Annotated in this window: 77 protein-coding genes, 15 pseudogenes and 1 riboswitch; of the genes and pseudogenes, 49 read left to right on the top strand and 43 right to left on the bottom strand. The window is 65.3% G+C overall.

Annotation, left to right across the window (positions count from 1 at the left end; all coding sequences use genetic code 11):
• From ALC15_RS44290 to ALC15_RS32000, 5 genes and pseudogenes are all read left to right on the top strand, one after another.
• Positions 1-1,041, top strand: a pseudogene (locus tag ALC15_RS44290) (hypothetical protein); the annotation flags it as partial.
• 58 nt (positions 1,042-1,099) lie between these two features.
• A complete protein-coding gene (locus ALC15_RS32015; RefSeq protein ID WP_094194232.1) occupies positions 1,100-2,143 on the top strand; it encodes a TAXI family TRAP transporter solute-binding subunit in 1,044 nt (347 codons plus the stop codon).
• Between the two features lie 23 nt (positions 2,144-2,166).
• Positions 2,167-2,775: a hypothetical protein gene (locus ALC15_RS32010; protein WP_244486344.1), complete on the top strand. Its 609-nt coding sequence runs from the start codon at positions 2,167-2,169 to the stop codon at positions 2,773-2,775.
• A gap of 39 nt (positions 2,776-2,814) precedes the next feature.
• A complete protein-coding gene (locus tag ALC15_RS32005; RefSeq protein ID WP_050630730.1) occupies positions 2,815-3,414 on the top strand; it encodes a DsrE family protein in 600 nt (199 codons plus the stop codon).
• A 179-nt stretch (positions 3,415-3,593) separates the two neighbouring features.
• Positions 3,594-4,934, top strand: a complete 1,341-nt coding sequence (locus tag ALC15_RS32000) for a Rieske 2Fe-2S domain-containing protein (RefSeq protein WP_050630729.1) — start codon at positions 3,594-3,596, stop codon at positions 4,932-4,934.
• A gap of 145 nt (positions 4,935-5,079) precedes the next feature.
• On the opposite strand, the pseudogene ALC15_RS31995 reads toward ALC15_RS32000, so the two are convergent.
• A pseudogene (locus tag ALC15_RS31995) lies at positions 5,080-6,686 on the bottom strand (Na+/H+ antiporter).
• A gap of 232 nt (positions 6,687-6,918) precedes the next feature.
• Complete coding sequence (locus ALC15_RS31990; RefSeq protein WP_021077543.1) at positions 6,919-7,293, bottom strand: nuclear transport factor 2 family protein; 375 nt, start codon at positions 7,291-7,293, stop codon at positions 6,919-6,921.
• Positions 7,294-7,460: 167 nt separating this feature from the next.
• Here ALC15_RS31990 and ALC15_RS31985 point away from each other — a divergent pair, with 167 nt between their 5' ends.
• Complete coding sequence (locus tag ALC15_RS31985; protein ID WP_050630728.1) at positions 7,461-7,943, top strand: GFA family protein; 483 nt, start codon at positions 7,461-7,463, stop codon at positions 7,941-7,943.
• 20 nt (positions 7,944-7,963) lie between these two features.
• Here ALC15_RS31985 and ALC15_RS31980 read toward each other — a convergent pair whose 3' ends face one another.
• The gene (locus ALC15_RS31980) at positions 7,964-8,392 is read right to left on the bottom strand and encodes a hypothetical protein (RefSeq protein ID WP_244486343.1); all 429 of its coding nucleotides are present in this window, start codon (positions 8,390-8,392) and stop codon (positions 7,964-7,966) included.
• 204 nt (positions 8,393-8,596) lie between these two features.
• Between ALC15_RS31980 and ALC15_RS31975 the strand changes: the two genes are divergently transcribed.
• A complete protein-coding gene (locus tag ALC15_RS31975; RefSeq protein ID WP_050630739.1) occupies positions 8,597-10,492 on the top strand; it encodes a caspase family protein in 1,896 nt (631 codons plus the stop codon).
• A gap of 186 nt (positions 10,493-10,678) precedes the next feature.
• Here ALC15_RS31975 and ALC15_RS31970 read toward each other — a convergent pair whose 3' ends face one another.
• Together ALC15_RS31970 and ALC15_RS31965 are read right to left on the bottom strand one after the other, a co-directional pair.
• Entirely contained in the window at positions 10,679-11,359 is a 681-nt protein-coding gene (locus tag ALC15_RS31970) for a DUF1345 domain-containing protein (protein WP_050630727.1), read from the bottom strand.
• A gap of 16 nt (positions 11,360-11,375) precedes the next feature.
• On the bottom strand, positions 11,376-12,296 hold the full coding sequence (locus tag ALC15_RS31965) for a polyprenyl synthetase family protein (protein ID WP_050630738.1): 921 nt from the start codon (positions 12,294-12,296) through the stop codon (positions 11,376-11,378).
• 200 nt (positions 12,297-12,496) lie between these two features.
• On the opposite strand from ALC15_RS31965, the gene mtgA reads away from it, so the two are divergent.
• The 4 genes and pseudogenes from mtgA (at position 12,497) to ALC15_RS31945 (ending at position 14,833) form a co-directional block, all read left to right on the top strand.
• Complete coding sequence (mtgA, locus tag ALC15_RS31960) at positions 12,497-13,168, top strand: monofunctional biosynthetic peptidoglycan transglycosylase (protein ID WP_050630726.1); 672 nt, start codon at positions 12,497-12,499, stop codon at positions 13,166-13,168.
• A gap of 158 nt (positions 13,169-13,326) precedes the next feature.
• Complete coding sequence (gene rpmF / locus ALC15_RS31955; protein ID WP_021077536.1) at positions 13,327-13,512, top strand: 50S ribosomal protein L32; 186 nt, start codon at positions 13,327-13,329, stop codon at positions 13,510-13,512.
• Between the two features lie 193 nt (positions 13,513-13,705).
• Positions 13,706-14,343 (top strand): annotated as a pseudogene (locus ALC15_RS31950) (hypothetical protein).
• Positions 14,344-14,362: 19 nt separating this feature from the next.
• Positions 14,363-14,833, top strand: a complete 471-nt coding sequence (locus tag ALC15_RS31945; RefSeq protein WP_050630725.1) for a YybH family protein — start codon at positions 14,363-14,365, stop codon at positions 14,831-14,833.
• Between the two features lie 15 nt (positions 14,834-14,848).
• On the opposite strand, the gene ALC15_RS31940 is transcribed toward ALC15_RS31945, so the two are convergent.
• Positions 14,849-15,133 carry a hypothetical protein gene (locus ALC15_RS31940; RefSeq protein WP_050630724.1) on the bottom strand — a complete coding sequence of 95 codons (285 nt, stop codon included), beginning with the start codon at positions 15,131-15,133 and terminating at the stop codon, positions 14,849-14,851.
• A 218-nt stretch (positions 15,134-15,351) separates the two neighbouring features.
• On the opposite strand from ALC15_RS31940, the pseudogene ALC15_RS31935 reads away from it, so the two are divergent.
• Positions 15,352-17,042, top strand: a pseudogene (locus ALC15_RS31935) (putative bifunctional diguanylate cyclase/phosphodiesterase).
• Positions 17,043-17,085: 43 nt separating this feature from the next.
• Here ALC15_RS31935 and ALC15_RS31930 read toward each other — a convergent pair.
• A complete protein-coding gene (locus ALC15_RS31930) occupies positions 17,086-18,540 on the bottom strand; it encodes an acetamidase/formamidase family protein (protein WP_050630723.1) in 1,455 nt (484 codons plus the stop codon).
• Positions 18,541-18,926: 386 nt separating this feature from the next.
• Between ALC15_RS31930 and ALC15_RS31925 the strand changes: the two genes are divergently transcribed.
• Positions 18,927-21,293 (top strand): acetamidase/formamidase family protein, encoded by a 2,367-nt coding sequence (locus ALC15_RS31925; RefSeq protein ID WP_050630722.1) that lies wholly within the window; start codon positions 18,927-18,929, stop codon positions 21,291-21,293.
• A gap of 72 nt (positions 21,294-21,365) precedes the next feature.
• Here ALC15_RS31925 and phaR read toward each other — a convergent pair whose 3' ends face one another.
• On the bottom strand, positions 21,366-21,956 hold the full coding sequence (gene phaR / locus ALC15_RS31920) for a polyhydroxyalkanoate synthesis repressor PhaR (RefSeq protein WP_050630721.1): 591 nt from the start codon (positions 21,954-21,956) through the stop codon (positions 21,366-21,368).
• A gap of 313 nt (positions 21,957-22,269) precedes the next feature.
• Between phaR and ALC15_RS31915 the strand changes: the two genes are divergently transcribed.
• The 3 genes from ALC15_RS31915 to yddG all read left to right on the top strand — a co-directional run bounded on the left by ALC15_RS31915 (position 22,270) and on the right by yddG (position 25,437).
• A complete protein-coding gene (locus tag ALC15_RS31915) occupies positions 22,270-23,448 on the top strand; it encodes an acetyl-CoA C-acetyltransferase (protein WP_050630720.1) in 1,179 nt (392 codons plus the stop codon).
• 250 nt (positions 23,449-23,698) lie between these two features.
• Complete coding sequence (gene phbB, locus ALC15_RS31910) at positions 23,699-24,424, top strand: acetoacetyl-CoA reductase (protein WP_050630719.1); 726 nt, start codon at positions 23,699-23,701, stop codon at positions 24,422-24,424.
• Positions 24,425-24,528: 104 nt separating this feature from the next.
• Positions 24,529-25,437 (top strand): aromatic amino acid exporter YddG, encoded by a 909-nt coding sequence (gene yddG / locus ALC15_RS31905; RefSeq protein ID WP_094194231.1) that lies wholly within the window; start codon positions 24,529-24,531, stop codon positions 25,435-25,437.
• A 168-nt stretch (positions 25,438-25,605) separates the two neighbouring features.
• On the opposite strand, the gene ALC15_RS31900 is transcribed toward yddG, so the two are convergent.
• On the bottom strand, positions 25,606-26,040 hold the full coding sequence (locus ALC15_RS31900) for a cupin domain-containing protein (RefSeq protein WP_050630718.1): 435 nt from the start codon (positions 26,038-26,040) through the stop codon (positions 25,606-25,608).
• Positions 26,040-26,806: pseudogene (gloB, locus tag ALC15_RS31895) on the bottom strand (hydroxyacylglutathione hydrolase). The gene ALC15_RS31900 and the pseudogene gloB overlap by 1 nt, the downstream one beginning before the upstream one ends.
• A gap of 183 nt (positions 26,807-26,989) precedes the next feature.
• Here gloB and ALC15_RS31890 point away from each other — a divergent pair.
• On the top strand, positions 26,990-27,742 hold the full coding sequence (locus ALC15_RS31890; RefSeq protein ID WP_050630717.1) for a class I SAM-dependent methyltransferase: 753 nt from the start codon (positions 26,990-26,992) through the stop codon (positions 27,740-27,742).
• A gap of 59 nt (positions 27,743-27,801) precedes the next feature.
• On the opposite strand, the gene ALC15_RS31885 is transcribed toward ALC15_RS31890, so the two are convergent.
• Positions 27,802-28,581, bottom strand: a complete 780-nt coding sequence (locus ALC15_RS31885; protein ID WP_050630716.1) for a DUF4167 domain-containing protein — start codon at positions 28,579-28,581, stop codon at positions 27,802-27,804.
• A 482-nt stretch (positions 28,582-29,063) separates the two neighbouring features.
• Positions 29,064-29,953, bottom strand: a pseudogene (gene prmC / locus ALC15_RS31880) (peptide chain release factor N(5)-glutamine methyltransferase).
• 104 nt (positions 29,954-30,057) lie between these two features.
• On the opposite strand from prmC, the gene ALC15_RS31875 reads away from it, so the two are divergent.
• Entirely contained in the window at positions 30,058-30,483 is a 426-nt protein-coding gene (locus ALC15_RS31875) for an HIT family protein (protein WP_050630736.1), read from the top strand.
• Here the strand turns inward: ALC15_RS31875 and ALC15_RS31870 are convergent.
• The 4 genes and pseudogenes from ALC15_RS31870 to ALC15_RS31855 form a co-directional block, all read right to left on the bottom strand.
• Positions 30,480-31,178 carry an ABC transporter ATP-binding protein gene (locus ALC15_RS31870; RefSeq protein ID WP_050630715.1) on the bottom strand — a complete coding sequence of 233 codons (699 nt, stop codon included), beginning with the start codon at positions 31,176-31,178 and terminating at the stop codon, positions 30,480-30,482. The genes ALC15_RS31875 and ALC15_RS31870 overlap by 4 nt on opposite strands.
• Positions 31,175-33,034, bottom strand: coding sequence for a branched-chain amino acid ABC transporter ATP-binding protein/permease (locus tag ALC15_RS31865; RefSeq protein WP_050630735.1), 1,860 nt, complete (start codon positions 33,032-33,034; stop codon positions 31,175-31,177). The genes ALC15_RS31870 and ALC15_RS31865 overlap by 4 nt, the downstream gene beginning before the upstream one ends.
• A gap of 13 nt (positions 33,035-33,047) precedes the next feature.
• Complete coding sequence (locus ALC15_RS31860) at positions 33,048-33,923, bottom strand: branched-chain amino acid ABC transporter permease (protein WP_050630714.1); 876 nt, start codon at positions 33,921-33,923, stop codon at positions 33,048-33,050.
• A gap of 103 nt (positions 33,924-34,026) precedes the next feature.
• Positions 34,027-35,381, bottom strand: a pseudogene (locus ALC15_RS31855) (substrate-binding protein).
• Between the two features lie 384 nt (positions 35,382-35,765).
• Here ALC15_RS31855 and ALC15_RS31850 point away from each other — a divergent pair.
• Both ALC15_RS31850 and ALC15_RS31845 read left to right on the top strand, forming a co-directional pair.
• Positions 35,766-36,113 (top strand): hypothetical protein, encoded by a 348-nt coding sequence (locus tag ALC15_RS31850; RefSeq protein WP_244486341.1) that lies wholly within the window; start codon positions 35,766-35,768, stop codon positions 36,111-36,113.
• Positions 36,114-36,259: 146 nt separating this feature from the next.
• Positions 36,260-36,730 (top strand): MarR family winged helix-turn-helix transcriptional regulator, encoded by a 471-nt coding sequence (locus ALC15_RS31845; RefSeq protein WP_050630713.1) that lies wholly within the window; start codon positions 36,260-36,262, stop codon positions 36,728-36,730.
• Between the two features lie 115 nt (positions 36,731-36,845).
• Here ALC15_RS31845 and prfA read toward each other — a convergent pair whose 3' ends face one another.
• The 3 genes from prfA to ALC15_RS31830 all read right to left on the bottom strand — a co-directional run bounded on the left by prfA (position 36,846) and on the right by ALC15_RS31830 (position 41,985).
• A complete protein-coding gene (gene prfA / locus ALC15_RS31840; RefSeq protein WP_050630712.1) occupies positions 36,846-37,925 on the bottom strand; it encodes a peptide chain release factor 1 in 1,080 nt (359 codons plus the stop codon).
• Positions 37,926-37,992: 67 nt separating this feature from the next.
• Complete coding sequence (gene ptsP, locus ALC15_RS31835; protein WP_050630711.1) at positions 37,993-40,260, bottom strand: phosphoenolpyruvate--protein phosphotransferase; 2,268 nt, start codon at positions 40,258-40,260, stop codon at positions 37,993-37,995.
• 468 nt (positions 40,261-40,728) lie between these two features.
• Positions 40,729-41,985, bottom strand: coding sequence for an aspartate kinase (locus ALC15_RS31830; protein WP_050630710.1), 1,257 nt, complete (start codon positions 41,983-41,985; stop codon positions 40,729-40,731).
• Positions 41,986-42,194: 209 nt separating this feature from the next.
• Between ALC15_RS31830 and ALC15_RS31825 the strand changes: the two genes are divergently transcribed.
• From ALC15_RS31825 to ALC15_RS31815, 3 genes and pseudogenes are all read left to right on the top strand, one after another.
• Positions 42,195-42,662, top strand: coding sequence for a PH domain-containing protein (locus ALC15_RS31825; protein ID WP_050630709.1), 468 nt, complete (start codon positions 42,195-42,197; stop codon positions 42,660-42,662).
• Between the two features lie 14 nt (positions 42,663-42,676).
• Positions 42,677-43,458 (top strand): annotated as a pseudogene (ubiG, locus tag ALC15_RS31820) (bifunctional 2-polyprenyl-6-hydroxyphenol methylase/3-demethylubiquinol 3-O-methyltransferase UbiG).
• A 322-nt stretch (positions 43,459-43,780) separates the two neighbouring features.
• Entirely contained in the window at positions 43,781-44,680 is a 900-nt protein-coding gene (locus ALC15_RS31815; protein WP_050630708.1) for a DMT family transporter, read from the top strand.
• A 58-nt stretch (positions 44,681-44,738) separates the two neighbouring features.
• Here the strand turns inward: ALC15_RS31815 and ALC15_RS31810 are convergent, their stop codons facing one another.
• The 5 genes and pseudogenes from ALC15_RS31810 to ALC15_RS42330 all read right to left on the bottom strand — a co-directional run bounded on the left by ALC15_RS31810 (position 44,739) and on the right by ALC15_RS42330 (position 47,619).
• A complete protein-coding gene (locus ALC15_RS31810; RefSeq protein WP_050630707.1) occupies positions 44,739-45,167 on the bottom strand; it encodes an EamA family transporter in 429 nt (142 codons plus the stop codon).
• Positions 45,164-45,634, bottom strand: coding sequence for a DUF1178 family protein (locus ALC15_RS31805; protein WP_050630706.1), 471 nt, complete (start codon positions 45,632-45,634; stop codon positions 45,164-45,166). The genes ALC15_RS31810 and ALC15_RS31805 overlap by 4 nt, the downstream gene beginning before the upstream one ends.
• Positions 45,631-46,509 carry a carbon-nitrogen hydrolase family protein gene (locus tag ALC15_RS31800; RefSeq protein ID WP_050630705.1) on the bottom strand — a complete coding sequence of 293 codons (879 nt, stop codon included), beginning with the start codon at positions 46,507-46,509 and terminating at the stop codon, positions 45,631-45,633. The genes ALC15_RS31805 and ALC15_RS31800 overlap by 4 nt, the downstream gene beginning before the upstream one ends.
• Positions 46,509-46,781 (bottom strand): glutaredoxin 3, encoded by a 273-nt coding sequence (gene grxC, locus ALC15_RS31795; RefSeq protein ID WP_050630704.1) that lies wholly within the window; start codon positions 46,779-46,781, stop codon positions 46,509-46,511. Before grxC ends, ALC15_RS31800 begins: the two co-directional genes overlap by 1 nt.
• Before the next feature lie 29 nt (positions 46,782-46,810).
• Positions 46,811-47,619: pseudogene (locus ALC15_RS42330) on the bottom strand (ComF family protein).
• 78 nt (positions 47,620-47,697) lie between these two features.
• Here ALC15_RS42330 and ALC15_RS31780 point away from each other — a divergent pair.
• Positions 47,698-48,540, top strand: a complete 843-nt coding sequence (locus ALC15_RS31780) for a methyltransferase domain-containing protein (RefSeq protein WP_050630701.1) — start codon at positions 47,698-47,700, stop codon at positions 48,538-48,540.
• Positions 48,541-48,822: 282 nt separating this feature from the next.
• Here the strand turns inward: ALC15_RS31780 and ALC15_RS31775 are convergent, their stop codons facing one another.
• Positions 48,823-49,233, bottom strand: a complete 411-nt coding sequence (locus tag ALC15_RS31775) for a (deoxy)nucleoside triphosphate pyrophosphohydrolase (RefSeq protein ID WP_050630700.1) — start codon at positions 49,231-49,233, stop codon at positions 48,823-48,825.
• 164 nt (positions 49,234-49,397) lie between these two features.
• On the opposite strand from ALC15_RS31775, the gene ALC15_RS31770 reads away from it, so the two are divergent.
• A complete protein-coding gene (locus tag ALC15_RS31770; protein WP_050630699.1) occupies positions 49,398-50,747 on the top strand; it encodes a TadE/TadG family type IV pilus assembly protein in 1,350 nt (449 codons plus the stop codon).
• A gap of 181 nt (positions 50,748-50,928) precedes the next feature.
• Here ALC15_RS31770 and argJ read toward each other — a convergent pair.
• Together argJ and ALC15_RS31760 are read right to left on the bottom strand one after the other, a co-directional pair.
• Positions 50,929-52,169: pseudogene (gene argJ / locus ALC15_RS31765) on the bottom strand (bifunctional glutamate N-acetyltransferase/amino-acid acetyltransferase ArgJ).
• A gap of 374 nt (positions 52,170-52,543) precedes the next feature.
• The gene (locus ALC15_RS31760; RefSeq protein ID WP_050630698.1) at positions 52,544-53,473 is read right to left on the bottom strand and encodes a peptidylprolyl isomerase; all 930 of its coding nucleotides are present in this window, start codon (positions 53,471-53,473) and stop codon (positions 52,544-52,546) included.
• Between the two features lie 379 nt (positions 53,474-53,852).
• On the opposite strand from ALC15_RS31760, the gene secA reads away from it, so the two are divergent.
• Positions 53,853-56,717, top strand: coding sequence for a preprotein translocase subunit SecA (secA, locus tag ALC15_RS31755; RefSeq protein ID WP_050630697.1), 2,865 nt, complete (start codon positions 53,853-53,855; stop codon positions 56,715-56,717).
• A 55-nt stretch (positions 56,718-56,772) separates the two neighbouring features.
• Here secA and ALC15_RS31750 read toward each other — a convergent pair whose 3' ends face one another.
• A complete protein-coding gene (locus ALC15_RS31750) occupies positions 56,773-57,207 on the bottom strand; it encodes a VOC family protein (RefSeq protein ID WP_050423930.1) in 435 nt (144 codons plus the stop codon).
• Positions 57,208-57,362: 155 nt separating this feature from the next.
• Positions 57,363-57,806, bottom strand: a complete 444-nt coding sequence (locus tag ALC15_RS31745) for a MarR family winged helix-turn-helix transcriptional regulator (protein ID WP_016847408.1) — start codon at positions 57,804-57,806, stop codon at positions 57,363-57,365.
• A gap of 178 nt (positions 57,807-57,984) precedes the next feature.
• Here ALC15_RS31745 and ALC15_RS31740 point away from each other — a divergent pair, with 178 nt between their 5' ends.
• From ALC15_RS31740 to ALC15_RS31700, 9 genes and pseudogenes are all read left to right on the top strand, one after another.
• Positions 57,985-59,166 carry a substrate-binding domain-containing protein gene (locus ALC15_RS31740; RefSeq protein WP_050630696.1) on the top strand — a complete coding sequence of 394 codons (1,182 nt, stop codon included), beginning with the start codon at positions 57,985-57,987 and terminating at the stop codon, positions 59,164-59,166.
• Positions 59,167-59,234: 68 nt separating this feature from the next.
• Positions 59,235-60,418: pseudogene (locus tag ALC15_RS31735) on the top strand (substrate-binding domain-containing protein).
• A gap of 165 nt (positions 60,419-60,583) precedes the next feature.
• Positions 60,584-62,098, top strand: a complete 1,515-nt coding sequence (locus ALC15_RS31730; protein WP_050630695.1) for an amidase — start codon at positions 60,584-60,586, stop codon at positions 62,096-62,098.
• Between the two features lie 8 nt (positions 62,099-62,106).
• Positions 62,107-63,006: a branched-chain amino acid ABC transporter permease gene (locus ALC15_RS31725; RefSeq protein WP_244486340.1), complete on the top strand. Its 900-nt coding sequence runs from the start codon at positions 62,107-62,109 to the stop codon at positions 63,004-63,006.
• Positions 62,996-64,216 carry a substrate-binding protein gene (locus ALC15_RS31720; protein WP_050630694.1) on the top strand — a complete coding sequence of 407 codons (1,221 nt, stop codon included), beginning with the start codon at positions 62,996-62,998 and terminating at the stop codon, positions 64,214-64,216. The genes ALC15_RS31725 and ALC15_RS31720 overlap by 11 nt, the downstream gene beginning before the upstream one ends.
• A 7-nt stretch (positions 64,217-64,223) precedes the next feature.
• Positions 64,224-65,318 (top strand): branched-chain amino acid ABC transporter permease, encoded by a 1,095-nt coding sequence (locus ALC15_RS31715; RefSeq protein ID WP_244486339.1) that lies wholly within the window; start codon positions 64,224-64,226, stop codon positions 65,316-65,318.
• A complete protein-coding gene (locus ALC15_RS31710; protein WP_050630692.1) occupies positions 65,305-66,039 on the top strand; it encodes an ABC transporter ATP-binding protein in 735 nt (244 codons plus the stop codon). Before ALC15_RS31715 ends, ALC15_RS31710 begins: the two co-directional genes overlap by 14 nt.
• Positions 66,032-66,733 (top strand): branched-chain amino acid ABC transporter ATP-binding protein, encoded by a 702-nt coding sequence (locus tag ALC15_RS31705; RefSeq protein ID WP_050630691.1) that lies wholly within the window; start codon positions 66,032-66,034, stop codon positions 66,731-66,733. Before ALC15_RS31710 ends, ALC15_RS31705 begins: the two co-directional genes overlap by 8 nt.
• A 646-nt stretch (positions 66,734-67,379) precedes the next feature.
• On the top strand, positions 67,380-67,610 hold the full coding sequence (locus tag ALC15_RS31700; protein WP_050630690.1) for a cysteine rich repeat-containing protein: 231 nt from the start codon (positions 67,380-67,382) through the stop codon (positions 67,608-67,610).
• A gap of 191 nt (positions 67,611-67,801) precedes the next feature.
• Here ALC15_RS31700 and ALC15_RS31695 read toward each other — a convergent pair whose 3' ends face one another.
• The 7 genes from ALC15_RS31695 to ALC15_RS31665 form a co-directional block, all read right to left on the bottom strand.
• On the bottom strand, positions 67,802-68,914 hold the full coding sequence (locus tag ALC15_RS31695) for a S41 family peptidase (protein WP_244486338.1): 1,113 nt from the start codon (positions 68,912-68,914) through the stop codon (positions 67,802-67,804).
• A 258-nt stretch (positions 68,915-69,172) separates the two neighbouring features.
• Complete coding sequence (locus ALC15_RS31690; protein ID WP_050630689.1) at positions 69,173-70,684, bottom strand: Do family serine endopeptidase; 1,512 nt, start codon at positions 70,682-70,684, stop codon at positions 69,173-69,175.
• Positions 70,685-70,919: 235 nt separating this feature from the next.
• Positions 70,920-71,300 carry a nuclear transport factor 2 family protein gene (locus tag ALC15_RS31685; protein ID WP_050630688.1) on the bottom strand — a complete coding sequence of 127 codons (381 nt, stop codon included), beginning with the start codon at positions 71,298-71,300 and terminating at the stop codon, positions 70,920-70,922.
• 537 nt (positions 71,301-71,837) lie between these two features.
• Positions 71,838-73,310: a L,D-transpeptidase family protein gene (locus ALC15_RS31680; protein WP_050630687.1), complete on the bottom strand. Its 1,473-nt coding sequence runs from the start codon at positions 73,308-73,310 to the stop codon at positions 71,838-71,840.
• A 229-nt stretch (positions 73,311-73,539) separates the two neighbouring features.
• The gene (locus ALC15_RS31675; protein ID WP_050630686.1) at positions 73,540-74,502 is read right to left on the bottom strand and encodes an acetyl-CoA carboxylase carboxyltransferase subunit alpha; all 963 of its coding nucleotides are present in this window, start codon (positions 74,500-74,502) and stop codon (positions 73,540-73,542) included.
• A 202-nt stretch (positions 74,503-74,704) separates the two neighbouring features.
• The gene (gene xerD, locus ALC15_RS31670; protein WP_430649212.1) at positions 74,705-75,730 is read right to left on the bottom strand and encodes a site-specific tyrosine recombinase XerD; all 1,026 of its coding nucleotides are present in this window, start codon (positions 75,728-75,730) and stop codon (positions 74,705-74,707) included.
• A gap of 17 nt (positions 75,731-75,747) precedes the next feature.
• Complete coding sequence (locus tag ALC15_RS31665) at positions 75,748-75,894, bottom strand: hypothetical protein (RefSeq protein WP_016843561.1); 147 nt, start codon at positions 75,892-75,894, stop codon at positions 75,748-75,750.
• A 144-nt stretch (positions 75,895-76,038) separates the two neighbouring features.
• On the opposite strand from ALC15_RS31665, the gene ALC15_RS31660 reads away from it, so the two are divergent.
• Genes ALC15_RS31660 through ALC15_RS31650 form a run of 3 tightly spaced genes read left to right on the top strand, consistent with a single transcriptional unit; the run spans position 76,039 to position 79,138 of the window.
• Positions 76,039-76,674: a shikimate kinase gene (locus ALC15_RS31660; RefSeq protein ID WP_050630685.1), complete on the top strand. Its 636-nt coding sequence runs from the start codon at positions 76,039-76,041 to the stop codon at positions 76,672-76,674.
• Positions 76,671-77,813 (top strand): 3-dehydroquinate synthase, encoded by a 1,143-nt coding sequence (aroB, locus tag ALC15_RS31655; RefSeq protein ID WP_050630684.1) that lies wholly within the window; start codon positions 76,671-76,673, stop codon positions 77,811-77,813. The genes ALC15_RS31660 and aroB overlap by 4 nt, the downstream gene beginning before the upstream one ends.
• A 17-nt stretch (positions 77,814-77,830) precedes the next feature.
• Positions 77,831-79,138: an HlyC/CorC family transporter gene (locus ALC15_RS31650; protein WP_050630683.1), complete on the top strand. Its 1,308-nt coding sequence runs from the start codon at positions 77,831-77,833 to the stop codon at positions 79,136-79,138.
• A gap of 44 nt (positions 79,139-79,182) precedes the next feature.
• Here ALC15_RS31650 and ALC15_RS31645 read toward each other — a convergent pair whose 3' ends face one another.
• Both ALC15_RS31645 and ALC15_RS31640 read right to left on the bottom strand, forming a co-directional pair.
• Complete coding sequence (locus tag ALC15_RS31645; RefSeq protein WP_050630682.1) at positions 79,183-79,632, bottom strand: hypothetical protein; 450 nt, start codon at positions 79,630-79,632, stop codon at positions 79,183-79,185.
• Between the two features lie 127 nt (positions 79,633-79,759).
• Entirely contained in the window at positions 79,760-80,035 is a 276-nt protein-coding gene (locus ALC15_RS31640) for a BolA family protein (RefSeq protein WP_050630681.1), read from the bottom strand.
• A gap of 109 nt (positions 80,036-80,144) precedes the next feature.
• Between ALC15_RS31640 and ALC15_RS31635 the strand changes: the two genes are divergently transcribed.
• Positions 80,145-80,780, top strand: a complete 636-nt coding sequence (locus ALC15_RS31635) for a J domain-containing protein (protein WP_050630680.1) — start codon at positions 80,145-80,147, stop codon at positions 80,778-80,780.
• Between the two features lie 192 nt (positions 80,781-80,972).
• Here ALC15_RS31635 and ALC15_RS31630 read toward each other — a convergent pair whose 3' ends face one another.
• Positions 80,973-82,067: a citrate synthase/methylcitrate synthase gene (locus ALC15_RS31630; protein ID WP_050630679.1), complete on the bottom strand. Its 1,095-nt coding sequence runs from the start codon at positions 82,065-82,067 to the stop codon at positions 80,973-80,975.
• Between the two features lie 76 nt (positions 82,068-82,143).
• On the opposite strand from ALC15_RS31630, the pseudogene ALC15_RS31625 reads away from it, so the two are divergent.
• Positions 82,144-83,366: pseudogene (locus ALC15_RS31625) on the top strand (citrate synthase).
• 3 nt (positions 83,367-83,369) lie between these two features.
• Here the strand turns inward: ALC15_RS31625 and ALC15_RS31620 are convergent.
• Positions 83,370-84,031: pseudogene (locus ALC15_RS31620) on the bottom strand (DedA family protein).
• Between the two features lie 294 nt (positions 84,032-84,325).
• On the opposite strand from ALC15_RS31620, the gene cobS reads away from it, so the two are divergent.
• The 7 genes and pseudogenes from cobS to ALC15_RS31585 all read left to right on the top strand — a co-directional run bounded on the left by cobS (position 84,326) and on the right by ALC15_RS31585 (position 92,597).
• Positions 84,326-85,324: a cobaltochelatase subunit CobS gene (gene cobS / locus ALC15_RS31615; RefSeq protein WP_050630678.1), complete on the top strand. Its 999-nt coding sequence runs from the start codon at positions 84,326-84,328 to the stop codon at positions 85,322-85,324.
• 3 nt (positions 85,325-85,327) lie between these two features.
• Positions 85,328-85,738: a GNAT family N-acetyltransferase gene (locus ALC15_RS31610; protein WP_050630677.1), complete on the top strand. Its 411-nt coding sequence runs from the start codon at positions 85,328-85,330 to the stop codon at positions 85,736-85,738.
• Positions 85,735-87,632: pseudogene (cobT, locus tag ALC15_RS31605) on the top strand (cobaltochelatase subunit CobT). The gene ALC15_RS31610 and the pseudogene cobT overlap by 4 nt, the downstream one beginning before the upstream one ends.
• A 3-nt stretch (positions 87,633-87,635) precedes the next feature.
• Complete coding sequence (locus ALC15_RS31600) at positions 87,636-88,742, top strand: esterase-like activity of phytase family protein (protein ID WP_050630676.1); 1,107 nt, start codon at positions 87,636-87,638, stop codon at positions 88,740-88,742.
• Positions 88,743-88,894: 152 nt separating this feature from the next.
• Positions 88,895-90,007 (top strand): NADH:flavin oxidoreductase/NADH oxidase, encoded by a 1,113-nt coding sequence (locus ALC15_RS31595; RefSeq protein WP_050630675.1) that lies wholly within the window; start codon positions 88,895-88,897, stop codon positions 90,005-90,007.
• 224 nt (positions 90,008-90,231) lie between these two features.
• Positions 90,232-90,338, top strand: a riboswitch (SAM-I-IV-variant riboswitch).
• 38 nt (positions 90,339-90,376) lie between these two features.
• A complete protein-coding gene (locus ALC15_RS31590; RefSeq protein ID WP_050630674.1) occupies positions 90,377-91,300 on the top strand; it encodes a homoserine O-succinyltransferase in 924 nt (307 codons plus the stop codon).
• Between the two features lie 196 nt (positions 91,301-91,496).
• A complete protein-coding gene (locus tag ALC15_RS31585; protein WP_050630673.1) occupies positions 91,497-92,597 on the top strand; it encodes an LLM class flavin-dependent oxidoreductase in 1,101 nt (366 codons plus the stop codon).
• 90 nt (positions 92,598-92,687) lie between these two features.
• Here the strand turns inward: ALC15_RS31585 and ALC15_RS31580 are convergent, their stop codons facing one another.
• The gene (locus ALC15_RS31580) at positions 92,688-94,955 is read right to left on the bottom strand and encodes a T6SS phospholipase effector Tle1-like catalytic domain-containing protein (RefSeq protein WP_050630672.1); all 2,268 of its coding nucleotides are present in this window, start codon (positions 94,953-94,955) and stop codon (positions 92,688-92,690) included.
• A gap of 222 nt (positions 94,956-95,177) precedes the next feature.
• Between ALC15_RS31580 and ALC15_RS31575 the strand changes: the two are divergent.
• Positions 95,178-95,596: pseudogene (locus ALC15_RS31575) on the top strand (hypothetical protein).
• A gap of 35 nt (positions 95,597-95,631) precedes the next feature.
• Here the strand turns inward: ALC15_RS31575 and ALC15_RS31570 are convergent.
• On the bottom strand, positions 95,632-96,810 hold the full coding sequence (locus ALC15_RS31570) for an ABC transporter substrate-binding protein (RefSeq protein WP_050630671.1): 1,179 nt from the start codon (positions 96,808-96,810) through the stop codon (positions 95,632-95,634).
• Between the two features lie 151 nt (positions 96,811-96,961).
• Between ALC15_RS31570 and ALC15_RS31565 the strand changes: the two genes are divergently transcribed.
• Positions 96,962-97,960 carry a winged helix-turn-helix domain-containing protein gene (locus ALC15_RS31565; RefSeq protein ID WP_094194230.1) on the top strand — a complete coding sequence of 333 codons (999 nt, stop codon included), beginning with the start codon at positions 96,962-96,964 and terminating at the stop codon, positions 97,958-97,960.
• Positions 97,961-98,004: 44 nt separating this feature from the next.
• Here the strand turns inward: ALC15_RS31565 and ALC15_RS31560 are convergent, their stop codons facing one another.
• Complete coding sequence (locus ALC15_RS31560) at positions 98,005-98,625, bottom strand: TetR/AcrR family transcriptional regulator (protein WP_200914711.1); 621 nt, start codon at positions 98,623-98,625, stop codon at positions 98,005-98,007.
• Positions 98,626-98,792 lie beyond the last annotated feature (167 nt).

Here is a 98,792-nt window from a genome sequence, read left to right as displayed (position 1 = left end):
GCCGGCGATGAAGCGGCTCAGCTGAAGGCCTCGCAAAGCGGCGCGGCGGACCTGCAGAAGTCGCTGGCGGAGGAGCACGAGCGTGCGGCGCGGTTGGAGCTGGACCTCGCGGCGGCTCGCCGTGACACGGAAGTGCAATCGGCGGCGACGGCCAAAGCGAGCGACGAATTGGCCAAGCTGAGGCTGGCAACGGAAGCTGACGCCGCGGAACAGCGCCAGTCGATACAGAAGGAGCACGAGCGGGCGGACGCTATGGCGCAGGATCTCGCGACAGCGCGCAGCAAAGTCTACGCCTACGAGGCTCAGGCGGCCAAAGCCAACGACGAGGCAGCGCCGCATCAGCAGCCGGAGTCGAGCGATATCGCCGAGTTGCGACAATCGCTCCAGCGCGAGCAGCAGCGGGCCGAACAACTGGCTCGTGATCTTGCAACAAAGAGCAGCGAACTCGATGCCCAGGCCGAGCGGGCAGCTGCAGCGAACGCGCAAGCCGCCGGAGCGCAGCAGGCCGCGGAGCAGGCTGTGGCTGAGCAGCGCAGTCTGCTGGAGAAGGAACACGGCAGGGCCGAGCAATTGGAGCGGGACCTTGCATCGGCGCGCCGCGACGTCGGTGCGCTCGCCGAGAAAGTGCCGCCCGTCGCGTCTCAGGTGGCCACCACCGGCAACGCCGGCAAGTCCATGCAGGACGAGCCGGCGGGCGCAGCGGTGGGGTCAATCGAGGGCCGCGCCGCCGCGCCGCGACCAGCCGGCAATGTCGAGGCCGCTTCCGACGACGGGGCGCAAGAGGCGAGGCTGATGGCGCGGGCCCGCTTGCTGCTGGAACGGGGTGACATCGGTGGTGCGCGGATCGTGCTGGAACGCGTCGCCGAGACGGGCAGCGCCCAGGCAAGCTTCGCGCTCGCGGAAACCTACGATCCGCTGACCCTCTCGAACTGGGGAACCTATGCAACGCGTGGCGATGCGGCCAAGGCGCGCGATCTCTACGCCAAGGCCGCGGCTGGTGGAATCAAGGAGGCAAAGGCGCGGTTCGAGGCGCTGCGTTGATCAAACGATCCAGCAAGAACGAACGCGCTGATGCGATGTCGTGCAAAGGAGCTGCTCGATGAAGAATCTGATCGGAATTCGCCCGTTGCTGCTTGCGGGCCTGATGTCGCTGCTTCCGGCGCTGCAGCCGCCCCCGGCGGATGCGCGGCCGCAACATGACCGGCCTCACAGGGCGCGGCTGATCCAGGCTGAACCGCCGCAGCCCAGGCCTGAATCCTTGGCGATCAATGCCTGGACCGTGGGTCTTGCCGGCGGCCTGCTCGAGGGAGCGCCGATCCGCCTCGCCGCGGAGATGGCCCGCGTGGTCGACGACGGCAACAATCTGCACGTCCTGCCTGTGGTGACGCGGGGACCCGTGGAGAACCTCAACTCGCTGCTGTACTTGCGCGGCATCGACGCTGCGATCATCAATTCCGACGCGCTCGAGGAATACAAAAGTCAGGTGCCGGATATCCAGCGGCGGATCACCTACGTCCTGAACCTGTTTCCGTCCGAACTGCATATCTTCGTTCGTCCGGAGATCAAGAGTCTGAGCGACCTCGCCGGCAAGAAGGTGAATTTCAACAGCCAGGGTACGGCCGCAGCCTATTCAGGTCCGCTGATCTTCAGTCGCCTCGGTATCGATATCGAGAAGACGTTCATTCCGCACCAGATCGCGCTCGAGCAGATGCGCAAGGGCGACATGGCGGCCGTCGTCTTCATCACCTCGAAGCCGGTCGATGCATTTGTGAAAGGCCGATTTGAAGCGGGCTTCAAGTTCCTGCCGGTCCCGTATGACAGCAAGTTCGAGGACTATTATCTGCCGGCAGCGCTCGACGCGGCCGATTACCCAAATCTGATCAAGCAGGGCGATCACGTGGCGACGATCGCCGTACCGACGGCCCTCGTCGCCTTCAATTGGCCGGCCAACAGCAACCGTTTCGAGCGCGTTGCACGCTTCGTCGATCATCTGTTTTCGCGGATCGACAAGCTGCAGGGACCCGGCTTCGACCCGAAGTGGAAATCGATCAACCTCGGAGCGACCGTGCCCGGTCTCGCGCGCTTCCCTGCCGCGCAGGCGTGGCTCGATCGGCAGTCGTCGACCGCACGGGCATCGCAATGACCAGGTTTTCCGCCCCGCTTGTTGTGGCAGTCGCCGTCGTCAACGGCGTTGCCCTCGCGCAGGGGGTGGAGGATCCCATGAGAGATCCCATGGCACAGCTGCGCGCCTGTTCTCAGCTCGAACGTGAAGCGCGGCTGGAGTGCCTCGACAAGCTGTCGCATGCAGCAGCACCGGCTCGCCGCGAAGCGTCGAAAGCGGACCGTTGGACGATCAGCGAGACGACGTCGCCGGTGGACTATTCACCGATCGCAACTGCGACAACGTCCGACTCGGTCGATTCATCCGTCAAGCTGTCGATCCGGTGTCGCGGCGGGCGGACCGAATTGTCCTTCTCGGGACCAGCCATCTCGGGCCGGGGCGACGGCTATGCGATTTCCTACCGCATCAACGGCGGTTCACCGGTGCAGGTCGCCGCAACCATGCCGGCGGTTGGTTCCGGTGTCGCCGTCGCTGGCGATGTCGTTCGCCTGTTGCAATCGCTTCCCGATAACGCGGTGCTTGCCGTCCACCTCTCACGCGGCGCCGGGGCTGCCCAGGATGCGACCTTCTCGCTCGCGGGGTTGGACGCGATGCGCGCGAGGATGGCCGGGGTCTGCAAATGGCCGCTCGCCGTCGCAAGACCCAGCCATTGAAAGTGTGTGCCTGCCAATTTTTCGAGATGGAGATGCTTGATGTGCAATTTTAAATCTGTTGCGAAATTCGTTGCGGTGGCCAGCCTCGCTGTGCTGGCTTCCACGCCATTTGCGGTGGCCCAGCAAGACGGAAAAAGCTGGGGCCCGACCGCGCAGACTGCGCCTCACGCGGCGACTGGCGCCCGGAAACCTGAAACGCCGCGGGCCACTGCCGATGCTCGCAAGCGCTCCGCATTGGCTCGTATGCACGATCCGGCGGTGCCGAACGGGAAGGAGCATCACCTGATCCTGCAGGTGAACAGCAATGATCCTGCCGCCATGAATCTCACGCTCAACAACGCAACGAACGTGGCCGAGTATTACAAGGGCATCGGCGAGAAGGTGAAGATCGAAGTCGTCACCTTCGGCCCGGGCCTGCACATGCTGCGCGAGGATACCTCGCCGGTGAAGGCGCGCATCGAGGAAATGGCGCTCAGTTCACCTGAAGTGTCGTTCAAGGCCTGCGGCAACACCCAGGAGAAGATGCAGAAGGCCGAGAACAAGTCGATCCCGATCATCAAGCAGGCGGAAGTCGTGAAGTCCGGCGTCGTGCGCGTGATGGAATTGCAGGAAAAGGGGTGGGCCTACGTGAAGCCGTGAGCGGGAGGGCCGGCCAGCCCTGAACTCCCTTTCAGCGGACGCGGCTTGCTGCGCAGAACGCGGGCGTAAATCCATGGGCGCGCGGGGCAGGGCTGCCGGCCGCGCGGCCAATCGCATTGACGTTCCGCATCCGCTACGCCAAGCTCCGGGGAAAATCAAAAACAACCCGGGGAAACGCCATGCTCCGCGCCGAAGACAACAGGTTCCTCACCGAAGCCGGATCAGGAACGGGAATGGGCGAATTGCTGCGCCGGTTCTGGATTCCGGTGCTGCTGTCGGAAGAACTGCCGGAGCCGGACAGCGACCCGAAGAAGATCGTGGTGATGGGCGAGGAGCTGCTTGCCTTCCGCGACTCGAGAGGCGTGGTCGGCGTCATCGATCAATACTGCCCGCACCGCGGCGCCAATCTCTGGCTCGGCCGCAACGAGGAATGCGGCATCCGCTGCGTCTACCACGGCTGGAAGTTCGATACCGACGGCCGCTGCGTCGACATGCCGACCTCCTATCCGGACCTCAATGCCAAGGACCTGATCCGCATCAAGTCCTATCCGGTGCGCGAATGGGGCGAGATGATCTGGGCCTATATGGGCCCGGCCGATCAGATGCCGGAATTGCCGGCGCTGGAGATGGCGCTGCTGCCGGCCTCGCACCGCTTCGTCACCAAGAAATGGCAGGACTGCAATTGGGTGCAGGCGGTGGAAGGCTCGATCGACACCGCGCATTTCACCTTCGCGCATCTCTCCTTCGAGAAGGAGGAGAACGAGATCCTCGACATCAAGAAGCACTTCGTGAACCCGCTGACGCGGGTCGCGACCGACCACATGCGCTGGATCGCCGAGGATCCGCGGCCGGTGATCAAGATCAATCCGCATGAGGCGGGGCTCACGGTGGCCGGCGGCCGGCTCACCGGCAGCGACAATATCTACTGGCGCATCGCCCAGTTCCTGATGCCGTTCCATTCCTATGCGCCGAGCTCGATGCCGGGCGAGAACATGTTCGGCCAGACCTTCGTGCCGGTCACCGACACCAATTGCTGGATCTACACCTATGCGTGGAATCCCGACCGGCCGCTGACCGAGGCGGAGCGGGCCGGTTACGCCAACGGCAACGGCGTGATGGCCGTGGTCGACGAGAATTACGTGCCGCTGCGCAACAAGTCGAATGACTATCTGATCGATCGCAAGCTGCAGCGGACCAAGAGCTACACCGGCATCAAGGGCGTCTCCGAGCAGGACGCCGCGGTGCAGGACAGCCAGGGCCCGATCGCCGACCGCACCCGCGAGCATCTCGGCCCGACCGATCTCGGCATCATGCATTTCCGCAAGCTGGTGATGGAGGCGGCCCGCGCGCTGCAAAAGGGCGAGGCGCCGCCGCATGCCGCGCACCAGGATCGCTATACCGTGCGCTCCGGCGCCTGCGTCACCAGCAAGACCAAGGATCTCACCGCTGTGATGATCGAACGGTTCGGCGATCCCGCGGGCTTCGTCGGCGGTCCCGGGCAGAACGCCGCTGCGGAGTAATATCCACGGTCGTCCCGGCGAAAGCCGGGACCCATAACCACAGCTGCAACGTTGTTGCGACCGCTGTGGCCCCGACCTTCGCCAAATCGGCAACGGTGGTTATCGGTCCCGGGTCGCGCTGCACTTGTCCGGGACGACAGCGAGGCTACAGCGGCATCCTTCGATACTCGCGGTTCGAAAGGCTCGCTTCCTCCAGATCCAGGTCGCGCTCGATGCGGCGCCTGGTCTCGTCGGTGATCTTGCCGTCGCGCAGCAGCATGTGGATGAACTTGCGCTCGGAGGAGATCAGCTCCCGCGTCAGCGCGGTGCCGGTGGCGGAGACGTCGTGCTTGTCGGGGTCGAGCGAGTCGGGCAGCTGGTTGATCCGGATCTCGTGGCGCGACCGCAACAGCTTGATCACCTCGTCGGACAGTTCGCGGTCGTCGGTGATGGCGTCGAGCGACTTCAGCGCGGCGTTCAGCGCCTCGCGCCGCGCCGCGATTTCCTGCTCGTGCTCGGCGATGTGCTCGCTGCGTCCGTCCCTGGCGAGGCCGAGCCAGCGCACCACCGGCGGCAGTCCGAGGCCGAGCCCGACCAGCGTCACGAAGATCACGCCGAAGGCGACGAACAGGATCAGGTCGCGATACGGGAAGGCCTCGCCGCTCGGCAGCGTCAGCGGCAGCGCCAGCGCCGCGGCCAGCGAGACCGCGCCGCGCACGCCGGTGAAGGCGACCACGAACACCGCTCGCCACGACGGCAGCGGATCGCGTTCGCGCACCCGCCGGCTGATCCAGCGCGGCAGATAGGTGCCGGGAAACACCCACAGGAACCGCGCGACGATCACGATGATTGCGACCAGCACGGTGGCGGTCAGGATGTCGTGCAGCGGAAACGACTTCGACTTCTCGTACAGCGAGCGCATCTGGAAGCCGGTCAGGAGGAACAGCAGCCCCTCGATCAGGTAGATGATCAAATCCCAGAAGAAGATGCCCTGCAGGCGCGTCGCGGCGGAAATCAGCAGCGGCCCGTTCCAGCTCATATAGAGCCCGCAGGCGACGGTTGCGATCACGCCGCTGCCGCCGAAATGCTCCGGAATCCAGTAGGCGAGATAGGGCGTGATCAAGGACAGCGTGATCTCGACCTGCGGATCCCGGGCTCTGCGGCGGGCGCGCAGGCTGAGCCAGCCGACCGCGGTGCCGAACGCGATCTCGGCGGCGACGATGACGAAGAACGTGCCGGTCGCCTTCGGCAGCGAGAACAGCCCGGTGGTGATGGCGGCCAGCGCAAAGCGATAGAGGATCAGCGCGGTGGCGTCATTGGCGAGCCCTTCGCCCTCGAGGATCACCAGGATGCGGCGCGGCATTCCAAGCTTGCGCGCGATCGCCAGCGGCGCGACCACGTCCGGCGGCGCGACGATGGCGCCGAGCAGGAAGCCGGTGCTCCAGGGCAGGCCGATCAGGTAATGGGTCGCGGCGCGACCATGAAGGCGGTGAAGATCACGCAGCCGACCGACAGCAGGATGATCGGCCGCAGGTTGGCCTTGAACTCGCGCCAGCTCATCGCGACGCTGGCCGAATAGATCAGCGGCGGCAGCACCACCAGAAGCACGAGCTCGGGCGGCAGTTCCAGCGACGGCATTCCCGGCACGAAGGCCAGCACGATGCCGACCAGCAGCAGCAGGATCGCCGGCGCGATATCGGTCCGCCGCGCCACCAGCGCGGTTCCCGCCAGCACCCCGAGCAAAGTGAGAAAAATCTGAAACTTGGCTTCCATCACGGGCTCAATTCGCCCGGAAACCGGCGCCAGTCAATGCGGTCCGGCCGGAGCCGGGCCGCAGGGGCATGATCCGGAAAAGTGGAAACCGGTTTCCCGCGACAAACGCGGAACGCGTTTGCGCCGAGATCATCCTCAAACAAGGAGATGGGATCATGACGCGATTCCGTGGAAACGCATCATGATGTTGGCCGTGTCGCAAAGCCGTCGTGGAGACGCAGTGGACCGGCGGTCAGTCCTTGAGGTCGTAGCGGTACGACTTCGAGACGATCTGCCAGCCGTCGGCGAGCTTCATGGCGACAAGGTAGTCGGTGAAATAGCGCGGCGGCAGCTGGCAGCGCACCTTGATGAAGGCCGTGTTGTCGTCGGAGCGGTCGATGGTGACGATGAAGTCCTCGCGCGGCTTGCCTTCGGCCTTCGCCGACGTGCGCTTGCGCACCAAGGCGAGCCAGTCCGGCACGGTCAGGACCTTCAGCTCGCCCTTCTCCACCCAGCGCAGGTCGGCGCTCGGATGAAAGGCTTCGGCGAGCTTGTCGGCATTGCTCTCATAGAGGCCGTCGAAATAGGTTTGGACGACGTTCTCGACGGTGGATCGATCTTGGCTCATGGGTTGGTCCTCCCGGCAGGGTTTTGGTCTACTAGGGCGCGTTTTCGGGCGAAGCGGGGACCGCTTCGCGTGAGGAAAGCGCGTCGAACGAGAATCGCGAGCCCCGTTCCGATTCAATCGGATTGGAAAGGGCTCTAGAATTTAGCCGCGAACCGCCGCATCGCGCCATGGCCGGCGGCAAAATTCTGCGTGAGGAGCAAGTTGTGACCACATCTGCAAATTCGAACGCAAATTCGAATGAAACCATCCTGACCGGCGAATGCTTCTGCCGCGACGTGCGCTACGAGGTGGTCGACGCGTTTGCCTATGCGCTGAATTGTCACTGCTCGAACTGCCGGCGCACCACGGGCTCGGCGTTCAAGCCGTTCGCGGGGATTGTGCGCGAAAAGTTTGCCGTCACGCGCGGCGCCGACGGTCTGCTGATCTACGGCGATGAGATCACCCACGACGCGCATTGCGGCCGCTGCGGGTCGCTGCTCTATTCGCAGGTCCGTAACGGCGCTTATGTCCATGTCACGATGGGTACGCTGCGCGATGCGCCCTCGATCCGGCCGACCGCGCATATCTTCGTCGGCTCCAAGGCGCCGTGGTACGCGATACTGGACGACCTGCCGCAATATCAGGAGCACGTGACGCAAGGCGGGGAATAAAAGGCAGGGAATAAATCCGCTCAAGGCAAGTTCTTGCCCTGTGTCTGGTCCGCTTGTGCCGCGGACGTCTCGGACGGCCCCAGCGAGAAGGCGAGCACGACGTCGTCGGCGCGCTGCTTGAACTCCTTGCCGACCGCGGTGCGCGCAGCGTCGGCAAGTTCCTGCAACGGCTTGTCGTGCAGCAGGCTGGGGAAGGTGACGGTGACCGACGTGAGCCGGCCATTGTGCCAGTTGAACCCGACCGTCGGCTTGACCCCGACCATCGCAACAAGATCGTTCTCGACGGCCTTGGCGTGCTTGAAGCCATCGAACACGGCATCGACCAGGCCGCAGCCCGCGGCGCAGCCGGCCAGCAGCGCGACGGCGAGGAGGTTTCGGGCCATGACGCCGAACCTGGCGCCGACCATGCCGGCCCTGGCGGATGGAACCGCCGCGCTTGTGCCCTGCATCAGGTCCTCCGTATCCTTGTTCTCGTTGCCCGGATCGTGCACGAAATCCCGTGCCCGGCCAAATCCGAACCGGCGGTCCGTTTCGTCGACTAACCGTCAGGATGGCATGGTCCACGCCGGCGCGGATCGTGAGGCGCCTCACAAAGTGCCGCGCTTGATTCTGGTAGATGGACCTGCATGCTGAAAAACGGCCAGAGTGTCGCCATGAACGGGTCTTTGAACTTGAATCGATTGCTGCTCGCCGTCGCGGCTTTTCTGCTGATCATCTGCCAGCCGGCCTTCGCCGAGAAGCGCGTGGCCCTGGTGCTTGGCAACTCGGCGTATCGGAACACCGTGCCGCTGGCCAACCCGGTCAACGATGCCTCGGTGATAGCCGCGACGCTGAAGAATGCCGGCTTCGACGTGGTCGACTTCCGCAAGGACCTGCCGGCGGTCGAGACCCGCCGCGCGCTGCGCGAATTCGCCGACCTCGCCCGCGATGCCGATATCGCGCTGGTCTACTACGCGGGCCACGGCATCGAGGTGGACGGTGCCAACTACCTGATCCCGGTCGATGCCCGGCTGGAGCGCGACACCGACGTCTATGACGAGGCGTTTTCGCTCGACCGCATCCTGGTCGCGATCGAGCCGGCGCGGAAGCTGCGGCTGGTGATCCTCGATGCCTGCCGCGACAACCCGTTCGCCAAGACCATGAAGCGGACGCTGGCGACCCGGGCGATCGGGCAGGGCCTCGCCAAGGTCGAGCCGACCAGTCCGAACGTGCTGATCGCCTATTCGGCGAAGGCCGGGTCTACGGCGGCCGACGGCGACGGCAAGAACAGCCCGTTCACGATCGCGCTGTCGAAGTTCCTGCCGACCCCCGGCCTCGATGTCCGCCGCGCCTTCGGCTATGTCCGCGACGAGGTGCTGAAGACCACCAACAACCGCCAGGAGCCGTTCGTCTATGGCTCGCTCGGCGGCGAGGACGTGCCGCTGGTGCCGGCACCGGCCAAGCAGGCGCCCGCCGCTGCTGCCGCTGCCCCGCCCGCCGCGCCGGCAGCGACGCCGCAGTCGGAGGCCCGCCGCGACTACGAGCTGGCGCTGCAGATCGGCAACAGAAGCGCGATGAACGCTTTCCTCGCCCAATATCCGAATGGCTACTACGCCAACCTTGCCAGGTTGCAGCTCGAGAAGTTCGCGGCCGAGGACGCGCGCGTCGCCGCCACCGAGAAGGCGCGTCTGGCCGAGCAGGAGCGTGCACGGCTCGCCGCTGAGGGCGCGCAGAAGGCGCAGCAGGCGAAGGCCGAGGCCGACGCGAAGGCCGCCGAAGCGGCGCGTCTTGCCGCCGAACGGGCCAAGCAGGTCGCGCAGGATCAGGCCACCGCTGCCGAGCAGAAGCGTCAGGCGGATGCCGCGCTCGCCGATCGCACCGCGGCGAACAAGGCGGTTCCCGATCAGCCGGCAACGCAGGCTGCGGCCACTCCGCCAGCCCCGCCGGCTCCCCCCGAGAAGAGCACGACTGTGGCGGCTCTGGCGACCGGTTCGCCCGAGGCCGACGTGGTCAAATCGGTGCAGACCGAATTGCGCCGCGTCGGCTGCCTGACCGGCGCCGTCGATGGCGACTGGAACGCGGCGTCGCAGCGCTCGCTGACGCTGTTCAACCGCTATGCCGGCACCAAGCTCGACATCAAGGCCGCCAGCGTCGACACGCTCGATGCCGTCAAGCTGAAGCAGTCCCGCGTCTGTCCGCTGGCCTGCGAGCACGGCTACAAGGCCGACGGCGATCGCTGCACCAGGATCGTCTGCGCCGAGGGCTCTTTCCTCAACGACGACAATGAGTGCGAGAAGCGGCGCGAGCGGAAGCCGGTTGCCAAGCGCGACAGCGATGAGCGTCCGTCGCGACGCGAGCGCGAACGTGCCTTCCATCCGCAGCGCGAGCCGCAGGTGCCGTCCGCGGAGATTCCGCGCCCGCAGGGCCGTGCAAGGGCGGAAGGCGGCGGCAGCGGTCAGATCATGTGCGATGCCTATCTGTGCCGCCCGGTCAGGCGCGGCTGCCATCTGGAGTACCGCGGCGGCGGCGGCCCTGGCGGCAACGTCGGCAACGTCGAGGTCTGCAATTAGCGCCGGGTAGCGAGATCACACTTGCCGCGAAGGAGGTTTGCTCCCTCTCCCGCTTGCGGGGGGAGGGCTGGGGTGGGGGCTCTCTCCACGAATCGCATCCTGGAGAGAGCCCCCACCCGGATCGCATCTTCGATGCGATCCGACCTCCCCTGCAAGCGGGAGAGGCGCAGCGAGTTTACCCCTGGACTAGATCAAGCTCGCCGCGATGTTCACCATGAGCGCCAGCAGCGCGGTGTTGAACACGAACGAGATGATGCCGTGCACGGTCGCGGTGCGGCGGATGATCTTGTCGGTGATGCCGACATCGGAGACCTGCGCGGTCATGCCGATCACGAATGAGAAATAGACGAAGTCCCAGTAGTCGGCGTCGGTATGCTCATCGCCGCTCGGAAACTGCAATCCGCCGGGTGCCTTGCCGCGATAGAACTCGTGGGCGTAGTGCAGCGCGAATGCGGTGTGGACCATCGTCCATGACAGCGTGATGGTGACGATGGCCACCGCCAGTCCGGTCGGGCTGCCCTCGGATGCGCCGAGCTCGAACACGATGGCCAGTAGGCTCGCCAGCGCGCCGAATGCGGTCACCAGCAGGATCAGGAAACGGCCGTCGTCCTGCAATATGGCGCTGCGCTTGATGTGGGCGACGCCACAGCGCAGCATCATCACGTAGGCGAGCACGAGATAGAGCGCGGCAAAAGCGTCCCAGCCGGCAAGCAGGCGCGTGACGAGGCGTAGCGAGCCGGGCATCAACAGCGCGACGATGATGCCGACCACGATCGAAGTGAAGGTGCGCGGCCGGCCCACCACGACGCGGACCGGCATCGGCAGCTTGCGGAAACGAACAAGGCGGTCGTCGAACTCCTTGTTCATTTCGGGCGATTTCCAGCTAGTTCTTGCGCTCGGCGACGAAGCGGGCGGCTGCGCGCAGCACGTCGCCGCGGTCGCCGAACACCGACAATGCGGCATCGGCCCGCGCCAGCAGGTCGCGCACGCGCTGCTTGGCGCCGTCGATGCCGAGCTGGGTGACGAAGGTGGTCTTGCCGAGCGCGGCGTCCGCGCCGGCCGGCTTGCCGAGTGCGGCAGCGTCGCCCTCGACGTCGAGCAGATCGTCGGCGATCTGGAAGGCCTCGCCGAGCGCTTTGCCGTAATCGTCGAGCGCCTGGTATTCCTTCTGCGAAGCCTGGCCGAGGATCGCGCCGGCGATGCAGCCGAAGCGGAGCAGCGCGCCGGTCTTCATCTGCTGCAGCCGCGCGACGTCGACCGGCTCGCGGTCGCCGAAGCGGCCTTCGCCGGCAAGGTCGAGAATCTGGCCGCCGGCCATGCCGCCGACGCCGGAGGCGCGCGCCAGCGCGCGGGTCAGGAGCAGGCGGACCTGGGCATCCCTGTGGATCGCATCGCGGGTGATGATGTCGAAGGCGATCGTCAGCAGCGCGTCGCCGGCGAGGATCGCGGTGGCGTCGTCATAGGCCTTGTGCAGGGTGGGGCGGCCGCGGCGCAGATCGGAATTGTCCATCGCCGGCAGATCGTCATGGATCAGCGAGTAGCAGTGGATGCATTCCAGCGCGGCGCCGACCAGCAGCGCGGATTCGCGCGGAATGCCGAACACCGCGGCGCTCTCGACCGCGAGGAACGGCCGCAGCCGCTTGCCGCCGCCGAGGCTCGAATAGCGCATCGCCTCGATCAGCCGCTTCGGGCGCACGATTTCGTCGCTCTCGGTCGCGTCGGACAGCAGCTTGGCGAGCAGGGCTTCGGTATCCTCCGCGGTCTGGTCCAGCCGCTTGGAAAACTCTGCAGTACCGGTCGTCATTAAGAATTGCTCCAGATCGATTTTCGGCCGGACAATCGTTGATGAGATCGGCTTCGTCAATTCCACCCTGCGACGGATTCGCGCCTTAAAAGTGCTGGAAAAACCGTGAATTATCCGACAGACGTCTGACGGTGCCGGCCGTGTCCTGGCGGACGGGTGCCAAATCCTTGCTGAAGAGGTCCTCCCCGGGAACCCTCGTTTTGCGCATTGTCCGAATTTTATTGCTGGTTTTGCTGGCGGTGCTGTTGCTGCCCTATCTGGTGACGCCGTTCTACCGCACCGGTCAGCCAGTTTCGGCCTTGATGGCGTGGCGGACCCTGCGTGGGGCCCCGGTCACGCGGCATTGGATCGATTTCGCCGCGATGTCGCCCTATCTGCCCCGCTCCGTGGTCGGCTCGGAGGACGCCCATTTCTGCAAGCACCGGGGCGTCGATTGGGGGGCGCTGCGCGAGGCGCTCGACGATGCCGAGGACGGCGAGCCGACCCGCGGCGGCTCGACCATCACCCAGCAGGTGGCCAAGAACCTGTTCCTGTGGTCCGGCCGCAGCGTGATCCGCAAGGGGCTGGAACTGCCGCTGGCGCTCTGGATCGACTTCGTGCTGCCGAAGCAGCGAATCCTGGAAATCTACCTCAACATCGCGGAAATGGGCCCATCCGGGCAATTCGGCGCCGAAGCCGGCGCCCAATATGCCTTTGGCCGGTCCGCCGCGGCGCTATCGCCCCGGGAAGCCGCGCTTTTGGCGGCGATTCTGCCGAATCCGGTGAAAAGGAGCGCCCGGAACCCGGGTCCGGGGGTGCGCAGGCTGTCCGGAACCTACATGGCCCGGGCCAATACCGTGACGCGGTGCTGGCGCGACAATCGCGGCGATTGAGCGCGATTTCGGGCGCATTTTGCTGTCTCGAGCCCTAGCTTTACCGAGTGCCTTCCTCTATAAGCGCGGCCTTACCGGCATCGCAGCTTGCGCTTCGAAGCGCTGAGCCACGTCCGTATTTCGGACGATGCCTCCGCAACACCCTAGAGGACACCGTCATGGCCGTTCCCAGAAGAAAAACCTCGCCGTCGCGCCGTGGCATGCGCCGTTCGGCCGATGCGATCAAGACCCCGACCTATGTCGAGGACAAGGACTCCGGCGAACTGCGCCGTCCGCACCACCTCGACCTGAAGACCGGCATGTACAAGGGCCGCCAGGTCCTGAAGGCCAAGAAAGAGTCCTGATCGGACTTCGGCTGCCGCGCCGCGGAGCATGATCCGGAAATGCGTCTAGCGTTTTCCGATCGGTTCATGTTCTTACCAAAGCGGCGCTGCGCCCGAATTCGGCCAACGAGTGCGGTCAAGACGGGCGCGTCCGCGGCGAAGCCGATGAGCATCGCCGCATTGCTGGTTCTCCCTGAATAAGGCGCAAGCCCCGATGGTCGGTTTTCCGCTGCTGCTCGTTCCGCTCGCGGTCTACAACATCATCGCCTTCCTGATGCCCGGCGTGTCCTTCACGGACCCGCTGATCAGGCTGACATTGCTGTCGGGCGAGCAGTGGCAGATCACCCTCAGTGACATGCTGCTTGCCGCCGGCGTGCTGCTGTTGCTGCTCGAGGTCATCAAGGCGCGCGCCCCGGCGCGAAATATCTCACCGACCATCTGCTGTCGCTGATCGTGTTCGGCGCGGCGGCCGCTGAATTCGTGCTCTGGCCGAAATTCGGCAACTCGACCTATTGCCTGCTGACGCTGCTGGCGCTGGTCGATTTCATTTCCGGCATTGCGCTGCGTACCCGCCGCCGTGCGGTGGTCGCAGCTGCGGCGCCGGCACCGAGTGTCAGCAAATCGCAACCCGAGGCCCCGCAGCCTGCGCCTGTCGCGCAGCCCGCGCCGCGTGTCGAGCCCGCGCCTGTCGCAGCACCGGCGCCCGCTGCGCCGCCGCCTGCCGCGCCCGTTCCTTCGGCAACGTCGGTTGCCGAATCCGTGCTGCTCGATCAGTCCGCGCCAAAGCCCACCGTCACCTCGCCGGATTTGCAGCCGGGTGGCCAGCCGCCGTCGGACGCGCCGCAGCGCTAGAGCGTTTTCGGGGCAGCTCATGAGCGAACAAGCGCCCCTTCCGATCGCCGATCAGACGACGACGCAATCGATCTTCGATTGGCTCGAACGGTTCGCCGCCTGCGTCAGGGCGGTCGACTATGCTGCCGCCCGTCCGTTCTGGCATTCCGACATCATCTCGTTCGGCACCTATCAGGAACTGATCCACGGCCGCACGCGCTGGACCGAGATGCAGTGGGATAACGTCTGGCCCCGCACCGCGGATTTCGCCTTCGATCTCGCGCACACGGAGGTGCTGATCAGCGGCGATGGCGGCATGGCCACGGTGATCACGCCGTGGACCAGCACCGGCTTCAACGCGGACGGCAGCCGCTTCGACCGGCCGGGGCGGGCGACGATTATTCTGGCGCGTCAGGCCGACGGGCGCTGGCTCGGCGTCCATTCCCACATGTCGCTGCGCCGCGGCGTGCCGCAGGACAGCCACGGCAGCCGGCCGGTTAAGGCCCACTGATCGCGCGATGAATTGCTAGATGATCTGCCGGGTGCGCCGCGTCACGCTGCGGCGTTCGTCGATATGCGGGCCGTAGGCGGTCTGCGCATCGGCCAGTGACCCACGCCGCAGCCCGCGCGTCTGCGGTTCGTGCGCGGCGGTTGCGATCAGGTGAGCCAGAAATGAAGGGTCCCCGTGCGGCAGCGGGATCTTGGGCGCCCAATGGGTGGCCACGGCCAGCGGCACCAGCGCCGTACTGGTCACGGCGGCAGTGTCGGTGAACTCGCCGTCGAGGACCTCTGACTGATCGATATTGAACATCGCCTGCGACCCGTTGGAGCGTCATAGTTTGGGACGTTGCGTCCCTCAGCAACACCCTCATGGCAAGGGTCTTGCCCGCCATCCCCAGTTCGTTCCGCGGCAGTCGAAAACGTGGTTTCCAGATTATTTATCAACTTCTCCTAGCGTTGGATTCGCCGGAACCACTATCTTGAGAGCGTACAGAATCACCGGGTGCGTCCCAAATCGAGACACGTTCGATGCCCCCTGTCCCGCCAGCTGCCAGCATCCTCGCCTCGCTCGGCCAAGCGACCTTCGCTTGGGACCTGGCGAGCGACGCGATGGCCTGGAGCGACAATGTGGCAACGGTGTTCCCGGACATCCCGGTCGCGGCGCTTGCCAGCGGCGCCGAGCTCGCCAGGCTGATCGAGCCGTCGCGCAGCATTCGCGTGGACGCGCTCGGCCAGGCCGGACCGGCGCGGGGCGAGGAGCCGGTGCCTTACCGGATCGAATATGGCGTACGGGCCGTCACCTCGCGCCGGTGATCTGGATCGAGGAGACCGGCTGCTGGTTTGCCGGCCCCGACGGCAGGCCGGCGCGCGTAGAGGGCATCGTCCGCGTCAACAATGAACGCCACGCCCGCGACGAGCAGCTGCTGAAACTGTCGCGGCACGATCCGCTGACGGGCGAGCTCAACCGCACCCATCTGATCGCCTCGCTCGCCGAGAGCATCGAGGAGTGCGCGCGCTTCCGCACCGCCTGTGCCTTCATGCTGATCGGCATCGATCATCTTGCGCGCGTCAACGATGCCTTCGGCTTCGACGTCGCCGACGCCGTCATCGCCGAGGTGGCGAAGCGGATTCGCGCCCGGTTGCGCAGCGGCGACATGCTCGGCCGCTTCTCCGGCAACAAGTTCGGCCTGATCCTGCGCAACTGCACCGTCGACGACACCAATGTCGCGGCCGAGCGCTTCCTCGCCGCGGTGCGCGACGAGGTGGTGCCGACCAAGTCCGGCCCGGTGTCGGTGACGGCATCGATCGGCGCCGTCACCATCCCGCGCCATGCCAAGTCGGCGGAAGAGGCGGTCAATCGCGCCCAGGAGACCCTGGATGCCGCCAAGAGCCGCCGCGCCGGTTCGTTCGCGCTGTGGAAGCCGAATGTCGAGCGCGACGCGCAGCGCCGGGTCAACATCCGCGTCACCGACGAGATCGTCACCGCGCTGAACGAGCGCCGCATCGTAATCGGCTTCGAGCCGGTGGTCGATGCGCGCTCGCGGCAGCCGTCATTTTACGAGTGCCTGGTCCGCATGGAGCAGGACGACGGCCGCGCGCTGCTCGCGCCCGACATCGTGCCGGTCGCCGAGCGGCTCGGCCTGATCCGGCTGGTCGATCATCGCGTGCTGGAGCTCGCGATCGCCGAGCTCGCTTCCGCGCCCGGCGTGCAGCTCAGCCTCAACATCTCGCCGGACACCACGATGGATCCGGACTGGTGGGCCACCATCGAATCCTTGATGCGCGCGCATCCCGGCGTCGGCGAGCGGCTGATCGTCGAGATCACCGAGACCGTCGCGATCCAGGACATCGACGACGTCCGCGGCTTCGTTACCCGCCTGAAGAATTTCGGCAGCCGGATCGCGATCGACGATTTCGGCGCCGGCTACACCTCGTTCCGCAACCTGCGCAAGCTCGGCGTCGACATCGTCAAGATCGACGGCGCCTTCGTGCAGAACATCGTGCGTTCGGCCGACGACCGCGCCTTCGTGCAGACGCTGATCGATCTCGCGCGCCGGCTTGAGATCAAGACGGTCGCCGAATGGGTGCAGGACGAGGAAGCCGCCGTGATGCTGCGCGAATGGGGCTGCGACTTCATCCAGGGCCGCCTGATCGGCCTCGCCTCGCCGGACCGGCCGTGGAACGTGCCGGCGGAGAAGACAGTCCCCGTCGCGGGCTGAAGCGCGATGATCGGCTGATCACCGCGCTCCAGATTTCACGTCATCAGCTGTCGCCGCCGGCGAAGATGTCCTTGCGGATCACCGCGTGGACGCCCCAATTGCCGTCGACCACCTGGGTGACGCCGAAATCGACGCCGAGCGAGATCAGCGAGATCGCCTCGTCCTCGGTCAGCTTCTTCGTCGTCATCAGGAATTTGCGCATCTTGCGGAATGCGTCGCGCAGAGCGAGGTCGACCGACGACTTCTTGTAGATCTCGGTCTGCGCGCTGGAGCCGAGCTCGCTGAGATAGTTGGCGTAGCTGAAGCCGTGCACCAGCCATTCGTCCTGGGTCTCCAGCATCGGATAGTCGAGCGCTTCCAGCGCGGTGCCGGCAAGATCGGCCTTCTTGTGCAGGATGATCTGGAAGGTGCCGTTGAGCGAGCATTCGATCGCCGTGCCGCACAGTTCGGAATCGCCCTGCGAGGCGTGGGAATCGCCGACCGAGAGCAGTCCGCCCTCGACCGCCACCGGGTAATACATCGTGGCGCCCTTGCCGATACGCCAATTGTCGATGTTGCCGCCGGTGTAGCTCGGCGGGATCGAATCGACGAACTCGGCCTCCTTGGGCGCGAGCCCGATCACGCCGAAATGTGGACGCACCGGGATGCGCACGTTCTTCAGGATGCCGTGGTTCTCCTTGACCGTCGAGTGATCGACCGGCACGCCGGGGTAATCGATGGTCTTGTGCACCACGCCGAACGGATCGGTCTGCGGTGTCCAGGTGAAGTTGTAGACTGCGCGCGCCCAGTTGCGCTCGCCGGTGGCGTCGACCTCGTAGATGGTGACGACCTCGCGCGGCTTCGGCTCGGTGAGCAGGTCCTTGTAGTGGAAGCCCCACGATGCCGCAGCGTTGCTGCCGAAGGCCTTGCCGGAATATTTCGGGTTGGCGGAGGGCCGCGGCGCCACGTCGATGATGCGCAACTCGAGCACGTCGCCTTCCTCCGCGCCGCGCACGAACACCGGCCCGGTGCAGATATGCACGCCGAGGCCTTCGCCCGCACCGCGTCCGAACAGCGAGGCATCCATCGGGCCGGCACCGCGCCGGTTCACGCCCTTCTTCTCCTTGGTCCAGAGATAAACGCTCTCGACCCCGGGATCGCCCTTCACCATGCGCTCGGCATCGTCATTGGCGTGGTGCGTCAGCGCCTCGATCGTGATGAAGTCGCCGGAATTGATCTCGACGCGCGGCTTCAGCGACTTGCTGAAATAGCCCCAATGCACGGTGTCGGCATTGGCCGGCAAATGGTGATAGGCGCGTTGCGCCGGCTGATGCTTCTCGGCGGCCGCCGCCATCTTCGGCGTCACCAGCGAGATGCCGCCGGCGGTCATCGCCGCGGCGCCGCCTGCCGCCGCGAAGCTCGAGCGCAGGAACGAGCGGCGTTCCCGGTCGAGCGTCTCCTTGAACTGGCGATGATGCATTTCGAAGTCCGGGCAGTTCTTGTCGTCACCTGCGCACATCCTGAGCTCCTCCTTGGGTCGAAAGTGCGCGTGAGACTGCATTGTGCCGCGCCGCTCCGACATGACCGGGCGCGCCCAATAATTTGCAGGCGGGCTTGTCGTCTTCGCGGCGCGAAAGCCTGCGCAAAGGCGTGCAAGGCATCTGCGGCCGCTGCCATCGCATCGCGACATGGCCGCCACGGTCAAGAATTTGGGCGCAATCGATCAAGTTGCGCTGCGTTCGCGGCCGATTGCGCTGCTGCACGAAAGCGGCGTCTCCATCGATTGCACGCAGGCTGGGCAATCCGTGCCGCCGCAACACGCTTGCCGCCTTCCTGCAATCGGTGCACGCTGCCTTCACGGCTCTGTGAGACTTGAACGTTGCGGAGCTCCGGCCTGGAGGGGTGATGGTCGCGACGACCTATCGGATTTCGGTCGATGCGATCCCGCGGCAAAACCGGCGGGAGGTCTGGCGCGAGGCGCTGGCCGGATTGCAGCTCGATTGCGAATTGCCGGAGGCCGGCCAGTTCCAGTTCGGCGAGTTGACCACAAAGCGCTCGACCAGCGGCGCGCAGCTTGCGCTGCTGCGGTCCACCGAGCAGCAGATCGTCTGCAACGGTCATGCGGCGTCGCCGGGAACGCCGGCACGGGTCGCCATCATCTTCCATGCCTATGGTCGCGGCAGCATCGCGTTCGGCCAACGCAGTTGCGAGTTCGCCGACAACGACGTCTCGGTGTGCGACCTGCAGTTGCCCTGGCGCATGACGCTGCGCGAGGATTTCGAGATCCTGCTGCTCGAACTGCCACGCGAGCGGCTGCTCGGCCGGCTCGGGCACAATCGCCTGCGCCTGCCCGCGGTGCTCGGTGCGACGATCGCCGCCGCGGCTGTCCGCCCGGTGATGCGGACGCTGGGCGGCAATTTCGCGATCCTGGACAAGGCCGATCTCGCCACGGCCGAGGCTGCAGTCACCGAGCTCATCGCCGGCGCGCTGCTCGGCGAGACGCGGCTCGATGCCGAGGCGATGACGCAGGTGCAGGCTGGTCATTTGAGGCGGGTCGATGCCGCGATCGAGGCCCAGCTTGGCAATGCCAACCTGACCATCGCCGACATCGCGCGGCAGGAGGGATTGTCGCAGCGTTATTTGCAACGGCTGTTCGAGCGACAGAGCACCACATTCTCGGCCTATGTGCGCGAGCGGCGACTGGAACGCTGCTGCAACGACCTGATCGATCCTAACTACGCCGACCAGCGCATCGCCGAAATCAGCTATCGCTGGGGCTTCACCGATCAGGCGCATTTCAGCCGCATGTTCAGCGCGACCTACGGCACTTCGCCGCGCGACTTCCGCAAGGCCGTGCCGCGTGAAGCCGAGGCCGAGCGTACGCGCGGTCGGCCGCGGCTGGCGCGCGGCACCGCGACGGTGCTGCGGCTCGCGCCAGGTCCGGCAACGCGCGAGACACTTGCGCAGGCGGAGCCGGCGCTGCCGATCGCGCTGCCCGCGGAGGCGCCGGAAGGGCGGGGCGCGTCAAATCACCATCTCAAGGTGTCGAGGGAGACCGCGCATTGGGGCTATCTCAGCCGCGCCATCCCGCCGGTCATGAGCGTGCAATCGGGTGCGCTGGTGACGATCGAGACGCTGACCCAGCACGCCTTCGATGACTACGAGCGGATGATCAAGGGCGATCCCGGCGCCGAGAGCGTGTTTCACTGGACGGCCGAGGGCAAGTCGGTCGAACGGCGCGGCGCGGGCCCGATGGACGGCTCGATCTTCGGCCGCGGCGCCGGCGAAGGCTTCGGCGTGCACATCTGCACCGGTCCGATCCATGTCTGCGGTGCCGAGCCGGGCGACGTGCTCGAGGTCCAGATCCTCGATATCTGGCCGCGGCCCTCGGCCAATCCGGCCTTCGCCGGCAAGTCGTTCGGCAGCAACGCCGCCGCCTGGTGGGGCTTTCAGTACAATGACCTGATCGATCCGCCGGCCAAGCGCGAGACCATCACGATCTTCGAGACCGATGCGGAGGCCGAATGGGCGCAGGCGGTCTATTCCTATCGCTGGACACCGCAGACCGATCCATTCGGCGTGCGTCACGAGACGATGGACTATCCCGGCGTCCCGGTCGATCACACCACGGTCGAGAAGCGACCCAGCGTGCTCGCCGGGGTGCGGATTCCGGCACGGCTGCATTTCGGCTTCATGGCGGTGGCGCCGCGCGAATCCGACATCATCGATTCGATTCCGCCCGGCTATTTCGGCGGCAATGTCGACAATTGGCGCGCCACCAAGGGCACCACGCTCTATCTGCCGGTCGCCGTGCCCGGCGCGCTGTTCTCGATCGGCGATCCGCATTTCGCGCAGGGCGATGGCGAAGTCAACGGCACCGCGCTGGAGTTATCGCTCACCGGCCAGTTCCGCTTCATCGTGCACAAGAACGGCAGGGCGACCAAGCCGCATGTCGAGGGACTGGTGCATCCGCTGCTGGAAACACCGGAGGCGTGGATCCTGCACGGCTTCAGCTACGGCAATTATCTGCGCGAGCTCGGGCGCAACGCGCAGTCGGAAATCTACCAGCGATCGTCGGTCGATCTCGCCCTGCGCAACGCATTCCGGGCGACGCGCAAATTCCTGATGGAGTGCTATCGCCTCAGCGAGGATGAGGCGCTGGCGCTGATCTCGCTCGGCGTCGATTTCGGCGTCACGCAAGTTGCCGACGGCAATTGGGGCGTGCACGCCATCGTGCGCAAAGACATGTTCGATCAGGCCGCGAGCGCCTGACGCCGGCTCGAAGGGCAGCGTTGGAATTGCGAACCGATGGCGGCCGGGCGGACCCGGCCGATCGCGGAGGACCTACTCGTCCTTCTTCGCCGGTTGCGACATGCGCTCGAGGCGTTCCTGCATGTCCTTCATCTGGCGGCGGAGATCGTCGATGTTGCCGTCGTCAGGTGCGGGCTCCGGCACCTTCTCGGCTTCAGCGCCGCCGCGCTGCGGCACGAACGGCTTGAACATCGAGAAGGTCTGCTGGAACAGTTCCATGTTGCGGCGGACCTGCTCCTCCAGCGGAGCAAACGGCGTACCGCTCAGGGCACCCGCGATCTGCTTGCGGAACTTCTCCTGCTCCTTGGTCAGCGTCTCGATCGACTGTTCGAGATATTTCGGCACCACCATCTGCATGCTGTCGCCATAGAAGCGGATCAGCTGCCGCAGGAAGGTCGTCGGCAGCAGGTTCTGCCCGGCCTTGTTCTCCTGTTCGAAGATGATTTGCGCGAGTACGGAGCGGGTAATGTCGTCGCCGGTCTTGGCGTCATAGACGAGGAAATCCTCGCCTTCCTTCACCATCGCCGCGAGATCCTCGAGCGTCACGTAGGTGCTCGTACCGGTATTATAGAGCCGCCGGTTCGCGTATTTCTTGATCGTGGTCGGTTGTTCAGATTTTGCCATGGGCTCTCACTTCAACACCGAAGAACCTGGAACCCTACAGCATCGCCGCAGGGCAAAATGCAACGCATCGCAGCAAAGGTAAGCATTTTCAAAGCGGTTCGGCTACCGTTTTGTGCTTTGCGGTTAATTCCAAAGCATAGGATTTGCTCAGGAATGTGCCAAGGGCGTCATTTTGAGTGCGCCGCGGCGCGTTTTGCGCGTCAGCGCGATTGACATGCCTCAATGAGATTTACAGGATAGTCATTAAGAGACAGGTCCGCCAAACCGGCCGCCCGCCGTCGAGAAACCCAGCTACAACCCATAGGAGATGTCCATGTCAGACGATGTCGTCATCGTCAGCGCCGCCCGCACCCCGGTCGGCAGCTTCAACGGCGCATTCGCGACCACCCCGGCTCACGATCTCGGCGCGATCGCCATCAAGGCCGCGCTGGAGCGTGCCGGCGTCGAGGGCGGCCAGGTCTCCGAAGTCATCATGGGCCAGATCCTGACCGCGGCACAGGGCCAGAACCCCGCCCGCCAGGCCTCGATCGCGGCCGGCATCCCGGTGGAAAGCCCGGCCTGGGGCGTCAACCAGCTCTGCGGCTCCGGCCTGCGCACCGTGGCGCTCGGCTACCAGGCCCTGCTCAACGGCGATTCGTCGATCGTCGTCGCGGGCGGCCAGGAATCCATGAGCATGGCCCCGCACGCGCAATATCTGCGTGGCGGCGTCAAGATGGGCGGCCTCGAGCTGATCGACACCATGATCAAGGACGGCCTGTGGGACGCCTTCAACGGCTACCACATGGGCAACACCGCCGAGAACGTTGCCAAGCAGTACCAGATCACCCGCTCGCAGCAGGACGAGTTCGCGGTCGGTTCGCAGAACAAGGCCGAGGCGGCGCAGAAGGCCGGCAGGTTCAAGGACGAGATCGTCCCGGTCACCATCAAGTCCCGCAAGGGCGACATCGTGGTCGACGCCGACGAGTATCCGCGCCATGGCGCTACGATCGATGCGATGGCCAAGCTCCGCGCCGCCTTCGAGAAGGACGGCACCGTGACCGCCGGCAACGCCTCCGGCATCAATGACGGCGCCGCCGCCGTCGTGCTGATGACCGCCAAGGAAGCCGCCAAGCAGGGCAAGAAGGTGCTCGCCCGCATCGTCTCGTGGGGCCAGGCCGGCGTCGACCCCAAGATCATGGGTACCGGTCCGATCCCCGCTTCGCGCGCGGCGCTGAAGAAGGCCGGCTGGAACATCGCCGACCTCGACCTGATCGAGGCCAACGAGGCGTTCGCGGCGCAGGCCTGTGCCGTCAACAAGGACCTCGGCTGGGATCCGGCCAAGGTCAACGTCAATGGCGGCGCGATCGCGATCGGCCATCCGGTCGGCGCGTCGGGTGCGCGCGTGCTGGTTACGCTGCTGCACGAGATGCAGAAGCGCGACGCCAAGAAGGGCCTCGCGACGCTGTGCATCGGCGGCGGCATGGGCATCGCTATGTGCGTTGCACGCGACTGAACAAAAGGCAGCGAGGCCGGCTAGGTGATGAAAAGATCATCTGTCAACCACGGCGCGAACTGATAGAAAAGATGCCCGGCTTTGCGCCGGGCATTTTTGTTTCGAGAGCATGATCCGGAAAGTGTGAAGCGGTTCTCCGAAAAGATCATGCTCAAAAGGGAGCTGAAGCGCGACGATCCCATCGCGCTTCGTTGTGAGTGCGTAGGCCGGAGTTATCCGGTTATAAAAGACGGCCAAGGAGGAGACGGACATGGCACGTGTTGCATTGGTGACGGGCGGAACGCGGGGCATTGGAGCTGCGATCAGCAAGGCGCTGAAAGCGGCTGGCTACAAGGTGGCGGCGAGCTACGCCGGCAATGACGCCGCGGCGGAGAAGTTCAAGGCGGAGAGCGGCATTCCCGTCTACAAGTGGGACGTCGCCTCGTTCGACGCCTGCGCAGCCGGCGTGAAGCAGGTCGAGGCCGATCTCGGCCCGGTTGACGTGCTCGTCAACAATGCCGGCATCACCAAGGATACCGCCTTCCACAAGATGACGGTCGAGCAGTGGAATGCCGTGATCAACACCAACCTCGGCTCGCTGTTCAACATGACGCGCCAGGTGATCGAGGGCATGCGGGCCCGCAAGTTCGGCCGCGTCATCTCGATCTCCTCGATCAACGGCCAGAAGGGCCAGTTCGGCCAGGTCAACTACTCCGCGGCAAAGGCCGGCGACATCGGCTTCACCAAGGCGCTGGCGCTGGAGAACGCCAAGGGCGGTATCACCGTCAACGTGATCTGCCCCGGCTACATCAACACCGAAATGGTGCAGGCGGTGCCGAAGGACGTGCTGGAGAAGAACGTCATCCCGCAGATTCCGGTCAACCGGCTCGGCGAGCCCGAGGAAATCGCGCGCGCCGTGGTGTTCCTCGCCGCCGACGATGCCGGCTTCATCACCGGCTCGACGCTGACCGTGAACGGCGGCCAGTATCACGCCTGACGCGACAAGCGTCGTCGCGTCGCAGGCGCCATCGATCAAGTCGTGATGCCCGGCCTTGTGCCGGGCATTTTCGTCGCTACAACCGCGGGGCGCGAAGCAAGGACGTGGCTGCACACGATCTGCTCGGCCACGACGGATTGAATTCAGATGAAACTGCCACCCTTGTCGGACTGACCGCCATCCTGATGTGGTCGCTGCTGTCGGTCATGACGGTTGCGACCGGGGCGATCCCGGCGTTCCAACTCGCCGCCATGACCTTTGCGATCGGCGCGATGGTTGCGTTCGCAAGCTTCCTGCTGCGGCCGGCGGCGTTCGGCGCCTTGAAGCAGCCGCTGGTCGCCTGGGTCGTCGGCGTCGGCGGGCTGTTCGGCTATCACGCGCTGTACTTCCTGGCGCTGCGGTTCGCGCCGCCGGCCGAGGCAGGCCTGCTCAATTATCTCTGGCCGTTGCTGATCGTGCTGTTCTCCTCGCTGCTGCCGGGTGAGCGGCTTGCGGTCCATCACATCATCGGCGCGCTGCTCGGGCTCGCCGGCACCGTGCTGCTGTTCGCCGGCAACACCGGCGCGTTTACGAAAGAGCAGATTCCAGGCTTCGCGGCGGCCTTCGTCGCAGCGTTCGTGTGGGCGGCCTATTCGGTGATGTCGCGCCGGCTCAAGGCGGTGCCGACCGATGCGGTCGCGGGCTTCTGCCTGGCGACGGCGGTGCTCGCAGCCGCCGTGCACATGATGGTGGAGACCACGGTGTGGCCCGTGACATCGCTGCAATGGCTTGCGGTCATAGCGCTCGGCATCGGTCCGGTGGGCGCGGCATTCTTTGCCTGGGACATCGGCATGAAGCGCGGCGACATCCGCGTGCTCGGCGCCGCGTCCTACGCCACGCCGCTGCTCTCGACCGCGTTTCTGATTGCAGCAGGCTTTGCCAAGCCCAGCGCCAACATCGCCATCGCCGCGATCCTGATCGCCGGCGGCGGGCTGATCGCGGCGAAGGACATGGTGTTGCGGAAAAGAATGTAGGATGGGTAGAGCGCAGCCTGCTTGACCGTCACCCTGAGGAGGCCGCAACGCGGCCGTCTCGAAGGGTCGACGGCCCGCGTGTGGCCGATTCATCCTTCGAGGCTCGCTTCGCTCGCACCTCCAGCGACAAAGGCTTAGCCTTTGCGCGGGGATGACGGGAGAACGATCTTACGATGCCGGCTCCCAGCCTTTCAGCGCCAGCTCGAACTTCGCGAACTCGAATCCCGGCGCGACGGTACAGCCGACCAGCGTCCAGTCGCCGCTGCTTTCCGCGGCCTGCCAGGCGCCCGCCGGCACGATCGCCTGCGGTTGCTCGCCGTGCGCGATGTCCGGGCCGAGCGTGATCGCGTGCTGCGAGCCGCCGTCCCGCGCGATCCGCAGCGTCAGCGGCGCGCCGGCGTAATAGTGCCACATCTCGACGGCGTCGATGCGGTGCCAGTGCGAGCGTTCGCCGCGCGCGAGCAGGAAATAGATCGCCGTCGAATGCGCGCGTCCACTGGCGTCAACGCGCTCGTCGCGAAACGTCTCGCGATAATGTCCGCCTTCCGGATGCGGCTTCAGCGCGAGCCGCGCGATGATGTCGGCAGCGGAGAGCTGTGACATCAGGACTTGTTCTTGCGCTCGCGGAGCTCGCCGAACACCAGCGCCGGATCGGCGCCCTTCATGTGCAGCTTGGCCGCGACCGCGGGCTCGTCGGCGCGCAGGAACACATTGGCCTTCTTCTCGTCGCCGAGCAGCACGGGAATCGTCGGCTTGTTCTCGGCGCGCAGCTTCGTCACTTCCGCGGCGCGGGCCTGCAGATGCGGATTGTCGGCCTCGATGGTGAGCGCGAACTTCACGTTGGAGGCGGTGTATTCATGGCCGCAATACAGCCGGAAATCGTCCGGCAGCGAACGCAGCTTCAAAAGCGAATCCCACATCATCGGATAGGTGCCTTCGAACACCCGGCCGCAGCCGATCGAGAACAGCGTGTCGGCAGCGAACACCGCCTTCTCGCCGTCGAACACGTAGGAGATGTGGTCGAGCGTATGGCCGGGGGTCTCGACCACGCGGGCCAACAGACTGCGACCTTGATGACGTCGGCATTGGCGGCGCGCAGGTCGACATTGGCGATCTTCGCCGACTTGTCGTGCGGGGCGACGACGCGGCAGCCGTATTTCTGCTTCAACTCGGCGACGCCGCCGACATGGTCGCCATGATGATGGGTGATCAGGATGTCGGTCAGCGTCCAGCCTTCGCGCTCCAGCGCCTTGATGATCGGGCCGGCCTCCGGCGCGTCGATCGACGCCGTCGCCTTGGTTACGGGATCGTGGATCAGGTACCCGAAATTGTCGGTGAGGCAGCTGAAGGTGCGAATTTCGGCGGTCATGATATCTCCACGAACAAACGGGACGGGCATTTCAGAGCATGATCTTTTCGAAAAACCGGTGCCCGCTTTTTCGGATCAGGCTCTTAACGCGCCCAATATAGGTGTGAAATATGGCGTTAACGCTCCGGCGGCAACGCAAATTTCCGCGCTCCCGGGCCGCAAGGGGCATGTTAGGCTGGCACCATGGACGTCATCGACCTCCGCGATTTCTATTCGCAGCGCCTCGGCATCGTGGCGCGGCAGCTGATCAACCGCGGCATCCGCGCGCGGTGGCCGAACGCGGAGGGCCAGCGCGTGCTCGGGCTCGGCTATCCGACGCCTTACCTCGGCCTGTTCCGTGATACCTGCGAGCGCTGCATTGCCTTCATGCCGGCGGCCCAGGGCGTGCTGAAATGGCCGACCGGCCGGCCGGCGCTGGCGGCCCTGATCGACGAGTTCTCGATGCCGTTGCCGGATGCCGCGGTCGACCGCGTGCTGCTGGTGCATGCGCTGGAGATGTCCGATGATCCCGAGCGGCTATTGCGCGAGGTGTGGCGGGTGCTGTCGCCGTCGGGGCGGCTGATCGCGATCATCCCGAACCGCCGCGGCGTGTGGACGCGCACCGACGCGACTCCGTTCGGCCATGGCCGGCCCTATTCGCGGGCGCAGATCACCCAGCTGTTGCGGCAGACCTGGTTCACGCCGGCGTCATGGGGCGAGGCGCTGTTCATGCCGCCGGTGCAGGGCAGCTGGTTCCTGCGCTCGGCAATGGCGTGGGAGCGCGTCGGCGCGGCGCTGTCGATGCCGTTCGCCGGCGTGCATATCGTGGAAGCGAGCAAGCAGGTCTATCGCGCGATCCCGGCGCGCCGCGAGCGGACGCAGCTGATCCCGTCGCTGCGGCCGGTGCTGGTGCCGTCCTCGACGGCGACGCGGAAGTCGACTCACTCGGAATCGTAGAACGACGCGCCGTGACGCGGATCACCCACCCTCCAGGGGAGGGTGGCTGCGCGTAGGCGTTACTCGTTGCCCGGATTGAAGTCGTCGCCGGTCGGCGCGGGCTGCGCTGCTATGTCGGGACGCGGACCGTGCGGACGACGGCGGCGGCGCGGGAAACGCTCGCTGCGCTCACCGCGTTCGGCACCACCGCCATTGTTGCCTTCATAGGCACCACCGTTGACCTGCGGCTGTGCGCCGCCGGTGATGAACGAGGGCAGGCGATCGACGCCGCCGGCATCGGCCATCGCGGGCTGCGGCTGGTTTTGCGGTTGCGGCTGATATTGCGGCTGCGGACGATGCTCGCGTTCGCGGTGTTCACGCGGCTGCTGGTCACGCTCGCGGTGCTCGCGCGGCTGCTGCTGTTCGCGCTGGTACGGCTGCTGGCTGTTGTCGCGCATGAAGGGTTGCGGCTGCTGCGGCACGAAGCCCGGCTCCTGGCCGAAGCTCGAATAGCCGTCGCTGTCGTCGTCGCCGTCTTCGGTCGAGACCGGCTCGGCGTCGGGGCGCGGCTGCTGCTGATTCTGCCGGAACTGCTCCTGTGCGGCCGCGATGATCCGGTAATAGTGCTCGGCGTGCTGATAGTAGTTTTCGGCTGCCACCGGATCGCCGGAGGAGCGTGCATCGCGCGCGAGCTGGACGTATTTCTCGGCAACGTGGGAGGCCGTGCCGCGGATCTTGATGTCGGGTCCGTTCGATTCGTACACCCGTGTCAGGGGATTCTGGCCGCGCCGGTTATTGTTGTTGTTATTATTGTTGTTATTCCGGTTGCGCATCCGCTTGTTGTTCTGACCGTTTCTCATCTGTCGCCTTTTATTCCAGCCCTGAAGTTATTGCAGTCCACAGTCCGATTTCTCAGAAGTCCGATTTGCAAAGTCCGATTCGGCGCGCGCCTAGGCGCACGGAATCGCAATACCGTTCGAAGTGGCTTCGATGTCGCTGACCATCTCGTTCAGCAAAGTCGCGTTCAGCAAATACGCGTTCCCCAACCGCCGGCAAAACCCGCCAGCGACCAAATCATTCCGCCCGTCGAGACAGGCCCAGTTCTCGTGCGTAAGTCTTCAAGCGCAATAACAGGCTTTCGTTCGCTTGGCGGTCGAGAGCAGCACAGCTTCGGCTATTGCGCTCTGTGAGACCTGCGTTCCTGGAACCTTTCGATCGGCGGGCTCTGCTGAACCCTGGTCATCACCCGTAACGGTTTACGGGGCCAGCACCGATGTTGTGCCCGGAACGTAGTCGTTCCCCGGGGATATTCCAAGAGGTTTTTTTGCGTTCCAATAGGACTTTATCGGGGCGGCCGGCGGGCGGAAACGGCCCTCGGAATGCCCCCCAGATCGGCCTTGGGCGGCCCCGTTGGGGATAACCCGGACGCCGTCATCAACGCTTCAACGTCGCCGCTCTGGCCCTGCCCGACTTCCACAACCAGAAATCCACCTGAGGCCAAAAGACCCGCAGATTGCGAAATCAGCGCGCGGTAGGCGTCGAGCCCGTCGGCGCCGCCGTCGAGCGCCGTGCGCGGATCGTGTGCGCGCACCTCGATGTCGAGGCCGGCGATGTCGGCCGAGGGGATGTAGGGCGGATTGGACACGATCAGGTCGAACGTGCCGGTCAGTCCGCTGGCATAGTCGCACTGGACCCACGTGGTGCGACCCGCGAGCCCGAGCTCGGCGGCGTTCCGGCGCGCGGTCTCGAGCGCCTCCGCCGAAATGTCGGTGGCGAAGCCATGCGCGTTGGGCAGTTCCGAGAGCAGCGCCAGCAGGATCGCGCCGGAGCCGGTGCCGAGATCGGCGATCCGCAGTGCGCGCTCGGCCGCATTGTCGGCCCGCAGCAGTTCGAGCGCGCGCTCGACCACGGTCTCGGTGTCGGGACGCGGCACCAGCGTCGCGGCGGAGAGGTGCAGCGGCAGCCCCCAAAACTCCTTGATGCCGAGAATGCGCGCGACCGGTTCGCCGGCAAGGCGGCGCCGCGCGAGGGCTTCTATGCGGTCGGCTTCGCCCGTCGTCAGCGTGCGCCTGGCGCCGGTCACCATGCCGGTCAGATCGAGCCCCAGCGCGGCGCCGACCAGCAGCCGCGCGTCGAGCTCGGCATCGTCGCCGCTGACGTCGCCAAGCGCGCGGCGAGCGCGCGCCGGACGCTCTCGACGGTCTGGCTGCCATGTTCGGCTGGTGTGCTCATCGCGCGTTGTTAGCCGATGGTCGATGCGGCGTCGATATCGCTTGCGCCTGTCGCCGCCGCCGCGCACGGTCGAAGCCTCGAATATCGATGCGGAATGCACGACCATGACGGGCTATGACGACCAGAACATCTTCGCCAAGATCCTCCGCGGCGAGGTGCCGAGCTTCAAGGTCCATGAAACCGACCGGACCTATGCCTTTCTCGACATCATGCCGCGATCGCCGGGGCATACGCTGGTGATTCCGAAGGCGCCTGCGCGCGGCATCCTCGACATCGCGGAGGACGACCTTGCCGCGGTGGCCCGGTCGGCCAAGCGCGTCGCCGTCGCCGCGATGAAGGCGTTCTCCGCCGATGGCATCATCATCCAGCAGTTCAGCGAGCCTGCCAGCGGGCAGGTGGTGTTTCACCTGCACATGCATGTGATGCCGGTGAAGGCCGGTGTCGCGCTGCTGCCGGCGCAGACCATCAAGGCGGAGATGGATGTGCTTGCCGATCACGCCAGGCGCATGATCGCGGCGCTGGCGGACTAGACGCCGAGGTAGCGCTGCAAGACGTCGGGCTGCGCCTTGATCTCCTGGGCGGGCCCTTCATGGACGATGTGTCCGTTGTTGATGATGTAGATGCGCTGCGCCAGCGCGAGCGTCGCGGCGAGGTTCTGCTCCACCAGCACGATGGTCTGTCCGGCCTCGGCCAGATCGCGGCACGCCTTCATCAGGTCGCGCACGATCACCGGTGCCAGTCCCTCGAACGGCTCGTCGAGCAGGATGATCTTGGGATCGCGCACCAGCGCGCGTGCGATCGCCAGCATCTGCTGCTCGCCGCCCGAGAGGTCGGTGCCGCGATTGCTCCGCCGCTCGCGGAGCCGCGGGAACATCTCGTAGATGCGCCCCAGCGGCCACCGCTGCGAGGCGGTCAGGCCGGCGATCACGAGGTTCTCCTCGACGCTCAGGCTGCCGAAGATGCGGCGCTCCTCGTGGACCAGCTGCATGCCGGCCTGCGCGATCTTGTGGCTCTTCCTGCCGGCGATGTCGACGCCGTCGAACCTCACCGAGCCGCGGCGCGGGGTGACGACGCCCATCAAGCTCTTCAGCGTCGTGCTCTTGCCGGCGCCATTGCGGCCGAGCAGCGCCACCACCTCGTTGCGCTCGACGCGCAAGGAGACGTCGAACAGGATGTGGGAATCCCCATAATAGCTGTTCAGTCCGTTGACTTCGAGCAGGCTCATGCGGCGAGCACTCCATGCACGCCGCCGAGATAGGCTTCCTGGACGGTCGAGTTGTTCTTGATCTCTTCCGGCGTTCCCTCGACCAGCACGCGGCCCTCCTGCAGCACGGTGACGCGCTCGGCGAGCTCGAACAGCGCATCCATGTCGTGATCGATGATGATCATGGTGCGGCCCTGGCTGATCGATTTCAGCAGCTTCACGGTCTCGACGCGCTCGCGCGGGCTCATGCCGGCCAGCGGCTCGTCGAGCAGCAACAGGCTCGGCGACGTCGCGAGCGCCAGCCCGATCTCCAGCCGCCGCTTCTCGCCATAGGCGAGCTCGGAGACCGGCGTGTCGGGCCGCGAGGTGAGGTTGACCAACTCGAGCGTGTGCTGCACGCGCTCGGGCAGGCCGGGGATGCTGTCGATGCTGCGGAACAGGTCGAGCTTGAACTTGCCGCGCAGCCCGGACAGCGCCGCGATCACGAGGTTCTCGCGCACGGTCAGGCCGGTGAACAGCTGGTTGACCTGGTAGCTTTTGGTCAAGCCGAGCTGGCAGACGTCGGTGACATTCATGCCGGTGATGTCGCGGCCCTCGAACACGATGGTGCCCGAGGTCGGGTGCACCTCGCAGGTCAGCATCTTGAAGAAGGTCGACTTGCCGGCGCCGTTGGGGCCGATGATGCCGCGCAGCTCGCCATGATTGACCGTGAAATCAATGTCGCTGTTGGCGAGCAGGCCGCCATAGCGCTTGGTCAGGCCCTTGGCCTGAAGGATCGGACCCGAAGGACTGCCCTCGGGCCGCGGCCGCACCGGCGTCGGCGCAGCGGCAGCGGCCGCGGCGTGCGGCGTACTTGCGACGGCGACCACCTCCGGCGCGCTCTCGTCCGGCTCCCGGGCGCTGCGCCGGCCGGTCAGCAGACCATAGAGGTCGGCGAGCCCGCCGATGATGCCGCGGCGCAGGAAGCACACCAGCAGCACGAACACGATGCCGAGCACGAGCTTCCAGGCCGCGCCGAGCCCGAGCGCCGCCTGCAGGAAATCCTGCAACGACAGCCACACCGCAGCGCCGACCAGCGGCCCGAACAACGTGCCGCGGCCGCCGATCGCGGTCTGCATCACGAGCTGGCCCGAGGTGTCGAAGGTGAAGGCGTCGGGCGGCATGAAGGCCTGCAGCACGCCGAGCAAGCCGCCGGCAAAGCCGGCATAGGCGGCGGCGATCACGAAGGCGGTCAGCTTGTAGCCGTGGATATTGTGGCCGACCGCGGTCGCGCGCAGCGGGTTGTCGCGGATCGCGCTGAACACCGCTCCGACCGGCGAGCGCACGATGCGCAGTGCGATCACGACGCCGATGAAGTAGCACAGCGCCAGGAACTGGTAGAGCGACCAGCCGGTGGTGAAGTGCAGCGTGGTGAAGCCGAGATTGAAGCTTGGGGTCGGCACGCCCGGCAGTCCGTTCTCGCCGCCGGTGAAGTCCGACAGCGGATTGAACTCGACGAAGAAGAACACCTCCGCGATCGCGACCGTGATCATCGCGAAGTAGATGCCGGTGCGGCGCAGCGCGATCAGGCCGATCAGATAGCCGGCGGCGGCGGCCGCGATCATGCCGATCACGAGCGCGAGCACGACGTTAGGGAAGCCGGCGCGGGTCAGGAGATAGGCGGCGACGAAGCCGCCGGTGCCGTAGAACGCCGACTGGCCGAACGACAGCAGGCCGGTGAAACCGAACAGGATGTCGAAGCCGAGGCCGAACAGGCCCCAGACCAGGATCCGGTTCACCGTATTGGGCGCGAAGCCCAGCCACGGCAGCACGAAGGGTGCGAGGATCAGGCCCGCGGCGGTCAGGAATTCGATCAGGTATGGGCGCTGCTTCAGCATTTGGGATCCGTCGTCATTCGCGGCCCTGCGTGCCGAGCAGGCCATGCGGTCGGAGCACGAGCACGAGCGTCATCGCCGCGAACAGCATGACGTAGGCGTAGCCGGGGTTGAACATCGAGGTGATGCTGATGATCTCGCCGGCGATCAGCCCGCCGAGGATCGCGCCGGGAAACGAGCCGACGCCGCCGATCACCACCACCACGAAGGTTTCGACCAGGATGTCGTCGCCGACGCCGGGCGTCAGCGACACCACCGGCGCGTTGATGATGCCGGCGAAGCCAGCGGCCATCGCGCCGATGCCGAACACGATCATGAAGACGCGGTAGACGTTGATGCCGAGCGAATCGACCATCACCGAATCCTCGATGCCGGCGCGCACGATCATGCCGAGCCGGGTGCGATAGAGGATCAGGAACAATCCGCCGAGCGCGACCGCGACGATGCCGACGACGGCGAGCCGGTAGGTCGGGTAGAACAGGAAGCCGAGTGAGGTGATGCCCTGCAGCAGCGCCGGCGGCGGCACCACCTGCGACTGGCTGGTGAAGATCAGCCGCACGATCTCGACGAAGCAGATGCCGAGGCCGAAGGTGACCAGCAGCTGATCCTCATGCGGGCGATGGTAGAAATGGCGGATGATGATCCGCTCCATCGCCACCCCGAGCGCCATCACGAACAGCGAGCCCGCGATGACCGCGAGAATGAACGAGCCGGTGTAGGAATAGGTCACGTATCCGGCGTAGCCGCCGATCATGAACATGGCGCCGTGGGCGAGGTTGAGCACCCCGAGCGTGCCGTAGATGATCGTCAGTCCGGAGCTGATCAGCGCGAGCAGCGCGCCGAGCGCCAGCCCGTTGAAAAGTTGCGAGACGAAATTTGGCCAGTTGATCATGGCGTGCGTTCAGTTGGCCCCGTCAATGGAGGATAGGTTCCGACACAAAGCGGCGCCGCGGATCGGGTCGCCCCGCCCACGGCGCCGAGTCGTCCCACGTCGATCAGGTGTAGTCGCCGAGATGGCAGCCGAACGCGTCCGGCTTCTGCATGAGGCCGTCGCCGGGGACGATCTCGACCACCTCGTAATAGTCCTCCTTGTTCTTCATCTCCTTTTCCATCTTGCCGCGGACGATGATGACGGGACGGACGCACTGATGATCCTCGGGACGGTAATGCACGTCGCCGACCAGCGAGGGGATGGTCTCGCCCTTCTCATAGGCCTTGATGACGTCGGGCGGATAGAAGCTGCCGGCTTCCTCGACCATGCGGGCCCAGTGCGCGAAGCTCACATAGGCGTTCTCGGCGCCCCATTCGGGCTTGTAGCCGAACTTCTTCTCGAAGCTCTCGTTGAACATCTTGGCCAGGGGATACTTGTCCTCGATGGTCCACCAATAGTCGGTCGCGGCGTAGACGCCCTGCATCAGGCCGCCGGTCTCGCGGGCGATGAACGGCACCTGGTAGGGCACCACGAGCTTCATCTTGTCGAGCACGCCGAACTGCTTGGCCTGCTGCGTCGACAGCACGGCGTCGTGACCCCAGTTGACGTTGATCAGCACGTCGGCGCCGGAATTCGCGACATTGAGCAGGTATGATGAGTAATCCGGCGCGCCGAGCGGCGACACCTGGTTGGTGACGCTGGTCCAGCCCGCCTGGGCGAGGAAGTCCTGCATCGACTTGGTCACGGTGTGGCCATAGGTGTAGTCGGGCGTCAGGTAGGCGGCCTTCTTGTTCTTGCCGAACTGCTTGATCAGCACCGGCGCGATCGCCGCCGCCGCGGTCTGACCGAAGAAGTTCTGGCGGAAGCCGTAGCGCACGCAATCCTTGCCGGTGGTGTCGTTGGAGCCGGAGATGCCGCAGACGAAGATCACCTTCTCGCGCTGCGCCAGCTTGTTCAGCGCGACCGCGACCGCGCTCGACGTGCCGCCGGTGATCATCACCGCCTTGTTCTCCGAGATGAAGCGCTGCTGCGCCTGCACCGCCTCGTTCGGCTTCGCCGCGGAATCGGCGACGCCGAACTTCAATTCCTTGCCGAGCACGCCCTTGCTGGTCTTCGGCGAGATCTTCTTGATCAGCTCGTGGCCGCTGTTGATGTGCTCGATCGCGAGCTGGTAGCCCTTCAGTTCATCCTCGCCCTGCACCGCGTAGGTGCCGGTGCGCGGCACCGAGATGCCGATGAAGGCGGAGGAGCCGGACGTGCCGGCGGGAAAGGTCCCGATCGCCGGCTTGTCCTCGGCGAATGCCCGCGATGCGATCGAGGCCGGCAACACGGTGCCGCCGATCAGGCCGGCGCGGCCTGCAGCAGGCTGCGACGCGAGACGTTGAATGCGCTGCCCGGCCGAAAATCCTTGGTGCTCATCGCTCGATATCCTCCGATTATATTGATTGTTGGCGCGCATGTTCATTGGTCGCCCGATCGGATCGATCGGCGGCTGGATGCGCCGGCTGCGTTGGAGCAGCCCGTCACGGCTACAATTCCCCACCGGGATATTTAGTCAATGTCACCTTTCGTCGAATCATATCGGTCTACGATAGAATTAATGTCGTTCCGCGATGTATCGAGGGTTTACCGCCCGGGTGCGGGTCCTGTAAGTGAGGGAGCGATGATCCAGGAGCCTTCAAGCCGCAGCGCCGATAACGCGGAGCACACCGTCACCGCGGAAGGCGGCGCCGAGCCATCGGGCGGCCTCAGCATCCGCGCGATGAACGTCCTGAAGGAGTTGTCGGTCGAGCTGACCGAGACGTGCCGCCGAAGGTCGGCTGGACGCCGCCGGACGATCTGCTGCGCCTGCTCACCGCGCGCCACCTTGCGACGGCGCGGAATTGCGGACGGCAGACCATGCGCGAGATCATCGATTGGGCCGCCTCGCGCGGGATCTCGATCCCGGCGCCGCATCATACCGGCAAGTCACTGTCCGAAGTCTGGGGTGGCCTGGTCGAACGGGCCTCGGCCGGGCATCTCACCAAGAGCGAGATCACCGAGGCGCTGGAGAAGTCGATCCGCCGCCGCAGTCCGCGGATTCCGGTCGCGTTCCAGATCGTGCTCTTGAAGATATTGAGCTCGAGCTACGATCACTGGCCACAGCCGTGATCCTGCCGCTCGGCGCGGTGCGACAGTCAAACCGTTGAAAACATGCGTGCAAAGGCTGGCGGTAGGATGGTCCGGCCGGCGCGGGCTTGCTAGCGTCGCACACGCTTCTGCCGTCCGGCGGAGCGAACAAGCGACGGGACGACGGAATGCCTCAGGCCAAGCAGCGACGAACGCCAGCCGCAGCCCCCAAACGCAAGGCGGCGGCCGCGACGGTAGACTACCGGGCGCTGGCGCAGTTTCGCTTCGAGCTGCGGACGTTTCTCGCGTTCAGCGAGGAGGGGGCCCGCAAGGCCGGGCTGACGCCGCAGCAGCATCAGGCGCTGCTCGGGATCAAGGGCTTCGTCGAGCCCGGCCCTCCGAGCGTCGGCGATATCGCCCGCTTCCTGTTGATCCGGCACCACTCCGCCGTCGAACTGATGAATCGCATGGCCAAGCTCGGGCTGATCAGCCGGGTCACCGATCCCGTGGACGGCAGGCGGGTTCAGCTCAAGTTGACGGCAAAGGGCGAGCAGAAGCTGCAGGCCATCTCGAAGAAGAACATCGAGGAGCTGCGCCGCGCCGCGAGCCCGGCCTTGCGCCGCCTGCTGAGATCCTCACCGCAGCCTGACGAACCCTAAGCGGTGTCGCGCGTCAGAGCGTTTTCGAGCGAAGTGGATACCGGTTCGCGTGAAGAAAGCGCGTCAAGACAAAAACCTAGAGCCCCGTTCCGATTCCATCGGAACGGGAAAGGCTCTAGGCCGCCGCGCCCTGTGCCGCGAGCTGCGCGGCCTGGTGCTCGGTGGTCAGCGCATCGATCAGTTCGCCGAGCGCCTCGCCTGCGATCACCTGCGGTAGCTTGTAGAGCGTCAAATTGATGCGGTGGTCGGTCACTCTCCCTTGCGGGAAATTATAGGTGCGGATGCGCTCGGAGCGGTCGCCGGAGCCGACCTTCTCCTTGCGGTCGGCGGAGCGCGCGGCCTCGACGCGCTGGCGCTCGGCGTCATAGATGCGCGAGCGCAGGATGTTCATTGCCGATGCGCGGTTTTTGTGCTGCGAGCGGCTGTCCTGCATCATCACCACGATGCCGGTCGGCAGATGGGTGATGCGGATCGCCGACTCGGTCTTGTTGACGTGCTGACCACCAGCGCCGCCGGCGCGCATGGTCTCGATCCTCAGATCGGTGTCCTTGATGTCGACGTCGACGTCCTCGACTTCTGGCAGCACCGCGACCGTCGCAGCCGAGGTGTGAATGCGGCCCTGCGTCTCGGTGTCGGGCACGCGCTGCACCCGGTGCACGCCGGATTCGAATTTCAGCTTGGCGAAGGCGCCGCGGCCCTGCACCTCGGCGATGATTTCCTTGTAGCCGCCGACGGTGCCCTCGCTCGCCGAGATCACCTCGACCTTCCAGCCCTGCAGGGCGGCGAAGCGCTCGTACATCCGGAACAGGTCGCCGGCGAACAGCGAGGCCTCGTCGCCGCCGGTGCCGGCGCGGATTTCCAGCATCACGTTGCGATCGTCCATCGCATCCTTCGGCAGCAGCGCGATCCGGATCTGCTGCTCGAGCTCGCCGATCCGCGCCTGCAAGGTCTCGAGCTCGGCTTCCGCCATGCTGCGCATCTCGGCGTCGGTGCCGGCATCGGCCAGCATCGCCTCGGTGTCGGCGAGTTCAGTGCGGGCAGAACGATAGAGCTTCACCGCGTCGATCAGCGGATTGAGCTCGGCGAGCTCGCGGGTGATCGCAACATAGCGATCGGACTTCACCTCGCCGAGCAGCTCGGCCTCGAGCGAGGCGTGATGGGCGAGCAGGACGTCGAGTTTGGCTTCGGGTAGCATGGCGGTATCTCGAATTTGCTGAAGGCGCGAAGGGCGCAAAGGGGCGATAGCGGCGACGGCAGCGTCGCTACAAGGCCAGCCCCTCGGTTTCCGCAAACTTCGTCAGCGCCTCGCGGATCGAGACGCTGCCGACCGGCGCGTCCAGCAGCGGATTGATCATCGCCTCGGCCTTCCCAGCGTCGAGGTCGAGGATCATCGCTTTCACCGGGCCATGCGCGGTCGCCGACAGCGACAGCGAGCGATAGCCGAGCGCGATCAGCGCCAGCGCGCCGATCGGCTTCGAGGCCATCTCGCCGCACAGCGAGGCGGCCTTCTTCGCGCTCTTGGCCTTGCGCACGATGTCGCGCAGCGCGCGCAGGATCGGCGCCGACAGGATGTCGAAGCGCTCCGAGACCTTGGCATTGCCGCGGTCGACCGCGAACAGGAACTGGAACAGATCGTTGGAGCCGACCGAGACGAAGTCGACCTTCTTCAGCAGCTCGTCGAGCTGGTAGAGCAGCGCCGGCACCTCGACCATGGTGCCGATGTCGATCCGCTCGGGCAGCGAATGGCCGTGCTGGCGCAGATAGGTCAGCTCGCGCTCGACGATCGACTTGGCCTGGTCGAACTCGGCGATGTCGGAGATCATCGGGAACATGATCTTCAGCGCGCGCCCGCCGCCGGCGCGCAGCAACGCGCGGATCTGGCCGCGCAACAGGCCGGGACGGTCGAGGCCGAGCCGGATCGCACGCCAGCCGAGCGCGGGATTTTCCTCGACCACGGTCTCCATATACGGCAGCGCCTTGTCGCCGCCGATGTCGAGCGTGCGGAAGGTAACGGGCTTTGAGCCAGCGGCATCGAGCACGGTGCGGTACAGCGCGAGCTGGTCGCTCGAGCGCGGCAGGTTCGGGCTCACCATGAACTGCAATTCGGTGCGGAACAGGCCAATGCCGGCGCTGCCGGTGTCGTCGATATGCGGCAGGTCGATGGTCAGGCCGGCATTGATCAAAAGCTCGATCGGCTGGCCGTCCTTGGTGACGCAGGCCTTGTCGCGCAGCGCCGAATATTGCGCCTGCCGCCGCGCCCGGAACCGGACCCGCTCGGCATAGGCGGATTCGATCTCGGTGGAGGGGCGAACATAGATCTCGCCGGAGATGCCGTCGACGATGATGGCATCGCCGGGATCGGCGATGCCGGGCGCGTTCGGCACCTCGCCGACCGCGGGAATGCCGAGCGCGCGCGCCACGATCGAGACGTGGGAGTTCGCGGTGCCTTCCTCCAGCACCAGGCCGCGCAGCCGCTTGCGGTCATAGTCGAGCAGCGCCGCGGGGCCCATCGCGCGGGCGATCAGGATGGCGTTGTCGGGCAGCTGCTCGCGCGACGGCGCATGGTCCTGGCCGACCAGTTGCCGCATCAGGCGATGACCGAGATCCTCGAGGTCGTGCAGCCGGTCGCGCAGGTAAGGATCGGTCGAGCGCAGCATGCGCGCGCGGGTGTCGGACTGCACGCGTTCGACCGCGGCCTCCGCGGTGAGGCCGGTGGCGACCGCCTCGTGCAGCTTGTGCGACCAGCCCTGGTCGTTGGCGAACATGCGGTAGGCTTCCAGCACCTCGCGGTGCTCGCCGCCGTCGGCGACGTCGCCGCGCTCCAGCATGCGGTCGAGGTCGGCGCGCAGATTGGCGAGCGCGGTGTCGAGCCGCTTGACCTCCTTCGGCAGGTCCTCGGCGATGTAGTTGGTGATGACGACGCGCGGCTCATGCAGCACGACATGGCCGAGCGCGATGCCGTCGGAGAGCACCGCGCCGGTCTTGTGCAGCGAGTGCCGGGCGGCGGGCTCGGCGCCGGGCTGCGCCAGCGCGGCAAGCTCGCCGGAGGCGATCATCTCCGCCAGCACCATGGCGGTGGTCTGCAGCGCCTCGACCTCTTCCTCGACATAGGTGCGCTTGGCGCGGTTCTGCACCACGAGCACGCCGAGCGTGTTGCCGGCACGCAGGATCGGCACGCCGAGGAACGAGTGGTAGGCCTCTTCGCCGGTCTCCGGGCGGTAGGCGAAGGCCGGATGGCTTTGCGCGTCGGACAGATTGAGCGGCGTCGCCTCGCTGGCGACGAGGCCGACCAGGCCTTCATGCGCGCTCAGCACGGTGCGGTGCACGGCGTCGCGGTTCAGACCTTCGGTAGCGTAGAGCTCGAGGGTGTTGTCAACGCGCAGCACGTAGGTCGAGCAGACCTCGGCCACCATGTTGGCCGCGATCAGCACCACGATCTTGTCGAGGCGCTCCTGCGCGGAGACTTGCTCCGCCATGGTTTCGCGGAGCCGTCTCAACAGGATGCGTGGGCCTCCCGACGCGCTCCGCATATGCTTCAGTCCCTCCCCACGAGGCCGGCGCACCGGGCCGGCCGGCCGCTGGCGCAAAACTCGTCAAAAACAACAATTTTAGTCATTCGGTGTCGCCGCACGCGCCAGTTCCCGCCGATTCGGGATCATCAAACTGTGCCACAGTTTGCGACAGCCTACCTGACTGGCCGTATAGCCAATCGAGGCTCGCTTTGCCAAGCAAAACGCCTGCCAGTAGCAAATAACTTCTGCGTCAGCCCAATGCTGCGCCCGCTAAGAGAAATTCTAACTCCGGGGCGGGGGTCGTGGAGGGTATCCCGTGCTCTCTACCCCGTCATTCCGGGGCTCGCGAAGTGAGAGCCCGGAATCCATTCATCCACTGAACCTGCTGCTCAATGGATTGCGGGCTCGTGCCAAGTGGCGCGCCCGCAGGTGCGCAATTGCGCACCGGGGAATGACGGCAGGGAGAGAGCCCGCCCGCCGTTAACCCTACGCCTGATCCAGCCCGTACAGCGTATGCAGCGTGCGCACCGCGAGTTCGGTGTAGGCGGCGTCGATCAGGACCGAGAACTTGATCTCGGAGGTGGTGATGGCGCGGATGTTGATGTTGCGCTCGGCCAGCGCCTTGAACGCCTTCGCCGCGACGCCGGCGTGGCTGCGCATGCCGCTGCCGATCACCGACACCTTGGCGACGTCGGTCTCGGTGTCGAGCCGGGCGTAACCGATCTTGGCCTTGGCGGAGGTAATGGTGTCCTTGGCGCGGTTGTAGTCGGTGGCCGGCACGGTGAAGGTGAGGTCGGTGGTCTTGCCGTCCTCCGACACGTTCTGCACGATCATGTCGACATTGATATTGGCGTCCGCGAGCGGCCCGAAGATCGCCGCGGCGACGCCCGGCTTGTCCTCGATCTGGCGCACGGAAATCTGGGCTTCGTCCTTCGAGAAGGCGATGCCGGTGACGACGTGCATTTCCATGATTTCCTCCTCGCTGCAGATCAGCGTGCCCGGCGGCTGGTTGGCGTGCGGGTCGATATCCTCAGGCTTGTCGAAGCTGGAGCGCACGAAGATCGGCATGTTGTGCACCATGCCGAGTTCCACCGAGCGAACCTGCAGCACCTTGGCGCCCTGCGAGGCCAGCTCCAGCATGTCCTCGAACGCGATCTTGTCGAGCCGGCGCGCCTTCGGCACCACGCGCGGGTCGGTGGTGTAGACGCCGTCGACATCGGTGTAGATGTCGCAGCGATCGGCCTTCAGCGCAGCTGCGATCGCCACCGCCGAGGTGTCCGAACCGCCGCGGCCGAGCGTGGTGATGCGGCCGGTATCGGGATTGATGCCCTGGAAGCCGGCGATCACGGCGACTTCCTTGCGCTCCTTGAAGCGGGTGATGATCTCGGTGCCGTCGATCTCGAGGATGCGCGCCGAGGCGTGCGCGTCCGAGGTCTTGATCGGGATCTGCCAGCCCTGCCAGGAGCGCGCCTGGATGCCGATGCCCTGCAGCACGATGGCGAGCAGGCCCGAGGTGACCTGTTCGCCGGAGGCGACCACCGCGTCGTATTCGCGCGCGTCGTGCATCGGCGAGGCGTCAGTGCACCAGGCCACCAGCTCGTTGGTCTTGCCGGACATCGCCGAGACCACGACGGCGACCTCGTGGCCGGCGTCGACCTCGCGCTTCACGTGCTGGGCGACGTTGCGGATACGATCGATATTGGCGACGGACGTACCGCCGAATTTCATCACGAGGCGGCCCATGACGACGCGTCTATTCCTTTAAGAGGATAAGTAGGTTAACCCACGCCGAAAACCGCAAGCGCGGGGACCGAAAGGCGCGTATACATAGCGCCGCGCCCGGGGGCAAGCCGGTTGGTAGGGGTCTACTGGGGTCCTCCGGGGGTGATTCTGGCGGTTGCGGCCCGGCTGTGGCGCAAGGGTGACTAGCGGGTAACTCGAAGGCGGATTGGATGGGACGCTATATCGACGAAATCCTGCAGCCCGGCGAGAAGGTGCTGTATTCCACCAATGCGCACTGGATGTTCTATCTGCCGGCGATCGCGGGCTGGATCGTGGTGCTGGCGCTGCTGATCCTGTCGCGGATGACGACGGTCGAAGGCCTGGTGCTGACCTGCCTGACGGCCGCCGCCGTGGCCGCGGTCGCGGCGCTGTACTGGACCGGCGCGGCCTGGTTCCACCGCTGGACCACGGAAACCGACGTCACCAATTTCCGCGTGGTGCACAAGACCGGCTTCATCAAGCGGCGCACCTTCGAGATGAGCCTCGACAAGGTCGAGAGCGTCGACGTCAACCAGAGCATCGCGGGACGCCTGCTCAATTACGGCGACGTCACCATCCGCGGTGTCGGCGAGGGCATCGAGACCATCAAGACCATCGCCTCGCCGCTGTCGTTCCGCAATTCGATCACCGCGCGATAGGGGCGCGCGCAATCATGGCACCGCAAACAACTCTTTCCAGTTCCTCCGCCAGTTCCTCCGCCAATGCCTCCTCCGGTTCGGTCGATCCGGCCGAGGTCGCGAAGTTCTCGAAACTGTCGGATGAATGGTGGGATCCGCGCGGCAAGATGGCGCCGCTGCACAAGATCAATCCGCTGCGCCTGACCTACATCCGCGACGCCGCCTGCCGCAAGTTCGAGCGCAACGCCAAGAGCCTGAGCTGCCTGTCCGGCCTTCGCCTGCTCGACATCGGCTGCGGCGCCGGCCTGTTGTGCGAGCCGTTCACGCGGCTCGGCGCCCAGGTGATCGGGATCGATCCGTCCACCACCAACATTGCCGCGGCAAAGCTGCACGCCGACAAGGGGCATCTGTCGATCGATTACCGCTGCACCACGGTGGAGGATATGGACGCGCGCGAGCGCTTCGACATCGTGCTGGCGATGGAGGTGGTCGAGCACGTCAACGACGTCGGCGCCTTCATCAAGCGCTGCGCCGTCATGCTCAAGCCCGGCGGGCTGATGGTGGTCTCGACGTTGAACCGCAACTGGAAGAGCTTTGCGCTGGCGATCGTCGGCGCCGAATACGTGCTGCGCTGGCTGCCGCGCGGCACCCACGACTGGAGCAAGTTCGTCACCCCCGCCGAGCTCGAACGCTATCTCGCGACGTCAACCTCACCGTCACCGAACAGGCCGGCGTGGTCTACAACCCGCTCGCCGACAAATGGACCGTCTCGACCGACATGGACGTGAACTACATGGTGGTGGCGGAAGAGGTGTGAGGTCTGCCCCCGACCTTGTGGCCATACGATAGGTGTCGTCCCTGCGAAAGCAGGACCCATAGCCACCGGCCGATGTTGTTGAGCGCGATCTGGGTTCGGGGCGTGTCTGCTGCAGATCTCGTCAGACCTGATGGGCGTCTCATGGTCCGTTGGACCATGATGCCCCAAACCTCTCCCTGTGGTTATGAGTCCCTGCTTTCGCAGGGACGACATCGAGTTGGTGGCGCGATCGCAAGTCAGTCATGCACTGTCTAGGTTGACCGTATACCTCCTGCCGGGCACGCTGCGCGCGTACTCCCGCCCGGCACACCCCTTAGCCCGCATGTTCACGCTCTCCTCGCTCTGGATTCCCTTCACGATCGTCGCTGCGTTCGGGCAGGTGGCGCGCAATGCGATGCAGCGGCAGCTCACCGGGCCGCTCGGGACCTGGGGCGCGACCAATATCCGCTTCCTGTTCGGCCTGCCGTTCTCGGTGGTGTTCTTTCTGCTCGCGATCATCGTGACCGGCGACCCTGTGCCGTGGCCGATGGCCGCGTTCTGGCCGTGGCTGTTGTCGGGCGCGCTCAGCCAGATCGTCGGCACCGGCTTCATGCTGCTGGCGATGAACGACCGCTCCTTCGTGGTGACCACCGCCTATATGAAGACCGAGGCGATCCAGACCGCGATCTTCGGCTTCATCTTCCTCGGCGACCATCTGACGTCGGCCAAGGTCATCGCGATCATGATCGCGACCGTCGGCGTCGTCGTCACCGCGCTCAGGCCCGGCGGGCAAAAAAGCTTTGCCGATCTGCGCCCGACCGTGCTCGGCCTTGGTGCCGCCGCTGTGTTCGCGATCTCGGCGGTGAGCTTTCGCGGCGCCATCATCGCGGTGCCGGGCGTCACGTTCGTGACGGCGGCTTCCTACACGCTGATGTGGAGCCTGTTCGTCCAGACGCTGATCCTGTCGGTCTATCTGTTGCTGCGCGCTCCCGACGTGTTGCGGAAGATTCTCGGCCTGTGGCGGCCCTCGATGTTCGCGGGCTTCATGGGCGCGTTCTCGTCGCAGTTCTGGTTCCTGGCGTTTGCGCTCACTGCCGCCGCCAATGTGCGCACGCTGGCGCTGATCGAGGTGCTGTTCGCGCAGGGCGTGGCGTATTTCTCGCTCAAGCAGCCGTTCTCGCTGCGCGAGGTGTTCGGCATCGTCCTGATCGTGATCGGCGTCGCGCTGTTGATCGCCGCGTAGGCTCTTGTTCGACGTGTTCTCTTCACGCGAACCGGTGCCCACTTCGCTTGAAAACGCCTTAGCCTTTTACAGCAATCAGCACCGCGCCCGCCGAGATCAGCGCGATCCCGATCCAGCCATAGGCCGAGGGGCGCTCACCGAGGAAGACGGCGCCAAACAGCGCCACCAGCACCACGCTGAGCTTGTCGATCGGGGCGACCAGCGTGGCGGGGCCGAGCTTGAGTGCGCGGAAATAGCAGATCCATGACGCGCCGGTGCCGAGCCCGGACAGCAGCAGGAACAGCCAGCTCCTGGCCGAGATCGGCCCGGCGTGGGTGAACTGCCCGGTCGCGAACAGGATTGCCGACAGCGTGATCAGCACGACCACGGTGCGGATCAGGGTGGCGAGATCGGAGTTGATGCCCTCGACGCCGACCTTGGCGAAGATCGCGGTCAGAGCGGCGAATACGGCGGAAAGAAACGCCCAGACCTGCCAGGTCGAGGTCAATTCCGGTCTTCCGGCAGCGTCGGCAGCGGCGAGACCTCGACGCCTTCGTCGATCAGCGCGCGCGCTTCCTCGGGCGAGGCCTCGCCATAGATCGGCCGGTGCTCGATATCGCCGTAATGCATCTTGCGCGCCTCGTTGGGGAAGCGGTCGCCGACATTGTCGGCGTTCTTCACGATGTGGTCGCGCAATTCCTTCAGCTTGCTGCGCAGCTCGCGTTCCTGCGCCATCATCAGCGACGTCGGTTCATTGGCGGCCGCCTCGACGGGCGCGGCCGGCGCGGGTTGGGCCGGTTCGCGGCCTTTCTTGCTGACAACCCGCGGCGCCATGATCGCGCGCTCAATCTTGTCGGAGCTGCAGGACGGGCAATTGATCAGGTGACGGCGCTCCTGCGATTCATAGGCCGAGGAGCTCTGGAACCAGCTCTCGAACTGATGACCCCGCTCGCAGCGCAGCGTGTAGCGGATCATGCCGAACCCCGGACGAGGTGCAGATGCTCCGGGCCGGCCTTGGGGTCGGCGATGCCGAAGCGCCTGCCATGCTGCAGCGAGGGAATGGTCTTGCGCGCGGTCTCGACCTTGCCGGGATCGATCTCGGCGAGGAACACGCCCGGCTCGACACCGCCCTCGGCAAGGATCTCGCCCCAGGGGTCGATGATCAGCGAATGCCCGAAGGTCTCGCGCTTGTTCTCATGCAGGCCGGCCTGCGCCGCGGCGAACACGAAGCAGCCGGTCTCGATGGCGCGGGCGCGCAGCAGGGTGTGCCAATGCGCTTCGCCGGTCTTGCGGGTGAAGGCCGAGGGCACGGTGAGGAACGACGCGCCGGCTTCCGCAAGGGCGCGATAGAGCGCCGGGAAGCGCACGTCGTAGCAGATCGTGAGGCCGATCCGGCCCCAGGGCAGGTCGGAGATCACGGCGGTCTCGCCGGGCTGATAGTTGGCCGACTCGCGATAGCTCTCGCCGCCCGGCAGATCGATGTCGAACATGTGGATCTTGTCGTAGCTCGCGAGCACATTGCCCTCGGGCCCGATCAGGAACGAGCGGTTGACCGCCTTCTCTGACGAGTAGCGCAACGCCAGCGAGCCGACATGCAGATGGATTTTCAATTCCGCGGCCAGCGCGCGGTACGCCTTCAGCGACTTGTCGTCCTCTTCGCTCGCCAAATGCTCGAACAGCGCCTTGCGGTTCAGCTGCATCATGTTGCTGACCTCGGGGGTCAGCACGTATTTGGCGCCCTGCGCCGCCGCCTCGCGGATCAGCCGCGTGCCCTGCTCGAGGCTCGGCTCGGGCAGCAATCCGGTGCGCATCTGAACCATGGCGGCGGTGAAAATGTTGTCCGTGCTCATCAGGCGCCGCCTCCGTTGCTCAGCAGGCCGTCGAGCTTGCCCTCGCGGTCGAGCGCGTAGAGCTCGTCGCAGCCGCCGACATGGGTCTTGCCGATGAAGATCTGCGGGAAGGTCGAGCCGGCGCCGGCGCGATCGTACATCTCGTCGCGATAGGCCGGGTTGCTGGCAACGTTCAATTCGGTGAACGCAGCGTTCTTGCGCGTCAAAAGCGATTTGGCCGCGGTGCAATAACCGCAGCCCGGGCGGGTGTAGATTTCGATGGCAGCGGTCATGGTGTGCTCGGTTGAACCTGAATGTCAGATTATATGGGAGCACGGTGGGTATCGACAACCCGGGCGAACACCAGCACGTCGACTTGCGCGCCTTGGCCCGCAGCAGCGCCCGTGCGCAGGCATCCACTGTCGCGCCCGAGGTCAGGACGTCGTCGACCAGGATCACGCGGCGGCCCTGGATGTCAGCCTTGCGTTCCTCAGCGACCCCGAATGCGCCCTGCACATTGCTGGCGCGGTCCTTGCGCGACAGCCCGATCTGCTGCTCGGTGGCGCGGGTGCGGCGCAACGCCTCGGAGACCATTTTGACGCCGCTGTGGCGCGCGATCACCTTGGCGAGCGCGCCGGACTGGTTGTAGCGCCGACTCCAGCCGCGCCGCCAGTGCAGCGGAACCGGAACCAGCATGTCGGCCTCGGAGAGCAATTCCTTCCCCGCCCGCGCCATCCAGCGACCCATTGTCGGCGCCAGATCGGTGCGATCCTGGTATTTTAATGCATGCACCAGGGTGCGGGCGACATCGTCATAGCGCACCGCGGCGCGAGCGCGCTGGTAGGCCGGCGGATTGGCGATCGCCTCCATCGACAGCAATTCGGGTCCGGGATCGTAGACAAAGGGAATGCCGAGCCGCGGGCAGAACGGCGGCGCGATGAACGACAATTTGGCCCAGCAGGCCGCGCAGACGCCCTCGCCATGGACCGGCTCGCGGCAGGACACGCACAGCGTCGGCAGCGCGATGTCGAGCGCCAGCCGCGTAGTGCGCAGCCACGCGCTCCCTACCGCGCCAAGCGCGCGCTGCAAGTGACCGGAAAGGGAGCGTGTCGGTGAGACCTCAGCGTCCATGGCGGGCGAGGCTAGCGTTTAGGCAACGCGGGCTCAAGGCGCATTGCCTGCGGCGGCGGTCCGGCGTAACCAGCCGGCATGGCACCGAACCCGGCCTCAGCCCCCATCCTGTTCGATCGCGCATTGCTCGCCGCGCGGCTGACGCGTGCCCGGCGCGAGGGAGCCGCGACGTTCCTGCTCGAGCGCGCCGCGGAGGACATGGCGGACCGTTTGCAGGCGGTATCGCGGAGCTTTTCGGCGGCGGCTGATGTCTGGACGCCGGGTGACGGGCTCGCGGACGCCCTGCGCGGGCATGTCGGATCGGTCGATCCGATCGGCTTCAGCGAGGTGGAAGCGCTCGGTCTGCCGCCGGAATCGCGCGATCTCGTCGTCTCCGCGCTGGCCTTCCAGTTCGTCAACGATCTGCCCGGCGTGCTGGCACAGCTTCGCCGCGCGCTGAAGCCGGATGGCCTGCTGCTTGCCGCGATGCTCGGCGGCGATACGCTCACCGAGCTCAGGCAGAGCTTTGCCGCAGCGGAGGCGGAGTGCGAGGGCGGGGTGTCGCCGCGGGTCGCGCCGTTCGCCGATCTGCGCGACATCGGAGCGCTGTTGCAGCGGGCCGGCTTTGCGTTGCCGGTGACCGATGTCGACCGCGTCGTGGTGCGCTATGCGAGCGCGTTCGCGCTGATGGCCGATCTCAGGCGCATGGGCGCGACCAACGTGTTGCGCGAGCGCCGTCACACCCCGACCCGCCGCGCCACCATGCTGCGCATGGCGCAGATCTACGGCGAGCGCTTCGCCGATCCTGACGGCCGCATCCGCGCCACCTTCGATATCGTCTGGCTGTCCGGCTGGGCGCCGCATGACAGCCAGCAAAAGCCGCTCAAGCCCGGCTCGGCGAAGGCGAGTCTGGAGGCCGCAGTGAAGGGTGCGAAGCGTTGAGCTGTTAGGGCGGCACCGATGCATGGCTCCCCCCCGCAAGGGGGAGGGAGCCATCCACCGTGTGTCCCTTACGGTCGATCGCCGTCGTCGATGCCATCCAACCTCTCTCACAAGGCGGGCGACGGCTGCTTGCACGATTTCGGAATAATGGAATTATGCCGGTGAGTTGCCCGACGTGTCAAGTCGCCATGCCGAACACCGGCAGCGGAGGCTGCTTTGCATGGGGTTGTTTTCGATATTTTGGCAACGCGCCTCCCCCGCGAGCGAGAGAGGCAAAGAAGATCACAGCAGCAGATCCATCAGATGCGGCAGCAGCGGGATGTCCGCCGGCGGCATCGGGTAGTCGCGCAGCTTGCCGGCGCGCACCCAGGCGAGGTTCTGGCCCTCGCGCGCCACCGCCATGCCCTCCCAGCGCCGGCAGATGTAGAGCGGCATCAGGAGATGGAAGGTCTCGTAGGCGTGGCTGGCGAAGGTCAGCGGCGCGAGGCACGGCTCGCTCACGGTGATGCCGATCTCCTCGTGCAGCTCGCGGATCAGGGTCTGCTCCGGCCGCTCGCCGGGCTCGATCTTGCCGCCGGGGAATTCCCACAGGCCCGCCAGCGCCTTGCCCTCGGGGCGCTGCGCCAGCAGCACGCGTTTGTCGGCGTCGACCAAAGCGCAGGCGACGACGAGGGTCAGCTTGATGTCAGCCATGCGGCCCCTTCCAATTTTCAAGCTTTCATTAACCAGCTCCGCGGCGTCAGCCAAACGATTTGTGTTCGCTGGCCTTTTCTTCATCCGCGATAAGCCGGCCTTAATTCGCTACCGGCAGGGTGAAGGAGTTGATCGACCCATCATTTTCTTTGTCGACATAAGCCATGAGCACCTTGATCCGGACCATCAGCCGTTTCCGCCGCGATAGCTCCGGCAATATCGCGATGATCTTTGGTCTGGCCCTGCTGCCGCTCCTCATCGCAGTCGGATGCGCGGTCGACTATTCCCGCGCCAACCAGATCCGCAGCAAGCTGATATCCGCCGCCGATGCTGCGAGCGTCGGATCGGTCGCCAAGGCATCGCCCGGCTTCATCGCCGCCGGCGCCATGACCTCGGACGGTGAGATTTCGGCAGGCGAAGCCGATGCGAGGAAGATCTTCAACGGCAACATCTCCAACCAGAACGGCTTCACGCTGACCGGCGTGACGCCGACCATGACCAAGAGCGGCGGCACCATCACCTCGACGGTGCAGTTCTCCGCCGACGTCCCGACCATGTTCCTCGGCGTGATGGGGCGGAGCAAGGTGAGCGTGTCCGGCACGTCGACCTCGACCGCGAACATGCCGCTCTATATCGATTTCTATCTGCTGCTGGACAATTCGCCGTCGATGGGGGTTGGCGCCACGCCGACGGACGTCGACGCCCTGGTCAAGGCCACCACCGGCAACAGCTTCAAGCCGAACGACCAATGCGCCTTCGCCTGCCACGACTACAATGATCCCAACAACTACTACAATCTGGCGAAATCGCTTGGCGTGACGACGCGGATCGACGTGCTTCGCAGTGCGACCCAGCAATTGATGGATACCGCGTCGGCGACCCAGACCTATTCGAGCCAGTTCCGGATGGCGATCTATGACTTCGGCGCGTCCTCGGCGACCTATGGCCTGCGGAGCCTGTTTTCGCTGTCGTCCAGCCTGTCGAGTGCAAAGTCGGCGGCGGGCAACATCGATCTGATGGGCGTTTACGGCAACAACGATTCCTATACCGCGGACAAGGACAGCCAGTTCACCGCGATCTTTCCGCAGATCAACAATGCGATCGCAAACCCGGGCGCCGGCACGTCGTCGGCGCCGCTCAAATATCTGTTCTTCGTTTCCGACGGCGTGGCCGATGAGCCCAATTCAAGCTGCCTGAAGCCGATCAGCGGCAGCAATCGCTGCCAGTCGCCGATCAACCCGGCGCTCTGCACCGCAATCAAGAACCGCGGCATCAAGATCGCGGTGCTCTACACCACCTATCTGCAACTGCCGACCAACAACTGGTACATGACCTGGATCGATCCGTTGAACCAGGGTCCGTTCGGCCCGTCGCCGAACAGCCAGATCGCGCAGAACATGCAGGCCTGTGCGTCGCCGGGCTTCTATTTCGAGGTCAGCCCGACCCAGGGCATCGCGGACGCGATGAACGCGCTGTTCAAGAAGGCGGTCGCCGACGCGCGGATCAGCAGTTAGGTCGACGCCTCACGGCTCTTTCCCCGTCACCCTGAGGAGGCCGCAGCGCGGCCGTCTCGAAGGGGCGACGGCCCAGCTCTCTCCACGAGGCGGCATCGGCGCCGTGCATCCTTCGAGACGCGCTATGTGCTCCTCAGGATGACGGAATGGCGAGCTGTGCTCGTCGCAATGACGGCAACCGTTACGACCGGTAATCGCCGTTGATCGCGACGTATTCCTTGGTGAGATCGCAGGTCAGCACGCGGTCTTTCGCCTTGCCGAGACCGAGCGCGACCTTGATCTGGATCTTCGGCGCCTTCATCGCCTCCGACACCTCCTTCTCGTTGTAGGACGGATCGCGCGCGCCGCTCTTGGCGACGCGGATGCCGTTGAAAGAGATCGAGAGCTTGTCGCGGTTGGCGGGTTCGCCGGCCTTGCCGACCGCCATCACAACGCGGCCCCAATTGGCGTCCTCGCCGGCGATCGCGGTCTTCACCAGCGGCGAATTGGCGATCGACATTGCGATCTTGCGCGCCGACGGCTTGGTGGTCGCGCCCTCGACCACGACCTCGACCAGCTTGCGCGCGCCTTCGCCGTCGCGCGCCACCTGCTCGGAGAGGTCGGCGAGGATCTTCTGGAAAGCCTTGGTGAAGGCCTTCAGGCGCGGATCGCTGGCGCGCGAGATCTTCGGCGCGCCGTTGGCGGCCGCAGCGCCGGTTGCAAAGGCGAGCAGCGTATCCGAGGTCGAGGTGTCGCCGTCGATGGTCAGCGCATTGAAGGTGTCCTCGACGCCGGCCTTGAGCAGCGATTGCAGCACTCCGGCCGACAGCGGCGCGTCGGTGAAGATGAAGGACAGCATGGTCGCCATGTCGGGCATGATCATGCGGCGCCCTTGGCCATGCCGTTGATCGTCACCTTGGCCTTGCCGAGCTTGACGGTCGCGGTGGCGACCTTCGGGAAGGTGTCGGTGGTCATGATCGCCTTGGCGGCGTCCATCCAGAGGTCGGGGGTCGCGGTCTCGGCGAGCTGCGCCAGCACGCCGTCGAACTTGGTGGCATCGAGCGGCTCGCCGATCACGCCGGTGGAGGCGAGGAACACGTCCGAGGTCGAGCAGCCAACCGCCTTCGCTGCGATCTGCGCGGTCAGCGCGGTGGACGTCTTGCCGGTCTTGCCGGTGAAGGCGTTGGCGTTGCCGGAATTGACCACCAGCGCGCGCGCAGCCCCGCCCTTCAGCTTGGCGCGGCACCATTCGACCGGCGCCGACGGGCATTTCGACTTGGTGAAAACGCCGGCGACCGTGGTGCCCTTGTCCAGCAGCGCGAGCAGCACGTCGGTGCGGCCCTTGTAGCGGATGCCGGCGGCAGCGGTCGCAAGCCGCACACCCGCGATCACGGGCATCTCGGGAATGTCAGGCGGGGCGAGGGGGGAGACGGCGGTGGACATCGGCAAGCTTCCGGCTACGGGGAGGGAAGCGCTGCATAACATCTCGCCGGCTGAAGCGGGAGAGGGCGCGGACGCGAACGCTCTGTCATGAATCGTTCAAAGAACCCGAAGCCCGGTGGATAGATTGTAGGAGTCATGAGCGGGCCGACATCCTCGGTGTCGTCCCTGCGAAAGCAGGGACCCATAACCACCGAAGTCGATTGTTGCAGGGTTCTGGAACGACGAGGCCGGTCTACAACACCGGCCGCGGCGTATGGGTCCCTGCTTTCGCAGGGACGACAGTACTGGTGCGGCCGTGGCGATGCCCGACAAATAGCAAAATGGCCGGGACATGCCCGGCCATCGCAAGTTCGATCAGTTCAGTGTCGCGAAGCTTACTTCTTCGCCGGGGCCATCTTGTTGTCGGCCGGCTTCGGCGCGTCCTTGGCGGCATCCGCCGGTGCCGCCGCATCCGCGGCCGGCTTGTCCATGCGCTCGACCTTGGCGGCCTCGCGCAGCTTGGCGACGTAGTCGGCCTGGGCTTTGCGGGTCACATAGGTTTCGATCTGGGCCTTCACCTGCTCGAAGTCGGGCGCCTTGCGGTTGCGCTTTTCCTCGACCTTGATGATGTGCCAGCCGAACTGCGACTTGACCGGATCGGAGATCTTGCCCGGCTCGAGCGTGAAGGCGACCGCGGAGAATTCCGGCACCATCTGCTCCTTGGTGAAGAAGCCGAGGTCGCCGCCGTCGGAGGCGCCGGGGTCCTTGGACTTCTTCTTGGCGAGCTCGGCGAAGTCGGCGCCCTTGTCGAGCTCGGCCTTGATCGCCTTGGCCTCGTCCTCGGTCTCGACCAGGATGTGGCGGGCGCGCACTTCCTGCTCGCCGGTGATCTGCTTGGCGGCCTCTTCATAGACCTTCTTCATGGCGTCGTCGGTGGTCGCGGCCTTGCCTTCGCTGGCAAGCAGGCTGTCCATCAACAGGCGGTTGCGGGTGAAGGCGAGCCGCTTCTTGAAGTCATCATTGTTCTCGATCTTCTTGTCCTCGGCGGCCTTGGACACGATCTTCATGTCGATCAGGAAGGACAGCACGTTGTCCTTGCGGGTCGAGGGGTCCATCTGCTGCAGGCTCGGGCCGAGTTCCTCCTCGGCGAGCGCCACGTCGCTGGCATGGATCTCGGAACCGTTCACCTTCGCCAGCACCGGGTCGGATTCCGCGGCGCGGACCGGGAGGCCGGCAGCCAGCACTGCGACAAGACAGCCCGTGGCGGCCAGGGTGGCGAGGCCGAGGCGCAGGCCGGTTTTGGTTTCCGGAGGCGAGGTGGTCATGCAAAATCCTTGGTCTAAAGGGGGGAAGCTCGAGCGGGGCGGACACTCGCCCAATCGTGTTACATTGGCAACGCGAAAGTCTTGTCAAAATGATGAATTCCTTGACATCTTGGCGGCGTTGACAACCCCCCGACCGGGCCATATCTCTGGCCGACCGTGTCAGCGGTGAGAGCGCTTATTTTGCTGCGTTTTTCGCCGTTGAACCCAGGATGGCCCGTTTCCCACTCAATTGGCTAGGGAGCCCCGGGTCGGGGCTCGAACCGTAGCGCGTCACGGTGAGTTGATAGGCGATCCGCCGGACCATCTCAGGCTGTATTCCAAGACTGAAATTCAAGACTGAACCAAGACCGAACTCGAGACCGAAGAACAGGAATTTCGCATGATCGGCGCGCTCGCCCGCAAGTTTTTCGGCTCCGCCAACGACCGTCGGGTCAAGGGGTATCAGTCCCGCGTCAGCGCCATCAACGCCCTGGAGCCCGAGCTCGTCAAACTGACGGACGAGGAGCTCAAGGCCCGCACCGCCGAATTCAAGCAGCAGCTCGCCAGCGGCAAGACGCTGGACGACATCCTGGTCCCGGCCTTCGCCACGGTGCGCGAGGCGGCCAAGCGGACGCTCGGCCAGCGCCATTTCGACGTCCAGCTGATCGGCGGCATGGTGCTGCACGAGGGCGACATCGCCGAGATGAAGACCGGTGAAGGCAAGACGCTGGTCGCGACCCTTGCGGTCTACCTCAACGCGCTCGCCGGCAAGGGCGTCCACGTCGTCACCGTCAACGACTACCTCGCCCGCCGCGACTCCGGCTGGATGGGCCAGATCTATGCCTTCCTGGGCTTGACCACCGGCGTGATCGTGCACGGCCTCGACGACGCCGAGCGCAAGGCGGCCTATGCCTGCGACATCACCTACGGCACCAACAACGAATACGGCTTCGACTACCTGCGCGACAACATGAAGTACCGCCTGGAGGACATGGTCCAGCGCGAGCATTTCTACGCGATCGTCGACGAAGTCGACTCGATCCTGATCGACGAGGCGCGCACGCCGCTGATCATCTCCGGCCCGCTCGACGACCGTTCGGATTTCTACAACACCATCGACACCTTCATGCCGAAGCTCGTCAAGAAGGACGACTACGAGGTCGACGAGAAGCAGCGCACGGTGACGCTGACCGAAGGCGGCATGGAGAAGCTCGAGAACCTGCTGCGCGATGCCGGCCAGCTCAAGGGCGATTCGCTGTACGACGTCGAGAACGTCTCCGTCGTGCATCACGTCAACCAGGCGCTGCGCGCACACACGCTGTTCACCCGCGACAAGGACTACATCGTCCGCGACGACGAGGTCGTCATCATCGACGAGTTCACCGGCCGCATGATGCAGGGCCGCCGCTACTCGGAAGGCCTGCACCAGGCGCTGGAAGCCAAGGAGCACGTCACGGTTCAGCCCGAGAACCAGACGCTGGCCTCGATCACCTTCCAGAACTATTTCCGGATGTACCAGAAGCTGTCGGGCATGACCGGTACGGCGCTGACCGAAGCCGACGAACTGTTCGACATCTACAAGCTCGAGGTCGTTGAGATCCCGACCAACCTGCCGGTGGCGCGTCTCGACGAGGACGACGAGGTCTACCGCACCCAGAACGAGAAATACGCCGCGATCCTCGCCGAGATCGAGCGCGCCAACAAGCGGCTGCAGCCGGTGCTGGTCGGCACGGCGTCGATCGAGAAGTCGGAAGTGCTGGCCGACTATCTCAAGAAGCACGGCTACAAGCAGATCGACTTCACCTCCGAATCCGGCATGGAGAAGCTCTACGCCGCCGCGCGCGCGGGCAAGCCGGCAAAGCTGTTCGCGGTGCTGAACGCCCGCTTCCATGAGCAGGAAGCCTATATCGTCGCCGAAGCCGGCGTGCCGGGTGCGATCACGATCGCGACCAACATGGCCGGCCGCGGCACCGACATCAAGCTCGGCGGCTCGCTCGAGATGCGGATCCAGCAGGAGACCGCAGGCATCACCGACGAGGCCGAGAAAGCCAAGAAGATCGAGCAGATCAAGGCCGACATCGAGCGCTTCCGCGAGATCGTGCTGAAGGCGGAAGAGGATTTCGAGGTCGAGCCCGCCAAGGGCAGCAAGCCGGCCAAGACCGTGAAGAAGCCGGGCGGCCTCTACATCATCGGCTCCGAGCGCCACGAGTCCCGCCGCATCGACAACCAGTTGCGTGGCCGTTCCGGCCGTCAGGGCGACCCCGGCCGCTCGAAGTTCTTCCTGTCGCTGGAAGACGACCTGATGCGCATCTTCGGCTCCGACCGGCTCGACAGCATGCTGCAGCGGCTCGGCCTCCAGGAAGGCGAGGCCATCATCCATCCCTGGATCAACAAGGCGCTCGAGAAGGCCCAGCAGAAGGTCGAGGCGCGCAACTTCGACATCCGCAAGAACCTGCTCAAGTTCGACAACGTCCAGAACGACCAGCGCAAGGTGATCTTCGACCAGCGCGTCGACCTGATGAAGGACGACAGCGTCGTCGAGACCGTGACCGACATGCGCCACGCCTTCGTCGAGGACGTGGTCGCCAAGCACATCCCCGAGCACGCCTATGCCGAGCAGTGGGACACCGCGGGCCTCAAGGAAGAGCTGAAGCGCGTGCTCGATGTCGACCTGCCGGTCGACGAATGGGCCAAGGAAGAAGGCATCGCCGACGAGGAGCTGCTCAACCGCATCGAGAACCACGTCGACGAGCGCATGGCGGCCAAGGTCGCGCAATGGGGCCCCGACGTGATGCGCTACGTCGAGAAGACCATCCTGCTGCAGACGCTCGACCATCTCTGGCGCGAGCATTTGATCATGCTCGACCATCTGCGCCAGGTGATCGGCCTGCGCGGCTACGGCCAGCGCGATCCGTTGCAGGAGTACAAGACCGAAGCCTTCAATCTCTTCCAGGAGATGAGCGCGCATCTGCGCGAGGCGGTCACCGCGCAGTTGATGCGGGTCGAGATCGTGCCGCCGGACGAGCCGCCGCAGCCGTTGCCGATGATGGAAGCGCACAAGCTCGATCCCGACACCGGCGAGGACGAGTTCGCCCGCGCCAGCCTGCAGGAAGCGACCTACGCCCAGGCCTCGCTGGCGCCGGCCATGTCCGCTGTCGATCGCAATCCGAACGATCCGGCCAGCTGGGGCAAGGTCGGCCGCAACGAGGATTGCCCCTGCGGCTCAGGCAAGAAGTACAAGCACTGCCACGGAAGATACGCTTAAGCCGCCGCAAGGGCTGACGTGGCGGGCTGACCCGCCCGTCGCAGCCGCCTCGCCGTCACCCGGCGTAGGCCCTGTCGAGGTCGGCGATCACGATCTTCTGCATCTTCAACATCGCCTGCATGACGCGGTCGGCGGCCTTGCGGTCGGGATCGCCGAGGTAGCGGCTCAGCGCGGTCGGGATCACCTGCCAGGACAGGCCGAAGCGGTCCTTGAGCCAGCCGCAGCGCGATTCCTGGCCGCCGTCGGTGAGCTTCCCCCAGAAGTAGTCGACCTGCTCCTGGGTCTCGACGCTGAGGAAGAACGACACCGCCTCGTTGAACTTGTGCTGCGGCCCGCCATTGAGCGCGTAGAACCGCTGCCCCTCGAGTTCGAAGCTCGCCATGAAGTCGCTGACGGTCTCGATCTCGGCGTTCGGGAACACCGATTTGTAGAACGCGACGGCATCGCGGACATTGTTGTCGAGCCAGAGGAACGGCGTGATCGAAGTCATGACGGGGATGTCCTCGCTGATGGTGGATCGGGGAACCTTACGCGACGGCATGCGAAGGCTGCGCCGCAGGCGCGCCCACAGGACGCACCGAACGCCCCGGGCCCGACATTCCCCGCTGGTCTTTTTTGATGGGCCGGCGCCCGCCCGGCGCGGCCTTAGTTGGCGCTGCCGATCAGGCTTTCCAGCAGGCGCTTGAGCTCTGTGGTCGACTTGTCGCCATAGCTCTCGACGATGTGCTCCTCCTGGCTCACCGCCAGCGAGTTGAGCCGGCGGCACAGCGCCTTGCCGCGGTCGGAGACGAACATCAGCACCTTGCGGCGATCCTTGGGGTCCTGCACGCGGTAGACCAGCGCGTCCGACACCATGCGGTCGATCATCTTGGTCAGCGTCGGATGGTTGAGCAGCACAGCATCCGCGAGCTCGCCCATCGAATGGCCGTTGCCGTCGGACAGCACTTTAAGGATGCGCCACTGCTCGACCGGCACGCCTTCCTTGGCCAGCCGCGTCTCCAACTGCCGGTTGATCTCCCGGTTGGCTTGCGCGAGCAGGTAGGCGAGGTGTTCGGTGATCGGGGAGTTTTCTTTCGGCGGTTTAGCCACGGCGTGAGACCTGGTTCCTGACCCGGTGAATGAATGTCCGGCAACGCATGCCGTTTCTATATGCACTTCAATTGTTGAATATTCAATATTTTCCCCTAGGATATTCCCCCAACCAAAGGGCGGATGCCGCGACCGCCCGCTGGCTGCGTTGCGTATTGCTTCCCAGACAGGAGTTGGCGTGCTCTCGACGGTCTCTTACCAGGCGTATGGCGGTTTGCCCGTCGCGCCGCCGCACCTGTTTCGAAGCCCGTCGTCCTGCGCGGCCGATCTCGCTTTGACCGTCAAGCCGGGCTCATCGCGCCGTGGCGGCACCGACAGCAAGCTTCGGATCGGCAATTTCATCACCTTCTCGGGCGCGCCCGGGATCTGGGGGCCGATCTCCGCCAACAGCGTCATGCTGGCGGTTGCGGAGATCAACCGGCGTGGCGGCATTCGCGGCCGCGAGGTCGAACTGTCGATGTACGACGCCGGCGGGCCGATCGAAGAGGTTGTGCGCCGCGCCGAGCGGGCGATCGCCTACGACGAGATCGACGTGATCATGGGCTCGCATATCTCCGCGGTGCGCCTTGCGCTGCGCAAGGTCACGAGCGGCCGCATCCCCTATGTCTACACGCCGGTCTATGAGGGCGGCGAGCGGACCCCCGGCGTGATGGCGATCGGCGAGACGCCGCGGGCCGAGAGCCGGCCGGCGATCCACTGGCTCACCGAGGTCAAGAAGGCGCAGCGCTGGTACCTGATCGGCAGCGACTATGTCTGGCCCTGGCAATCGCATCGCGCGGTGAAGCGCTACATCAAGGAGGCCGGCGGCCAGGTGGTCGGCGAGGAGTTCGTCCCGCTCGGCGAGGACGATCACGAGCCGCATCTGGCGCGAATTCGCGCCGCCAAGCCCGATGTCGTGCTGATCACCCTGATCGGGACCGACAGCATCACCTTCAACCGCGCCTTCGCCGAGGCGGGCCTCGCCGCCACCACGCTGCGCTATGCGGGCGCGATGGACGAGACGGTGCTGCTCGGCATCGGGCCGGACGCGACCGAGAACCTGTTCTGCGCCTCCGGTTATTTCGGCTGCGTCGACTCGCGCGCCAATGACGAGTTCCAGACCAGCTACCGCGCGATGTTCGGGGCGCACGCGCCGCCGATCGGTTCGGTCGGGCAGTCGAACTATGAGGGGATGCGCTTCCTCGAAGCGGCGGCCAACCGGGCCCGCTCGCTGTCGACGGGGCCGCTATCGTCAGCGGCGCGCAACCTCGTCTACAGCGGTGCGCGCGGCACGGTCACCATTCGTGATGGCCGCGCCGAAATGCCGATCTATCTTGCCGAAGCCGACGGTCTCGACTTCAATGTGATCAAGACGATCTAGCTTGGCACCGTCGTCCGCGTGGGCGACGCCGCGCTTGCCCCAGGGTGCGGTGCCAGACAGGAGCAGGTGTGCATTCGACGCTCAACGTCACGGCAAGAAATCTCCCGTTCCCGCCGTCCCTGTTGTTCAGGAACCTGGCGTCGGCGGCGTCGGATCGCATGCTTGCGCCGATGGATCGCAGCGGGTTCGGTCCGCGCGGCGCGCGCAACCGGCTGCGGGTCGCGGGCTTCGTCTGTTGCTCCGGTTCGCCCGGGATGTGGGGGCCGGCCACGACCTCGACCGCGCAACTGGCCGTCGCGGAGATCAACCGGCGCGGCGGCATCCTCGGCCGCGAGATCGAGTTCCAGGTCTACGACGCCGGCGGACCGCTCGACGAAGTTCTGGACCGCGCCGAGCAGGCGATCGCGTCCGACGAGGTCGATCTCATCATGGGCATGCACACCAGCGCGGTGCGCCTCGCGCTGCGTAACCTCATCACCCGCAGCAAGATCCCCTACATCTACACGCCGGTCTATGAGGGCGGCGAACGGACGCCGGGCGTGATTGCGATCGGCGAGACGCCGCGCTGGCAGAGCCGACCATCGATCCACTGGCTCGCCGAGACCAAGCGCGCCGCGCGCTGGTACCTGATCGGCAGCGATTATGTCTGGCCGTGGCAATCGCACCGCGCGGTGAAGCGCTACATCAAGGAGACCGGCGGCACGGTGGTCGGCGAGGAGTTCGTGCCGGTCGGCGAGGACGATCATGAGGCGCAGCTGGAGCGGATCCGTGCGGCGAAGCCCGATGTCGTGCTGATCTCGCTGATCGGCACCGACAGCGTGACCTTCAACCGCGCCTTCGCCGATGCCGGGCTCGCCCGCACCATTCTGCGCTATGCCGGCTGCGTCGACGAAACGTCGCTGCTCGGCATCGGCGCCGACAAGACCGAGAACCTGTTCTGCGCCTCCGGCTATTTCCCCTGTGTCGGCTCGCACGCCGGCGACGATTTCAGGGACCGCCATCGGGCGATGTTCGGGCCGTTCGCGCCGCCGATCGGGTCGTGCGGCGAGTCCGCCTATGAAGCTTCTGCCTGCTCGAGGCCGCCGCCAACCGCGCCGGCACGCTGGACATGCGGCCGCTGCTCGCGGCAGCCGACAACCTCGTCTATCGCGGCCCGCGCGGTCCGGTCACGGTTCGCAGCGGTCACGCCAGGATGCCGATGTATCTCGCCGAAGCCGACGGCCTCGACTTCAGGGTGATCAAGGCGATCTGAGGCCGGACGCGACAGTCTGGCGAACCTGTTTGTGAAAAAATACTTGAAAAGGAAAATATTTCCGTTTTCAATACAGCGACGGGGTGAGCGGTTCGCGCGGGTCAACGCGCAGCCCGGCCCTGTGCCGAGGGATCATCCAGGGATCAAAAGCTTCAGGAGAGCGCCGTGACCGTCGTCCTTCCCACGCCAACGCAACTTCGTGCCGTCGCCGAGCAGTGCGGCCTGTCACTCACCGATGAGGACGTGGCCTCGTTCCGCGGCCTGATGCAGGGCTCGGTCGATGCCTACAATCTTGTCGCCCAGCTGCCGGACGAACTGCCCGAGGTGAAATATCCGCGCACGCCCGGCTATCGCCCGGCGCCGGAAGAGAACAAGCACAATGCCTGGTACCGCAAGTCGACGGTGAAGGGTGCGGCCTCCGGCAAGCTCAAGGGCAAGACGGTTGCGCTGAAGGACAACATCATGCTGGCCGGCGTGCCGATGACCAACGGCTCGTCGACATTGGAAGGCTTTGTGCCCGACTTCGATGCCACCATCGTCACCCGCATGCTGGATGCCGGCGCCGAGATCAAGGGCAAGGTGCATTGCGAGCACTTCTGCCTGTCCGGCGGCAGCCATACCGGCTCCTACGGTCCAGTGCACAATCCGCACAAGATGGGCTATTCGGCCGGCGGCTCGTCGTCGGGCTCCGGGGTCGTGGTCGCGCTCGGCGAGGTCGACATGGCGATCGGCGGCGACCAGGGCGGCTCGATCCGCATGCCGTCCTCGTTCTGCGGCACCTACGGCATGAAGCCGACCTGGGGTCTCGTGCCCTATACCGGCATCATGCCGATCGAGATCTATGTCGACCACACCGGCCCGATGACCGCGTCGGTGGAAGACAATGCGCTGCTGCTCGAAGTGCTGGCCGGCGACGACGGCTACGATCCGCGCATCAAGGCGCCGAAGGTCGAGGACTACACCAAGGCGCTGGGCAAGGGCGTCAAGGGCATGAAGATCGGCATCCTCAAGGAAGGTTTTGAGCAGCCGACCGCGGAAGCCGCGGTGAACGAAAGCGTGCGCGAGGCGGCCAAGCGCTTCAAGGATCTCGGCGCGTCGGTCGAGAATGTCTCGATCCCGATGCACATGGCGGGCGGCGCGATCTGGACGCCGATCGGCACCGAAGGCCTGACCCAGACCATGATGTTCGGCGACGGCTACGGCCTCAGCCGCGGCGACCTCTATTCGACCTCGCTGATGGATTTCCATCGCGGCTGGCGCCGTCAGGCGGATTCGCTGTCCGAGACCACCAAGCTGTTCATGATGCTCGGTACCTACATCAACAACACCTTCGGCCCGCGCTTCTACGGCAAGGCGCTCAACATTTCCCGAAGGCTCGCCGCGGCCTACGACAAGGCCTTCAAGGACTACGACCTGCTGCTGATGCCGACCACGCCGATGAAGGCGACGAAACTGCCCGAGGCCAATGCCAGCCGCGAGGAATATGTCGCCCGCGCGCTCGAGATGATCTCCAACACCGCGCCGTTCGACATCACCCATCACCCGGCAATGTCGCTGCCCTGCGGCATGGTCGATGGCCTGCCGGTCGGGCTGATGCTGGTCGGCCGGATGTTCGAGGAGAGCACCATCTACCGCGCCGCGCACGCCTTCGAGCAGGCCGGCGACTGGAAGAAGATGTGAGGCGCCGCTTGTCGCAGACCGGAGGGATCGAACACCATGCTAGCACCTTCGCCGCGGTGTTCGAGATCGTGAGCTTCGGCGCGATCATCGTGCTGGTCGTGCTCGGGCTCGGCATCATCGCCAGCATGATGGGCATCTTCAACTTCGCGCAGGGCGAGTTCGTCCTGCTCGGCGCCTATGTGACCTATCTGGCCTACGCCCATGGCGCGCCGGTCTGGGCCGGCATGATCGCGGCGCCCTTCGTGGTCGGCGCGCTCGGCTTCGTGCTGGAGGCGCTGATCATCCGGCGCTTCTACGCCGCGCCGATCGTGGCGATGCTCGGCACCTATGCGCTGGGGCTGATCATCCGCGAAAGCGTGCGCGGTTTGATCGGCGGCTTCTATCTCACCGTGCCGGAGCCGATCGGCGGTTCGATCGACCTCGGCTCCGTCCATATCTCGGCCTGGCGCTTCACCATCATCGTGATCACGCTCTTGGTGATGGGCGCCTGCTATCTGCTGCTGGCGCGCACTTCTTTCGGGCTGCGGGTCCGCGCCACGCTGGAAAACCCGGCGCTGGCGCGCGCCTCGGGCATCTCGACGCCGTTGATCTACGGCGCGACCTTTGCGTTCGGCGCGGCCTTGGCCGGGCTTGCCGGCGCCTTGATCGTGCCGGTGTTCAGCCTGTTCGCCGATCTCGGCATCCGTTTCCTGATCCAGGGCTTCGTCGCCGTGATGGTCGGCGGGGTCGGCTCCTTCATCGGCCCGGTCGCCGGCGCCGGCCTGATCGGCACGCTCAGCGCGGCGCTGCCATGGGTCATGTCGCCGGTCGTCGCCGACGTGCTCGTCTTCGTGCTCGCCATCGCCTTCATCAAATTCCGGCCGCAAGGCTCATTGCTGGGAAAGGGGTCTAATCACCATGTCGATTGAACGCATGAATCTGACGCGCCGCCGCTTCATGGGCAATTTCGCCTTCGCGACCGGCGCGCTCGCGACCGGGGTGGGCAGCTGGGTCGTCAGGCCCGATTGGGCCAACGCCGCCGAGGGCCCGATCAAGGTCGGCATCGCGACCGACCTGACCGGCCCGATCGCCTATGCCGGCAACGCCGACGCCAACGTCGCCAAGATGGTGATCAAGGAGATCAACGCCGGCGGCGGCCTGCTCGGCCGGCCGCTCGAGCTCTACATCGAGGACACCGCCTCGAACGAATCGGTCGCGGTCGGAAATGTCCGCAAGCTGATCCAGCGCGACAAGGTCGACATGGTGCTGGGCGGCATCACCTCCTCGATGCGCAACGCGATCAAGGATCCGATCGTGGCGCGCGGCAAGACGCTCTACATCTATCCGCAGCTCTACGAGGGCAAGGAGTGCACGCCGTATCTGTTCTGCACCGGGCCGACGCCGGCGCAGCAATGCGACACCTTCATTCCCTGGCTGATCAAGAACGGCGGCAAGAAGTTCGCGCTGCCGAGCGCCAACTATGTCTGGCCGCACACGCTCAACGTCTACGCCCGCAAGGTGATCGAGGACAATGGCGGCGAGGTCGTGTTCGAGGAGTATTACCCGCTCGACCAGGTCGACTTCTCGGCCACGGTGAACCGCGTCATCTCCAACAAGGTCGACGTCGTCTTCAACACCGTGATCCCGCCGGGCGTCGGTCCGTTCTTCAAGCAGCTCTATGAAGCGGGCTTCCTCAAGAACGGCGGACGGCTGGCCTGCGTCTACTATGACGAGAACACGCTCAACATCAATCAGGCCAACGAGATCGAGGGGCTGGCGAGCTGCCTCGACTATTTCAAGGTGCTGACCAAGGAAGATCCGTTCGACGCCAAGCTGCAGGCGGCTTACGAGAAGGATTTCCCCGGCAATTTCCTGTTCGCGGCCGGCAGCGCCGCCACCGGAACCTATCGCGGCCTCAAGCTGTGGGAAGCCGCGGTCAAGGAAGCCGGCAAGGTCGACCGCGAGTCGGTTGCGGCCGCGCTCGACCATGCCAAGATCGCCGAAGGGCCGGGCGGACCGGCCGAAATGGTGCCGGGCAAGCGCCATTGCAAGATGAAGATGTACACCGCTGTTGCCAAAGGCGGGAACTATGAGATCGTGGCGCGCAGCGACGGTCTCGTTGATCCCAAGGAGTGCTGAGCGATCAATGGGTGGAGCAAGCGAGGCCGTCGCACGCGTCGGTGAGGAACCAGATGTCGTGACGGGTGAAGGTGCACCGGCCGCACGCGCGCCGGCGGGACAGGCATCGGCAGGATGGAAGGTCCTGCCGATCGTGGAAGGGCTGGTGCTGCTGATTGCACTGGTCCTGCCATGGGTGCTGCAGGATTATCTCACGGTGTTCGCCACCCGTGTGGTGATCCTCGCGCTGTTCGCGCTGTCGTTCGATCTGGTGTGGGGCTATGCCGGCATCATGAGCTTCGGCCAGGCGCTGTTCTTCGGTGCCGCCGGCTACGGCGTGGCACTGATGGCGCGTGACCTCAACGTCACCTCGATCCTGCTGATCCTGCCCGCCGGCACGCTGATCGGCCTCAGCGCGGCGCTCTTGCTCGGCGGTTTCCTGCTGCTCGGGCGCTATCCTTCGAGCGTGATCTTCGTCTCGCTCGGCACGCTGACCGGCTCCTATGCCGCGGACCGGCTGGCGCGCGGCTGGTACTATCTCGGCGGCCAGAACGGCATCCCGTCGATCCCGCCGCTGACCCTCGGCAGCTACGAGTTCGAGGAGGGGCCAGTCTACTACTACATGGTGCTCGGCATCCTCGTCGTGGTCTATCTGCTCTGCCGCTTCCTGGTGCGTTCGCAATTCGGCCTCGCGCTCGCCGGCCTGCGCGAGAACGAGCAGCGCATCGCCTTCTTCGGCTACAAGGCCCAGCACCTGAAGGCGATCATCTTCGCGGTCGGCGGCACCATCGCCGGCCTCGCCGGCAGCCTTTATGCCTTCCACGAGGGCTTCGTCTGGCCCAACATGCTGGGTGTCGTGTTCTCGACCCAGGTCGTGCTCTACGTGTTGTTCGGCGGCTCCGGCACCTTGATCGGCGCGGTGATCGGCACCGTGATCATCGAGGGCGTGTCGTTCTGGCTGTCGGACAATTACCGCGACGTCTGGCCGATCATCCTCGGCGTGCTGCTGCTGCTCGTGATCATGTTCCGCCCGCTCGGGCTGATCTCCTTCGTGCTCGGCGAGCGCGAACGGGTCGGCAGCTTCGGCAAGGCGCCAAAGGAGTCCGGCAATGCCGCTCCTTGAAGCGCAAGGGATCAGTAAGGTATTCGGCAAGCTCACCGCGCTTGACGGTGCGGCGCTGACCGTCGGCGAGAACGAGTTTCACGGCCTGATCGGGCCGAACGGCTCGGGCAAGAGCACGCTGATGAAATGCGTCGCCGGCGCCGAGGTGCCGACCACGGGCAAGGTCTCCTTCGTCAACACCGACATCACTGCGTTCACGCCGACCGAGCGCGCCCGCGCCGGCATGAGCCTGAAATTCCAGATCACCTCGGTGCTCCCCACGCTGACGCTGTACGACAACATCCTGCTGGCGCTGCAGGCGCAGTGCTCGCTGTTCGATCTCGTGCTGTCGCGCACCCGCAGGAAGCTGCACGATCAGGTGATGACGATGCTGACCCAGTTCCGGCTCGCCGATCGCGCGCATGATGCCGCGGCGGCGCTGTCGCACGGCCAGCAGCAATGGCTCGAGATCGCGATGGCGCTTGCCGGCAAGCCACGGCTTCTGCTGCTGGACGAGCCGACCGGCGGCATGAGCCTCGAGGAGCGCCGCGTCACCGGCGAATTGCTGCAGCCGATCAAGCAGCATTGCTCGCTCGTCATCGTCGAGCACGATCTCGATTTCATCCGCGACATCTGCGACCGCCTCACCGTGCTCGACCAGGGCAAGGTGCTGGCGTCGGGGACCGTTGCGGAAATCCAGGCCAACAAGAACGTCCAGGAGATTTATCTTCGCCGTGCCTGACCAATCCTTCCTCGATATCAGGCATCTCGATGCCGGTTATGGCCGCAGCCAGGTCCTGTTCGATGTCAACATCGGCATTCCCTGGCGCGGCGGCGTCGCCGTGCTCGGCCGCAACGGTGCCGGCAAGACCACGCTGATGAAGACCATCGTCGGCGAGCTTGCGAGCTCGCAAGGCGAACTGCACTTCGACGGTCGCGACATCACCCGCCGCCGCACCGAGGAGCGGGTGCGGTCCGGCATCGGCTATGTGCCGCAGGAGCATTCGGTGTTCGCCCGCCTGTCGGTGCGCGACAACCTCGCCGTCGGCTCGCTGTCCAATTCGGACGCCAGTGCCGTCGATCGCGTGCTGGCGATCTTCCCGAAGCTCGGCCAGCGGCTCGAGCAGCCAGCCGGCACGCTGTCCGGCGGCGAGCGCAAGATGCTGGCGATCGGCCGTGCCATGCTCGGCAATCCGAAACTGCTGCTGCTGGACGAGCCGACCGAAGGCGTCTGGATCGGCGTGATCGAGGAGATCACCGAGCGGCTGATCGAGCTCGCGAAAAGCATTTCGGTCGTGATCGTCGAGCAGCATCTCGACCTCGCGCTGCGCGTCGCCGACTACGCCTATGTGCTCGATCGCGGCCGCGTCGCGCTGCAGGGCGAGGCGGGCAAGGTGCGGAGCGATCCGGAATTGCTGCGGTATCTGGCGCCGTAGCGGCGCAGCGAACGGGTCACGGTACCGAAGGTCGTCGAGATCGCGGCCGGCCCGGCTCCCGCTCGCAAAGGCCTTTGGCGCAGTGGTCCCCGACACGTCCGGGTCGGCTCCGGTTGTTTCGGTCCGGCCGAGGATCAGCGCCGGCAACACGGTTTCCGTTTTTGACGAAGGTCAACGCAGGCCCGGCAAGGGAATGCTGAATTCCTGTTGGGCGTCCGGTAGCTCGGGACCGCGATCGGTTCCTGCGCTTGTTGGATCGACCGGATCATGCGGGGACACTCTTGACGAAGGAACGGCAGGCAAGAGACGCAGCGGACGCGTTCCGGCTGCTTCGGGCCTTTCGCTCGATCCGCGATCGTGCTGCACGACGACGTATCATCGAGATAATCGAAGCGATGGCGAATGACCGTGTGCCGGACAACGAGGCAATGCCGGTAGCCACAGATGAAAGGTAGGGTTCGACGACGACCCGTTACTCCAGGGCATTCCGGTTCTGATTGAGGCAGAGCCTATTTTTCTCGACGTGTTTTCTTGCTGCCGGCCGCTACCCGCTCGGGCGCGGGCTCGTCCGCGAAGCAGCGCGGATCCGGTTCCCCCAAGGAACGAAATGTCTCCGCCGCCGTTGGGCCGCGGGAGGACTTCACCGATGCGTTATTTTTCGATTGCAGCCTTTCTTGCCGTTGCCGCGATGAACAGCAGCGCCGCGCTCGCGCAGCATGCCGGCACCTCGGCGGAACAGAAGGCGTGTTCGCGCGATGCACAGCGCTTCTGCCGCAAGGACCTCGGCAATGACGGCGCCGTGCAGAACTGTCTTCAGACCAACCGCGACAGCCTGAGCCGAAGCTGCAAGAAGGTGTTCGAGAGCCACGGCATGTAGCCGTCGCTTGCGGTTAACTTCCCGAACGGCGCCTCGTGGCTTCCGTGCCGGCTGCGATCGACGATGCTCGTGTTCCCGAGCCTTGCTGGATTATCCCGGCACGCTGGTGTGGATGATGGCCGGATTTCCGGCCGGCAAGCGCTCGAGATATTTCAGCGCCGCCTTGAGTTGGGTGTCCCGATCGCTCCCGATCAGCTGCTCCTTGATCGGTGGCGAGGCTGCTTCAGCAGATGCGCCCTTCGCGGCCGGCGAGGCGTCGGATTTTGGCAGCACCCCCGGATTGGCGAATGCACCGTGGAGCTGGGCTTCGCGCCAGACCAGCGAGTTCGCGACTTGCTCGTCCTTGGCCGCCTCGACGAGAACGTCAGGTGTAATCCCGTCACCCTGAATGGAGCGCCTGACGGCGTGTAGTAGAGCGCGCTTGTCAGCCGCAAGGCACCATGATCCTTGATTGGAATGATGGTCTGCACGGATCCCTTGCCGAAACTCTGCGTTCCCATCACGGTCGCGCGATGCCGGTCTTGCAGCGCCCCTGCAACGATTTCGGATGCCGACGCGGAGGCGCCGTTGACGAGAACCACCATTGGAGTGTCCGGGAGCAGGGCACTCGTTGCCGGGGCCGTGAACAATTGATCGTCGTTGGCGTTGCGCCCACGGATCGAAACGACGGTGCCGCCGTTGAGGAAATCGCTCGACACATCGACAGCCGAAGCGAGCAGGCCGCCGGGATCATTTCTGAGGTCGAGGACGAGGCCGGCCAGCTTGCCGCCCGCGTCGTGCTGCAGCGTCGAGATGGCCTGGTGAAGTTCGTTCGGCGTCTCCTCGCCGAACTCGCTGATCCGCAGATATCCCACGTCATTCGGTTCCAGCCTGGACTTGACGCTGTGGACCTTGATGATCTGCCGCGTGAGGGGAACCTCGAACGGTGACTGGCGGCCGCGCTGGATCGTCAATGTCACGGTCGTTCCCGGCTGCCCGCGAATCTTTCTGATCACCTCCATCAGGTCCACGCCGCGCGTGGTCTGGCCGTCGACCGAAACGATCTCGTCGCCCGGTTGTAAGCCTGCACGGGCACCGGGCGTATCGTCGATCGGCGATAGAACAGTCGGCGACCCGTTGTGATCGGTGACCTTGAGGCCGACGCCGCCGAACTTTCCGCTAATGTCCTCTCTGGACTCACGAAATTCCGCCTCGGTCATGTAGGAGGAGTGTGGATCGAGACGCGACAGCATCCCCTTCAGCGCCGCGTCGGTGAGCTGGCGCGAATCGACCGGATGCACGTAGTCCTGCTGCACGAGCTGCATCACGCCCGCAAGAAGCGCGAGATCGGCCCTGGAAGGGCCGGCAGCGACCTCCGACGCCAGCGCCAGGCCGGCCAGGGCGGCCGATGCCGCGCAAACGATTCCGATCGTGCGCAGATGGGATGTCTTCATTTTCATGGCTTGCCCGCGCGGTTGGAGAGTTGAGCACGTGAACGCGCCGCACGAAGCGCGGCGGCCTTCCTGATGTTGAGCCCCTGCCGTCGCGCCTGGAGAACACGCGACGGCAGGTCGAAGTCATGCCTAGCCGATCGGCATGGCGACGAAGTGGGTATTGTCGGACGTCTTCACGTGCATCAGAACGTCATGCTTGCCTTCGGACTTCGCTTCCGAGAGCGCGTTGCGGAGGTCGGCTGCCGAGCTGACGTTCTTGCCTCCGACCGCAAGGATGACATCGCCGGATTGCAGGCCGTGCTCGGCCGCCGGTCCGTCCGGCTCGATCGCCGTGACCACGACCCCGCTGTTGCCGGCGCCGCCGACGTCGCCTGCCGGAGCGACCGACATACCGAGATGGGGGACGCCCTTCGATGAGCCCTGCTCGGACTCATCGGCCCGGGCAACTTTCCTGGTCTCGTTTGGCATCTTGGCGAGCGTCACCGTCAGCGTCTGCCCTTCGCCCTTGCGAACGATGTCGAGCTTCGCTGAGCTGCCGGGGGCCATCCCTGAAATCTCTCGCGCAAGCGTCCGCGAGTCCTCGACCGCGTTGCCGTTAACCGCCGTGATCACGTCGCCTGGCCTGATACCGGCTTGCGCCGCCGGCGTGTCCGGTTGGGCCTCGTCGACGAGCGCACCCCGGGCCTGCTTCAGGCCGAGGCTCTCGGCGATGCCTGTCGTGACCGGCTGCACCTGCACGCCGAGCCAGCCGCGCGTCACTGTGCCGTGCTCCTTGAGCTGGGCGACGATCATCTTGACGGTCGGTGCCGGCACATCGAAGCCGATGCCGACCGAACCGCCCGACGGTGAATAGATCGCGGTGTTGACGCCGACGACGTTGCCATTGGTATCAAAGGTCGGTCCGCCGGAGTTGCCTTTGTTGATCGGCGCGTCGATCTGGATGTAGTTGTCGTAGGGCCCGGCGCCGATATCGCGCCCTTCGGCCGAGATGATGCCGGCCGTCACGGTGCCGCCAAGGCCGTAGGGGTTGCCGACCGCCACGACCCAGTCGCCGACGCGTGGAATCTGGCTCTCGAGATTGACGAAGGTGAAATCCGACTTGCCGTCGACCTTGATGAGCGCAAGGTCCGTCTTCGGATCGGTGCCAATCACCTTCGCGGTATAGATCGTGCCGTCATCCGTCGTGACCTGCACCGATTTGGCATGGTCGACGACATGATTGTTGGTTACGGCATAACCGTCCGCAGAGATAAAGAAGCCGGAGCCGACGCCGGTGATCTCATGGTGCTGAAGTTTGCCGCCCGGATTGCCGTCGGAACCGAACTGTCGGAAGAACTTCTCGAAGGGCGTGCCTTGCAAGGACGGCGGCAGGCCTTCTGCGTCGGCTCCGTTTGCGTTGCTCTCTTCGTCGAGCTTCACTCGAACCGAAATGACGGCCGGCTTCACCTTCGCGACCAGGTCGGCGAAGCCTGCGGGGCCTTGCGTCTGTGACGTCGGAGCCGCGGCAAAGGCTTGTTCGACAAATGGCTGATGCGCCAGCGGTCCCGCGACCGCGATGGCCGCACCGATCATTGCAACTGAACCGAGCAGCGCGATGCGCTGCGAGGATGGCCGGCGGTCCTGATTATTGTCCTCTCGCATGATGTTTTCTCCTGAGTGTGATTGCCTCGTATCGCTGACAAAAAAATATCGTCGCCGCATTACGGCGTCCTGTCCGATGGATTAATTCGTGGGATAGGTTGCTAAATTCGCGGTAAGGCTTGGCGAACGCGCGAATAGATGTCCGGGCTCGCGCCGAGAAGACGCGCGACACCGCGGCGAATGAAAATGGCGACGTGTGCAGGCGACGGCGCCTCGATCCGGTGCGGAGCTACGTTCAGCCGACGCGCTCGACGAGATGTGCCCGCGAAGGCGAAGGGTCGAACGGCTCGGCGAAATACTGAGTTTCGTGGGCGACCAGCCCGTCGCGGAATTCCATGATGCTCACCACGTAGGACGGGCTGTCGTCATAGGTGAGGATGTATTCGGTGATCCAGAGATCGCCGCCGCCGATCATGCGCTGGATCGAGAAGCGCTTCTTGTTCGGCTGCACCGTGCGGCTTTGCTGAATGTTGCGCCGGCCACGGATACGCTCGCCGGATTGCGGATAGTCGAGCACGGCATCGTCACGGTAGATGTCATGCTCGCGTTCGAAATCGCTGGCATCAGAAGCTTCCCAATGGCGCTGCAGCGCCGCGCGTACGGCTTGATCGTCCATGGCAATCTCTCCGGCTGTTCCCGCGTGCGTCATCTGACGATCGTCCGCGCCCCCATGGCAAGAGGAATGTGGTGGCGACATTAGGGTGATGCGAAGTCACTCTCGCTGCCTCTTCGTCATTCCGGGGCGGCGCGTAGCGTCGAGCCCGGAATCCATTCATCTCCGAAACCTGTGGCTTTATGTGTTCCGGGCTCTCGCTTCGCGAGCCCCGGAATGACGAGGGAGAGAGGCGCGGCTCTATGCCAGCTTTCCCTGCGCCCTCTGTTCACGAAGCGACGAAACAAGATGCAAGTCCGAACGTGCTGCGCCGCGAGAACGCGAAATCATGACCCGGAGGCCGCGCAACACATTCGGTGTCGTCCCGGCCTTGAGCCGGGACCCATAACCACGAATGCAAACGGCCTTGCCAAGCTGTAGCCACAGCGCGCTCCAACGGCGCAGCCCTGTGGCTATGGGTCCCTGCTTTCGCAGGGAACGACATCGTGTGCTGTTTGGAATGCTTATCGCCAGCGACTCGCGGCGGTGCGCCAGCCGCGCTTACTTCACCGCGGAGAAGCGGGTGTCGAACGAGTTGGTCTGCACCACAGGTGCGGAGCCGGCGAGCTGGGTCGACGATGTCGCCGCCGGTGCGGCTGCGGTGGCGACTTGCGGCTTCGGTGCGGGCTTGGCGGTGACCTTCGGCTCGGCCTTCGGGGCGACGCGCACAACCGATTGCGGCTTGGCTTCGGCGACCTTCGGCTTGGCCGGTGCGGCCGCGGCCGGCGCGGCGGTCTTGCTGGCGTCGGCAGTGGCGCCGCCGATGCCGACCTTGCGGGCAAAGCTCGAGAAGAAGCCTTCGGACTTGTCCGACGCATTTGCCGAAGCGACGCGGGTGTTGGCCGCGGGCGTTGTCGCTGTCGCGACCGAGGTCGACGAGGTCGTCGCCACGACAGGCTCTTCCTGCTGGACCGCGAGGTTGGGCCGCGGCGGATTGACCGTGCCGGGGATCGTGCCGGGGGCGCGCGCCAGCGACATCGATGCCAGCGCCTGGCTGTCGCCGCCTTCGGACAGGCCGGTGTTTCCTTCTGGAATCTTCGAAGCGAAGATCGCGTTCATGCCGCCGTCGATGCCGGTGTTGAGGCGCGCCACTGGCGTGCCCTTGGCGGCCAGCTTGGCCATCTCGGCGTCGTCGCGCTGCTCCTTCTCGCGTACCGCGCTCGCGATCTCCTCGGGGATCACATAGGCCGGGCACTTTGCCGATGCATTGAACACCGGATCGCGTGTCGCGTCGGCCGGCTTCGCCGCGTCGAAGACGTACTTCTTCTCGCAGAAATCGACCTTCGGTTCCTGCTTCGTCACCTCGAAATGATCGTTGCCGACCTTGATCATCTTCCAGAACGGCATGTTCGGATTGTTGCGGTGCTTGGCCATGTTCACCGCGGTCATCCGGAACGGATAGGCCTGAAACTGGAACGCCTTCTGGCCGCCGAAGAAGGACTCGCGGCCGAGCGAATAGATCTCCGCGATCTGCTCGTCGGTCATCGCGTAACAGCCGCGCGAGGAGCAGTCGCCATGCACCATCAGCTCCGAACCGGTACGGCCGAGCGACTTGTCGAAGGCGTTGGGATAGCCGGTGTTGAACGACAGATAATAGGCCGACTGCGGATTCATCTGGCTCGGATTGATCGAGTAGAATCCCTCGGGCGCCTGGCGGTCGCCTTCGCGGACCTTCGGGCCGAGATCGCCCGACCAGCGGCAGATCGGGTAGGTCTTGAGCAGCGCGAACTGGCCGGAGCGGGTCTGCTTCCAGACCTCGAGCTCGGCCTCCTGCTTGAACAACCGCACCAGGATCGGCGACTGCAGGTCCATGTCCTTCTCGGCCATGGCGGCGACGAGCTTTGGCGGGACCGGCTGGTTGGCCTTGGCGTTCTGGGCGAGCGAGATCTGGTCGCTGTCACAACCGGCGAGCATGACGCCTGCGGCGAGCACCGCCGAAGTCAGAAGCGCGCGTACGAGCGTGCGATGAGTCAAGTCCGAGCTCCACACCCACCGGGCGATTTTCGCGACCCCAACACGGCGAATATGCCCTGAAGCCATTGTGTAAAATATTAGCCTTCGACCACCCCTGCTCGCAACCTGAACCGGGGCTGACAGCCTTCACGGTAGCAGGCATGGTTCAAGGAACGTTAAAGACCCGGCTCGGGGCCCAATTACGGCAAAACCGGCTAATTTGGACGAAAAATCCGGAGATTTGGGTGGGTCAGGCCAGCTTGCGGCCGATGTCGAGGAACTTCTGGCGCCGCTGTTTGCGAATCGCGTCCGGATCAAGATTTCGTAGGTCGTTGAGCGCCTGGGCGATCGCATCGCCGGTGGTCGCGATCATCGCGGCGGGGTCGCGATGCGCGCCGCCGGAGGGCTCTTTCAGGATCTGATCGATCACGCCGAAGCGCAGCATGTCCTGCGCGGTGATCTTCATGCTGTTGGCGGCTTCCTGCGCCTTGGTGCCGTCGCGCCACAGGATCGAGGACGCCGCTTCCGGCGAGATCACGCTGTAGATCGCGTGCTCCATCATCAGCACGCGGTTGGCGGTGGTGATGGCGATGGCGCCGCCCGACATGCCTTCGCCGGTGACGATCGCGATATTGGGCACGCCGAGCGACAGGCAGGCATCGGTCGAGCGCGCGATCGCCTCGGCCTGGCCGCGCTCCTCGGCGCCGATGCCGGGATAGGCGCCGGCGGAATCCACGATCGACAGCACCGGGATGCCGAAGCGATCGGCCATCTCCATCAGGCGCACCGCCTTGCGGTAGCCTTCGGGGCGCGCCATGCCGAAATTGTGCTTGATGCGGCTGTCGGTGGTGGCGCCCTTCTCCTGGCCGACCACGCAGATGCTCTCGCCGCGGAAGCGGCCGAAGCCGCCGATCAGCGCCTCGTCGTCGGCGAACTTGCGGTCGCCGGCCATCGGCGTGAATTCGGTGATCAGGCCGCCGATGAAATCGGTGAAGTGCGGCCGCTGCGGATGCCGCGCCACCAGCGTCTTCTGCCATGGCGTCAGATTGGCATAGAGGTCGGTGAGCGCCTGTGCCGCCTTGTCCTCGATCCGCGCGACCTCGTCGCCGATGTCGCTGCCGCTTGCGGCAAGCGTGCGCAACTCGTCGATCTTGGATTCAAGCTCGGCGACGGGTTTTTCGAAGTCGAGATAGCTGCGCATCGGGTCGGGCATCAACTCAATATAGGGAGGAACGGTGCGAGGGGCGAAGCGGTTTTGGCGTAGAGAAGAGAAGTTTTGTAACTTCAATTGGTTAACGCGCATTCCGGCGGAATGCACGCTTCGGGATCGCAGGCAGGTGACGCTCTTTCTGCGGAGATGGTGCGGAAGTCAAGGCGGATCAGGTGACGGTATCGATGTCCGGCGGGCGCTGGACTTACTTCTCCGCCAGCGGATGCAGGTCGCGGACCAGGCTCTTCAGCCGCTCCTCGACCACATGGGTGTAGATCTGGGTGGTCGAGATGTCGGTGTGACCGAGCAGGGTCTGCACGATGCGCAGGTCCGCTCCGTTGTGCAGCAGATGGCTGGCGAAGGCGTGGCGCAGCACGTGCGGGGAGACCAGCCGCGGTGCGAGGCCCGAGGCGCTCGCGAGCTCCTTCAGGTCGCGGGCGAAATGCTGCCGGGTCAGATGGCCGCTCTCGCCGGAGGAGGGAAACAGCCATTTCGATGGTGCGGCCTTCTTCGCCTTCGGCGTTATCACCTCGAGCGCCGCAAGGTAATCCGCCATCGCCTGGCGCGAGGCATCGTTCAGCGGCACCAGCCGCTCCTTGTTGCCCTTGCCACGCACCACGATCATCCGCGCATCGCGCCGCGCCGCGGAGACCGGCAGCGACACCAGCTCGGAGACGCGCAGGCCGGTGGCGTAGAGCACCTCGAGCAGGCAATAGAGCCGCAATGCGCGCAGCCGCTGCGCCGGCGAGACGTCGGTCTGGGTCAGCTCCCTGGCACGGGTCAGCATGCGGTCGACGTCGGAGATCGACAGCACCTTGGGCAGGCCGCGGCCGCGCTTCGGGCCGGACAGGATCGCGGCCGGATCGTCGGAGCGGATCCGTTCATTGAGCAGGAAGCGGTAGAGATGCCGCATCGCCGACAGTCGCCGCGCCACGCTGGTCGACTTGAAGCCGCGCGTGTCCAGATCGGCGAGGTAGCCGCGCAGCGCCTCGGTGTCGGCGCTGGTGAAATCGGCGCCGGCATGGCCGAGATAGTCGGAGAAATCGGTGAGGTCGCGCCGGTAGGCGTCGAGCGTATTGCTGCCTGCGCCCTGTTCCGCGGCCAGCATGTCGAGGAACAGCGCCGTCAGCTTGGCGTCGGAGGACTTAGGCAGGGTCTTGGCCGGGGTCTTGGTGCCGGTCTTGGTGTCGGCCCTGGCGGCTGTCTTGGTGATCTTGGCGGAAGCGGTCATGCCAAGACTCATAGCGCCTATTTCTTGAGGAACTTATCCGGCGGGATGGTCACCGTCATTTCCCGCGGCTTCGGATGCACGAAATTCGCCAGCGCGAAGACGATGCCGTAGCCGATCCCGAAAATCACGGCGACGACCGTCAGGAAGCGGAACAGGCTGGGCATGGAGGCGACTCGGGCGGCGATTAACCAATGAAATCATCCAACATGTTCCCCGCGCGGTTGCAAGAGTCGCTGGTAACGGTGTCGCCGGGGGTAGTATAGGTGGCTCGAATTCTGAACAATTCGTCCCAATATCCGAGCTTTTTGATGTCCGACGCAGCCGTCCCGGCGCCCACCACCCACCCGACCCTGGAGGCCGATATCACGGCCGCGCTGGGGCCGCGGTCGATCGTGCTGGTCGGCATGATGGGGGCCGGCAAGTCGACCATCGGCCGGCGCATGGCGGCGCGGCTCAAGCTGCCGTTCACCGATGCCGACACCGAGATCGAGACGGCGGCCGACATGACGATCCCGGAGATCTTCGAGACCCATGGCGAGGCCTATTTCCGCGACGGCGAGGCGCGGGTGATCGCCCGCATCCTCGACAGCGGCCCGATCGTGCTGGCGACCGGCGGCGGCGCCTTCATGCGCGAGGAGACCCGCAACCGGATCCGCGACCGTGCGATCTCGATCTGGCTCAAGGCCGACAGTGATATCATCATGCGCCGGGTCCGCCGCCGTGCCGATCGTCCGCTGCTGCAGACCGCCGACCCCGAGGCGACCGTCAACCGCCTGCTCAGCGAGCGCGAGCCGGTCTACAAGAGCGCCGACCTGACGATCGCCTCGCGCGACGTGCCGCATGACCGCATCGTCGACGAATGCCTCGCGGCCCTGCATGCGCATCTGTGCGGCGTGAGGCCGGATGGCGAGCCACCACCTGATGGATTGAACGCGACCTCATGACTGCGCCCTTGAAACACTCCGCCTCCGTTACCGTCGATGTCGCGCTCGGCGACCGCGCCTATGACATCGTCATCGGCCGCGATGTGCTGCAGTCCCTCGGCGAACGCGTCGCGGCGCTGCGGCCCGGCGTGCGCACCGCCATCGTCACCGACCGCACCGTCGCCAAGCACTGGCTGGAGCCGACCGAAGCGTCGCTCGCGGCCGCGGGCGTGCCGACGTCGCGGATCGTCGTCGAGGAGGGCGAGGGCTCGAAGAGCTACGCCACGCTGACACAGGTCAGCGAAGCGCTGATCGCAGCCAAGATCGAGCGCAATGATCTCGTGATTGCGCTCGGCGGCGGCGTGGTCGGCGACCTCGCGGGCTTTGCGGCCGCGATCCTGCGCCGCGGCGTCGATTTCGTGCAGGTGCCGACCTCGCTGCTCGCCCAGGTCGATTCCTCGGTCGGCGGCAAGACCGGCATCAACTCGCCGCAGGGCAAGAACCTGATCGGCGCCTTCCACCAGCCGGTGCTGGTGATCGCCGATACCTCCGTGCTCGACACGCTATCGCCGCGCCAGTTCCGCGCCGGCTACGCCGAGGTCGCGAAATACGGCATCCTCGGCGACGAGGCGTTCTTCGCCTGGCTCGAAAAGAATCACGCCGACATCTTCACAGGCGGCGCCGGGCGCGAGCACGCCATCGCAACCTCCTGCCGCGCCAAGGCCGGCGTCGTCTCCCGCGACGAGCGCGAGACCGGCGAGCGCGCGCTGCTCAATCTCGGCCACACCTTCGGCCATGCGCTGGAAGCCGCGACCGGCTTCTCCGACCGCCTGTTCCACGGCGAGGGCGTTTCGGTCGGCATGGTGCTGGCTGCGGAATTCTCGGCGCAGCTTGGCATGATTTCACCAGAAGATGCGGCCCGCATCGCCCGTCATCTTTCCGCGGTAGGACTGCCGACGCGCCTGCAGGACATCGCAGGCTTCACGCAGGAAGGACTCGCCGATGCCGACGCGCTGCTGGCGCTGATGGCGCAGGACAAGAAGGTCAAGCGCGGCAAGCTCACCTTCATCCTGCTGGAGGCGGTCGGCCGTGCCGTGATTGCCAACAATGTCGAGCCGCAGCCGGTGCGCGACTTCCTGCAAGCCAAGCTGAAGGCCTAAAGCCACGGATCAAATCAGTGGGATGGTTCACCTTCTCGATCGTGCTGCTCTGCCTGCTCATCTCCGCCTTCTTCTCGGCGAGTGAGACCGCGCTGACCGGCGCCTCGCGCGCCAGCATGTTGCGGCTGTCGAAGCAGGGCAACAGCGAGGCCACCGTGGTCTCGAGCCTGATGGCGATGCGCGAGCGGATGATCGGCGCGCTGCTGCTCGGTAACAATATCGCCAATATCGGCGCCTCCGCGCTTGCCACCGGCATCTTCACCGCCTGGTTCGGCGATGTCGGCGTGCTCTACGCGACCGGCGTGATGACGGTGCTGGTGGTGATCTTCGCGGAAGTGCTGCCGAAGACCGTCGCGATCAATGCGCCGGACCGGGTGTCGCTTTTGGTGGCCCGGCCGATGCGGTTGACGGTGTTCGTGCTCGGTCCGCTGCTCACCATCATCGAAGGCATCGTCCGCGCCCTGATGAAGCTGCTCGGCATCAAGATCGGTGCGCATCAGGCCATCCTGTCGCCGACCGAGCGCCTGCGCGGCGCGGTCGATCTGCTGCACCACGAGGGCAAGGTCGAGAAGCAGGACCGCGATATGCTCGGCGGGCTATTGGACCTCAGCGAGCTGCAGGTCTCCGACGTGATGGTCCATCGCACCGAGATGACCATGGTCAACGCCGACCTGCCACCGGAAGAACTGGTGCGCGAGGTGCTGGCGAGCGAATACACCCGCATCCCGCTGTGGCGGGAGAAGCCCGAGAATATCGTCGGCGTGCTGCACGCCAAGGATCTGCTGCGGGCGATCCGCGCCAATGAAGGCGACATGTCCGCGATCGATGCCTCCGCGATCGCGCTGCCGCCCTGGTTCGTGCCGGAGATGCGCCCGGTCTCCGAGCAGCTGAAGGCGTTCCGCCGCCGCAAGACCCACTTCGCCCTCGTGGTCGACGAGTATGGCGAGGTGGAAGGCATGGTAACGCTGGAGGACATCCTGGAGGAGATCGTCGGCGACATCTCCGACGAGCACGACGTCGTCGTCGCCGGCGTGCGGGCGCAGCCGGACGGCTCCGTGGTGGTCGACGGCTCGGTGCCGATCCGTGACCTCAACCGTGCGATGGACTGGCGCTTGCCGGATGAGGAGGCTACCACGGTCGCCGGCCTCGTGATCCACGAGGCGCGCTCGATCCCGGAGCGCGGCCAGAGCTTCACCTTCCACGGCTTCCGTTTCCGCGTGCTCCGCCGCGAGCGCAACCGCATCACCGCGCTGCGCATCGTCGCGGTGCCGCGCGAGGCCGAACTGGACGAGAAGAAGCCGAAGCGGGCCGGCACGGCGTTCTAGCGCTACGGGCATCCTCAGGATGACGGCTCGGGAGGGGCGTCTCGCTACTCGATGTCGATCGAGATGCCCGACAGCTTCCATGCGCCGTCGGAGGGGATGAAGCCGAGCTGATACTTCACCTGCTTGGGCGTGGTGTCGAAATGGCCCTTTAGCCGCAGCACGCCCTTGTCGTCGATCTTGGCGTCCTCATCGAGCACGATCGGCTTGGCGACCACGGCGTCGAACACTGCGTGCTTGTCGACCAGGTCCTTGAAGATGGTCTGCAGCTTGTCGGGCGGAAACTGGTCGCGGAACGGCTTCGAGATCTTGGCGTGGAACACGGTGAAATTATTCGCGGCCACCGCATCGTTGAGCGACACCAGGATGCTCTTGATCAGCACCTCCTGGACGAAGGGGCTCGGCATGTCCAGCGCCGCGGCCGGGCGCATCGCGCAAATCAGGAGCAGGCCGGCGGCGGTGACGATCGACCGGAAACGTGGCCAGCAAGGGATCATCAATGGCCCCATATCATGTGCGGCGATGCGATCCATCGTTCACCTGCTCACATATGGAGCAAGTCCATCGCCGGAGATCCTTTTCTCATAACGGAAAACCGCCGTGGCGTCTTGAGCCAAGCGCAAGCTAGCGCGGCTTTTCCCCGGGGCCGTGTGCATGGATCGCCAGCGCATGCACCGAGCCGGCGAGTTCCTGCGCCAGCGTCGCATTTATCATGCGATGGCGTTCGATCCGGCTCTTCCCTTCGAAGGCCGGAGACACAATATATAGCCTGAAATGCGTCTCCCCGCCTGGGCTGTGGCCGGCGTGGCCCTCATGCAGATGTGACTCGTCGACGACGTCGAGGCTTTCGGGCAAGAAAGCTTCACGCAACTTGTTTATGATAGCGTCTTTGGTGCTCATGGCGGCGGAGTTAGGTTCGCGACGGCTTTTCGTCAATGGTGCTAACGGGAAACGAGGTCTGCGCAATGTCAAGACTTGAAGATTTGTGCATTGCGTAGTCAAAGAGATCATGCCGATCGATTCATCAAAATTCTTCGACTCCATTCGCATCAAGCCGACCAAGGTGAGTGCGAAGCGCCAGGCGCAGGCCGGCGAGCAGGCCGTGACCTGCGAGTGGGCGGGTTGCCAGAACAAGGGCGCGCACCGCGCCCCGAAGGGCCGCGAGAATTCGCGCGAGTATTGGCACTTCTGTCTCGATCACGTCCGCGAGTACAACCAGTCCTACAATTTCTTCCAGGGCATGAATCCTGACGACGTCGCGCGCTACCAGAAGGACGCGCTGACCGGTCACCGTCCGACCTGGAAGATGGGTGCCAACAACGGCAAGAAGGAGAGCGGTCTCGATGCCGCCTCCGATCCGTTCCACATGTTCTCCGAGCTCAACGGCCGCGGGCGCTGGCGCCCCGGGCCGGGCGGCGCGGAGCCCAAGCCCGAGACCCGCAAGGTCATGAACGCCGAGCGCAAGGCGCTGCTGGTGATGGGGCTCGGTGCCGGGGCGACGCTGGAAGACGTCAAGTCGAAGTACAAGGCGCTGGTCAAGCAGCACCACCCCGACGCCAATGGCGGCGACCGCTCCACCGAAGATCGCCTGATCGAGATCATCAAGGCGTACAACTATCTGAAGACCGTGGTGCGCGAGGCGTAAGCCATCGCTTTCGTCGCCCCTGCCTGGTGCACAATTGCGCACGGGAGCAGGGGCCCATAACCACCAGCGGTTATTGTTCACACAGGATGTCTGCCCGATTGCCCAATTGATGGGCCGCGGCGTATGGGTCGCTGCGTTCGCAGGGACGACAGCGGAGAATCTAGCTCCGCCGTCGATCACGTCGGTCAGCTCCTAGCTCTTCGGCACCGCCCCGACATAGGACGAGCTCGGCCGGATCAGCCGCCCGGTGCGGCGCTGCTCGAGCGCGTGCGCGGTCCAGCCGGCGGCGCGGGCCACCGCGAAGATCGGCGTGAAGGCCTGCCGCGGAATCTCCAGCCCATCGAGCAGGATCGCGGTGAAGAACTCGACATTGGTCTCGAGCGGACGCTCCGGATTCTTCTTTCGCAGCGCTTCGCGGATATAGGCTTCGACCTCGCCGGCAAACGGCAGGTCGGCACCGCTGGCCTCGAGGCGCTCGATCGCGACCTTCAGCACGTCGGCGCGCGGGTCGCGCACGCGATAGACGCGATGACCGAAGCCCATCAGTCGCTCGCCGTGCGCCAGCGCGCCGTCGACCCAGGGCTTGATGCGCTCGCGCGTGCCGATCGCATCCAGCATCTCGAGCACCGGCTCCGGCGCGCCGCCATGCAGCGGGCCGGTCAGCGCGCAATAGCCGCCGGTGATGGCCGCGAACAGATCCGCCTGGGTCGATGCGATCACCCGCGTGGTGAAGGTCGACGCATTCATGCCGTGATCGCAGACTGTGACGAGATAGGCGTCGAGTGCCGCGACCTCGCGCGGCACAGCCTTGCGGCCCAGCAGCATATGCAGCGTGTCGGCGGCGTGGCTGACATTCGGATCCGGCGCGATCGGATCATGCCCCTTGGCTTGCTGGACCAGGGCGCCGGCGATCACCGGGAAGGCGCCGACAATGGTCGCCTCGTGCTCCAGCCCGTTCTCGCCGCGCAGCCCCGCGATCGCGGCCCGGAAGCCGTCGACGATCGACATGCCGCGCGTCGCCGGCAGCAGGTCCGGTAGCCGCGCGAAGGCGCGCTCGCGGGCGGCGCCGAGGCTGGCGCGGACATTGGCTTCGCTCAACGTCTTGCCGGTGGCGCCGTTCCACAGCCGCGCGGTGACGCCCTCGAAGCTCGACTTGCCAGCGAGGCTCGCGACGTGCTCGCCGGCGATGATGAGTTCGCCGCGCTCGCCGTCGACATGGCTCAACACGGTCTCGGCGGCGGGAACGCCATCCAGACCGATCTGGCTCTTGGTGAGAATCATATTCATGGCCCGATCTCCTTGCTTCACCCCTTCAAAGTCGGGCCACTCGACGAGTTGATCAATCTTGATTATATAAATCAATATGAAAAAATCCGCCGAGCTTTACCTCTCCGCCCGCGAGGCCGCCGCCGAGCTCGCGATCTCGCCGGCGACCCTCTACGCCTATGTCAGCCGTGGCCTGATCCGCTCCGAGCCGTCGCCGGATTCGCGCAGCCACCGCTACCGCGCCGAGGACATCAGGGGGTTGAAGGAGCGCCGCGTGCCGTCGCCGGAGCCGCGCGGCTTCCGCAATTTCGATGCGGACTTGCCGGTGATGGATTCGGCGATCGCAACCATCACCGAGCAGGGCCCGATCTACCGCGGCGTCAATTGCGTCGATCTCTCCCAGCGCGACACCCTGGAGCACACCGCGACGCTGCTGTGGGATGTCACCGGCGTCGATCCGTTCGCGCCGGACAATTGCCCGCATGTCTCCGATGAAATGCGTGCGATCGCCGAGGCCGCGCGCCGTGCCCAGCCGATCGACCGGACGGTCGCGGTGCTGGCGCTGGCGGCAAGCGCCGATCCCGGCGCTTCACCCGCGCGCCCGATGGCCGCGCGATGGTCGGCGGGCGCATCTTGCGGCTGCTGGTCGCGACCATGCTGAACGCCGTGCCGTCGGCCGAGCCGCTGCACGAGCAGGTGGCGCGGGCCTGGGCGCCCGACAACAAGCACGCGCCGGATCTCATTCGCCGCGCGCTGGTGCTGCTCGCCGATCACGAATTGAATGCGTCCACCTTCACCGCGCGCTGCGCGGCATCGACCGGGCTTAATCTATACGACGCCGTGATCGCGGGGCTCGTCGCGCTGAAGGGCCCGATGCATGGCGGCGCCGGCGTGCTCGCCTCGCGCCTGGTCAGGACGATGATCGACAATGACGTTGCGCCTGTTGTCCGTGAGCGGGTCGCGCTCGGCGAGCGCTTCGCCGGCTTCGGGCACGGCGTCTACAAGAAGGGCGATCCGCGCGCGATCTCGCTGCTGGAGGCGCTGACGCGGGCCGGCGCGCCGCGCAAATTCACCCGGGAAGTGCCGGAGCGGATCGCGGAGGCGACCGGCGAGTTCGTCAATATCGATTACGCGCTGGCGGTGCTGGTGCATGCGTTGCGGATGCCCGCAGGAAGCGAGCTCGCGCTGTTCGCGATGGCGCGCAGCGTCGGCTGGATCGCGCATGCCAGCGAGCAGCTTCAGCTCGGCAAGCTGATCAGGCCGCGGGCGCGTTATGTCGGCCCTGCACCTGGGCGGGCCGGCTCGACCAATAGCATCTAGCTCTTATTCTGCCGGCTTGGACGGTTCGATCAGGCCGCCGCCATGGCGGCGGCGGATGGTCCAGACCGCCAGCGTCAGGATGATGGCGGCGCCGCGACCGCGAACATCCACAGGTGCTTGCCGACGTGTTGATGATGCGGCAGGCCGGCATAGTCGTGCAGCGCGGTGACCGCGAGCACCCCGGGCAGCACATGCGCCGGCGCCCAGAGCAGGATCGCGGGGATGTTGACCGCGTAGAAGCGCGCCGGCGGCATGTCGAGCGCGCCGGCGGTGATCGGTACGAAGGCGCGAATCGGCGGCACGAAGCGGGCGAAGAACACCGCGAGCACGCCCCAGCGGTTGAAAAAGGCCTCGCTCTGCGCGACCACGCGCGGGTAGTTGGAGAGCGGCCAGGCGGAGAGGATCTCGCGCTGGCTGCGATAGCCGATCAGGTAGGCGGTGCCGTCGCCGAGCATCGCGCCGCAGGCCGCCGCGGCGAGCACCGGCCACAGCTTCAATTCGCCGCCCGGGACCAGCGCGCTCAACGCCAAGATGATCGTCGAGCCCGGAACCAGCGAGCCGACCACCGGAACGGCTTCCAGCAGGGCGGCCAGAAACAGCGTCAGATAGGCGAGCCAGGCGTGGGCTGAAACGAACGCGATCAATGGGTCAAGGAATGAAGTCACAGAATCCCATGGGTGACGGTGAAACGGTACGAGAGCTAACAACTCCGCGCCGGGCTGAAAAGTGCCCGGCCGGACAGGCCGCCGGGGCGCTGCGGCAAAAGTACGGCGGGATTTGCAGAGCAGCCTTCCAAAAACCGGGTTTCGCGCCTATCTTGATGATACATCAACGGAACTTTGATTTGCCCGTGGGCTTCTGCCGGCCGATGCTCTCTGCTAGGCTTGTGCATAGCACCCCATCCGCAGCCAAATGCCCTACAATCTGGTTTCGGGAATGCCCGGGACCTCGGAGGATGAATGACGACCGCCGTCCAGACCAAAGAGCAACAACCCGTCGGCTTGCCCGACATGAAGGTTTCGGTTCGGCAGGTCTTCGGGATCGATAGCGATCTGGAAGTTCCCGCCTATTCCGAAGTCGATCCGCATGTGCCGGAAGTCGACAGCGACTATCGCTTCGACCGCGCCACCACGCTTGCGATCCTCGCCGGCTTTGCCAAGAACCGCCGCGTGATGGTCACCGGCTATCACGGCACCGGCAAATCGACCCACATCGAGCAGGTCGCGGCCCGCCTCAACTGGCCCTGCGTGCGCGTCAACCTCGACAGCCATATCAGCCGTATCGATCTCGTCGGCAAGGACGCCATCGTGGTCAAGGACGGCAAGCAGGTCACCGAATTCCGTGACGGCATCCTGCCCTGGGCGCTGCAGCACAACATCGCGCTGGTGTTCGACGAATACGACGCCGGCCGCCCGGACGTGATGTTCGTGATTCAGCGCGTGCTGGAAGTCTCCGGCCGCCTGACACTGCTCGACCAGAACAAGGTGATCAAGCCGCATCCGGCGTTCCGCCTGTTCGCGACCGCCAACACGGTCGGCCTCGGCGACACCTCGGGCCTCTATCACGGCACCCAGCAGATCAACCAGGGCCAGATGGACCGCTGGTCGATCGTCACCACGCTGAACTACCTCGCCCATGACGAGGAAGTGGAGATCGTGCTGGCCAAGGCGAAGCACTATCGCACGCAGGAAGGCCGCGACATCGTCAACAAGATGGTGCGCCTCGCAGATCTCACCCGTAACGCGTTCGCCAATGGCGACCTGTCGACGGTGATGAGCCCGCGCACGGTGATCACCTGGGCGGAGAACGCCGATATCTTCAACGACATCGGCTTCGCGTTCCGCGTCACCTTCCTCAACAAGTGTGACGAGCTGGAACGACCGCTGGTCGCCGAGTTCTACCAGCGCTGCTTCAACGTCGAGTTGCCGGAATCCTCGGTCAACGTGGCGCTCAGCTAGTCCATGCCGAAAATCTCCGTCGAGCGCACAGTCACACAGACGAAGAAAGCGGTGCTCGGCGGACTGCTCCGCTACAACAACGAGAAGATGGGGAAGCAGAAGTACAAGCGCTTCGCCATCTCGCTGCGGCAAGGCGACGAGATCGTCGGCGGTATCGTCGGCGAGGTCTGGACCGCGGTGTTGTTCATCCAGCTGTTCTGGATGGAGCAGAAGTTTCGCAACAGGGGCTTTGGCGCGAAACTGATCAAGGCGATCGAAGACGAGGCGCGGCGCTTCGGAGCCACGCAATCCTATCTGGATACGATGAGCTTCCAGGCGCCGGGCTTCTACCGCGCCAACGGATATAAAGAGTTCGGTTCGATTGAGGGATATCCCGGCGGCGTCACGCGCCACTGGTTTACGAAATCGCTATGACAACCTCCAATATCAAATTCCGTCCCGGATCGAAGGAAGCGCCGACCGAGCCGTTCAAGCGCTCGGTGTCGGCGTGCCTGAAGGCGATCGCCAAGAAGCCGGAGCTCGAGATCTCCTTCGCCGCCGAGCGGCCGGGGCTTGCGCCCGGCAAGGCGCGGCTGCCGGAGCCGGCGCGCAAGATGACCAAGCGCGATGCGGCGATCGTGCGCGGCCACGCCGATTCGATCGCGCTGAAGATCGCCTGTCACGATCCCAAGGTGCATCGCAAGCTGATGCCCGGCAATCCGCAGGCGCGCGGCGTGTTCGAGGCGGTCGAGCAGGCGCGCGTCGAGGCGATCGGCTCGCGCCGGATGGCCGGCGTCGCGAAGAACCTCACCGCGATGCTCGACGATCATTTCCACCGCGGCAAGTATGACGAGATCACCGACCGCGCCGACGCGCCGCTGTCGGATGCGCTGGCGATGCTGGTGCGCGAGCGTCTCACCGGCATGGCGCCGCCCGCGGCCGCCAAGAAGATGGTCGATCTCTGGCGTCCGACGCTGGAGGACAAGATCGGCTCGCGGCTCGACCAGCTCAGCCGCTTCACCGAGGACCAGGCGAGGTTCGGCGACCTCGTCCATGACCTGCTGTCGGCGCTCGATCTCGGCGACGACCGCAACATGGATTCCGACGACGACGAGGATCAGGACGAGAACCAGGACGGCGAGAGCGATCAGTCCGGCGCCGAGGGCTCGCCCGATTCCGACGCCGCGCAGGAGATGAGCGCCGACCAGGCCCAAACGTCGGCGGAAGAGATGAGCGAAAGCGCGATGGAGAGCGCGCAGGCCTCCACGTCTGACACGTTCGATGACGGCGAGCTCGGCGACGACGAGACGCCGGGCGAGGCGACGCGGCCGAATTCACGCGGCCAGAACGAACCGCGCGGCCCGGAATATCATGCGTTTGCGCCGAAGTTCGACGAGGTGATCGCGGCCGAAGACCTCTGCGATCACGACGAGCTGGAGCGGCTGCGTTCCTATCTCGACAAGCAGCTCGCGCATCTGCAGGGTATCGTGGCGCGGCTCGCCAACCGCCTGCAGCGCCGCCTGATGGCGCAGCAGAACCGCGCCTGGGATTTCGATCTCGAGGAAGGCATCCTCGATCCGGCGCGGCTGTCGCGCGTCGTCACCGATCCCTATCATCCGCTGTCCTTCATGCACGAGAAGGAGGCGACGTTCCGCGACACCGTGGTGACGCTGCTGCTGGATAACTCCGGCTCGATGCGCGGCCGTCCGATCACGGTTGCCGCCACCTGCGCCGACATCCTGGCGCGCACGCTGGAGCGTTGCGGCGTCAAGGTCGAGATCCTCGGCTTCACCACCCGCGCCTGGAAGGGCGGGCAGTCGCGCGAAGCCTGGCTTGCCGCCGGCAAGCCGGCCAATCCCGGCCGCCTCAACGATCTCAGGCACATCATCTACAAGTCGGCCGATGCACCGTGGCGTCGTGCGCGCAAGAACCTCGGCCTGATGATGCGCGAAGGTCTCCTGAAGGAGAACATCGACGGCGAGGCGCTCGACTGGGCACACAAGCGCCTGCTCGCGCGCCCCGAGCAGCGCCGCATCCTGATGATGATCTCCGACGCGCGCCGGTCGACGACTCCACGCTGTCGGTCAATCCGGGCAACTATCTCGAGCGGCATCTGCGCCACATCATCGAGGAGATCGAGACCCGCTCGCCGGTCGAGCTGATCGCGATCGGCATCGGTCACGACGTGACGCGCTATTATCGCCGCGCCGTTACCATCGTGGATGCCGAGGAGCTTGGCGGTGCCATCACCGAAAAGCTCGCCGAGCTGTTCAGCGAGACCCACGGCTCGGCGCCCGGCGCGGGCACGCGGCGCCGCCTCCACTCGTGAGACATGCGCTCAACCTTTAGCCGCCGCCATATCCTGAAAGGTGTGGCGGCGGGGTTGTCGGCCGCAGCATTGCCGCGTCTCGCGCTGGCACAGGGCGCGAACCCGTCGGCGCTGACGCCAGGGCCGCCGGGGAGACCGGGCCGCCATCGCGTCGATGAACCGGCTTCGATCGAGGTCAACGCACGGCCGCTGCCGTCGTTCGATATCCGCGATCGTGCAAAGGTGCGGTTCGGCGCGCTGGAATATCGCAGCGGCCTCATTCTGACCTCGTCGTTCGCCGGCTTCGGCGGCCTCTCCGCGCTCAGGCTCGATACCAGGGGGGAGCGCTTCATCGCGGTCAGCGACCAGGGCACCTGGTTCACCGGCCGCATCGCCTATCGCGGCCGCGAGATGGCCGGGCTCGACGATGTCGAGGCCGCCCCGCTGCTCGGTGCCGACGGCAGGCCGATCACCGCGACCCGCGGCTGGTACGATTCGGAATCGCTCGCGCTCGACGGCTCGACTGCCTATGTCGGGCTCGAACGGGTCAACCAGGTACTGCGCTTCGACTTCGCCAAGGGCTTTACCCGTTCGCGCGGCGAGGTGGTGCCGCTGCCGCCGGCGGCGCGCAAGCTTCCCATCAACAAGGGGCTCGAGGCGCTGGTCTTCGTGCCCAAGGTCATGCCCAAGGATCTGGCCAAGGGGCAGGCGCTGGCCGGCACGCTGATCGCGATGTCGGAGCGCGGGCTCGACGCGAGCGGCAACCTGATCGCCTTCCTGGTCGGCGGCAAGACGCCGGGCCAGTTCAGCGTCCGACGCACCGAGAATTTCGACATCAGCGATGCGGTCCTGATGCCGTCGGGCGATCTGTTGATCCTGGAGCGGAAATTCTCCTGGCTCGGCGGTGTCGGCATCCGTATCCGCCGCCTCGCGCTGTCCGACATCGCGCCCGGCGCCATCGTCGACGGACCGGCGATCTTCAACGCCGATCTCGGCAATGAGATCGACAACATGGAAGGCATCGATGCCCATTTCACTGCCGAGGGCGAGACCGTGCTGACCATGATTTCCGACGACAATTTCTCCCTGATCCAGCGCAACCTGCTGCTGCAGTTCACGCTGGTGGAGTGAGGCTTCCCTTCACCCCCTCCAGGGGAGGGTGAACGGACATCGTATCCGCATTGCTGATCTGCGCCGGGCCTGCACGGCGTCCCGAACAGTTGGTGATTGCGGCCTCGGCCTCTATCTTATCCGGGCCCTTTCCCCGATCCGGATATCGCCGCATGAGCACCCTGTTTTCCCCGATCGAACTGCGTAGTCTGACACTCGCCAATCGCATCATGGTTGCGCCGATGTGCCAGTATTCGGCCAATGACGGCTCCGCCAATGATTGGCATTTCACCCACATCAACATGCTGGCGCTGTCGGGCGCCGCGATGTTCTGCATCGAGGCCACCCATGTCGAGGATATCGGGCGGATCACGCCGGGCTGCCTCGGCCTCTACAGCGATGCCAATGAAGCAGCGCTGAAGCCAATCCTGGCTTCGGTGCGCAAGCATTCCAAGACGGCGGTCGCAATGCAGCTCGCCCATGCCGGCCGCAAGGCATCGAGCCAGCGTCCCTGGGAGGGTGGGCAGTTGATCCCGGTTGCCGAAGGCGGTTGGCAGACGGTTGGACCTTCAGCGGTCCCGCACAAGGACGGCGAGGCCGCGCCGGTGGCGCTCGATGATGCCGGCCTGGCGCGCATCCGCGAGGCCTTCGTCGCCGCGGCGAAGCGCGCCGACCGGCTCGGCATCGACGCGCTCGAGCTGCACGCCGCGCACGGCTATCTGCTGCACCAGTTCCTGTCGCCGCTCGCCAACAAGCGCACCGACCGCTACGGCGGCTCGCTCGAGAACCGGATGCGTTTTCCGCTCGAAGTGTTCGACGCGGTGCGCGCTGTCTTTCCGGACCGCAAGCCGGTCGGCGTCCGGGTGTCGGCGACCGATTGGGTCGAGGGCGGCTGGGACGTCGCGCAGACCATCGAGTTCACCAAGGAGCTGAAGAAGCGCGGCGTCGACTGGATGGATGTCTCCTCCGGCGGCGTCTCAGCGCTGCAGAAAATCCCGCTCGGGCCGGGCTATCAGGTACCCGCGGCGCAGGCGGTGCGGGAGGCCACCGGTGTCACCACGATGGCGGTCGGCCTGATCACCGAAGCGAAGCAGGCGGAGGAGATCGTCGCGTCCGGGAAGGCCGACATGGTCGCGCTTGCCCGTGGCATGCTCTACGACCCGCGCTGGGGCTGGCACGCCGCCGCCGAGCTGGGCGGCGAGGTGAGCGCGCCGCCGCAATATTGGCGCTCGCAACCCTCGACCCAGAAGGCGCTGTTCGGCAAGACCACGTTCGGGGCGCGGTAGGGATACATCGACCGCAAGGACCGCGATGTGTGACGAACATCGCGACGGCGCCATCGTGTTCGATATTGGTGTTGCGATCGATCTTGCGGCAGCTCTTCGATGTGGAGCGGTCTTCGACGTGAGGCATGGATCGAGGCAGCCGAAGCGATCGATGCCGGCAGTGCTCTGTTGCAACGCGTGGAACCGGAAAAATTGCCTTGCGCTAAGGCCTCGTGCTAGAGGTCCGCTTGCATCAAGAGTTGGGGCGACGCCCAACGCCAACCTGCCAATCCGGGCAAGGTGGCACTCCGTCAGGGAGGATGTGGCCGAGCCGGCAACCAAGCGGACCCAAGCCACCAGCGTCGTTCCAAAAGAAAGGAACGACACGTCATGCCGATCAAGATCCCCGACGACCTCCCTGCACGTGGAACGCTGGAAGCAGAAGGCGTCGTGGTCATGCGCGAGGCTGACGCGATACGGCAGGACATCCGTCCCTTGCGGATTGGGCTGCTCAATCTTATGCCGAATAAGATCAGCACGGAGACGCAAATCGCTCGCTTGCTGGGAGCCACCCCACTTCAGATAGAGCTGACGCTGGTACGGATCACTGATCATGTGGCGCGTCACACATCCGCCGACCATCTGGCGGCCTTCTATCGGCCATGGAGCGAAGTCAGTGCCGAGCGCTTCGACGGCTTCATCATCACGGGCGCGCCGGTCGAGCGCCTGCCGTTCGAGGAGGTCCGCTACTGGCCGGAGTTGCGGATGATCTTCGAGTGGACGCAAACCCACGTCCACAGCTGCTTGACCATCTGCTGGGCCGCTCAGGCGGCTCTCCATCACTTCCACGCCGTGCCGAAGCACGAGCTTGCCCGCAAGGCCTTCGGAGTTTTCCAGCACCGCAACCTGGTCCCGGCATCGCCGTATCTGAGAGGTTTTTCAGACAGGTTCGACGTCCCTGTCTCGCGCTGGACGGAGGTCAGGATTTCAGACATTCCGGAAGGCCGCGGCTTGCACGTCCTGGCCGCTAGCGACGAGACCGGCCTTTGCCTCGTCAACGATCCGCATCGCCGTTCGCTTCATATCTTCAATCATTTCGAATACGAAGCCGACACTCTCGCGGACGATTATGCTCGCGATGGCAACGCTCAGCTGCCCGCCAACTATTTCCCCGGCGACGATCCTTCGCGATGCTCGGAGAACGTCTGGCGCAGTCACGCCCACCTTCTGTTCGGCAACTGGATCAACGAAATTTACCAAACCACGCCCTTCGATGCCGCCGCGATCGGCCGCGTCTCGCCGGTGGTGTCCTAGCTCGTCACCTTTCGTCGTCAAGCCAGGTCTTTCTGCGTGCAATGGAGCGAAGCCGCATCGCAACCATGCTGAAGGGGACGCCTTACGTGTAATCCCGGCAGGGCAGCAGGCGATAAAACCATTGTTCTGTCGCAGCCTGGGCAGCTACTCTCTGCGCGCGTGCGGAAGACACGCAACGAACAAAGAGAGGAAACCCATGGAACTCGGATACTTCGCGATGCCGTCGCATCCGCCGGAGTGCGGACTGAAAGAGGGCCACGACTGGGACCTGCAGGTGCTGCGCTGGCTCGACGAACTCGGCTATCAGGAGGCCTGGATCGGCGAGCATCACACCGCGCCCTGGGAGCCGCATCCGTCGCCCGATCTCCTGGTGGCGCAGGCGCTGCTGCAGACCAAGAACATCCGCATAGGGCCCGGTGGCTTCCTGCTGCCGTATCATCATCCGGCCGAGCTCGCCAACCGCGTCGCGATGCTCGATCATCTCTCAAACGGACGGTTGAACTTCGGCGTCGCCGCCTCGGGCCTGCCGAGCGACTGGGCGATGTTCAATGTCGACGGCATGTCCGGCCAGAACCGCGACATGACCCGCGAGGCGCTCGAGATCATTCTGAAGATGTGGACCGAGCCGGGTCCGTGGACTCACAAAGGCAAGTTCTGGACGGTGACCAAGCCGGACACGATGTTCGATTTCCTGAAGCCCCACATCAAGCCTCAGCAAGCGCCGCATCCGCCGATCGGCGTCGCCGGCCTGTCGAAGAACTCGGACACCCTGAAGCTCGCCGGCGAGCGCGGCTTCATTCCGATGAGCCTCAATCTCAATCCGGCCTATGTCGGCAGCCACTGGGACTCGGTCGAAGCCGGCGCCGCCAAGACCGGCCGCAAGCCGAGCCGCAAGGATTGGCGGATGGTGCGCGAGGTCTTCGTCGCCGATACCGACGCGGAGGCCTGGAAGCTGTCGACCGGCGACATGATGGGCCGGATGATGGGCGAGTATTTCCTGCCGCTGCTCGGCCATTTCGGTTTCAAGGACTATCTGAAGGCGTCGCCCGACGTTCCCGACAGTGACGTCACGGTGGAGTATTGCGCCCGCAACAACTGGATCGTCGGCTCGCCCGCCACGGTCACCGAGAAGATCGAGAAGATCTATCAGGAAGTCGGCGGCTTCGGCGTGCTCCTGGTGTTCGGCTTTGACTACAAGCACAAGCCCGAGGCCTGGCACAATTCGCTGCGGCTCCTGAAGCACGAGGTGCTGCCGCGGCTGAAGCATCTCGACGCCTCGGTCGGGCGCGCGGCTTAGGTCTGGGATGAGGATGACGCGGGGCGGCGGCAACGCCGCCCCGCTTTCACGGGATCGCCTGATCGCAACGGATCCGACGGGCTGTGCTGCCTACAGCAACTTCACCGTGACCTTCGCCTTGCCCTTGTGATCGCCATAGAACCATTTGGTGATCCAGGGCAGGCCTATGACGGCCTGGTTGACGTAGAGGAAGATCTCGCCGCTGCGGTCCGCGGTGAACCTTGCCTTGTAGACCTGCGGGTCGGTGTTCGGCGCCGGCAGGGGATCGAGGAAATACTCGTCGACGCCGGTTTCTCCGACCCGCGCGATCAACCTGAACCAGGGCCGGAACAGGATCCGCCGCAGGAAGATCGTGGCGTATCCGCGCCAGCGCTTTGCGCCCTCGATGGTCGAGGTTCGGTATCCGATCGGCGTCACCGCGCGTCCGGCGTCCTCCCATGGCTCCGACATCGTGATCGCGATCTCGTATCTGAAACCGGTGCGGACCTTGAGGCCGGTCGGCGCACAGATCGCGCTGGTGTCGAAATCGGCCGCATCCTGCGGGATGCCCTTGTCGACGGCGACGAGCTTGTCGGCCTCGGTCCCGTTGCAGAAGGCGCCCATCGAGTCCGCGGCATTGAACAGGAAATGGCTGAGGAGCGTCGCGCCGAACCACACCAGCAGGGCCGTGAGCAGGAAGGGCACGACGTGCCGCTTCCCGGCATTGAGAATCCATTGATAGATCGCGCTGGTACGGACTCGATAGATCGCATGGTGCATGAACCCGGAGAGTGGCGCCGGGCTGGCGCGGTCACGCCAGATGATCCGCATCCTGTCGCTGATGGTTGCGCTGAGCGAATTGCCGACGCCCATCAGCACGAAAACGGCGATGATGCCGCCGGCAAACCATTCCGGATTGCCGGCGTACCAATCGGTCCACCAGTGAAACGAAGCCGGCAGGAAGGATTCCACGAAGCGCACCAGCTCCGAGATCATCCTGAACCAGGAGCTGAATTCGTGCTCCTTGTGCTGATTGTGGAACAGCCAGAACGCCGCCAGATGCAGCGACGCCGCCAGTGTCGCGAAGTAGGCGATCCGCCGCATCCAGACGAAATTCCAAAGCTTCTCCTGCGCGGCATAGCGCGCCGGCGCGCCGGCGGACGTTTCAAACGTACTGGAGGCCAACGGCGTGATCTGGCCGTTGCGGGAGACGACCACGTAGTTCGGCGGCAGGCCGATCGGGGCATAGGCATTGGCGCCGCTGTCGATCCGCTCGAACACGCTCTCGTGGATCTTCGGCATCGGCACGCTGACGCCGGCATAGGGATCGTTGCAGAGGTCAGCGACCTTGCGGGGCCCATACCGGTAATAGGCGCCGAGGCCGGCGCGCGAATCGTAGAGCCGGCCATCCTTGTCCTCCGAGGACCTGATCGCCTTGATCGCATCGGGATCGGCGATCGGCGCGCTCTTGAACACGAGCCCGCGCTTGACGGCCTCGTCGACCAGCCAGGCCAGCGGCACGTACGCGATGGCATCGTCCGGATAGCCGCCGCCGACATTGGCATGCATGCCGACGAACCACACCTGGACGAGGCGCTCGCCATCGATGGTCGCCGGCACCGCCGGTGCGGGCTGTCCCGGCTCCTGCTCGGTCCAGAGCACCGGATGAAAGGTCGTGCGCTCGTCGTCGAGCGCCAGCGCGTGTCGTGCCCACTTGACCCGCGGGCTGAGAATCCGGTTCGGCAGTTCGAGCGGCCACACCCAGTTCGAGATGCCGCGCGTCATCTCGTCGATCGGCAAGCCGTAGGCTGCGACGGTGTCCCAGATGCCGACGAACTCGATCGATGGCACCTGCTTCCGGGCTATCCCTGCATAGGGCTTGTTGCCCTGAAGACGGTCCAGCACCGGCACGAGGATGTAGTCGCGCAGCGCGCGGAACAGCACCTCGATGCGCCAGATCGAGTGGTAGCCGGCGGCCCGATAGGCGCGATAGGCCTTCACGGCGCCATCGTGCAGTTCGGCCTCGGTGTCCGCGACGATCAGTCCCTGATCCAGGATGAGTGCGGCGAGCGTGCGCACGGTGAAGGCACCGCGGCTGAATCCGAACAGGTAGATCTGCGAGCCGTTCTGGTGGTCGTAGTTGCGGCAGATGAACTTGTAGGTGTCGAGGATATTGCGCTTGAGCCCGTAGCCGAAGGCGCCGCCGAGCAGCGCAAGCGGGACAAAGGACGAGGTGCCGACGCCGTCATCATACTTGGCGGCCTGCATGTTGCCCTGCAAATCGAGCGACTGGAATATCCGCCAGACATTGGTACGCCAGACGCTGGAGGCGGCGTTACCGGTGCCGTCGGACAGGATAATGATCTTCGGACTCGGCATCGAAGGAGGCCCGCTGAAATGAATGAAGCCGATGGCGCAGCGTAGCAGCAGCCGGATTGATTGCTACCTTGGATCGATCAATAATCATTCCGTGCCGTGATAGGTGTGAACTGGCGCACAAAAGTGTCACGAGGTCGCGGCCATTTGAGACGTGACGACTTTCGCAACGTGCCGAAAAGGCCTAGCTTGACCGACGGCGCAATTCATTGATGAGGCATAGCGATGCGCAGCCGCGTCAGAAAATTTGCCCATGTCCTGGAGCGCTTCGGCCTGGCCCTGGCGGGAGCCGCGAGTGGTCTGTTCGTTGCCGTCCATGTCGGCTCGAGCGTGTCGGCACTGACGTCGCAGGCGTTCCTGCTGATCATGATGCTGGGCGGCGCGATCGGCTTCTATCTCGCATCGACACGCCGCCAAAGCTCTTCCACCCGAAGGACACCGCTTCGACGCGCAAGATCGACGCCGCGGAGCTGCTCAGCGCGATCGGCACCTTCCTCGCGACCATGGTGGCGTTCTTTTCGGTCGGTGTCGTGGTGCTGCGCAGCGAGCCGGATATCGCCTGGACCGCGGCGATCATGGCCGGCTGGGTGCTCGGCGTAGCCATGCAGATCGTCGCCGGCACGATCGCCCGCACCCGGGTCTAAGACGGCGGAGCAGTGCCGGACCTACTGTGCCTGGCTCATTTATTCGCGATCTTGGCGGGGTCCTTGACCGCCTTGAAGGTCTCGTGCTCGACGCTGTAGAGCTCGCCGCCGACCTTCTCGACCCGGCGAATGTAGATGTCGTGGACCACGTCCCGCGTCACAGGGTCGATCGACATCGGGCCGCGCGGGCTTTCCCAGGCCATGCCCTTCATGGCTTCGATCAGCGCGTCGCCATTGGTCTTGCCGCCGGTCGCCTTCAGCGCCTGGTAGATCAGATGCATGCCGTCATAGGCGCTGACGCTGATGAAGTTTGGGCGGACATTGGCGTTGGCCTTGCGAAACGACGCGACATAGTCGCGGTTCAGATCGGAGGGATGCGCCGCGGAGTAGAACCCCGCCGTGATCGTGCCGATCATGGCGTCGCTCATCCCCGGCAGGTCCTCGTCGTCGGCGATGTCGCCGGGGCCGATCAGCTTGATCCCGCTCTTGTCGAGCCCGCGCTCGACAAACTGCTTGGCCAGGATGCCGGCCTGGCTGGTCGGGACGAAAATGAACAGGGTGTCGGGATTGCCGTCCCGCGCTCGCTGCAGGAACGGCGCGAAGTCGGGGTTGGCCAGCGGCACTTTCATCGCTTCGACGATCGCTCCGCCCGCCGCGGCGAAGCTCGCCGAAAATACCCCGGCGGCTTCACGCCCGGGTGCCCAGTCGGACGCGATGATGGTGGCGCGCTTCGATCCGTTTCTGGCCGCCCAATCCGCCAGCACGCTGGCCTGCTGCGCATGCGTCCAGCTGGTGCGCACGAAGTAGGGCGACTTTTCGGTCACGATCGATGTGCCCGATACCATGACGACGGTTGCCGTCTTGCTCTCGGTGACCAGCGGGGCGAGCGCCAGCACGCTCGGCGTCAGCCCGCCGCCGAGGATCTCGGCTTTGTCGTTGACGATCAGCTCCTGCGCGATGCGCTTGGCATTGTCGGGCACGCTGGCATCGTCCCGGGCGATCAATTCGATCTTGCGACCGGCGACCATGTCGCCGTGCTGCGCCATGTAGAGCCGCGCCCCGGCAACCGCCTGTTTGCCGACCGGCCCCAGCACGCCTGTTAACGGCATCACCAGCCCGATTTTCACGACGTCCTGTGCCCGGGTCGGTCCCGGCTGCACCGCTGCAAGCGCCAGAACGACCCCGGCCAACACGGCAAAGCGCGTCCTCGACATGGCCAACCTCCCGCGTGCCCGGAGATGACGCCGAGCCGGCTTTCGACTATCGGCTCCGCCGCGCGGAAGTCCTGATCAAGAAGTGACAGAACGACGAATTTCCTGCTAAATTTCCCGGATTGGTGCCGTCTGTGGGCATGGAGTGACCTCTATGGACCCGGCGACTGATTCCGTTTTGATATTTGATTCATTTGTGTTCGATCTCGCCCGCGGCGTCGTTCGCGTGGATGGCGTCGAGCTAGATCTCAGGCCGAAATCATTTGCGGTCCTCCGCCATCTCGTCAGCAACGCGGGGCGGCTGGTGTCCAAGCAGGATCTGCACGAGGCGGTCTGGGGTAACGTCGCGGTCTCCGACGATTCGCTCGTCCAATGCATCCGCGAACTGCGCCTGAAGTTGCGGGACGACGAACACCGCATCATCAAGACGGTATCACGCCGGGGATACCGGCTCGATGCCGAGCCCGTTCCGCCGTCGGACGACCATGAACTGCGCAGCGTCCCGCGTCCGGCGTCAACTTCCCGGGGCGTTGCAGCACGTCTGGCGGCGCTTCCCCGATGGTTGCTGGTCTCGGGCCTGTCCGTGATCGCCTTCGCGGCTTTGGCAACCGCTCCGCTGATTGCCGATCGCATGCGGCATCCTCTGGCGGAGTTGGTGAACTGGCTTGCGCCCAGCGATCACGGCATCGTGCCAGATCAGGATGTCGAGCGGATCGCCGCATTGGCCGTCGAGAAGCAACTGCCGCTTCCCGCCTTTCGCATTCGCGCGCCGGCAGGCGACGTACCGGACAATGTCCGGCGCTTTCTCGGCGTGTGGGCGAGTGACGAGGGATGGATCAACTCGCACCGCCAGTTCATGATGATTGTCACCAGTGTCGACCGGGACGGTGTTGCGACCGGCTATCTCGTGAACGGACCGGCGATGCCGCACAGCCGCACACCCGGACCGGGCTTCTCCGGCGGTTTTACCGGGCAAGTCTCGGATGGCATCCTGCGATATGACGGCAATGCGGGAGCGCATTCCGCTTCCATCACCGGGGACGGACGGATCGAGTTCAAGCTCGTCTTTCGTGAGGGAGGGACCAGTGTCGTGTTCCTCGAACCGCTCTGGACTCTCGCCCGACCAGGCCGCGTCGCACACAATCAGACTTGATCCCTGTTCGCGATGCTGGTCGCCACGCAGATCGTTGGCCGCTGCTACGCCCCGCGCGTGATGCCCAATCCGGCGAGATGCGTGTCGACGAACTGCGCGAGCCGTTCGCGCAGTTGCTCCGGCGGCACCGCGACCATGCGTTCCTCGAGGCCCAGTGAGATGATGCCGTGGACCGCGGAGAACATCATCCGCGACAGCAGCGCGACGTCGTCGGGATCGCGATCGGGCAACAGCCGCACCAGCGGCGCATGCATCAGCGCGAACGCGTCCATCACCATCGCGAGGATATCTTCCGGAAACGGCCGGTCGTCCTCCATCCGGTGCTCGAACAGCGAGCGCAGCAGATTGGCGTGCTCGGTGGCGAAGCCGAGATAGGCGTCCGCGAGCCCGTGCAGCTGGCGCAGGGGATCCTCGACCGGGACGGCCTTGAGCCGGGCGGTCAGGGCCTGAACGGTCTCCCGGTTCACGGTCAGGATCAGGCCGTCGAAGTCGCCGAACTCGTTATAGACGCTGCCGATGGAGCAGCCGGCGGCCTCGGCGACATCACGAACCTTCAATGATCTCAAGCCTTTAGCTGCGATGTAGCGGCGCGCGATCTCGATCAGCAGAGCTCGCCGCTGAAGCTTTTTCCGGTCCCGTCGCGATTTTTCTTGAACAATGTTCATTTTCAGGCTACTAATTTGAGCGTTGCTCAAGTTGGCAGGAGGCCACTCACATGCGGACCCTAGCACTTCAATTGACCACCACCTTCGTCGATGACGCGATCGAGCTCGTGACGGGCTTTGGCCGTGCCATCTTCTCACTGGCGACCGCGCCGATCGAGCGGATCGCC

The sequence above is a fragment of the Bradyrhizobium viridifuturi genome, from assembly GCF_001238275.1.
Classification (GTDB): Bacteria; Pseudomonadota; Alphaproteobacteria; order Rhizobiales; family Xanthobacteraceae; genus Bradyrhizobium; species Bradyrhizobium viridifuturi.
Note: the sequence above shows the minus strand (reverse complement) of the source record. Positions and strands in the feature narration are given on the sequence as shown.

Excerpts from the sequence above, each read along its gene's own strand:
- ALC15_RS31750 (WP_050423930.1), bottom strand. The coding sequence starts at position 57,207 with ATGACTTCGATCACGCCGTTCCTCTGGCTCGACAACAATGTCCGCGAT.
- phaR (WP_050630721.1), bottom strand. The coding sequence starts at position 21,956 with ATGGCAAAATCTGAACAACCGACCACGATCAAGAAATACGCGAACCGG.
- ALC15_RS31930 (WP_050630723.1), bottom strand. The coding sequence starts at position 18,540 with ATGTGCGCAGGTGACGACAAGAACTGCCCGGACTTCGAAATGCATCAT.
- ALC15_RS31720 (WP_050630694.1), top strand. The coding sequence starts at position 62,996 with ATGTCGATTGAACGCATGAATCTGACGCGCCGCCGCTTCATGGGCAAT.
- cobS (WP_050630678.1), top strand. The coding sequence starts at position 84,326 with ATGACGACCGCCGTCCAGACCAAAGAGCAACAACCCGTCGGCTTGCCC.
- secA (WP_050630697.1), top strand. The coding sequence starts at position 53,853 with ATGATCGGCGCGCTCGCCCGCAAGTTTTTCGGCTCCGCCAACGACCGT.
- ALC15_RS32015 (WP_094194232.1), top strand. The coding sequence starts at position 1,100 with ATGAAGAATCTGATCGGAATTCGCCCGTTGCTGCTTGCGGGCCTGATG.
- ALC15_RS31845 (WP_050630713.1), top strand. The coding sequence starts at position 36,260 with ATGCCTCAGGCCAAGCAGCGACGAACGCCAGCCGCAGCCCCCAAACGC.
- ALC15_RS31925 (WP_050630722.1), top strand. The coding sequence starts at position 18,927 with ATGGTCGCGACGACCTATCGGATTTCGGTCGATGCGATCCCGCGGCAA.
- ALC15_RS31570 (WP_050630671.1), bottom strand. The coding sequence starts at position 96,810 with ATGTCGAGGACGCGCTTTGCCGTGTTGGCCGGGGTCGTTCTGGCGCTT.
- ALC15_RS31695 (WP_244486338.1), bottom strand. The coding sequence starts at position 68,914 with ATGCAGCTCGTGCAGCAGGACTACGTGCATCCGGTCGATTCGCGCCAG.
- ALC15_RS31770 (WP_050630699.1), top strand. The coding sequence starts at position 49,398 with ATGAGCACCTTGATCCGGACCATCAGCCGTTTCCGCCGCGATAGCTCC.
- ALC15_RS31665 (WP_016843561.1), bottom strand. The coding sequence starts at position 75,894 with ATGCCCAGCCTGTTCCGCTTCCTGACGGTCGTCGCCGTGATTTTCGGG.
- ALC15_RS31565 (WP_094194230.1), top strand. The coding sequence starts at position 96,962 with ATGGACCCGGCGACTGATTCCGTTTTGATATTTGATTCATTTGTGTTC.
- ALC15_RS31945 (WP_050630725.1), top strand. The coding sequence starts at position 14,363 with ATGAGCGAACAAGCGCCCCTTCCGATCGCCGATCAGACGACGACGCAA.
- ALC15_RS31980 (WP_244486343.1), bottom strand. The coding sequence starts at position 8,392 with ATGCAGGGCACAAGCGCGGCGGTTCCATCCGCCAGGGCCGGCATGGTC.
- aroB (WP_050630684.1), top strand. The coding sequence starts at position 76,671 with ATGACTGCGCCCTTGAAACACTCCGCCTCCGTTACCGTCGATGTCGCG.
- ALC15_RS31660 (WP_050630685.1), top strand. The coding sequence starts at position 76,039 with ATGTCCGACGCAGCCGTCCCGGCGCCCACCACCCACCCGACCCTGGAG.
- ALC15_RS31715 (WP_244486339.1), top strand. The coding sequence starts at position 64,224 with ATGGGTGGAGCAAGCGAGGCCGTCGCACGCGTCGGTGAGGAACCAGAT.
- ALC15_RS31800 (WP_050630705.1), bottom strand. The coding sequence starts at position 46,509 with ATGAGCACGGACAACATTTTCACCGCCGCCATGGTTCAGATGCGCACC.
- grxC (WP_050630704.1), bottom strand. The coding sequence starts at position 46,781 with ATGACCGCTGCCATCGAAATCTACACCCGCCCGGGCTGCGGTTATTGC.
- ALC15_RS31865 (WP_050630735.1), bottom strand. The coding sequence starts at position 33,034 with ATGCTGAAGCAGCGCCCATACCTGATCGAATTCCTGACCGCCGCGGGC.
- ALC15_RS31885 (WP_050630716.1), bottom strand. The coding sequence starts at position 28,581 with ATGAGAAACGGTCAGAACAACAAGCGGATGCGCAACCGGAATAACAAC.
- ALC15_RS31595 (WP_050630675.1), top strand. The coding sequence starts at position 88,895 with ATGAGCACCCTGTTTTCCCCGATCGAACTGCGTAGTCTGACACTCGCC.
- ALC15_RS31710 (WP_050630692.1), top strand. The coding sequence starts at position 65,305 with ATGCCGCTCCTTGAAGCGCAAGGGATCAGTAAGGTATTCGGCAAGCTC.
- ptsP (WP_050630711.1), bottom strand. The coding sequence starts at position 40,260 with ATGCGGAGCGCGTCGGGAGGCCCACGCATCCTGTTGAGACGGCTCCGC.
- ALC15_RS31760 (WP_050630698.1), bottom strand. The coding sequence starts at position 53,473 with ATGACCACCTCGCCTCCGGAAACCAAAACCGGCCTGCGCCTCGGCCTC.
- ALC15_RS31900 (WP_050630718.1), bottom strand. The coding sequence starts at position 26,040 with ATGTCACAGCTCTCCGCTGCCGACATCATCGCGCGGCTCGCGCTGAAG.
- ALC15_RS31780 (WP_050630701.1), top strand. The coding sequence starts at position 47,698 with ATGGCACCGAACCCGGCCTCAGCCCCCATCCTGTTCGATCGCGCATTG.
- ALC15_RS31645 (WP_050630682.1), bottom strand. The coding sequence starts at position 79,632 with ATGATCCCTTGCTGGCCACGTTTCCGGTCGATCGTCACCGCCGCCGGC.
- ALC15_RS31860 (WP_050630714.1), bottom strand. The coding sequence starts at position 33,923 with ATGATCAACTGGCCAAATTTCGTCTCGCAACTTTTCAACGGGCTGGCG.
- ALC15_RS31805 (WP_050630706.1), bottom strand. The coding sequence starts at position 45,634 with ATGATCCGCTACACGCTGCGCTGCGAGCGGGGTCATCAGTTCGAGAGC.
- ALC15_RS31775 (WP_050630700.1), bottom strand. The coding sequence starts at position 49,233 with ATGGCTGACATCAAGCTGACCCTCGTCGTCGCCTGCGCTTTGGTCGAC.
- ALC15_RS31870 (WP_050630715.1), bottom strand. The coding sequence starts at position 31,178 with ATGAGCCTGCTCGAAGTCAACGGACTGAACAGCTATTATGGGGATTCC.
- ALC15_RS31560 (WP_200914711.1), bottom strand. The coding sequence starts at position 98,625 with ATGAACATTGTTCAAGAAAAATCGCGACGGGACCGGAAAAAGCTTCAG.
- ALC15_RS31875 (WP_050630736.1), top strand. The coding sequence starts at position 30,058 with ATGACGGGCTATGACGACCAGAACATCTTCGCCAAGATCCTCCGCGGC.
- phbB (WP_050630719.1), top strand. The coding sequence starts at position 23,699 with ATGGCACGTGTTGCATTGGTGACGGGCGGAACGCGGGGCATTGGAGCT.
- ALC15_RS31590 (WP_050630674.1), top strand. The coding sequence starts at position 90,377 with ATGCCGATCAAGATCCCCGACGACCTCCCTGCACGTGGAACGCTGGAA.
- ALC15_RS31640 (WP_050630681.1), bottom strand. The coding sequence starts at position 80,035 with ATGAGCACCAAAGACGCTATCATAAACAAGTTGCGTGAAGCTTTCTTG.
- rpmF (WP_021077536.1), top strand. The coding sequence starts at position 13,327 with ATGGCCGTTCCCAGAAGAAAAACCTCGCCGTCGCGCCGTGGCATGCGC.
- ALC15_RS31675 (WP_050630686.1), bottom strand. The coding sequence starts at position 74,502 with ATGCCCGACCCGATGCGCAGCTATCTCGACTTCGAAAAACCCGTCGCC.
- ALC15_RS32000 (WP_050630729.1), top strand. The coding sequence starts at position 3,594 with ATGCTCCGCGCCGAAGACAACAGGTTCCTCACCGAAGCCGGATCAGGA.
- ALC15_RS31890 (WP_050630717.1), top strand. The coding sequence starts at position 26,990 with ATGGACGTCATCGACCTCCGCGATTTCTATTCGCAGCGCCTCGGCATC.
- ALC15_RS31990 (WP_021077543.1), bottom strand. The coding sequence starts at position 7,293 with ATGAGCCAAGATCGATCCACCGTCGAGAACGTCGTCCAAACCTATTTC.
- ALC15_RS31970 (WP_050630727.1), bottom strand. The coding sequence starts at position 11,359 with ATGAACAAGGAGTTCGACGACCGCCTTGTTCGTTTCCGCAAGCTGCCG.
- ALC15_RS31985 (WP_050630728.1), top strand. The coding sequence starts at position 7,461 with ATGGCCGGCGGCAAAATTCTGCGTGAGGAGCAAGTTGTGACCACATCT.
- ALC15_RS31635 (WP_050630680.1), top strand. The coding sequence starts at position 80,145 with ATGCCGATCGATTCATCAAAATTCTTCGACTCCATTCGCATCAAGCCG.
- ALC15_RS32005 (WP_050630730.1), top strand. The coding sequence starts at position 2,815 with ATGTGCAATTTTAAATCTGTTGCGAAATTCGTTGCGGTGGCCAGCCTC.
- ALC15_RS31690 (WP_050630689.1), bottom strand. The coding sequence starts at position 70,684 with ATGCGAGAGGACAATAATCAGGACCGCCGGCCATCCTCGCAGCGCATC.
- ALC15_RS31630 (WP_050630679.1), bottom strand. The coding sequence starts at position 82,067 with ATGAATATGATTCTCACCAAGAGCCAGATCGGTCTGGATGGCGTTCCC.
- ALC15_RS31700 (WP_050630690.1), top strand. The coding sequence starts at position 67,380 with ATGCGTTATTTTTCGATTGCAGCCTTTCTTGCCGTTGCCGCGATGAAC.
- ALC15_RS31580 (WP_050630672.1), bottom strand. The coding sequence starts at position 94,955 with ATGCCGAGTCCGAAGATCATTATCCTGTCCGACGGCACCGGTAACGCC.
- ALC15_RS31685 (WP_050630688.1), bottom strand. The coding sequence starts at position 71,300 with ATGGACGATCAAGCCGTACGCGCGGCGCTGCAGCGCCATTGGGAAGCT.
- ALC15_RS31940 (WP_050630724.1), bottom strand. The coding sequence starts at position 15,133 with ATGTTCAATATCGATCAGTCAGAGGTCCTCGACGGCGAGTTCACCGAC.
- prfA (WP_050630712.1), bottom strand. The coding sequence starts at position 37,925 with ATGCTACCCGAAGCCAAACTCGACGTCCTGCTCGCCCATCACGCCTCG.
- ALC15_RS31585 (WP_050630673.1), top strand. The coding sequence starts at position 91,497 with ATGGAACTCGGATACTTCGCGATGCCGTCGCATCCGCCGGAGTGCGGA.
- ALC15_RS31830 (WP_050630710.1), bottom strand. The coding sequence starts at position 41,985 with ATGGGCCGCCTCGTGATGAAATTCGGCGGTACGTCCGTCGCCAATATC.
- ALC15_RS31610 (WP_050630677.1), top strand. The coding sequence starts at position 85,328 with ATGCCGAAAATCTCCGTCGAGCGCACAGTCACACAGACGAAGAAAGCG.
- ALC15_RS31600 (WP_050630676.1), top strand. The coding sequence starts at position 87,636 with ATGCGCTCAACCTTTAGCCGCCGCCATATCCTGAAAGGTGTGGCGGCG.
- ALC15_RS31825 (WP_050630709.1), top strand. The coding sequence starts at position 42,195 with ATGGGACGCTATATCGACGAAATCCTGCAGCCCGGCGAGAAGGTGCTG.
- ALC15_RS31915 (WP_050630720.1), top strand. The coding sequence starts at position 22,270 with ATGTCAGACGATGTCGTCATCGTCAGCGCCGCCCGCACCCCGGTCGGC.
- ALC15_RS31965 (WP_050630738.1), bottom strand. The coding sequence starts at position 12,296 with ATGACGACCGGTACTGCAGAGTTTTCCAAGCGGCTGGACCAGACCGCG.
- ALC15_RS31975 (WP_050630739.1), top strand. The coding sequence starts at position 8,597 with ATGAACGGGTCTTTGAACTTGAATCGATTGCTGCTCGCCGTCGCGGCT.
- ALC15_RS31815 (WP_050630708.1), top strand. The coding sequence starts at position 43,781 with ATGTTCACGCTCTCCTCGCTCTGGATTCCCTTCACGATCGTCGCTGCG.
- xerD (WP_430649212.1), bottom strand. The coding sequence starts at position 75,730 with ATGACCGCTTCCGCCAAGATCACCAAGACAGCCGCCAGGGCCGACACC.